This window comes from Vibrio ezurae NBRC 102218, from assembly GCF_000467185.1.
GTDB classification, from domain to species: domain Bacteria; phylum Pseudomonadota; class Gammaproteobacteria; order Enterobacterales; family Vibrionaceae; genus Vibrio; species Vibrio ezurae.
This window is the reverse complement of the sequence record NZ_BATM01000005.1, coordinates 115,344-204,179: the sequence shown is the minus strand read 5'-3', so window position 1 is coordinate 204,179 and position 88,836 is coordinate 115,344. Positions and strand designations below refer to the sequence as shown.

General features: G+C 44.0%; 92 protein-coding genes (1 of these 92 cut by a window edge). 61 read left to right on the top strand and 31 right to left on the bottom strand.

Annotated features, from left to right (window positions below; translation table 11 throughout):
* Positions 1-474 precede the first annotated feature (474 nt).
* The 28 genes from rpsJ (at position 475) to rplQ (ending at position 14,126) form a co-directional block, all read left to right on the top strand.
* The gene (gene rpsJ, locus VEZ01S_RS02980; protein WP_001181007.1) at positions 475-786 is read left to right on the top strand and encodes a 30S ribosomal protein S10; all 312 of its coding nucleotides are present in this window, start codon (positions 475-477) and stop codon (positions 784-786) included.
* A gap of 14 nt (positions 787-800) precedes the next feature.
* Complete coding sequence (gene rplC, locus VEZ01S_RS02975) at positions 801-1,430, top strand: 50S ribosomal protein L3 (protein ID WP_021712522.1); 630 nt, start codon at positions 801-803, stop codon at positions 1,428-1,430.
* A gap of 16 nt (positions 1,431-1,446) precedes the next feature.
* The gene (gene rplD / locus VEZ01S_RS02970; protein WP_021712521.1) at positions 1,447-2,049 is read left to right on the top strand and encodes a 50S ribosomal protein L4; all 603 of its coding nucleotides are present in this window, start codon (positions 1,447-1,449) and stop codon (positions 2,047-2,049) included.
* Entirely contained in the window at positions 2,046-2,348 is a 303-nt protein-coding gene (gene rplW / locus VEZ01S_RS02965; RefSeq protein ID WP_017029101.1) for a 50S ribosomal protein L23, read from the top strand. Before rplD ends, rplW begins: the two co-directional genes overlap by 4 nt.
* A 15-nt stretch (positions 2,349-2,363) precedes the next feature.
* Positions 2,364-3,188, top strand: a complete 825-nt coding sequence (rplB, locus tag VEZ01S_RS02960; protein WP_021712520.1) for a 50S ribosomal protein L2 — start codon at positions 2,364-2,366, stop codon at positions 3,186-3,188.
* Between the two features lie 19 nt (positions 3,189-3,207).
* Complete coding sequence (gene rpsS, locus VEZ01S_RS02955) at positions 3,208-3,486, top strand: 30S ribosomal protein S19 (protein WP_004736729.1); 279 nt, start codon at positions 3,208-3,210, stop codon at positions 3,484-3,486.
* Between the two features lie 10 nt (positions 3,487-3,496).
* A complete protein-coding gene (gene rplV / locus VEZ01S_RS02950) occupies positions 3,497-3,829 on the top strand; it encodes a 50S ribosomal protein L22 (protein WP_021712519.1) in 333 nt (110 codons plus the stop codon).
* A 16-nt stretch (positions 3,830-3,845) separates the two neighbouring features.
* Positions 3,846-4,544, top strand: coding sequence for a 30S ribosomal protein S3 (gene rpsC, locus VEZ01S_RS02945; protein ID WP_017029097.1), 699 nt, complete (start codon positions 3,846-3,848; stop codon positions 4,542-4,544).
* Positions 4,545-4,555: 11 nt separating this feature from the next.
* The gene (rplP, locus tag VEZ01S_RS02940; RefSeq protein WP_017029096.1) at positions 4,556-4,966 is read left to right on the top strand and encodes a 50S ribosomal protein L16; all 411 of its coding nucleotides are present in this window, start codon (positions 4,556-4,558) and stop codon (positions 4,964-4,966) included.
* A complete protein-coding gene (gene rpmC, locus VEZ01S_RS02935) occupies positions 4,966-5,157 on the top strand; it encodes a 50S ribosomal protein L29 (RefSeq protein ID WP_021712518.1) in 192 nt (63 codons plus the stop codon). Before rplP ends, rpmC begins: the two co-directional genes overlap by 1 nt.
* Positions 5,157-5,411 carry a 30S ribosomal protein S17 gene (gene rpsQ / locus VEZ01S_RS02930; RefSeq protein WP_021712517.1) on the top strand — a complete coding sequence of 85 codons (255 nt, stop codon included), beginning with the start codon at positions 5,157-5,159 and terminating at the stop codon, positions 5,409-5,411. The genes rpmC and rpsQ overlap by 1 nt, the downstream gene beginning before the upstream one ends.
* Positions 5,412-5,575: 164 nt before the next feature.
* Positions 5,576-5,947 (top strand): 50S ribosomal protein L14, encoded by a 372-nt coding sequence (gene rplN, locus VEZ01S_RS02925; protein WP_006075569.1) that lies wholly within the window; start codon positions 5,576-5,578, stop codon positions 5,945-5,947.
* Between the two features lie 11 nt (positions 5,948-5,958).
* Positions 5,959-6,276 (top strand): 50S ribosomal protein L24, encoded by a 318-nt coding sequence (gene rplX / locus VEZ01S_RS02920; protein ID WP_021712516.1) that lies wholly within the window; start codon positions 5,959-5,961, stop codon positions 6,274-6,276.
* Between the two features lie 24 nt (positions 6,277-6,300).
* Entirely contained in the window at positions 6,301-6,840 is a 540-nt protein-coding gene (rplE, locus tag VEZ01S_RS02915) for a 50S ribosomal protein L5 (RefSeq protein ID WP_021712515.1), read from the top strand.
* A gap of 17 nt (positions 6,841-6,857) precedes the next feature.
* Complete coding sequence (gene rpsN / locus VEZ01S_RS02910; protein WP_017029090.1) at positions 6,858-7,163, top strand: 30S ribosomal protein S14; 306 nt, start codon at positions 6,858-6,860, stop codon at positions 7,161-7,163.
* Between the two features lie 29 nt (positions 7,164-7,192).
* Entirely contained in the window at positions 7,193-7,585 is a 393-nt protein-coding gene (rpsH, locus tag VEZ01S_RS02905) for a 30S ribosomal protein S8 (protein ID WP_021712514.1), read from the top strand.
* 10 nt (positions 7,586-7,595) lie between these two features.
* Positions 7,596-8,129 (top strand): 50S ribosomal protein L6, encoded by a 534-nt coding sequence (gene rplF, locus VEZ01S_RS02900; RefSeq protein ID WP_021712513.1) that lies wholly within the window; start codon positions 7,596-7,598, stop codon positions 8,127-8,129.
* Between the two features lie 9 nt (positions 8,130-8,138).
* Positions 8,139-8,492, top strand: a complete 354-nt coding sequence (rplR, locus tag VEZ01S_RS02895) for a 50S ribosomal protein L18 (RefSeq protein WP_021712512.1) — start codon at positions 8,139-8,141, stop codon at positions 8,490-8,492.
* A gap of 14 nt (positions 8,493-8,506) precedes the next feature.
* On the top strand, positions 8,507-9,007 hold the full coding sequence (rpsE, locus tag VEZ01S_RS02890; RefSeq protein WP_021712511.1) for a 30S ribosomal protein S5: 501 nt from the start codon (positions 8,507-8,509) through the stop codon (positions 9,005-9,007).
* A 5-nt stretch (positions 9,008-9,012) separates the two neighbouring features.
* The gene (gene rpmD, locus VEZ01S_RS02885; RefSeq protein ID WP_021712510.1) at positions 9,013-9,189 is read left to right on the top strand and encodes a 50S ribosomal protein L30; all 177 of its coding nucleotides are present in this window, start codon (positions 9,013-9,015) and stop codon (positions 9,187-9,189) included.
* A 5-nt stretch (positions 9,190-9,194) separates the two neighbouring features.
* Positions 9,195-9,629, top strand: a complete 435-nt coding sequence (gene rplO / locus VEZ01S_RS02880; RefSeq protein ID WP_021712509.1) for a 50S ribosomal protein L15 — start codon at positions 9,195-9,197, stop codon at positions 9,627-9,629.
* Positions 9,630-9,649: 20 nt separating this feature from the next.
* On the top strand, positions 9,650-10,984 hold the full coding sequence (gene secY, locus VEZ01S_RS02875) for a preprotein translocase subunit SecY (protein WP_021712508.1): 1,335 nt from the start codon (positions 9,650-9,652) through the stop codon (positions 10,982-10,984).
* A gap of 40 nt (positions 10,985-11,024) precedes the next feature.
* Positions 11,025-11,138 carry a 50S ribosomal protein L36 gene (gene rpmJ / locus VEZ01S_RS02870; RefSeq protein WP_039969906.1) on the top strand — a complete coding sequence of 38 codons (114 nt, stop codon included), beginning with the start codon at positions 11,025-11,027 and terminating at the stop codon, positions 11,136-11,138.
* A gap of 147 nt (positions 11,139-11,285) precedes the next feature.
* The gene (gene rpsM / locus VEZ01S_RS02865; protein ID WP_021712507.1) at positions 11,286-11,642 is read left to right on the top strand and encodes a 30S ribosomal protein S13; all 357 of its coding nucleotides are present in this window, start codon (positions 11,286-11,288) and stop codon (positions 11,640-11,642) included.
* A gap of 18 nt (positions 11,643-11,660) precedes the next feature.
* Positions 11,661-12,050, top strand: a complete 390-nt coding sequence (rpsK, locus tag VEZ01S_RS02860) for a 30S ribosomal protein S11 (RefSeq protein WP_004398450.1) — start codon at positions 11,661-11,663, stop codon at positions 12,048-12,050.
* A 31-nt stretch (positions 12,051-12,081) separates the two neighbouring features.
* Positions 12,082-12,702 carry a 30S ribosomal protein S4 gene (gene rpsD, locus VEZ01S_RS02855; protein WP_021712506.1) on the top strand — a complete coding sequence of 207 codons (621 nt, stop codon included), beginning with the start codon at positions 12,082-12,084 and terminating at the stop codon, positions 12,700-12,702.
* A 24-nt stretch (positions 12,703-12,726) separates the two neighbouring features.
* Positions 12,727-13,719, top strand: a complete 993-nt coding sequence (locus tag VEZ01S_RS02850; protein ID WP_021712505.1) for a DNA-directed RNA polymerase subunit alpha — start codon at positions 12,727-12,729, stop codon at positions 13,717-13,719.
* A gap of 26 nt (positions 13,720-13,745) precedes the next feature.
* On the top strand, positions 13,746-14,126 hold the full coding sequence (gene rplQ / locus VEZ01S_RS02845) for a 50S ribosomal protein L17 (protein ID WP_021712504.1): 381 nt from the start codon (positions 13,746-13,748) through the stop codon (positions 14,124-14,126).
* 267 nt (positions 14,127-14,393) lie between these two features.
* Here the strand turns inward: rplQ and VEZ01S_RS02840 are convergent, their stop codons facing one another.
* The 3 genes from VEZ01S_RS02840 to bamJ all read right to left on the bottom strand — a co-directional run bounded on the left by VEZ01S_RS02840 (position 14,394) and on the right by bamJ (position 17,069).
* Positions 14,394-14,885 carry a DUF2780 domain-containing protein gene (locus VEZ01S_RS02840; protein ID WP_021712503.1) on the bottom strand — a complete coding sequence of 164 codons (492 nt, stop codon included), beginning with the start codon at positions 14,883-14,885 and terminating at the stop codon, positions 14,394-14,396.
* 136 nt (positions 14,886-15,021) lie between these two features.
* Positions 15,022-16,290, bottom strand: coding sequence for an O-acetylhomoserine aminocarboxypropyltransferase/cysteine synthase family protein (locus VEZ01S_RS02835; RefSeq protein WP_021712502.1), 1,269 nt, complete (start codon positions 16,288-16,290; stop codon positions 15,022-15,024).
* Positions 16,291-16,448: 158 nt separating this feature from the next.
* A complete protein-coding gene (bamJ, locus tag VEZ01S_RS02830; RefSeq protein WP_021712501.1) occupies positions 16,449-17,069 on the bottom strand; it encodes a BamJ family beta-barrel-assembly machinery protein in 621 nt (206 codons plus the stop codon).
* 255 nt (positions 17,070-17,324) lie between these two features.
* Between bamJ and VEZ01S_RS02825 the strand changes: the two genes are divergently transcribed.
* A complete protein-coding gene (locus VEZ01S_RS02825) occupies positions 17,325-17,909 on the top strand; it encodes a LysM-like peptidoglycan-binding domain-containing protein (RefSeq protein WP_021712500.1) in 585 nt (194 codons plus the stop codon).
* 4 nt (positions 17,910-17,913) lie between these two features.
* Here the strand turns inward: VEZ01S_RS02825 and VEZ01S_RS02820 are convergent, their stop codons facing one another.
* Complete coding sequence (locus tag VEZ01S_RS02820; RefSeq protein ID WP_021712499.1) at positions 17,914-18,369, bottom strand: GNAT family N-acetyltransferase; 456 nt, start codon at positions 18,367-18,369, stop codon at positions 17,914-17,916.
* A gap of 305 nt (positions 18,370-18,674) precedes the next feature.
* On the opposite strand from VEZ01S_RS02820, the gene cobA reads away from it, so the two are divergent.
* Complete coding sequence (cobA, locus tag VEZ01S_RS02815; RefSeq protein WP_021712498.1) at positions 18,675-19,523, top strand: uroporphyrinogen-III C-methyltransferase; 849 nt, start codon at positions 18,675-18,677, stop codon at positions 19,521-19,523.
* 126 nt (positions 19,524-19,649) lie between these two features.
* Here cobA and VEZ01S_RS02810 read toward each other — a convergent pair whose 3' ends face one another.
* The 6 genes from VEZ01S_RS02810 to msrA all read right to left on the bottom strand — a co-directional run bounded on the left by VEZ01S_RS02810 (position 19,650) and on the right by msrA (position 24,382).
* Entirely contained in the window at positions 19,650-20,144 is a 495-nt protein-coding gene (locus tag VEZ01S_RS02810; protein ID WP_021712497.1) for a DUF3299 domain-containing protein, read from the bottom strand.
* A 10-nt stretch (positions 20,145-20,154) separates the two neighbouring features.
* On the bottom strand, positions 20,155-21,414 hold the full coding sequence (locus VEZ01S_RS02805) for an ABC transporter permease (protein WP_021712496.1): 1,260 nt from the start codon (positions 21,412-21,414) through the stop codon (positions 20,155-20,157).
* Positions 21,411-22,130, bottom strand: a complete 720-nt coding sequence (locus VEZ01S_RS02800; protein ID WP_021712495.1) for an ABC transporter ATP-binding protein — start codon at positions 22,128-22,130, stop codon at positions 21,411-21,413. The genes VEZ01S_RS02805 and VEZ01S_RS02800 overlap by 4 nt, the downstream gene beginning before the upstream one ends.
* Before the next feature lie 68 nt (positions 22,131-22,198).
* Positions 22,199-22,942 (bottom strand): zinc uptake protein ZrgA, encoded by a 744-nt coding sequence (zrgA, locus tag VEZ01S_RS02795; RefSeq protein ID WP_021712494.1) that lies wholly within the window; start codon positions 22,940-22,942, stop codon positions 22,199-22,201.
* 146 nt (positions 22,943-23,088) lie between these two features.
* Positions 23,089-23,640: a YtfJ family protein gene (locus tag VEZ01S_RS02790; protein WP_021712493.1), complete on the bottom strand. Its 552-nt coding sequence runs from the start codon at positions 23,638-23,640 to the stop codon at positions 23,089-23,091.
* Positions 23,641-23,755: 115 nt separating this feature from the next.
* The gene (gene msrA / locus VEZ01S_RS02785) at positions 23,756-24,382 is read right to left on the bottom strand and encodes a peptide-methionine (S)-S-oxide reductase MsrA (protein WP_021712492.1); all 627 of its coding nucleotides are present in this window, start codon (positions 24,380-24,382) and stop codon (positions 23,756-23,758) included.
* Positions 24,383-24,555: 173 nt separating this feature from the next.
* Between msrA and tamA the strand changes: the two genes are divergently transcribed.
* Genes tamA through VEZ01S_RS02765 form a run of 4 tightly spaced genes read left to right on the top strand, consistent with a single transcriptional unit; the run spans position 24,556 to position 31,083 of the window.
* Complete coding sequence (gene tamA, locus VEZ01S_RS02780; RefSeq protein ID WP_040889943.1) at positions 24,556-26,280, top strand: autotransporter assembly complex protein TamA; 1,725 nt, start codon at positions 24,556-24,558, stop codon at positions 26,278-26,280.
* 2 nt (positions 26,281-26,282) lie between these two features.
* Positions 26,283-30,143, top strand: a complete 3,861-nt coding sequence (tamB, locus tag VEZ01S_RS02775; protein ID WP_021712490.1) for an autotransporter assembly complex protein TamB — start codon at positions 26,283-26,285, stop codon at positions 30,141-30,143.
* A gap of 21 nt (positions 30,144-30,164) precedes the next feature.
* On the top strand, positions 30,165-30,509 hold the full coding sequence (locus tag VEZ01S_RS02770; RefSeq protein WP_021712489.1) for a gamma-glutamylcyclotransferase family protein: 345 nt from the start codon (positions 30,165-30,167) through the stop codon (positions 30,507-30,509).
* A 52-nt stretch (positions 30,510-30,561) separates the two neighbouring features.
* Positions 30,562-31,083, top strand: coding sequence for a lipocalin family protein (locus VEZ01S_RS02765; RefSeq protein ID WP_021712488.1), 522 nt, complete (start codon positions 30,562-30,564; stop codon positions 31,081-31,083).
* Here the strand turns inward: VEZ01S_RS02765 and fbp are convergent.
* Positions 31,080-32,096 (bottom strand): class 1 fructose-bisphosphatase, encoded by a 1,017-nt coding sequence (fbp, locus tag VEZ01S_RS02760; RefSeq protein ID WP_021712487.1) that lies wholly within the window; start codon positions 32,094-32,096, stop codon positions 31,080-31,082. The genes VEZ01S_RS02765 and fbp overlap by 4 nt on opposite strands.
* Positions 32,097-32,315: 219 nt before the next feature.
* Between fbp and mpl the strand changes: the two genes are divergently transcribed.
* The gene (gene mpl, locus VEZ01S_RS02755; RefSeq protein WP_021712486.1) at positions 32,316-33,680 is read left to right on the top strand and encodes a UDP-N-acetylmuramate:L-alanyl-gamma-D-glutamyl-meso-diaminopimelate ligase; all 1,365 of its coding nucleotides are present in this window, start codon (positions 32,316-32,318) and stop codon (positions 33,678-33,680) included.
* The gene (locus VEZ01S_RS02750; RefSeq protein ID WP_021712485.1) at positions 33,671-34,300 is read left to right on the top strand and encodes a flavin prenyltransferase UbiX; all 630 of its coding nucleotides are present in this window, start codon (positions 33,671-33,673) and stop codon (positions 34,298-34,300) included. The genes mpl and VEZ01S_RS02750 overlap by 10 nt, the downstream gene beginning before the upstream one ends.
* 63 nt (positions 34,301-34,363) lie before the next feature.
* Here VEZ01S_RS02750 and VEZ01S_RS02745 read toward each other — a convergent pair whose 3' ends face one another.
* Positions 34,364-35,740 (bottom strand): PhoH family protein, encoded by a 1,377-nt coding sequence (locus VEZ01S_RS02745; protein WP_021712484.1) that lies wholly within the window; start codon positions 35,738-35,740, stop codon positions 34,364-34,366.
* 300 nt (positions 35,741-36,040) lie between these two features.
* On the opposite strand from VEZ01S_RS02745, the gene rapA reads away from it, so the two are divergent.
* Genes rapA through VEZ01S_RS02730 form a run of 3 tightly spaced genes read left to right on the top strand, consistent with a single transcriptional unit; the run spans position 36,041 to position 40,676 of the window.
* A complete protein-coding gene (rapA, locus tag VEZ01S_RS02740; RefSeq protein WP_021712483.1) occupies positions 36,041-38,947 on the top strand; it encodes an RNA polymerase-associated protein RapA in 2,907 nt (968 codons plus the stop codon).
* A 13-nt stretch (positions 38,948-38,960) separates the two neighbouring features.
* Entirely contained in the window at positions 38,961-39,698 is a 738-nt protein-coding gene (rluA, locus tag VEZ01S_RS02735; protein WP_021712482.1) for a bifunctional tRNA pseudouridine(32) synthase/23S rRNA pseudouridine(746) synthase RluA, read from the top strand.
* Between the two features lie 9 nt (positions 39,699-39,707).
* Positions 39,708-40,676: a D-2-hydroxyacid dehydrogenase gene (locus VEZ01S_RS02730; protein ID WP_021712481.1), complete on the top strand. Its 969-nt coding sequence runs from the start codon at positions 39,708-39,710 to the stop codon at positions 40,674-40,676.
* Between the two features lie 66 nt (positions 40,677-40,742).
* On the opposite strand, the gene VEZ01S_RS02725 is transcribed toward VEZ01S_RS02730, so the two are convergent.
* The 4 genes from VEZ01S_RS02725 to argR form a co-directional block, all read right to left on the bottom strand.
* Positions 40,743-41,180: a universal stress protein gene (locus tag VEZ01S_RS02725; protein WP_021712480.1), complete on the bottom strand. Its 438-nt coding sequence runs from the start codon at positions 41,178-41,180 to the stop codon at positions 40,743-40,745.
* A gap of 73 nt (positions 41,181-41,253) precedes the next feature.
* Positions 41,254-43,827 carry a TRAP transporter permease gene (locus VEZ01S_RS02720; RefSeq protein WP_021712479.1) on the bottom strand — a complete coding sequence of 858 codons (2,574 nt, stop codon included), beginning with the start codon at positions 43,825-43,827 and terminating at the stop codon, positions 41,254-41,256.
* A 261-nt stretch (positions 43,828-44,088) separates the two neighbouring features.
* Positions 44,089-45,057: a TAXI family TRAP transporter solute-binding subunit gene (locus VEZ01S_RS02715; RefSeq protein ID WP_021712478.1), complete on the bottom strand. Its 969-nt coding sequence runs from the start codon at positions 45,055-45,057 to the stop codon at positions 44,089-44,091.
* A gap of 432 nt (positions 45,058-45,489) precedes the next feature.
* Entirely contained in the window at positions 45,490-45,960 is a 471-nt protein-coding gene (gene argR, locus VEZ01S_RS02710; RefSeq protein ID WP_021712477.1) for a transcriptional regulator ArgR, read from the bottom strand.
* 294 nt (positions 45,961-46,254) lie between these two features.
* On the opposite strand from argR, the gene mdh reads away from it, so the two are divergent.
* The gene (gene mdh, locus VEZ01S_RS02705; protein ID WP_021712476.1) at positions 46,255-47,190 is read left to right on the top strand and encodes a malate dehydrogenase; all 936 of its coding nucleotides are present in this window, start codon (positions 46,255-46,257) and stop codon (positions 47,188-47,190) included.
* A gap of 109 nt (positions 47,191-47,299) precedes the next feature.
* Here the strand turns inward: mdh and ispB are convergent, their stop codons facing one another.
* Positions 47,300-48,271: an octaprenyl diphosphate synthase gene (gene ispB, locus VEZ01S_RS02700; protein ID WP_021712475.1), complete on the bottom strand. Its 972-nt coding sequence runs from the start codon at positions 48,269-48,271 to the stop codon at positions 47,300-47,302.
* Positions 48,272-48,540: 269 nt separating this feature from the next.
* Here ispB and rplU point away from each other — a divergent pair, with 269 nt between their 5' ends.
* The 7 genes from rplU to folA all read left to right on the top strand — a co-directional run bounded on the left by rplU (position 48,541) and on the right by folA (position 53,525).
* A complete protein-coding gene (gene rplU, locus VEZ01S_RS02695) occupies positions 48,541-48,852 on the top strand; it encodes a 50S ribosomal protein L21 (RefSeq protein WP_017029047.1) in 312 nt (103 codons plus the stop codon).
* A 19-nt stretch (positions 48,853-48,871) separates the two neighbouring features.
* Entirely contained in the window at positions 48,872-49,129 is a 258-nt protein-coding gene (gene rpmA, locus VEZ01S_RS02690) for a 50S ribosomal protein L27 (RefSeq protein WP_017029046.1), read from the top strand.
* A 192-nt stretch (positions 49,130-49,321) separates the two neighbouring features.
* Positions 49,322-50,488 (top strand): Obg family GTPase CgtA, encoded by a 1,167-nt coding sequence (gene cgtA / locus VEZ01S_RS02685; RefSeq protein ID WP_021712474.1) that lies wholly within the window; start codon positions 49,322-49,324, stop codon positions 50,486-50,488.
* Between the two features lie 112 nt (positions 50,489-50,600).
* Positions 50,601-51,659, top strand: a complete 1,059-nt coding sequence (locus tag VEZ01S_RS02680; protein ID WP_021712473.1) for an FUSC family protein — start codon at positions 50,601-50,603, stop codon at positions 51,657-51,659.
* Positions 51,660-51,777: 118 nt separating this feature from the next.
* Positions 51,778-52,545 carry a threonine/serine exporter family protein gene (locus tag VEZ01S_RS02675; protein WP_021712472.1) on the top strand — a complete coding sequence of 256 codons (768 nt, stop codon included), beginning with the start codon at positions 51,778-51,780 and terminating at the stop codon, positions 52,543-52,545.
* Positions 52,542-53,018 (top strand): threonine/serine exporter family protein, encoded by a 477-nt coding sequence (locus tag VEZ01S_RS02670; protein ID WP_021712471.1) that lies wholly within the window; start codon positions 52,542-52,544, stop codon positions 53,016-53,018. The genes VEZ01S_RS02675 and VEZ01S_RS02670 overlap by 4 nt, the downstream gene beginning before the upstream one ends.
* Positions 53,019-53,045: 27 nt before the next feature.
* Complete coding sequence (gene folA, locus VEZ01S_RS02665; RefSeq protein WP_021712470.1) at positions 53,046-53,525, top strand: type 3 dihydrofolate reductase; 480 nt, start codon at positions 53,046-53,048, stop codon at positions 53,523-53,525.
* A gap of 76 nt (positions 53,526-53,601) precedes the next feature.
* Here the strand turns inward: folA and VEZ01S_RS02660 are convergent, their stop codons facing one another.
* The 6 genes from VEZ01S_RS02660 to lptD are packed head-to-tail and all read right to left on the bottom strand — an operon-like array spanning position 53,602 to position 60,407.
* Positions 53,602-54,405, bottom strand: a complete 804-nt coding sequence (locus tag VEZ01S_RS02660; RefSeq protein ID WP_021712469.1) for a symmetrical bis(5'-nucleosyl)-tetraphosphatase — start codon at positions 54,403-54,405, stop codon at positions 53,602-53,604.
* A gap of 14 nt (positions 54,406-54,419) precedes the next feature.
* Complete coding sequence (gene apaG / locus VEZ01S_RS02655) at positions 54,420-54,800, bottom strand: Co2+/Mg2+ efflux facilitator ApaG/CorD (protein WP_021712468.1); 381 nt, start codon at positions 54,798-54,800, stop codon at positions 54,420-54,422.
* Between the two features lie 30 nt (positions 54,801-54,830).
* Complete coding sequence (rsmA, locus tag VEZ01S_RS02650) at positions 54,831-55,634, bottom strand: 16S rRNA (adenine(1518)-N(6)/adenine(1519)-N(6))-dimethyltransferase RsmA (protein WP_021712467.1); 804 nt, start codon at positions 55,632-55,634, stop codon at positions 54,831-54,833.
* Positions 55,631-56,617, bottom strand: a complete 987-nt coding sequence (gene pdxA / locus VEZ01S_RS02645) for a 4-hydroxythreonine-4-phosphate dehydrogenase PdxA (RefSeq protein WP_021712466.1) — start codon at positions 56,615-56,617, stop codon at positions 55,631-55,633. Before pdxA ends, rsmA begins: the two co-directional genes overlap by 4 nt.
* Positions 56,607-57,917, bottom strand: a complete 1,311-nt coding sequence (gene surA, locus VEZ01S_RS02640) for a peptidylprolyl isomerase SurA (protein WP_021712465.1) — start codon at positions 57,915-57,917, stop codon at positions 56,607-56,609. Before surA ends, pdxA begins: the two co-directional genes overlap by 11 nt.
* Positions 57,918-57,965: 48 nt before the next feature.
* On the bottom strand, positions 57,966-60,407 hold the full coding sequence (lptD, locus tag VEZ01S_RS02635; protein ID WP_021712464.1) for an LPS assembly protein LptD: 2,442 nt from the start codon (positions 60,405-60,407) through the stop codon (positions 57,966-57,968).
* Between the two features lie 148 nt (positions 60,408-60,555).
* Between lptD and djlA the strand changes: the two genes are divergently transcribed.
* Positions 60,556-61,401, top strand: coding sequence for a co-chaperone DjlA (gene djlA, locus VEZ01S_RS02630; RefSeq protein WP_021712463.1), 846 nt, complete (start codon positions 60,556-60,558; stop codon positions 61,399-61,401).
* A gap of 8 nt (positions 61,402-61,409) precedes the next feature.
* Entirely contained in the window at positions 61,410-61,955 is a 546-nt protein-coding gene (locus VEZ01S_RS02625; RefSeq protein ID WP_021712462.1) for a DUF924 family protein, read from the top strand.
* A gap of 3 nt (positions 61,956-61,958) precedes the next feature.
* Here the strand turns inward: VEZ01S_RS02625 and VEZ01S_RS02620 are convergent, their stop codons facing one another.
* From VEZ01S_RS02620 to leuA, 5 genes are all read right to left on the bottom strand, one after another.
* Positions 61,959-62,759 (bottom strand): DUF547 domain-containing protein, encoded by an 801-nt coding sequence (locus VEZ01S_RS02620; protein WP_021712461.1) that lies wholly within the window; start codon positions 62,757-62,759, stop codon positions 61,959-61,961.
* A gap of 96 nt (positions 62,760-62,855) precedes the next feature.
* Entirely contained in the window at positions 62,856-63,458 is a 603-nt protein-coding gene (gene leuD / locus VEZ01S_RS02615) for a 3-isopropylmalate dehydratase small subunit (protein WP_021712460.1), read from the bottom strand.
* Between the two features lie 11 nt (positions 63,459-63,469).
* Positions 63,470-64,876, bottom strand: a complete 1,407-nt coding sequence (gene leuC, locus VEZ01S_RS02610) for a 3-isopropylmalate dehydratase large subunit (RefSeq protein WP_021712459.1) — start codon at positions 64,874-64,876, stop codon at positions 63,470-63,472.
* Between the two features lie 53 nt (positions 64,877-64,929).
* On the bottom strand, positions 64,930-66,021 hold the full coding sequence (gene leuB / locus VEZ01S_RS02605; RefSeq protein ID WP_021712458.1) for a 3-isopropylmalate dehydrogenase: 1,092 nt from the start codon (positions 66,019-66,021) through the stop codon (positions 64,930-64,932).
* A 71-nt stretch (positions 66,022-66,092) separates the two neighbouring features.
* Complete coding sequence (gene leuA / locus VEZ01S_RS02600; RefSeq protein WP_021712457.1) at positions 66,093-67,643, bottom strand: 2-isopropylmalate synthase; 1,551 nt, start codon at positions 67,641-67,643, stop codon at positions 66,093-66,095.
* A gap of 676 nt (positions 67,644-68,319) precedes the next feature.
* On the opposite strand from leuA, the gene VEZ01S_RS02595 reads away from it, so the two are divergent.
* The 9 genes from VEZ01S_RS02595 (at position 68,320) to VEZ01S_RS16930 (ending at position 80,868) form a co-directional block, all read left to right on the top strand.
* Positions 68,320-69,645: an efflux RND transporter periplasmic adaptor subunit gene (locus tag VEZ01S_RS02595; protein ID WP_021712456.1), complete on the top strand. Its 1,326-nt coding sequence runs from the start codon at positions 68,320-68,322 to the stop codon at positions 69,643-69,645.
* Positions 69,642-72,749, top strand: a complete 3,108-nt coding sequence (locus VEZ01S_RS02590) for an efflux RND transporter permease subunit (protein WP_021712455.1) — start codon at positions 69,642-69,644, stop codon at positions 72,747-72,749. Before VEZ01S_RS02595 ends, VEZ01S_RS02590 begins: the two co-directional genes overlap by 4 nt.
* A gap of 136 nt (positions 72,750-72,885) precedes the next feature.
* Complete coding sequence (locus VEZ01S_RS02585) at positions 72,886-73,443, top strand: phosphatase PAP2 family protein (protein WP_021712454.1); 558 nt, start codon at positions 72,886-72,888, stop codon at positions 73,441-73,443.
* Between the two features lies 1 nt (position 73,444).
* Entirely contained in the window at positions 73,445-74,518 is a 1,074-nt protein-coding gene (locus tag VEZ01S_RS02580; RefSeq protein ID WP_021712453.1) for an MJ1255/VC2487 family glycosyltransferase, read from the top strand.
* A gap of 370 nt (positions 74,519-74,888) precedes the next feature.
* Positions 74,889-75,857: a transcriptional regulator LeuO gene (gene leuO / locus VEZ01S_RS02575; RefSeq protein WP_021712452.1), complete on the top strand. Its 969-nt coding sequence runs from the start codon at positions 74,889-74,891 to the stop codon at positions 75,855-75,857.
* Positions 75,858-76,080: 223 nt separating this feature from the next.
* Positions 76,081-77,910: an AMP-dependent synthetase/ligase gene (locus VEZ01S_RS02570; RefSeq protein WP_021712451.1), complete on the top strand. Its 1,830-nt coding sequence runs from the start codon at positions 76,081-76,083 to the stop codon at positions 77,908-77,910.
* 349 nt (positions 77,911-78,259) lie between these two features.
* Positions 78,260-79,981 (top strand): acetolactate synthase 3 large subunit, encoded by a 1,722-nt coding sequence (locus VEZ01S_RS02565; RefSeq protein WP_021712449.1) that lies wholly within the window; start codon positions 78,260-78,262, stop codon positions 79,979-79,981.
* 1 nt (position 79,982) lies between these two features.
* Positions 79,983-80,477, top strand: a complete 495-nt coding sequence (gene ilvN / locus VEZ01S_RS02560; protein WP_021712448.1) for an acetolactate synthase small subunit — start codon at positions 79,983-79,985, stop codon at positions 80,475-80,477.
* A 259-nt stretch (positions 80,478-80,736) separates the two neighbouring features.
* Positions 80,737-80,868, top strand: coding sequence for a hypothetical protein (locus tag VEZ01S_RS16930; protein WP_255209298.1), 132 nt, complete (start codon positions 80,737-80,739; stop codon positions 80,866-80,868).
* Positions 80,869-80,946: 78 nt separating this feature from the next.
* Here VEZ01S_RS16930 and pykF read toward each other — a convergent pair whose 3' ends face one another.
* On the bottom strand, positions 80,947-82,359 hold the full coding sequence (pykF, locus tag VEZ01S_RS02555) for a pyruvate kinase PykF (RefSeq protein WP_021712447.1): 1,413 nt from the start codon (positions 82,357-82,359) through the stop codon (positions 80,947-80,949).
* 720 nt (positions 82,360-83,079) lie between these two features.
* Between pykF and VEZ01S_RS02550 the strand changes: the two genes are divergently transcribed.
* Positions 83,080-83,997 carry a M14 family metallopeptidase gene (locus tag VEZ01S_RS02550; protein WP_021712446.1) on the top strand — a complete coding sequence of 306 codons (918 nt, stop codon included), beginning with the start codon at positions 83,080-83,082 and terminating at the stop codon, positions 83,995-83,997.
* Between the two features lie 55 nt (positions 83,998-84,052).
* Here VEZ01S_RS02550 and VEZ01S_RS02545 read toward each other — a convergent pair whose 3' ends face one another.
* The gene (locus tag VEZ01S_RS02545; protein ID WP_021712445.1) at positions 84,053-85,417 is read right to left on the bottom strand and encodes an MATE family efflux transporter; all 1,365 of its coding nucleotides are present in this window, start codon (positions 85,415-85,417) and stop codon (positions 84,053-84,055) included.
* 327 nt (positions 85,418-85,744) lie between these two features.
* On the opposite strand from VEZ01S_RS02545, the gene focA reads away from it, so the two are divergent.
* Entirely contained in the window at positions 85,745-86,596 is an 852-nt protein-coding gene (gene focA, locus VEZ01S_RS02540) for a formate transporter FocA (RefSeq protein WP_021712444.1), read from the top strand.
* A 118-nt stretch (positions 86,597-86,714) separates the two neighbouring features.
* On the opposite strand, the gene VEZ01S_RS02535 is transcribed toward focA, so the two are convergent.
* The gene (locus tag VEZ01S_RS02535) at positions 86,715-87,917 is read right to left on the bottom strand and encodes an MFS transporter (protein WP_021712443.1); all 1,203 of its coding nucleotides are present in this window, start codon (positions 87,915-87,917) and stop codon (positions 86,715-86,717) included.
* A gap of 123 nt (positions 87,918-88,040) precedes the next feature.
* Between VEZ01S_RS02535 and VEZ01S_RS02530 the strand changes: the two genes are divergently transcribed.
* Positions 88,041-88,836, top strand: the 5' portion of a protein-coding gene (locus tag VEZ01S_RS02530) for a LysR family transcriptional regulator (protein WP_021712442.1). It continues 134 nt past the right edge of the window; only the first 796 of its 930 coding nucleotides appear in the window; its start codon is at positions 88,041-88,043; its stop codon lies off the right edge, out of view.

The following is an 88,836-nucleotide window of genomic DNA, read 5'->3' as shown; positions in this document are numbered from 1 at the left end:
CTGTTGGTGCTGGTGTTGTTGCTAAGATCTTTGACTAATATTTAGTTAAAATCTTGCACACTTCTTCATAGAAGAAACTGCATTTAAAGGGAAGCTTTGGCTTCCCTTTTTTTATGCAAAAAAGTGTGGGGTAGGGGAACTATTATTCATATTGTGTAAATTACGATTAATTTTCACTCACCTCTTGCATCCCCCTCTACGATCTGTATAATCCTTCGCACTGACTTAAGTCGGTTGTGAACCAATGAGCACTGAGGAGCTAGGGAAACCTAGGTAACGTATACTCAGCTTATGTTCGCGGTTAATACAATTAATAAACTAGCTTTATGCTATAAGTTAATCGAAAATTAGCTGACAATGCTTCCTGATTTTGGAAGCTACGGTTTCACATAAATCAATCGGCATTCCCTTATTAATTTAAGAGTGAGTGGCGATATTGTTTGTGTATTTAATTATTAATTGGAGCTCTGTCTCATGCAGAACCAACGTATTCGTATCCGCCTTAAAGCTTTCGATTATAAACTAATCGATGCTTCAACTGCGGAAATCGTTGAAACAGCAAAACGTACCGGCGCGCAGGTTCGTGGTCCTATTCCACTACCTACTCGTAAAGAACGTTTCACTGTTCTTATCTCTCCACACGTTAACAAAGACGCGCGTGACCAGTATGAAATTCGTACTCACAAGCGTTTGATCGACATCGTAGAACCAACTGACAAGACTGTAGATGCTCTTATGCGTCTAGACCTTGCAGCTGGTGTTGATGTTCAAATCAGCCTAGGTTAAGGGAGATTAGAAGAATGATTGGTCTAGTCGGACGTAAAGTGGGTATGACCCGCGTATTTACCGAAGAAGGCGTTTCTATCCCAGTAACTGTAGTGGAAGTAGAAAACAACCGTGTATCACAAGTTCGTACTCTTGATACTGATGGTTATTCTGCAATCCAGATTACAGCTGGTGCTAAGAAAGCTAACCGCGTTAATAAAGCCGAAGCTGGTCACTTTGCGAAAGCAGGTGTTGAAGCAGGTCGCGGTCTTTGGGAATTCCGTTTAGAAAACGGTGAAGAGTTTGAAGTTGGCGCTGAGCTAAACGTAGAACTTTTCAATGAAGTAAAAAAAGTAGACGTTACTGGTACTTCTAAAGGTAAAGGCTTCCAAGGCGCTGTTAAGCGTTGGAATTTCTCTACTCAAGATATGACTCACGGTAACTCCTTGTCTCACCGCGCACCAGGTTCAATTGGCCAATGTCAAACTCCAGGTCGCGTATTTAAAGGCAAGAAAATGGCTGGTCACATGGGTGCTGAGCGTGTAACGACTCAAAACCTAGAGATCGTACGTGTTGACGCTGAGCGCAATCTGCTTCTTATTAAAGGTGCAGTACCAGGCTCAATCGGCGGCAACGTTATCGTAAAACCAGCTATTAAAGCATAACGTCTAGGAGTAAGTAATGGAATTGATGGTTAAAGGTGCTGATGCACTAACTGTTTCCGAGACTACTTTCGGACGTGACTTCAACGAAGCTCTTGTACACCAAGTAGTTGTTGCTTATGCAGCAGGTGCTCGTCAAGGTACTCGTGCTCAAAAGACTCGTTCTGAAGTATCTGGCGGTGGCGCTAAGCCATGGCGTCAAAAAGGTACTGGCCGTGCACGTGCTGGTACAATTCGTAGCCCAATCTGGCGTACAGGTGGTGTTACTTTTGCTGCGAAACCACAAGATCACAGCCAAAAAGTAAACAAAAAAATGTACCGCGGTGCTATGAAAAGCATTCTTTCTGAGCTTGTTCGTCAAGAACGTTTAATCGTTGTTGATAACTTCTCAGTAGAAGCACCAAAAACAAAAGAGCTAGTAGCTAAGCTTAAAGATCTTGAGCTTAACGACGTTCTAATCGTGACTAGTGAAGTAGATGAGAATCTATTCTTAGCTGCTCGTAACCTTTATAAAGTTGACGCACGTGACGTAGCTGGTATTGACCCAGTTTCTCTAATCGCGTTCGACAAGGTTCTAATTACTGCTGATGCAGTGAAGCAAGTTGAGGAGATGCTGGCATGATCACTGAAGAGCGTCTACTAAAAGTTCTACGTGCTCCACATATCTCTGAAAAAGCAACTATGGCTGCAGAGAAAGCGAACACTATCGTTTTCAAAGTAGCAAAAGATGCAACTAAAAAAGAGATCAAAGCAGCTGTAGAAAAGCTATTTGAAGTTGAAGTTAAGTCTGTAAATACTCTTGTTCTTAAGGGTAAGACCAAACGTCAAGGTATGCGTGAAGGCCGTCGTTCAGACGTGAAAAAAGCTTACGTTACCTTGAAAGAAGGTCAAGATCTTGACTTCGTTGGCGGTGCGGAATAACAGGAGTAGTTAAGAATGGCTATTGTTAAATGTAAGCCGACTTCCCCTGGTCGTCGTCACGTAGTTAAAGTTGTTAACGCTGACCTACACAAGGGTAAGCCATACGCTCCACTTCTAGAGAAAAACTCTAAGAACGGTGGTCGTAACAACAACGGTCGTATCACAGTACGTCACATCGGTGGTGGTCACAAACATCATTACCGTGTAGTTGACTTCAAACGTACTAAAGATGGCATTCCAGCGAAAGTTGAGCGTCTAGAATACGATCCAAACCGTAGCGCAAACATTGCTCTAGTTCTGTACGCAGACGGTGAGCGTCGCTACATTATCGCACCAAAAGGCATTGCAGCTGGAGATTCAATCCAGTCTGGTGTTGATGCGCCAATCAAAGCAGGTAACACTCTGCCGATGCGCAACATCCCAGTAGGTTCAACAGTACACTGTGTTGAACTTAAGCCTGGTAAAGGTGCACAAATTGCTCGTTCTGCAGGTGCATACGCACAAATCATCGCTCGCGATGGTGCATATGTAACTCTACGCCTACGTTCAGGTGAGATGCGCAAAGTACTTTCTGAAGGTCGTGCTACGATCGGTGAAGTTGGTAACTCTGAGCACATGCTACGTGAACTAGGTAAAGCTGGTGCTTCACGCTGGCGCGGCGTACGTCCAACCGTACGTGGTGTTGTAATGAACCCGGTAGATCACCCACACGGTGGTGGTGAAGGTCGTACTTCTGGTGGTCGTCACCCAGTATCACCTTGGGGTCAGCCTACTAAAGGCTTTAAGACTCGTAAGAACAAGCGCACTGACAAGTACATCGTACGTCGTCGTAACAAGTAATCTATAAAGAGGAATCGCCATGCCACGTTCTCTCAAGAAAGGTCCTTTTATTGACCTGCACTTGCTGAAGAAGGTAGAGAAAGCGGTGGAAAGCGGAGACAAAAAGCCTATTAAGACTTGGTCCCGTCGTTCAATGATCATCCCAACAATGATTGGTTTGACCATCGCTGTCCATAATGGTCGTCAGCACGTACCAGTATTCGTAACCGAAGAAATGATCGGTCACAAACTGGGCGAATTCGCACCAACTCGTACTTATCGCGGCCACGCTGCTGATAAGAAAGCTAAGAAGAAATAAGGAGTAGATGATGGAAGCTTTAGCTAAACATAACTTTGCTCGTATTTCTCCACAGAAAGCGCGCCTTGTAGCGGATCAAATCCGTGGCAAGAATGTTGATCAAGCACTAGAAATCCTAACTTTCAGCAACAAAAAAGCTGCTGTACTAGTTAAGAAAGTTCTTGAATCAGCAATCGCGAACGCTGAGCATAACGAAGGTGCAGATATCGACGATCTAAATGTCGCTAAAATCTTCGTAGATGAAGGTCCTATCATGAAGCGTATTATGCCTCGTGCTAAAGGCCGTGCCGACCGTATCTTGAAGCGTTCTTGCCACATCACAATTGTTGTTGCAGACGCTTAAGACTAGGAGATAAGCAATGGGTCAGAAAGTACATCCTAATGGTATTCGTCTTGGCATCGTTAAGCCTTGGAATGCTACATGGTTTGCTAATACCAAAGATTTCGCTGACAACCTAGACGGCGACTTCAAGGTACGTCAGTTCCTTACTAAGGAACTTTCAAAAGCGTCTCTTTCACGTATCGTTATCGAACGTCCAGCTAAGAGCATCCGTGTGACTATTCACACTGCTCGTCCTGGCGTTGTTATCGGTAAGAAAGGTGAAGACGTTGAGAAGCTACGCGCAGCTGTAGCTAAAATCGCAGGTGTACCAGCGCAAATTAACATCGCTGAAGTACGTAAGCCTGAGCTAGATGGTCAATTAGTGGCTGATAGCATCGCGTCTCAGCTAGAGCGTCGTGTTATGTTCCGTCGTGCTATGAAGCGCGCGGTACAAAACGCAATGCGTCTTGGCGCTAAAGGTATCAAAGTAGAAGTAAGCGGCCGTCTAGGCGGTGCTGAAATCGCGCGTACTGAATGGTACCGTGAAGGCCGTGTGCCACTACATACCCTTCGTGCTGACATCGATTACGCAACTTCTTCGGCTCACACTCAATACGGTGTGATCGGCATTAAAGTCTGGATCTTCAAAGGTGAAATCCTAGGCGGTATGCCAGCTGCTAATGCAGTAGAGCCAAAGGCTGACAAGCCTAAGAAGCAGCGTAAAGGCCGTAAGTAAGGAGTCGACAGATGCTACAACCTAAACGTACTAAGTTCCGTAAGGTTCAGACTGGTCGTAACCGTGGCCTAGCTAAAGGTACTGAAGTAAGCTTCGGCGAATTCGGTCTTAAAGCTGTTGGTCGTGGACGTATTACTGCTCGTCAAATCGAAGCGGCACGTCGTGCAATGACACGTCATGTTAAACGTCAAGGTCAAATTTGGATTCGTATCTTCCCAGACAAACCGATTACTGAAAAACCTCTTGAAGTTCGTCAAGGTAAAGGTAAAGGTAACGTTGAGTACTGGGTTGCACAAATCCAACCTGGCAAGGTTATGTACGAAATGAATGGCGTACCTGAAGAGTTGGCACGTGAAGCGTTCCGCCTAGCGGCACGTAAACTGCCTATCAAAACAACATTTGTAACTAAGCAGGTGATGTAATGAAAGCACAAGAGCTACGTGAAAAGAGCGTTGAAGAACTTAACGCTGAGCTATTGAATTTGCTACGTGAACAGTTCAACTTGCGCATGCAAGCTGCGACTGGTCAACTACAGCAAACACATACTCTTAAAGCTGTACGTCGTGATATCGCACGTGTTAAAACCATTTTGACTGAGAAGGCAGGCGCATAATGAGCGACAAAATTCGTACTTCACTTGGTCGTGTTGTTAGTGACAAAGGCGATAAGTCTATTGTTGTTGCTATCGAGCGCATGGTTAAACACCCAATTTACGGCAAGTTCGTAAAGCGCACGACTAAGATTCACGCACATGATGAAAACAACGAGTGTGGCCTAGGCGATACAGTTGAAATTCAAGAGTGTCGTCCACTGTCTAAGACTAAATCTTGGACTTTGGTAAAAGTTGTAAAAAAAGCGAAAATCTAATTTTCCTTAATTTTTAACAACTTAAAGCGGCTTCCAGGATTTTTTGGGAGCCGCTTATTTTTTGCCTACCCAATTGGGTAAAAGGGTGTTACAATTCGCATCCCTTTAAAGAGGCAGCCCGACCCGAGAGGGTCTAGTTTTTAATATTTAGCGGAGCACTAACAATGATCCAAATGCAAAGTACACTTGACGCTGCAGATAACTCTGGCGCGCGCAAGGTAATGTGTATTAAGGTTCTGGGTGGCTCACACCGTCGTTATGCACATATCGGTGATATCATCAAAGTTACTGTTAAGGAAGCAATTCCTCGCGGTAAAGTAAAAAAAGGTGATGTACTGAAGGCGGTTGTTGTGCGCACTCGTAAAGGCGTACGTCGTCCAGACGGTTCTGTCATTCGCTTCGACCGTAATGCTTGTGTATTGTTGAACGACACTACTGAGCAACCAGTCGGCACTCGTATCTTTGGCCCAGTGACTCGTGAACTTCGTAATGCGAAATTCATGAAAATTGTTTCACTGGCTCCAGAAGTACTATAAGGAGCAGTAAAATGGCAGCTAAAATCCGTCGTGATGACGAAGTAATCGTTCTTGCTGGTAAAGATAAAGGCAAGAAAGGTAAAGTAACTAAGGTTCTGACAACTGGTAAAGTTATCGTTGAAGGTATCAACCTTGTTAAGAAACATCAGAAGCCTGTACCGGCAATGGGTGTTCAAGGTGGTATCGTAGAGCAAGAAGCAGCAATTGATGCTTCAAACATTGCAGTCTACAACGCAGCTACAGGTAAAGCAGACCGTATCGGTTTCCGTTTCGAAGATGGCAAGAAGGTTCGCTTCTTCAAGTCTAACGGCGAAACCGTTTCTAACTAAGAATAGAGTAATTTGGAGTGAACTATGGCGAAACTGCATGATTACTACAAGTCGTCTGTAGTCGCTGAACTTACCAAAGAGTTCAGCTACACAAGCGTCATGCAAGTCCCTAGAATCGAAAAGATCACCCTTAATATGGGTGTGGGTGAAGCAATCAACGATAAAAAGCTTCTAGAAAACGCAGCTTCTGATATGGCAACGATCTCTGGTCAAAAGCCACTTATCACTAAAGCGCGTAAATCTGTTGCTGGTTTTAAAATCCGCGAAGGCTACCCAATCGGTTGTAAAGTAACCTTGCGTGGCGAACGTATGTGGGATTTCTTAGAGCGTTTGATTAACATCGCTCTACCACGTGTACGTGACTTCCGTGGTGTTAGCGCTAAGTCTTTTGACGGACGCGGTAACTACAGCATGGGCGTTCGCGAGCAAATCATCTTCCCGGAAATCGACTTTGATAAAGTTGATCGCGTTCGTGGTCTTGATATTACTATCACGACTTCTGCGAGCACCGATGAGGAAGGCCGAGCTCTGCTGGCTGCCTTTAACTTCCCATTCCGTAAGTAAGGTGAAGGGTTACTGTTATGGCTAAACAATCTATGAAAGCACGCGAAACTAAACGTGCTAAGCTAGTAGCAAAATTCGCTGAAAAGCGTCGTGCGCTTAAAATCACTATCAGTGATGTTAACGCATCTGAAGAAGAGCGTTGGGATGCAGTTCTTAAACTACAATCTCTACCACGTGATTCAAGTGCATCACGTCAGCGTAACCGTTGCAACCAAACTGGTCGTCCACACGGTTACCTACGTAAGTTCGGTCTTAGCCGTATTAAGGTTCGTGAAGCTTGCATGAAAGGCGAGATTCCGGGTCTTCGTAAGGCTAGCTGGTAATTGCCACTTAATCATTTGGAGTAAATCGTATGAGCATGCAAGATCCGATTTCGGATATGCTGACCCGCATTCGTAACGGTCAGTCAGCAAATAAAGTTGCTGTAAAAATGCCTTCTTCAAAGCTTAAAGTTGCAATCGCTACTTTGCTAAAAAACGAAGGTTACATCACAGACTTCGCTGTTGAAAGCGGAGCAAAACCAGAGCTAGAAGTTACTCTTAAGTACTTCCAAGCAAAACCAGTAATCGAGCAAATCCAACGTGTTTCTCGTCCAGGTCTGCGCGTCTATAAAAATAAAGACAGCCTTCCTTCAGTGATGGGTGGTTTGGGTATTGCTGTAGTGTCCACTTCCAAAGGTCTTATGTCTGACCGCGCCGCTCGCAAAGCGGGTCTTGGTGGTGAGATCATCTGCTACGTAGCTTAAGGAGTAGAATATGTCTCGTGTTGCTAAAGCACCTGTCGCTATTCCAGCTGGAGTAGAGGTGAAGATTAATGGTCAAGAAATTACAGTGAAAGGCCCTAAGGGTGAACTTTCTCGCGTTTTCAACAACGCAGCAGTAATTTCTCAGGAAGAAAACAACCTAACTTTCGGTCCACGTGAAGGTGTAGCTGGTGCTTGGGCACAAGCTGGTACTGCGCGTGCACTTGTAAACAACATGGTTGTTGGTGTTACTGAAGGCTTTACTAAGAAACTTATCCTTAAGGGTGTTGGTTACCGTGCTGCTATCAAAGGCAACGCAGTAAGCTTGACTCTAGGTTTCTCTCACCCAGTTGAGCACGAAGTGCCAGCGGGTATTAAAGCCGAATGTCCTAGCCAAACTGAAATTGTTCTAACTGGTGCTGATAAGCAACTAGTTGGTCAAACAGCGGCTAACATTCGTTCTTACCGTGAGCCTGAGCCTTATAAAGGTAAAGGTGTTCGTTACGCAGATGAATATGTGCGTACCAAAGAAGCTAAGAAGAAGTAAGGTAACACTATGGATAAGAAAGCATCTCGCATCCGTCGTGCTACACGTGCACGTCGTAAGATTGCTGAACTTCGTGTGAACCGTCTAGTAGTACACCGTACTCCTCGTCATGTGTATGCACAGGTTATTGCACCAAACGGCTCTGAGGTTATCGCAGCTGCTTCTACTGTAGAAAAAGCGATCCGTGAGCAAGTTAAGAACACTGGTAACGTAGACGCTGCTAAAGCTGTAGGTAAAGCTATTGCTGAGCGCGCTATCGAAAAAGGCATTTCAAATGTTGCTTTCGATCGTTCTGGTTTCCAATACCACGGTCGAGTAGCGGCGCTAGCAGATTCTGCTCGCGAAGCTGGTCTGAAATTCTAAGGTAGGGTTGATCGATGGCTAAAGAACAACAACAAGCTTCAGATTTGGCGGAAAAACTAATCGCCGTTAACCGTGTTGCTAAAACGGTTAAAGGTGGTCGAATCTTTAGTTTTACTGCACTAACAGTAGTTGGTGACGGTAACGGTCGCATAGGTTTCGGTTACGGCAAAGCTCGTGAAGTACCTGCAGCGATTCAAAAAGCAATGGAAAAAGCTCGTCGTAACATGGTTACGATCGCGCTTAATGAAGGTACTCTTCACCACGCGGTGAAAGGTCGTCACACTGGCTCTAAAGTATACATGCAGCCAGCTGCGGAAGGTACTGGTATCATCGCCGGCGGTGCGATGCGTGCAGTACTAGAAGTTGTAGGTGTTCGAAACGTACTTGCGAAAGCTTACGGTTCAACAAACCCTATCAACGTAGTTCGCGCGACTATTGATGGTTTAAGCGGCATGAAATCTCCAGAGATGATTGCAGCTAAACGTGGTCTAACTGTTGAAAATATTTCGGAGTAAGCACCATGGCAACTATCAAAGTAACTCAAACTAAAAGCTCAATCGGTCGTCTACCTAAGCACAAATTGTGCTTACGTGGTCTAGGCCTTCGTCGCATCAACCATACGGTAGAACTTGAAGACACGCCTGCAATTCGCGGCATGATCAACAAGGTTTACTACATGGTTAAAGTTGAGGAGTAATCAGAATGCGTTTGAATACTCTATCACCGGCTGCGGGTTCTAAGCCTTCTAAGAAGCGCGTAGGCCGTGGTATCGGTTCTGGCCTTGGTAAAACAGGTGGCCGTGGCCACAAAGGTCAAAAGTCACGCTCTGGCGGCAGTGTTCGTCCAGGTTTTGAAGGCGGTCAAATGCCTTTGAAACAGCGTCTACCTAAGTTCGGCTTCACTTCTCGTAAGAGCCTAGTGTCTGCTGAAGTTCGTCTAGCTGAGCTAGCGAAAGTAACTGGTGACGTTGTAGATCTAAACAGCCTTAAAGCTGCTAACGTAATCACTAAGAACATCGAGTTTGTTAAAGTTGTTCTTTCTGGTGAAATTAACAAAGCTGTGACTGTTAAAGGTCTTCGCGTAACTAAAGGCGCTAAAGCTGCTATTGAAGCTGCCGGCGGTAAAATCGAAGAATAATCTTCGAGGGAAAGGTACAGATGGCTAAAAAACCAGGACAAGATTTTAGTAGTGCAAAAAGTGGCGTATCGGAATTGAAAACACGCCTGTTATTCGTAATAGGTGCCTTGTTGGTGTTTCGTGCGGGTTCTTTTGTGCCGATCCCTGGTATTGACGCGGCTGTACTTGCCCAACTGTTAGACCAGCAACAAGGTACCATCGTTGAAATGTTCAACATGTTCTCCGGTGGTGCACTTTCGCGTGCATCTATCTTGGCCCTTGGTATCATGCCGTATATTTCGGCATCGATTGTGGTCCAATTGCTAACTGTGGTACACCCTGCTTTAGCTGAGCTAAAGAAAGAGGGTGAAGCTGGCCGTCGTAAGATCAGTCAGTACACACGTTATGGCACGCTCGTACTTGCAACATTCCAAGCTATAGGTATAGCAACAGGCTTACCGAATATGGTCGACAATCTGGTTGTTATCAACCAAACCATGTTCACCCTGATTGCAACCGTAAGTTTAGTAACCGGCACCATGTTCTTAATGTGGTTAGGTGAACAAATTACAGAGCGCGGAATTGGTAACGGTATTTCGTTAATCATCTTTGCAGGTATTGTTGCAGGATTGCCTAAAGCAATCGGGTCTACAATTGAGCAGGCGCGTCAAGGTGAATTGCACGTGCTTCTTCTACTGTTAATCGCAGTAATTGCATTTGCTGTTATCTACTTTGTTGTATTCATGGAACGTGGTCAACGTCGTATCGTCGTTAACTACGCCAAGCGTCAACAAGGTCGTAAGGTATATGCAGCGCAGAGTTCACACCTACCATTGAAAATAAACATGGCTGGTGTAATCCCTGAAATTTTCGCATCAAGTATTATTTTGTTCCCAGGAACATTAGCACAGTGGTTCGGTCAGAACGGCGAAAGTGCGACATTCGGTTGGTTAACTGATGTGTCACTAGCACTGAGCCCGGGTCAGCCGCTCTATGTTATGCTTTATGCGTCAGCGATTATCTTTTTCTGTTTCTTCTACACGGCGTTGGTATTCAACCCGCGTGAGACAGCAGATAACTTGAAGAAGTCTGGTGCTTTCGTACCCGGCATCCGCCCAGGAGAGCAGACAGCTAGATACATTGATAAAGTAATGACTAGACTAACCCTTGCAGGTGCTCTATATATTACCTTTATCTGTCTGATTCCCGAGTTCATGATGGTCATGTGGAACGTACGTTTCTACTTTGGCGGTACATCACTACTTATCGTAGTGGTTGTAATCATGGATTTCATGGCACAGGTACAGACTCATCTGATGTCACAACAGTATGATTCTGTGTTGAAGAAAGCAAATCTGAAGGGTTACGGCCGTTAATTCGGTTGTAGTTTTAAGATTTCATTTACGGAGTTTAGCAATGAAAGTTCGTGCTTCCGTTAAAAAAATCTGCCGTAACTGTAAGATCATCAAGCGCAACGGTGTTGTGCGTGTGATCTGCAGTGAGCCAAAGCATAAACAACGCCAAGGCTAATTAGCAGAAGTTTTTACTTGAAAAACTGGGTAGGTTCGAGTATATTCCTCGGCCTACCTTTTGCGTGCAAAAGAAGTAGTATGCCGCAGCGTATCCTAGACGGGCTCTGCTGCGGATAATTCTTTACATAAGTACTAGGAGTGAATAGTGGCCCGTATAGCAGGCATTAACATTCCTGATCATAAGCATGCTGTGATTGCATTAACTGCAATCTTCGGCATCGGTAAGACTCGTTCTCAAGCTATTTTAGCTGAAGTGGGTATTGCTGAAAATGTTAAGATCAGTGAACTAACTGAAGATCAGATCAATCAACTGCGTGATGGTGTAGCTAAATACACTGTAGAAGGTGATCTACGCCGTGAAGTATCGATGAACATCAAGCGTCTTATGGACCTTGGCTGTTACCGCGGTCTTCGTCATCGTCGCAGTCTACCACTACGTGGACAGCGTACTAAAACCAACGCTCGCACCCGTAAGGGTCCGCGTAAGCCGATCAAGAAATAGTCGGAAGGGTAGAGTACAATGGCAAAACAACCAACTCGCGCACGTAAACGCGTTCGCAAGCAAGTAGCTGATGGCGTAGCGCACATTCATGCTTCTTTCAACAACACAATCGTGACCATCACTGACCGTCAAGGTAACGCACTAGCTTGGGCTACTGCAGGTGGTTCAGGTTTCCGTGGTTCTCGTAAGTCAACTCCGTTCGCAGCTCAGGTTGCAGCAGAGCGCGCTGGCGAAATGGCTAAAGAATATGGCCTAAAGAACTTGGAAGTTATGGTTAAGGGCCCAGGTCCAGGTCGTGAGTCAACTATCCGTGCATTAAACGCTGCTGGATACCGCATCACTAACATCGTTGATGCAACTCCGATCCCTCATAACGGTTGTCGTCCACCTAAGAAACGTCGCGTTTAAGTTTCGTTTCTAGGAATATTGGAGAAAGAACATGGCTAGATATTTGGGTCCTAAGCTGAAGCTTAGCCGTCGTGAAGGTACTGACTTATTCCTTAAGTCTGGTGTCCGCGCGATCGATACCAAGTGTAAAATTGATAACGCACCAGGTGTACACGGCGCTCGTCGCGGTCGTCTATCTGAGTATGGCGTTCAGCTTCGTGAGAAGCAAAAAGTTCGTCGTATCTACGGCGTTTTAGAAAAACAATTCCGTAACTACTACAAAGAAGCTGCACGCCTTAAAGGCAACACAGGTGAAAACCTGCTTCAGCTTCTAGAAGGTCGTCTAGATAACGTAGTTTACCGCATGGGCTTTGGCGCAACTCGCGCAGAAGCACGTCAACTAGTTAGCCACAAAGCTATCCTAGTTAACGGTAAAGTTGTTAACGTTCCTTCATTCAAAGTAGCGGCAAATGACGTTGTTTCAATCCGTGAGAAAGCTAAAACGCAATCTCGCATTAAAGCGGCTCTAGAAGTTGCTGAACAACGTGAAAAGTCAATTTGGATTGAAGTAGATGGCAGCAAAATGGAAGGCACATTCAAACGTTTACCAGAACGTTCAGATCTGTCTGCTGACATCAACGAACACCTGATCGTCGAACTTTACTCTAAGTAAGGTTTAAACTAAAGAGAGGACACAATGCAGGGTTCTGTAACAGAATTTCTTAAGCCACGTCTTGTTGATATCGAACAGATCAATACGACACACGCAAAAGTAACTCTTGAGCCATTAGAGCGTGGTTTTGGCCATACTCTTGGTAATGCACTTCGCCGTATTCTTTTATCTTCTATGCCGGGTTGTGCCGTAACAGAAGTTGAGATTGAAGGTGTGCTACACGAATACAGCACTAAAGAAGGCGTTCAAGAAGACATTCTTGAAATCCTACTGAACCTTAAAGGTTTAGCTGTACGCGTAGCGGAAGGCAAAGATGAAGTGTTTATTACACTGAACAAATCAGGCTCAGGCCCTGTGGTTGCAGGTGACATCACCCATGATGGTGATGTAGAGATCGCTAACCCAGAGCACGTTATTTGTCATCTAACTGATGACAACGCTGATATCGCTATGCGTATCAAAGTTGAACGTGGTCGTGGTTATGTTCCAGCTTCATCTCGCATCCATACTGAAGAAGATGAGCGCCCAATCGGTCGTCTACTTGTTGACGCAACTTACAGCCCAGTAGACAAAATTGCCTACGCTGTAGAAGCGGCACGTGTAGAACAACGTACTGACTTGGATAAGCTTGTTATCGATATGGAAACGAATGGCACTCTTGAGCCAGAAGAAGCAATCCGTCGTGCAGCAACTATACTTGCTGAACAATTGGATGCTTTCGTAGATCTTCGTGATGTACGTGTTCAAGAACCAATCGAAGAGAAGCCGGAGTTCGATCCTATCCTACTTCGTCCTGTAGACGATCTTGAGCTAACAGTTCGCTCTGCAAACTGTCTAAAAGCAGAAGCGATTCACTACATCGGTGATCTTGTTCAGCGTACTGAAGTAGAGCTTCTTAAAACCCCTAACCTTGGTAAGAAATCACTTACTGAGATTAAGGACGTGCTTGCTTCTCGCGGCTTGTCTCTAGGCATGCGTCTAGAAAACTGGCCACCAGCGTCAATCGCTGAAGATTAACCGATATTAGTTAGAAGGATTAGGTCATGCGCCATCGTAAGAGTGGTCGTCAACTCAACCGCAACAGCTCACATCGCAAAGCGATGTTCAGCAATATGGCTAGCTCTCTTGTACGTCATGAAGTTATCAAGACTACATTGCCAAAAGCAAAAGAGCTACGTCGCGTAGTTGAGCCTTTGATTACATTAGCTAAGACTGACAGTGTTGCTAACCGTCGTCTTGCATTTGCTCGCACTCGTGATAACGAAGTTGTGGCAAAACTATTTAACGAACTAGGTCCACGTTTTGCTGCCCGTCAAGGCGGTTACACTCGTATCCTAAAAGCTGGTTTCCGTACTGGCGATAAAGCACCAATGGCATTCATTGAGCTTGTAGATCGTCCAGTTGCTGAAGAAGCTGCTGAGTAATAGTTCAGTTAGAACTAAAAAGCCGAGCATTTATGCTCGGCTTTTTTGTCTCTGCTATATTCCAATCACTAATTCCAACTAACTTCTCTGTTAGTGGCAATATCTTGTTATACCAATCACACTCAGTAAGTCATCAGAAATAGCATAGGAAAAATGCTCGAGAACAAGGCAGTATTTTTCGATAAGTTATCCCACAATCAAAAACTCTAACGTCGTTATCGAGTATTTTAACAAGCTAGAATGACCCGTTATTTCGTACGATTGCTATTAGCCCCATAAGCTGGATAAAGATCCGAGTAAGCCGTTACTTGCGCCTTCAGAGCCTAGATACTGTAGAATTAACGGCGCAAATTGTGAAACTAACGCAGGGTCTAACCCCAAGCTTTCAAAGGTACTTTTTACCGAATCCATATTGGTGATCATCGAGGTTAACCCTGTTGATCCTGTAAAACTGTCTAATCCTGGGATCAGCGAACTGAGTTCACTTGCGTTATCGCTAGATAGTTGAGTTTGTGCTAATGATAATAGTGCACCCGCCCCCCCTGCCGCTTGTGTTGGCGTAACATCGAGTTGGCTACTTAATAGATCGGTTAGTGGTGTGCTTTGCGCTGTGTTGAGCTGTTGAGTCACTTTTCCAGTTAGCGCGGACAGGTCACTTGATTTATCATCGTCATCATCTGAGCCAAAACCAAAGAATGCATAACTTGGTGTACTTAGCACCAATGCTCCGATCAAGGTTGATACCGCTATTCCCTTCATTCCCTATTCCTCTTAATGTAAATATCTTCATATTGGTATAAGTCTAGGTAAGGATTGACAGGTTTGCCTGTTTTACGCTGACAATAAAAAACGGCGCCTAAGCGCCGTTTGATGATCGGTTAACTTGAGTGAGTTGTTATTGATTTAGCGCTTGTTCAAGATCGGCAATGATATCGTCAATATGCTCGATACCGACTGACAAGCGGATCATTTCTGGTGCAACACCCGCATTTTTTTGTTCAAGCTCCGTGAGCTGACGATGGGTTGTTGAAGCTGGGTGACAAGCGAGGGATTTTGCATCGCCAATGTTCACTAAGCGTTTGAATATTTGTAGAGAATCATAGAACTTAACACCAGCTTCATAGCCATCTTTTAAGCCAAAAGAGAGAATACTCGACGGCTTACCTTGCATGTATTTTTGCGCAAGTTCGTAGAAAGGTGAGTCCGCAAGACCGGCATAGCTTACCCAGCTTACTTTTGGATGGTTTTGTAAGTAGTTCGCAACCTTAATCGCATTCTCACAGTGGCGCTCCATACGCAATGACAGGGTCTCTAGTCCTTGCATTAGCATAAAGGCATTCATTGGTGACAGCGCTGAACCTGTATTACGCAGAGGGACGGTACGAGCACGGCCAATAAAAGCGGCTTCACCAAATGCTTCAGCGTATACAACGCCATGGTAGGAAGGTTCTGGCTGATTTAATACCGCGAAGCGCTCTTTGTGCTCAGCCCAAGGGAATTTACCTGAGTCAATGATCATGCCACCTAATGTTGTACCATGTCCGCCCACATACTTAGTCAGTGAATGGACCACTATGTCCGCGCCATATTGGATAGGTTTACATACCGCAGGTGTGGCAACGGTGTTATCAACAATGACTGGTACACCTTGGGCGTGTGCAGCTTTAGCGATGCCTTCGATATCCACAATATTACCGGCTGGGTTACCAATTGATTCACAGTACACGGCTTTGGTTTTATCATCGATTAATGCGGCCAGTGTTTCAGGCTTATCGTCGGCGGCAAATTTTACTTGAATGCCTAAGCTTGGGAACATATGTGCAAATAAGGTGTATGTGCCACCATACAGTTGAGGTGTAGAGACAATATTATCTCCTGCTTGCGCTAAGGTAAGCACTGCATAGTGGATTGCAGAACTGCCAGCACTAACAGCAAGACCGGCAATACCGCCTTCAAGAGCCGCCATACGCTTTTCTAGCACGTCATTGGTTGGGTTCATGATACGAGTATAAATATTACCTGGTACGGCTAAATCGAACAGATCAGCACCGTGTTGAGCGTCGTCAAATTCATAAGCGACGGTTTGGTAGATCGGAGTTGCACACGATTTTGTTGTTGGATCAGTTTCGTAGCCGTGATGTATTGCCAGCGTTTCATCTTTCATTGGTTTTTCCTATCCTTGTGAGCGAGGTTAGAAATAAGATGCCACGTTTTATTGGCTGTTCGCAAGAGTAAGTATTGCGGATTTTTGGGATATTAGTTCAATATAAAAAAAGGCTTTTCCCGAAGAAAAAGCCTTTTAAAACAATTAGCATGAAGGAATTACAGGATATCCAGTAGTTCTACTTCAAATACTAGAGCTGCGAACGGAGGGATTGCAGCACCTGCGCCACGCTCACCGTATGCAAGATCTTGTGGGATGTATAGTTTCCACTTAGAACCAACAGGCATTAGTTGCAGTGCTTCAACCCAACCTTTGATAACGCCAGTTACAGGGAACTCAGCTGGTTGGCCACGAGATACAGAGCTGTCAAATACAGTGCCGTCAGTTAGCTCACCGTGGTAGTGAACACGTACTTGTGCGTCAGCTGTAGGAACTTCACCAGTACCTTCTGTTAGTACTTCATATTGAAGACCAGACTCAAGAACCGTTACTTCTGAACGAAGAGCGTTGTCCGCTAGGAATGCTTCGCCGTCAGCTGCCGCTACTTTAGCTTGTTCAGCACGTGCCGCTTCTACGCGAGTGTGAAGTTCTTGAAGAGCGTTGTTGATTTCATCAACTTCGATTGCTGGCATGCCGCCAGTCAATGCTGTTGCGATACCTGCCGCGATTGCGTCAACGTTTAGGCCTTCAAGACCACTGCCAGCCAGTTGCTGACCCATTTGTAGACCGATGCCGTAGCTAGCTTTTTGCTCTACAGTTTCTAATTGAACTTCAGACATAGTTGTCTCTCTCAGTTTTTGATATAAAGGCGCAAGCATACCAGTTCTGATTGAAGTTGAAAATTGTTGCTATGGTTAGATAACCGATAGCGGTCAAATTATATGGAAAAATCAAATTCATGCATGGATTTTGAGCTTAGATAAGTCAATTGAGCGTTAATTTTGTTTAATTATCTTTCACTGAGACAGAGGGAGTGTTCATTGTGTGGTTTTTTTTATATCCTGAGAGAAATGGATAAGTCGGAGTGATATAGGATGAATCGACGTACCCGCTCTAAGACACATACAGAAATGTTGACTGAAAAGTGGAATCAAATAGAGTGGATGGCATTGCCTTCGAAAATTAAGCAAGGGATTACGTCGTTCCCTAAGTGGCATCGACGTGCACTCATGATACTCATACCTGTGACCTTGATACTGATTATGATACCAGTGCCTAAGATCTCAATAGAAACAAAAGCCAATACACCGAAAAATCAGCGAGTTTCTGTGCCAATTAATACCCGTGGGTTAAGCGAGCAGGCAAACAGCACTACGATTACCTCAGGTGAAAATACCGGCGGTGAAGGCTCTCTGAATGAGCAGTGGATTGAGTACAAAGTAAAATCAGGTGACACATTAGCGAATGTATTTCGTACCAATAACTTGTCGATGACAGACTTAAATGCCCTCGCCAAAATTGAAGGGGTTGATAAACCGCTAAGTCAAATCAAGCAAGGACAATTAGTACGTTTTAAGCGTGATGCCCAAGGACGCTTAGATATTTTACAGCTAGAAAGACCGAACGATTCAGTGATGTTTTTCCGTCTCTCTACTGGTGGTTTTGGACGCAGTAAATAGCGTCTTATTTGTTGGCTTTACGCATATCTATATGAGGAATTCCATCTTCTAGGTAAGGCTCAGAGAAAGCTTCAAATCCATGCCTTTGATAGAAAGCTTGCAAGTGAGCCTGCGCGCCAATTTCGATCGCTTGATCAGGCCATAGCCGTTGACATTCCGCAACGGCTCTCTCCATTAACTGCTGTCCTATATTAAGCTTTCTTGCTGAAGGACTCACCACGACACGCCCAATACTGACTGCGGGGTAAGAAAGACCGGCTGGAAGTAATCTTGCCAGAGCGACGAGATGATTGTCTTGTAAAGCGACAAGGTGCTTGACCTCTGGTGCATGATCTTTGTCATCTAATTCTGGATACGCGCACTCCTGCTCAACAACGAAGACATCCACTCGCAGTTTGAGCATTTGATAGAGAAGGTGATTGTTGATTTCATCAAATGAGAGCAGTTGCCAATTGAGCATGAGCGGGGGTACCTATTACGTGTTGATTAGGAGTCGTAGATTATCACAACTTGGTTTATGTGTATTTATACCCACCCTACTAAATAACCGTTCATTCTAGCGTGTTAAAATACTCGATAATTGCATTAGAATATTGGATTGTGGAATAACGACTTATCGAAAAAACCTGTCTCGTTCTCCAGCATTTTCCTACCTAAGCATTTTAGGTTTTAAGTCGATTAAGTAATAACAGATACAAATATAGAATTTCCAGTTATAAACTGTAGACGGCATAATCATTTCACTCTTACGACAAGGATGTGATTATGCCAGACACGGTTGTTCCTATTGGCCCTCGCTCAGCGATTGATTCGAAGCTGCCTTATACTGCACTGAAACCCGGAGAAGTGGCGCTGGTTGGCGCAGGCCCGGGCGACCCTGAGCTTTTGACTATCAAAGCATTGAATATGCTAAGGCAAGCAGAAGTCATCCTTTATGATTATCTGGTCTCTGATGAAATACTGTCACTGGTGTCGAGTGATGCGATTCTAGTGTGTGTGGGTAAAAGGGCGGGTGCGCATAGTGTTCCGCAACATAAAACCAATCAACTGCTCGTGGATTTTGCCAAGCAAGGTTATCGAGTCGCCAGAATTAAAGGAGGCGATCCTTTCGTCTTTGGTCGAGGTGCGGAAGAGCTAGAGGTGTTGGTGGACAATGGCATTGGCTTTCAGGTGATCCCCGGGATTACTGCCGCATCTGGCGCAACCGCTTATGCGGGTATTCCTCTTACTCACCGAGATTATGCACAGACGGCTATGTTTGTAACTGGACACTTGAAGGATGAAGATTCGACGGTGGACTGGTCTACCTTAGCTCGCAAAAATCAAACCCTAGTCATTTATATGGGGTTAATGAAATCGAGCATCATAGAGCAGCAACTTACACAATACGGTCGTTCTGAAGATACCCCCATCGCAATTATTGAGCGCGGTACTCAGGCTTCGCAGAAAGTGATCTATGGCCGTTTGTCGCAGTTGAGTGAACTGTCTACGCAAGCGGCTTCACCGGCGCTTATCGTGGTTGGAGAAGTGGTTGCTTTGGGGAAAAAATTGGCATGGTTTGATACAGAAACAGCCGAAACCAAGAATGCTCAAGCCAAGCTCAGCGGACAATAAATGATGAGTCATTCGCAGCATAAATTTATTAAGTATGTTTGCTGAGTTTTAGGAATGGCGCAATAAAGGCAATAGCGCCATGCATAGCAATGCTATACATGGCTAATCAATCACTATGCTGATAATTTAATAATCATCATACGGTTCTAGCGAGGTCCCATTGAGTAGGTAGCCAGTTTCTGCCAACTCGTGCTCAACGGTTTGAGCTTTTAGCTCTCCCACCACATACACCACATCCCATAGTTCTTGTACAGGTGCTCCACTCGGGAATTTTACATAAATAATCTGGTTTGGCGGCGGCGGCGGCACATGGATACAGGCGCCAAAATACGGGACTAACAAAAACTCAGTCACATTATTCGCATCACCCTCCAAAGGAATGACAAAGCCCGGTATTTTCACCTGACTGCCATCAAGCTCCGTACGTACTGAGCCTATTTTGATTTGCGGCGCAGCGCCTCCATCGTGTGAGGCTGGGATGGGCATTTGCTGTTGATCAAATTGGGCGCGTTCACTTTCGGGAACGAGATCAATCCAATTTAAATCAAGCGGTTCCGCATGGGTGAACGGTGCTGATAGGGTCAATATCAGCATAAAAAAACATTGCGTGAGCTTTTTCATTGTTTGTCTCTTAAATTCGAATAGTCATGCCATCAGCCAGTGATTGACGATATGCTCTAAAGGCTGGAATGAAGCCAATAATAACGCCAGCGCCAAGCACTAAACCAATGAGAGTCCATTCGTGTGGAGTCAACATACTCAGTTCAATACTGATGCCATAGAGTTTTAGAATGACGGGTTTCATTATAAACAACATAGCATATAGACCTGCAACACCGGTTGCAATTCCTGCGAGGGTTAGCGCTGTTGCTTCACTGATCAATAACGCAAAAATATGTCGAGGGCGGGCACCCATAGCACGCAATATAGCCATTTCTCTGCGGCGTTCTTGCAGGCTGGTCAGTAGGCTACTTAGCATCCCTAGCAAACCCGATATAACCACAAATCCAGATACAACCAATAACGCTTGTTCAGCTATGGACATCATTCCCCATAGTTCATGCAGTGCAATTCCCGGAAGAATTGCGCTTAAAGGCTCTTTGTTGTAGGTATTGATCTGTCGTTGTAATGCAAACGTTTGTATTTTTGATTTTAAGCCCAGCATAAAGGCGGTGATTTGCTTCGGATGGAAGTTCATCTTTTTCAATGCTTCAGCTCCGGGATTGCCGCCTAAATTGGCTCCTGATTCCCATCCGACGTGAATAGCTTCAATCGCATTGAGTGAAACATGAACGGTTTTATCTACAGGAGTCCCTGTTGGGGCTAAGATCCCAACCACCTTAAAAGGAAGGTGCTCATGCCGAGCAAAACCTACATCAGAGATACCGTGCGCAATAATGATCTCTGTACCGATTTTGTAGCCCAGAGTTTCAGCCACTTCCGATCCAATGACAGTTTCAAACAAACCATTAAAAGGCTTACCTTCAGTTAATTTAAGGTGTTGTTTTTTTCCGTATTTAAAATGGTCGAAATAGGCTTGGGTTGTGCCCATGACTCGAAAGCCCTTGTGAGAATCCCCAAGAGAAATTGGAATAGCCCAGTCGACTACAGGGCTCTGGCTAAACTCTTCAAAGCTTTTCCAGTCGATATTATTGGTCGCATTACCAATACGAAAAACCGAATATAAAAGTAGGTTTACTTGCCCCGAACGTGCTCCGACAATTAAGTCAGTACCCGAAATGGTATTGGCAAAGCTGTTTTTTGCCTCGGTACGAATGCGTTCCACCCCAAGCAGTAAGATGACAGAGATCGCAACCGTTAAAATAGTGAGAAGAGCGGTGGTTTTTCTATTAGATAGGCTCTTCCACGCTAAATGTGCAGTGGTGTTCATTTGCTTAATACCTCGGTTTTTACTTGATTGAGATCTTGCAAATTGAGGCGAGTGTTAAACAGCGCTTCAAGAGTTGGATCATGACTAACAAAGACCAAGGTAGAGTTTGCTTCCTCTGCTTGCTCCATTAATAGCTCTAGAAACGCAGTACGGTTAGCAAAGTCTAATGAGGAGGTGGGTTCATCGGCAATAATCAAGCGTGGCTTTCCGATTAGTGCCCGTGCAGCAGCCACTCGTTGTTGCTGACCGATACTGAGTTCAACGACAGGTTTCTCCAGCAGTTCCTCTGCTAGATGAAGGCGCTGTAATAGTTGGCGAGCTTGTTGCTTTAGATCGCCGTCTACGCCGTGTTTTCTTTGTTTGGAAAACTGACAAGGAAGAATGACATTATCAATAACAGATAAATAGGGAAGTAAGTTAAATTGTTGAAAAATATAACCTATGTTATCAGCACGAAAGCGATCTCTTTGAGTTTGAGAAAGAGGGGACAATTCCGTATCTAACACTTTGAGAAAGCCGCTGTCGCTGGTGGTGATGCCGGTAAGTAAACTGAGAAGTGTTGATTTACCGCAACCACTTGGCCCTTTGATAAATACGTGCTCGCCTTGTTTGACCGTTAGTGCGGGTAGTTCTAGCGTAGGCGTAGTATTTCCTGGCCATGAGAAGCGAACATCTTTTAGCTCGATAACTGTGTCTGTTTGATGATGTATAGTCACTATATTTCCTATTACAGTATGCTGAAAAGTGACGAAAAAGGTCACTACAAGAGTAGTGACCATAGAAACTAAAGTTTAATCACAGCATTGCCTTTAGTTAGCTCAGTAGCAAGTTGAGCTGAGTCTGTAAGCAAGTTTGCATGAATCACTTTTGTGCCACTAAACAGATTGAACCAATTTGTTTCAATCTGAGTAAGCTTACTCATATCTTTACATTGATATTCGTATGCAATATTAAATTGACCATGTCCATGACCTTCATGGTCGTGATGATCGTGTTCATGGTGGTCATGACCTTTATGGTCATGATGATCGTGCTCATGGTGGTCATGGCCTTTATGGTCATGATGATCGTGTTCGTGGTGGTCATGGCCTTTATGGTCATGATGATCGTGGTCATGGTCTTTATGAGCATGATGGTCATGTTTATCGTGGTCATGACCTTCATGATCGTGTTCGTCATGCTCACCACCGGATAGGGCTGGTGTTATTTCTTTTGCCGTTATTGTACAACCGGCGGCTTCACTGATTTTTAAAATGGAGTCAGCAGAGTTTAAGTGAGCCATAGCTTGGTCAAATACAGCATGTTGTTTTTTGGTTTTTGGCATATGCTCAAAACCAATAACATCGGCACCTGGAGCGCGGATTTCAACTAAAAGATCGTGACCGTCTTGAGCGATATTCAGTTCAACGCTACCGTGCACATGTGCACTGTGTTGACGGAAGTGCTCTTCAGCATGAGCTGAGATAGAGGTGACCGCTATCGTAAGAGCACTTAGAGAGAAAAATAGTGGTTTAATCGCTTTTATCATCGTTCTAATTACCTATAGATGTAATGTCAACGTACTATAACGTTGGTAGTTTTCATTCATATTTCTATGCGATACACGCTGTATTTATTGAGCGACTTATCAACATATAGAGTTTAATTAGACAGCAAAACCAATATGGGGTGGGTTTATAGATCGTTTTTCACCAAAGAGATCACATGCTGTATCTCTGTAGGTGTTAACTCTCCATCTTTAGCCCAAAGGATTTCTCCATTCTTACCTTGTACGGCAATCATCGAGTTCTTCGGTTCAAGATCCCATGCTTTCGCAACCGCACCATTTTTATCTAACACAATAGAAGAGTATGGAAAATCACGCTTGCTATCTTCTGCACTGGATTTCACAAAAGAGCTGGTACCCCAGATAGCATCATTTTGATTCACAATTGTGGTCGTTTGATACTTATCCTTTGGAAAATCAGCCGCAATAATCGCATCTATCATTGGCTTATTAATCGCCTTGGCCGCAGAACGTCCTGCGATAGCTTGGATTACGCGCGTTTTGCCAATCATGCTTGCTGAATCCCACTGATGATATGTTATATCATCACTTTTGGCTATGACTTCTCCAAAGCTAGAAACATTCACTGCGGGTACGGTTTTTCCGGTAGGCAAGTTCAGTGCCCAAGAAGAAAAAGGTACAGTGATCGCAAGTGCTGCTAATAGGGTTTTAATTTGCATGTTTTAATCCGTTATTGTGTGAATATCCATTGCTCGGCGAGGCCGAGAAAGTGGGAGTTTGTCTTAAGTATATGGGAAGTGGATTTATTTACACCTGCCAAGTGCCGTATTGTGTCTATTTCAGGAAACAAACGCCAGTGCCGCCGAGGCCGCAATAGCCCTCAGGATTTTTTGCAAGATACTGCTGGTGGTATTCTTCGGCAAAATAGTAAGGGCCAGCAAAGGCAATTTCAGTGGTTATTCCCAGTTTACCTGCTTGAATCAAGCGTTGTTGGTAAGTGTCTAGTGAAGCCTCTGCGATACGCTTTTGTTCATCGTCGTATACGTAGATAACGGAGCGATATTGTGTTCCCGCATCATTGCCTTGACGCATACCTTGTGTCGGGTCATGTTTTTCCCAGAACACTTGCAGTAAGTCATCCAGTGAGATTTGTTGCGGATCAAAGATAACGTTGACGACTTCGGCGTGTCCTGTTTGTCCGGTGCAGACTTCTTCATAAGTTGGGTTTGGTGTATAGCCGCCGCTATAACCCACAGAGGTTGAAATGACTCCGGGAGTGTTCCAGAAGAGGCGTTCTGCTCCCCAAAAGCAGCCTAATCCGAGCAAAATCTTTTGGCAACCTTTTGCTGGTGGTGCGGTCAAATCCGTATGATTGACAAAATGAGGAGCCAACTTAACCATCGAATTTTTACGCCCAGGTAACGCGTCTTCTTTTGAAATCATGGTATGTTTATCAAACATATGCTCTCCTAGTAAAAGTAAGTGTTTTTTAAATTTTTTATCACGGATCAATCCTTTATACTACTTTTACCAATCAGAGCGATACGTTTATGACTTTGATTAGCATTAGTCGACCATAAGGGAATTTTCTGCCTACATCTGTTTCGTACAGGAAGTACAGTAATCATTCAAAAATGAATCAACGAGTAATACGGATATTTATCGCTTTTGTCCTTTTGGCTGTCAGTCAAATGAGTCGAGCAGAGGCTACTCTTAACGTTAACGGTCTTTCTAGTGAGGTCGAAGATAACGTTGAGGCGTATTTGTCTGCCATTCCCGAAGAGGACTATTCAACCTCCCTTCGTTTTCAGTCTCGTGTTGAAGACAGCATTACTCAAGCTGTTAGAGCTTTAGGTTACTACCATCCTGTTCTTCACTTTACGGCAAATGAAAAAGACCAAGAGTTGAATGTCGATGTCACTCTTGGTGAGCCTGTGGTCATTGATACCGTTGATATTGCCGTGAGTGGTGAAGCGAAAGACGATCCTGCATTTACTCGCCTAATTAAGTCAAGTCCATTGCAAAAAGGCAAAAGGCTGAACCACGGTGATTATGATGCACTTAAATCTGGATTGCGTAACTTAGCCTTAAAGCGAGGCTATTTTGAGGGTGATTTTAGTACGACACGTTTAGAGATTGCTCCTGAATTAAATAAGGCTTTTATTCATTTACATTATGAAAGTGGTATTCGATACCACTTTGGACCGACCAAGATTTTAGGCTCGCAAATAGAAGAAAATCGAGTCTATTCTTTAGTCCCGTTTGAAGAAGGCGATCCTTATCTCGCCAGTAAAATCGGTCAACTCAACCAAAATCTATCCAGTACATCTTGGTTTTCCAGCGTCTATGTCGAACCCGATCTCAGCAAGGTTGGTGACGGCAATCGGGAGCTACCGATGACCATTCAATTGTCTCCACAATCTCGTCATCAAGTGGAGACGGGGATTGGTTATTCAACTGATGTGGGTGTTCGAGGTTCATTGAGTTGGAGACGACCTTGGTTAAACCCTCAAGGGCATAGCTTTGACAGTAGTTTTTCTTTGTCTAAGCCTGAACAAGAGATCGTGGTGGGATACAAGATCCCTTTAGAAGATGTACTGCATGAATACTATCGTATTCAATATGGTATGAAGCACCTAGATAACAATGATACCACTAGTTTTGAATCCAGCTTGGGTCTTGAGCGACATTGGGCATTTGATAGTGGTTGGCACCGAACGCTCTTTATTCGTTTATTAAATGAAGACTTTACGCAAGGCTCTCAAGAAGACCAATTTACCATGTTATTACCCGGTGTATCGTTTTCAAAAACGCGCACTAGAGGTGGTCCAATGCCTACGTGGGGGGATAAACAATCCATTACGTTTGAATACGGTGATCCAGCGCTATTTTCACAAACTCGGGTATTAAGGGTTTTAGGCAGAACCACTTGGATTCGTAGCTATAAGAAGAACCATCGCGGAATATTTTATGTTGGTGGCGGTGCTAACTTTACAGATTCAGTGTATGACCTTCCGCCATCATTACGTTTTTTTGCTGGTGGTGACAATAACCTTCGTGGTTATAAGTATGAATCTATCTCACCAAAAGACAGTAAAAATAAACTCACGGGGGCCAAGTATATGGCCACCACTAGCTTAGAATATCAATATAGAGTCTATGGTGATTGGTGGCTTGCGACATTTGTGGACTATGGCGATGCTTGGAATGAAACTCCAGAGTGGAAAACCGGTACTGGTATTGGTATTCGCTGGGCATCTCCTGTCGGTCCTGTTAGGCTCGATTTCGCCTTTGGTTTAGATGCTGATGAAGGGGCTGATAAGTTCCAAATTCACTTTGGTTTGGGTCCGGAGTTATAACTATGACAGATTCAAAGCAGCAAGACCCCAAAGCCCCTTCTGATGTAGCAACAAGTGCGGCTAAGAACACGAAGAAGAAAAAGCGCCCATTGTGGCGTCGAATTCTGTGGACCCTAACGCATTTATCATTAGGTGTATTGGCGCTCATTTTATTGATCATCATTTTGCTATGGGGCTTGTTATTTACCAACCCTGGCTTAAATAGCATTTTGTGGACGGCTGAAAAATTTGTCCCAGAACTTAAGGTGGAAAGTACCGAAGGGGCGCTGTTAACGGATTTTCAATTGCATGGTATTCAATACGATAATCCGGATTTAACGGCGTTATTGAAAGCCGATAAATTAGAGCTTGATATACAATTGCATTGTCTTGTGCAGGCTGAGGTGTGTATTAAGACATTAGGCGTTGAAGGTGCGAATTTCTCGTTGGCGCAATTACCGGTAAGTGAAGAGGTGAGCGAAGAGCCTAGCGAACCTTTGACCAGCATTTCATTGCCCTTTGGCTTAGGCCTCAACATTGAGCGTTTGTACTTTAACCATGTGTCACTTGATGTTTTAGGCAATAAAGTTGCTTGGAAAACGTTTGAAAGTGGCGCCAATATGCGCTTTGACAACCTGACCTTAACCCCGACTATTTTTGATGGTGGCAGAGTCACCCTCGCGCCAAGTAAAGATGCTTCCCCTGCGCCAGTAGCGGCGAAGAAAGCGCCCGCCGCTGCAACTGATATCAATATCGTGTTGCCTGAAATATGGATACCACTTAGCGCGACGGTACAAGACATCACGGTGACCGATTTTAAAGTGGCTGAGCCCAATGTTGAGATCAATCGTGCGCATTTAGTCGGTGCAGCACATGGCAATAATGTAGTGGTCCAGCAATTTGAATTGGTGATGCCACAACTGGATTTGAATTTAGATGCCGCAGCAGAGCTTAAAGGGGACTACCCTTTGACGCTGGATATGGATGCGAAAATAAAACAAACCACATTGGCAGGACAATCTTTCTTCTTAAATGCTAAAGGCAGTGCTGCTGATCTTAATTTAAAGGCAGGGCTAAGAGATTTGGCCGTGGCCGATCTAGACGCAGAACTTAAGCTATTAGACCCTAACATTCCTTTTGATATCGATTTAACCAACACCAAAGTGCAATGGCCATTGCGTGGTGAGGCTGACTATAAAGCGCAACTGGCCCGCTTGCAGGCGAAAGGTTCCTTGAGTCAATACGTGCTTGATTTACAAGTCGCAGCACAAGGTAAACAGATACCCAATGTCAATTTAGCGGTAACAGGTAATGGCAATTTAGAACAAATAGATCTTAAAAAAATCCATCTTGAAACTCTCAAAGGCGTTGTCGGTGGTCAAGTACTACTGAATTGGGCCGCTCCAATTAATTGGGACGCTAAGTTAAATCTGCAGCATATTCAGCCGGGAAGTTACTGGCCAAATGCCGAAGGTGATATCAGTGGCGACATCGCAACAACGGGCCGATTGCCGGTAAAAGGTGGCTGGGAAGCTGAACTCTCTCATCTCGATATTGACGGCATTTTCCGTAACTACCCATTGAATATTAACGGTGTCTTACAAGCGAAAGATATCTCAGGACAAGGGGACTTTAGGGTCAATACGCCGGGGATTGTGGTAGCGCATGGACAAAACAACATTCGAATTTCTGGCAACCTAGATCAGAACTGGAATATTGATACCAAGCTGGATATTCCCGAAATCCGAAATACAGTGCCAGATGCCTCTGGTAAAGCGATAGGATTGATTAAGGTCAGAGGTGCGTTTGCTACCCCTGAAATTATTGCGGATGTGAATGCGACTCGTATTGCTTGGTTAGACCAATTAAGCGTGGCTTCAGTTTCCTTAAAAGGAGACGTCATTCCGCTTCCTGCACCTAAAGGAAGTCTTGATCTTGTCGTGACTGGCGTGCAGCACTTAGAACAAAAAGTGAAGCGCAGTGAGTTCAGCTTTAGTGGTTCAGAACAAGATCACCGCGCTCAATTTAGTATTGACTCTGATGTGCTGCAAGGGGGCTTTGCTGTTCAAGGGGCGCTGGACACCAAACAAGGCATTCAATGGAAAGGCGAATTACAAAATGCCAGCTTAACGACAGTGCAAGGGGAGTGGGTTGTCGATCATAGCCCCAAATTGGCGTACGACGGCAACAAACAAAGCGTCTTTGTTGAAGCGCATTGCTGGCTACAAGCAGACTCAAAACTCTGTTTAGACAAAGACGTTAATGCCGCTCAATCTGGAGGAGAAGTCTTTGCCAGTATTCAGGGCTTTAATTTTTCTCAAGTCGCGAGTTTAATCCCTAAAGACATTACGGTAGTCGGGAGTGTGGACGCCACAGTACGAGCAAAATGGTCGGCAAAAGCTTTGCCGGAGCTAGAAATGCAAGTGGATCTTCCGCAAGGTAGCGTAACACAGCAACTTGACCGCCCGCTGGTGGTTGGCTGGGACCGCATCGACGTGAATGCTAGCCTGCTAAAAGATGACTTAAAAGCCGATTGGAATATTGATCTTACCGACAATGGCGCAGTGAAGGGTAGGGTTGAATTAGATAAAGCGTCTAAGCAAGACAAGCAGATCGATGCCCGCTTGCAGCTTCAGAAAATCACTTTAGACATGCTTGCGCCTTTATTTGGCGAGTTTAGTAAGGTGGCCGCAGATATTAACTCTGACATTCAGTTAAAAGGCCCAGTGAAGAAACCACAAGTGTTTGGTGATTTCAAAGTAGAAAACATCATTGCAACCGGTGATATCAGCCCAGTGGATGTTACCGGAGGTCAGGTCATTGCTCAGTTCTCGGGTTATCAAGGTAAATTAGACTCCACCATTAAGACTAAAGACGGCGATTTATTAATGAAAGGGGGAGGAAACTGGCAAAACATTGAGGATTGGAAAGCTCATTTAGATTTGTCAGCTAACCAGCTATTGGTAGAAGTTCCCCCTATGGTTAAAGCAAAAGTAGAGCCTGATATCCATGTCGCGATGTCCCCGGGATTAATCGATGTAAAAGGTGAAGTACGTTTGCCTTGGGGACGAATTACCGTTGAAGAACTTCCGCCATCGGCGATTTCAGTCTCTTCTGATGAGGTGATTGTGAACAAAGATCTTAAACCATTGGAAGAAAGCTCTAAATTTCCATTCAAGATTAAGACGGACATCAAAGTCATTATTGGGAATGACTTCTTACTCAGTGCCTTTGGTCTAAAAGGTGGGCTGGTGGGCGAAATGAATGTTTCGCAGAAGAATAATGCGCCATTTATCCTTGGTGAAGTGAATATCGTGGATGGTAAATATCGTTCCTTTGGCCAAGACTTAATTATCCAAGAAGGTAAAGTTCAGTTTAATGGCCCTGCAGATCTGCCATACTTATCCATTAAAGCGATTCGTAATCCAGACAATACCGAAGACGATGTGATTGCAGGGATTAAAGTAACAGGGCCAGCCGATGAGCCGAGTGTGGAAGTGTTCTCTGAGCCTTCTATGCCGCAAGCCAATGCATTGTCCTACATACTAAGAGGGCAAGACCTTGATAGTGAATCAGGGGGGAATGCCATGACCACAGCGTTGATTGGACTGAGTTTAGCCCGCAGTGGACGAGTGGTTGGTGAAATTGGTGAAGCCTTTGGCGTGAGCGATTTGCAGTTAGATACCGCAGGTAGTGGAGATGACTCACAGGTCACGGTAAGTGGCTATATCTTACCTGGATTGCAGGTGAAGTATGGTGTGGGGATTTTTGAATCTATTGGTGAGTTTACATTCCGCTATCGCTTGATGAAAGATCTCTACTTAGAGTTAGTCTCGGGTACAGATAGCGCAGTGGATTTGTTATATCAGTTTGAATTTGATTAGTCATAGACACAGGATGAGGGTATGCAGCATTTAGTTTTTGTTTACGGAACCTTAAGACAAGGAGAGTCGAATCATCACCTTTTACAAGGCAGTGATTTGCTGGGGGTGTATGAAACGCCCGCCCAATATTCGTTATATGATTTTTCAGCTTACCCTGGCATCGTTGAAGGCCACAGCAGCATTACAGGTGAAGTGTATAGAGTCAGTGATGAAGTGCTTGCCAAACTTGATATTTTGGAAGATATCCCGATTGAATATCGCAGAGAGAGTATTGAAACACCTTTTGGAGAGGCATGGATTTATCTCTATCAAGGCACTGAATTGGGCACTGCGATCGAATCTGGGGATTGGAATTTGCGTAACTAGTTAACGATAAGTCGCGCTATGCTTAAACATGCTTATCTGACAAGGAAGTACGATGAAACTATGGATAACACTACTGAGCTGTACCGTTTTATTTGGTTGTGTAGGTAAGCCTGAAAAGGTAGAACCTGTCCAAGATTTTGCGTTGCAGCGCTATCTGGGCACTTGGTATGAGATTGCTCGTCTTGACCATTCTTTTGAGCGTGGATTGACTCAGGTTACCGCGAACTATTCTATGCGAGAAGATGGTGGTGTTAGGGTTATCAATCGTGGCTATTCTTCGTCTGACAAAGAATGGACAAGCGCGGAAGGCAAAGCCTATTTTGTCGGCCCAACCCATCAGGGCTATTTAAAGGTGTCTTTTTTTGGCCCGTTTTATGGTTCGTATATTGTGTTTGAATTAGAAAAAGAACACTACGATTACGCGTTTATCTCAGGCCCAGATCATTCTTATTTATGGCTACTATCTCGAACACCGCAGGTGAGTCTTGAGATACAGCAGAAATTTAAAAGCCAAGCAGAAGAGCTTGGCTTTGATAGCAGTCAATTAATTTGGGTCAAGCAGACCGCAGATTAATATTCGTCAGGGTTTTGCTTAATAAACTCATGCAATGTATCGATCATTGAGTTTGAACCAGTAAAGAACGGAACACGTTGGTGCAGTTCAGTTGGTTTAATTTCCATGATACGTTGTACACCGTCAGTTGCTTTACCGCCAGCTTGCTCCATCAAAAATGCAATTGGGTTGCACTCGTAAAGAAGACGTAGCTTACCTTTAGGGTAAGAGCGAGTGCTTGGGTACAAGAAAATGCCACCCATTAGCAAGTTACGGTGGAAGTCCGATACTAGAGAACCGATATAACGAGAAGTATATGGACGCTGAGTTTCAGTATCTTCTACTTGGCAGTATTTGATGTACTTCTTCACACCAAGTGGGAATTTCGCGTAGTTACCTTCGTTGATAGAGTAGATGAATCCATCTTGAGGGATAGTCATGTTTTCATGAGACAGACAGAAAACACCAATAGAAGGGTCATACGTAAAGCCGTGAACACCAGCACCTGTTGTGTAAACGAGCATGGTTGAAGAACCGTAGATTACATAACCCGATGCGACTTGCTCTGTACCAGGCTGTAGAAAATCTTCTTCTTGAGCTGGAGAACCAATTGGTGAAATACGACGGTAGATAGAAAAGATAGTACCAACAGAAACGTTTACATCAATGTTGCTTGAACCATCAAGAGGGTCCATTAGTACAACATATTTTGCGTTTTGGTTTTGCTCTTTATCAAAAGAAACCGCTTGGTCTTCTTCTTCACTTGCAATACCACAAACTTGGTCACGAGCTTCAAGAGCAGCCTTAAAGTTATCGTTCGCAAACACGTCAAGTTTTTGCTGTGCTTCACCTTGAATGTTTTCTGCGCCAACAGCACCGGTAATGTCAACAAGGCCAGCCTTATTGATTTCACGGTTAACTAGCTTAGCAGCAAGACTAATAGAAGAGAGTAGTGACGATAATTCACCACTGGCAGCAGGAAAGTCATTCTGCTTCTCTACAATAAATTCACCTAACGTTCTTAAATTGGACATGGGGGATTCCGTTTATTTGTATGACAAGTTCTTTTTTTAGGCAAATATACAGCACAAAACATATTAAGACACGTAAAGTAACCGATCTATTTCACAATTTTCTGACTTTAATCACTTGGAATTGTATGGGTTCGTGTCCAGAATCTGGTTAGAATCAGTTGATACGGCCTATTTCTGCACGCAAAAATAGCGTCACCACGCAAAGATAACGGGAAAGTTATGCATATTCATATACTTGGGGTTTGTGGCACCTTTATGGGAGGCGCCGCGGTACTGGCAAAGCAACTGGGTCATAAAGTGACAGGCAGTGATGCCAATGTTTACCCGCCAATGAGCACACTTCTAGAATCAGAAGGGGTTGAGATTATTCAAGGCTATGATCCTCAGCAGCTAGAACCCCGTCCCGACCTTGTCGTGATAGGTAATGCGATGAGCCGTGGCAATCCTTGTGTTGAATATGTGTTGGATAATAATCTGAAATACACGTCAGGCCCACAATGGTTGCAAGATTTCTTACTGCAAGATCGCTGGGTATTAGCTGTAGCAGGCACGCACGGTAAAACGACCACCTCTAGTATGCTGTCATGGATTCTCGATGCATGTGGTTATGAACCGGGTTTTTTGGTCGGAGGTGTCTTGGGCAACTTTGGTCAGTCGGCTCGCCTTGGCAAGAGTATGTTCTTTGTGGTTGAGGCCGATGAATACGACAGTGCGTTTTTTGATAAGCGCTCCAAGTTTGTGCATTACCATCCACGCACCTTGGTCATGAATAACCTTGAATTTGACCATGCGGATATTTTTGACGATTTGGAAGCCATCAAACGTCAATTTCATCACTTAGTGAGAACGGTCCCTAGTACTGGGCGTGTTTTCGCTCCTGCGGATGACTCAGCACTCAGTGATGTGCTATCTCGCGGCTGCTGGAGTGAGACTGAGTTTACACATAAAGATTGGCAAGCCAAAAAACGTCAAGCTGATGGCAGCCACTTTGATGTGTATTTTGAACAGAAAAAAGTGGGTGAAGTTCAGTGGGATCTCGTCGGGGACCACAATGTGAATAATGCGCTGATGGCGATTGCTGCTGCTCGTCATGTGGGGGTTGTACCTGACTTAGCGTGTGAGGCTTTGGCTCGCTTTATTAATACTAAGCGTCGTTTAGAGCTGAAAGGCGAAGTGCATGGCATTACCGTCTATGACGATTTTGCTCACCACCCTACAGCCGTAGAGCTGACGCTCGATGGTCTACGCAATAAAGTGGGTGAACAACGAATCTTAGCTGTACTAGAGCCGAGATCAAGCACGATGAAAATGGGCGTACACAAAGATACTCTCGCCGCCTCATTAGGGCTCGCGGATAAAGTGTACCTTTATCAGCCCGATACCATTGAATGGTCGGTAGAGGAGGTAGCGGCACAATGCTCTCAAAGCACGTTTACCTCAGATTCAGTGGATAGCATAGTAAAAGAGCTCGTGGCTGAGGCTCGTAGTGGCGATCATATCCTTATTATGAGTAACGGTGGCTTTGAAGGCATACATAATAAACTATTAGACGCTTTACAGGCGGCGGGTCATTCATGCCAATAAATGCGCCACAAAAAAGCATCACTTTAGCGATGACGGGGGCTTCGGGAGCTCCCTATGGGTTAGCTTTGCTAAAAAAACTATTGGATGCAGAATATCGAGTTTATTTCTTGATATCGTCGGCGGCCAGAGTCGTTTTAGCGACGGAGCACAACCTAAAGCTTCCAAGTGGCCCAGATGCCATTAAATCTGCGCTTGTAACCCATCTAGAGTGCGATGAAGCTCTGCTGGTGGTGTGTGGCAAGGAAGATTGGTTTTCTCCAGTAGCGTCGGGCTCAGCCGCGCCTAAACAAATGATTGTTTGTCCTTGTTCGGCGGGCAGTCTTGCCTCTATTGCGCACGGCATGTCGGATAATCTTATTGAACGCGCTGCGGATGTGGTGCTTAAAGAGCGTGGGCAATTGATTTTGGTGGTGCGAGAAACGCCATTTTCGACCTTACATTTAGAGAATATGCTCAAACTGTCTAAGATGGGGGCAACCATTATGCCGGCCGCACCTGGTTTTTATCATCAGCCACAAACTATAGAAGACTTAGTGAACTTTATGGTGGCGCGGGTGCTCGACCATGTTGGGGTTGCGCAAGATTTAGTGCAACCTTGGGGTTACGATAGACGTCAGTAATCTTATTTAACTAGGACTCAGAGTTTCCCCTGAGTCCTAGCTTCTTACGCCTAACTAAAAAAATTACAGATTTTCCTCTGCAAACTCTGCCAAGCGACTGCGCACGACACCGTTTAAGTGCACGTTGGCCGAACCTTCAAAGTTTTTAAAGCGCTCAACCATGTAAGTCAGCCCCGATGTTACTGGAGTTAAATACGGTGAATCTATTTGCGCTAAGTTTCCTGAGCAGACAATTTTTGTCCCTTCACCACAACGAGTGATGATGGTTTTGATCTGCGAAGCGGTCAGGTTTTGACACTCATCGAGTAACACAAAGGCATTTTGAATGGAGCGTCCACGCATAAAGTTGATGGATTTAAACTGAATATTGGCTTTGTCACAGATGTACCTGAGTGAGCCCTCAGTGCAGTGATCGTTTTTATGCAGTGCTTCCAAGGTATCGGTGACAGCCGCCAGCCATGGCAACATTTTCTCTTCCTCATTGCCCGGTAAAAAGCCAATCGATTCGCCAATTTCAGGGGTGTTGCGAGTGACGATGATTTTATCAAACATCTTTTGTTCAACGGACTGCTCCAATGCCGCCGCCATCGCCAATAGAGTTTTACCACTACCTGCTGCGCCCGTTAGGATGACTAAGTCGATGTCAGGGTCGAGTAGGGCATTTAGCGCCATGCCTTGATAGATGTTTTTCGGTTTAATGTCCCAAGCGCGGCGACTCATTAATTTATCTCGTCCGAGATCTTTTAAGGTGATGGATTCTTCTTCAATGCGAGTGACGCGAGTGGCAAAGTCACTGTCGGTATCCAGCACATACTGATTGATATATGGCTGCTCTATGGTCGATTGATGCACTAGATGATGGGTTTTTCCGGCTAATGCAATGGAGTTAACCTCATCGACTTTGTCCCAAAAGTTGCCCTCGCACTGGACGAACCCTTTAGTTAAATACTGCACGTCATCAATTAATTGGTCGGTGCGATAATCTTCAACGTAACGAACTCCTGCTCCCTTGGCTCGCAAGCGCATATTGATGTCTTTAGTGACTAGAACCACATCTCGAGAGGCACTCTTTTTTTGCAGATGGATAACCGCATTTAAAATTCGATTGTCACCGGCTTTGTCAGCAAATGCTTTGACCGTTTCGTGCAGTTCAAAGTCGGCCAATATGGCTAAGGTGCCCGTTGATTTGGCTTCGGTGTTAAAGCGAATGCCTTCTGATATTTGCTCTGGGGTGGCTTCTTTGAAAATGTCTTCCAATGTGCGAATAGCAATGCGCGCATCGCGAGCAACATCTCGTTTACTGTCTTTGATGCGGTCGAGTTCTTCAAGTACCGTCATTGGGATGACGACGTCGTGTTCTTGAAAGGAAAAAATGGCGTGCGGTTCATGAAGTAGGATATTGGTGTCGAGTACAAAAATCTTACGCTTTCTATCATCCATAAGCGGCTCCTGTGCTTATTTGATGTTGTGAAACCTAAGTGTTCTCAATATTCAGATTGCTAGACTGATGAAGAGAGCACGAATAGATATCGTTTACCCCTTCTATTTTTAGTCTAGTTTAGTTTCATTTCGTTGACAGTTTGATTGCACGATTTATACCCAGTATAGACAAGGTTTTTCGTGCTCCTAATGCCGCAATGTACTATGATTACGCCCTTTTTCTGGCAGGAAACTTAGGTAAATTTGCCTAGATTTCTTCTACTATTGTTAGAGTTAAATTGATAAAAGGGTTTTAGCTGAATGGCATTTGCGATTGGTCAACGTTGGATTAGTGATACAGAAAGTGATTTAGGGCTAGGAACGATAGTGGCAATAGATGCCCGAACGGTTACCTTAATGTTTGCCGCCTCGGAAGAAGAGCGACTGTATGCCATCAGCGATGCTCCAATCACGCGCGTTACGTTTGCCGTTGGTGATACCATTGAAGCGCATGAAGGTTGGTCACTGGTGGTGACTGACGTAACCGAAGACAAAGGCGTGCTTTGCTATACAGGTACAAGAGAAGATACCGGCGAGCAAGGCGTTGAGCTTAGAGAAATATTTTTAAGCCACCAAATTCGATTCAATAAACCGCAAGACAAATTGTTCACTGGACAAATTGACCGCATGGACAACTTTGTACTGCGTTATCACGCATTGAACAATCAATACAAGCAACATAAAAGCCCTCTACGCGGCCTCACAGGTATGCGTGCTGGCTTGATTCCTCATCAGCTATTCATTGCCCAAGAAGTCGGTCGTCGTTACGCTCCGCGTGTATTATTGGCCGATGAAGTTGGTTTAGGTAAAACCATTGAAGCGGGCATGATCATCCATCAGCAAGTGTTGGCCGGTCGCGCTGAGCGAATTTTAATTGTTGTGCCAGAAACTCTGACTCACCAATGGTTGGTCGAAATGATGCGTCGTTTCAACCTGCATTTCTCCGTCTTTGATGAAGAGCGCTGCATTGAAGCTTATGCAGATGCGGCCAATCCTTTTGATACTCAGCAGTTAGTTTTGTGTTCATTAGACTTCTTAAAAAACAGCGCTAAACGTCATCAACAAGCGCTAGAAGCCGACTGGGATTTGCTGGTGGTTGATGAAGCTCACCACTTAGAGTGGAGTGTCGATGCGCCAAGTGCCGGCTATTTAGCGGTTGAATCTTTAGCCTCGAAAATACCCGCAGTATTACTGTTAACCGCAACCCCTGAGCAACTGGGTCGTGAAAGCCACTTTGCACGTCTTCGTTTGTTAGATCCAGACCGCTTTTACGATTACCAAAGCTTTGTTGATGAAGAAGACAACTATGCACCTGTTGCGGAGGCTGTGAGCCAACTTCTGTCAGGGCAACCATTGCCTAACGAAGCAAAAAACCAGATAACCGAGCTGTTATCAGAGCAAGATGTTGAGCCTATCTTCAAAGCAATTTCCGATGAGCAGCACCCCGAGCAACAAGCGTTAGCCAGACAAGAGTTGGTTGATAACCTGATGGATCGTCATGGAACTGGACGCGTATTGTTCCGTAATACTCGCGCTGCGATTAAAGGCTTCCCTGAGCGTCGCGTACATTTATTGCCGATGGCAATGCCTGAGCAATACGTGCGTGCGATTAAAGTGTCTAAGATATTCAATGTCGATTTATCCTTAGAAAAACAAGCGGGCATCATGCTCTACCCAGAAGAGGTGTTCCAAGAACTGGGTGACTCAGGTTCTTGGTGGCAGTTTGATAGTCGCGTGGATTGGTTGATTGAAAAGGTAAAAGAAAAACGTTCCGATAAGATCTTAGTGATCGCATCAAGAGCCGCTACAGCCTTGCAACTTGAGCAAGCATTGCGTGAGCGTGAAGGTATCCGCGCTACGGTATTCCATGAAGGAATGTCGATTATTGAGCGCGATAAAGCCGCCGCGTATTTTGCTCAAGAAGACGGCGGGGCACAGGTGTTGATTTGTTCAGAAATTGGCTCAGAAGGTCGCAATTTCCAGTTTGCGAACCAACTGGTTATGTTTGATTTACCCTTCAACCCTGATCTTCTAGAACAACGTATTGGACGTTTGGACCGCATCGGTCAGAATTCAGATATTGATGTATTTGTACCTTATCTTGAAGGTAGCTCGCAAAGCGTATTAGCACGCTGGTACAACGAAGGTTTAAATGCGTTTGCTGAAACCTGTCCTACAGGCCGAACCGTTTACGAACAATTTTCTTACGAATTAACTGAGATGATCGCAACAGGTGATAGCGCCGCGTTGGATGATGTCATTGCGCAGTCTGTGAAAATTAATCAACAGTTAAAACAAGACCTAGAACATGGCCGTGATCGTTTATTAGAGATGCACTCGAATGGTGGCGAACGCGCTCAAGAGTTGGTGGAAAAAATTGCGGCCAAAGATAACGACACTCAGTTTGTTAGCTTCGCGTTGAGCTTATTTGATTGTATTGGTTTAAACCAAGATGATAAGGGTGAAAATGCACTTGTTGTGACTCCGTCGGAACATATGTTAGTGCCTAGTTATCCGGGGCTTCCATATGATGGTGCCACTATTACCTTTGATCGTGATACTGCGCTGTCTCGTGAAGACATGAACTTTATGTCTTGGGAGCACCCAATGATCCAAGGCGGCATTGATCTATTATTAAGTGAAGGGGTGGGTGCATCGGCGGTTTCGTTGTTAAAAAATAAAGCGCTACCCGTTGGTACCATGTTGTTAGAGTTGGTTTATCTGGTGGATGCTCAAGCGCCTAAACGCAGTGGTATCGCTCGCTTCTTACCGCAAACGCCAATTCGATTGATGTTAGATGGCAAAGGTAATGATCTTTCTGCGCAAGTTGAGTTTGATAGCTTTAACCGTCAATTAAGCCCTATCAACCGCCATATGGCGAGCAAGCTAGTGACTTCGGTACAAGCTCAAGTTCAAGCGTTAATTGCCAAAGGTGATGAAGCGATACTGCCTAAGCATGAGCAAGTGAAACAGCAAGCCAATGCCGAAATGAAAGCCAGCCTAAGCGCGGAGCTTGAAAGACTGTTGGCACTAAAAGCGGTGAATCCAAATATTCGTGACGAAGAAGTTCAGGTGATTGAACAGCAAATCACCGAATTAGAAGGCTTCATCTCTCAAGCGCAAATCCAGTTGGATTCATTGCGCTTAATTGTTGTTTCTCACAATTAGAGTGGAATAGAACATGGCCATGATTGAGTACAATCCACCCACAGACCCTTGGATTGATATTGTGTATCAAGATGACTATATCTTGGTGGCAAATAAACCTGCGGGCTTATTGTCGGTTCCTGGACGGGAAGCGAAGCATTACGACAGCTTATGGAGTCGTTTGGTGGTGGAGTATCCTGAAATTCAAGTGGTACACCGCTTGGACATGGCCACTTCTGGTTTGATGTTGTTCGCTCTAACAAAAGAGGCAGAGCGACACATCAAGAAGCAGTTTCAATATCGATTAACTCATAAAATCTACTACGCTCGCGTATGGGGCGAATTAGAAGAAAAAGAAGGCATTGTCGATTTGCCTCTTATCTGTGATTGGCCGAATCGCCCGAGACAGAAAGTGTGTACGCAAGACGGAAAACCATCACGTACCGACTATCAAAAAGTCCAACAAGAAGCGCAGACCTGCATTGTTCGCCTCTTACCTATTACTGGGCGTTCACACCAACTGCGTGTGCATATGAGTGAGATGGGACATGCCATTGTGGGTGATGAGTTTTATGCCGAGGGCGAAGCACGGGCGTTTTCAGAACGCTTGCAATTGCACTCCACAGAGCTCAGCTTTTATCATCCGAAAGACAATAAATTAGTCAGTATGTTTGTGCCATGCGACTTTTATCCTGAGGCAAAACCGTTAGTATTAGAGCTCTATTTAGCAGAACCTGAGCTGCCTGATTACAAAACTTTGCCTAAACATTAAGGATTTTGCATGCCACAGTCGTTACCTAACGTTGTCTTTTTAGATAGGGCAACTATCCCTGCACACGTCCCTGTTCGCACACTGAACTTTCCGCACCATTGGGTAGAATACGACTACACTTCGCCACTGCAAGTCGAAGAGCGCCTACAAGACGCTGATATTGTGATTAGCAATAAGGTTGTGCTGAATGCAGATATTTTAAATAAACACCCAAAGATCAAATTGATCGCAGTGTCAGCAACGGGCACCAATAACGTCGATCTGGATTACTGTCGTCAACAGCAAATCGCAGTATGCAATATTCAAGGTTACGCCACTCAATCGGTGCCTGAGCATGTGATCGCAATGATCTTTGCTCTCAAGCGCAATCTATTTGCTTATCATCAAGATATTGCTCAAGGTGTTTGGCAACGCGACAAACAGTTTTGCTTCTTCACTCATCCTATTACCGATATTGCAGGGTCAACCATTGCAATCGTAGGCAGTGGTAATTTAGGACAAGGAGTCGCGACCTTAGCACGTGCTTTAGGGATGCAGGTGATCTTTACTGCTCGCAAGGGTGAGCTAGTGAATAAACAAGGCTATGTTCCGTTTGCTCAGGCACTGCAACAAGCTGATATTGTTTCTTTACATTGCCCGTTAACGGAATCGACCACCAATTTGATAGGCTCGGCTGAGCTGCAACTAATGAAATCAACGGCGGTGCTGATCAATACTGGGCGTGGTGGTTTAGTCAATGAGTCTGACTTGATTGAGGCGCTAAAACTGGGTGAGATTGCTGGGGCAGGAGTGGATGTATTTACTCAGGAGCCTGCGGATAATTCAAATCCTCTATTAGCTAATATCTCATTGCCTAATTTGCTTCTAACCCCTCATGTGGCTTGGGGAAGTGATTCTGCATTGCAGCGCTTAGTTGAGATTCTCTGCGATAATATTGAGCAATTCGTGGCTGGAAAGTCGGTCAATAGAGTGGTGTAATTTTGGCTTATCAAAGCCATAAAATAACAAGCACCAACTATTGGTTTGGTGCTTGCATACTCACAATTAGCCTTGCGGTTTGATGACTAAGACATTGACTGGAGAGTTATGAACGACTTTGGTTGCTACTGAACCCAGTACGACATTATCAATCTTTGAACGCTTATGGCTTGGCATTACAATTAAGTCCGCACCGAGCTTTTCTGCATAGTCTATGATAGTGGTATACGGCTTCCCTTCTGCAATATGCACGTGGTACACCAATTCTGGATCAATGAAATTATCGGCGAAAGAACGCAATTGTGCTTCCACATCTTTTTTCATGTCTTTCATGGCATCTAGGGGAAAGTAAGTGGCGACCATAGACATATGAACCCCGGGCAATACATTTAAAAGGTGCAGTTGTGCATTGCTTTGCTTTGCATGCCAAATCGCAGCTTTTAGCGCTTTGTCACTGAAGCCTTTTTCATTTAAATCAACGGGAACTAAGATCTGTTTATACATGAGAAGTGCTCTTGATATTGTGTCACGCCTATTGCCCCATAGTGCAGGCTATGGGGCATTGAGCGAAATCAAGTTAAGTGGCGATTGACTGCCTTGATATGCGTCGTTTTTGATTTAACCCCATTAATATCACTAAAATAAGCGCAGGTAAGAATACCCACTCTTTCATTGGGCGTTCAGCCTTTTGAATGATATGTTTGATTTGCCAATCAAAATCAATTCCAGAAGCCTCTGCGGGACTGCCAAACTCCACCATGTCGACGATGACATTATCGTCATTTCGAGACAGCATTAAGCCCATTGATGAGATACGATCTTCGGCAGAAACAGCATGATCATCAAAAGGCAGGCGCACAGTTTTAGCAATGAACTTTCCTTCGATATTTTCACCTGCGACACGCATTTCCAGTGTTTGCCCAACAGGCATCTGCTGCACTACTTGTGAGATTTCTGAGGCGGGTACTTCTATCTTGGCTGGATAGATTTGATCCCACCAAAAACCCGGTCGGAAGAAGGTAAAAGTCAGTAGTAATAAAGCGATGGTTTCCCACCATTTATTCTTCGTAAACCACCATCCTTGTGTGGCAGCAGAAAACAGCAACATCGCCGTAATGGCGGAAAGTACCGTAAGTAATAAGTGCCACCAACTGTCGATACCCATCATTAATAGTTGAGTATTAAAGATAAACATAAACGGCAAAATTGCGGTTCGTATATCGTAGGTAAAGCCCTGAATACCGGTGCGAATCGGATCGGATTTAGCAATCGCAGCCGCGGCAAAGGCGGCTAAGCCTACAGGCGGTGTATCATCGGCAAGAATACCGAAATAGAACACAAACAAGTGCACGGCAATAAGCGGAATGATCAGCCCGTGAGCGGCGCCAAGGGTGACAATAACCGGAGCCATTAAGGTTGAGACCACGATGTAGTTGGCGGTGGTTGGCAGTCCCATTCCCAGTATCAGGCTGATAATAGCGGTAAAGAGAAGCATCATAATGATGTTGCCGCCAGAGATGAACTCGACAAAGTCAGTCATCACTAAACCAATACCGGTAAGGGTCACTACGCCCACCACAATACCTGCCGCCGCCGTTGCTACGCCAATGCCTATCATATTACGAGCGCCAGATACTAAAGCTTCCAGTAGATCGTGTACGCCCAGTTTGAAAGCGGCAAAGGTGTTGTTTTGCTTGTTAAACAGATCCATCAATGGACGCTGAGTGAGCAAGACAAAAATCATAAACACACTCGCCCAAAATGCCGATAAACCCGGAGAAAAGCGTTCTACGGTTAAGCACCAAACAAGCACTACGATAGGCAGTAGAAAGTGCAGTCCTGATTTTACCGTAGGGCCAACATCTGGAATTTCTGTGAGCTCTGGGTCCATTTCTGCGTGCTCTTGATAGCGAGATGACACTCGAACAAGGCCAATATAGCTCAGCAATAACGCTACGGTTACAATAGGTGTTGCAGCAGCGCCAAACACATCTTTGGTCCAGCCAATGCCGTAATAAACCGCAGCACTGATCACACATAAGCCTAAAATGGTGCCGACAAAGGAAGTGAGGCTTTGCAGTTTGGTGGGTGTATGTCGGCGTGGCAGTCCTTGCATTCCTGCTTTGCAGGCTTCCAGATGCACGATATAGATAAGAGCAATGTAAGAGATTAACGCCGGCAAGAGCGCCGCTTTAATCACTTCGACATAGGATATTCCGACGTATTCCACCATCAGAAACGCCGCCGCGCCCATAATGGGTGGCGTCAACTGGCCATTGGTTGAAGCGGCAACCTCTACCGCGCCCGCTTTGGTGCCCGGAAAGCCCACTCGCTTCATCAGTGGTATGGTGAAAGTCCCCGTGGTGACAACGTTTGCAATCGAAGAGCCAGAGACTAACCCTGAAAGCCCAGAGGCGACGACGGCCGCTTTGGCTGGGCCTCCGCGCATATGACCAAGCAATGAGAAGGCCACTTTAATGAAGTAAGCACCTGCTCCTGCGCGCTCTAGCATGGCGCCAAACAATACAAACAGGAAAACAAAAGAGGTAGAAACGCCCAGTGCAATGCCGAAAACCCCTTCGGTTGTCAGCCATAAATGCGACATTGCTTTGTTTAAGCTCGCCCCTTTATGCGCAATAACGTCAGGCATATGTGGACCGCCAAAGGTGTACAGCAGAAATACTGCGGCGACCACCATCAGTGGTGGACCTAATGCGCGACGTGTTGCTTCAAGTAGCAATACCATTCCGGTTACGGCAGCCACAATATCAAAAGAGGTGGGTGCGCCAGAGCGTCCTGCGAGTTGGGTGTAAAACAGATAAATATAAGCGGCCGATAAGCTACCGACTAACGCCAGAACCCAATCAACGACAGGAATTCTGTCTCTAGGGGAGCGTTTCATTGCTGGGTAAGCGGTAAAGGCTAAGAAGATAGCGAAAGCCAAATGTATAGAGCGAGCTTCGGTATCGTTTAATATGGCAAAGTTAAAAATAAACGGTAGCGGTGAGGCATACCATAACTGGAATAGTGACCAGCATAGCGGTACAACCCAGAGAATCTTTCCCGCAATTCCGAAGGGATTGCGGGCTCCTGTATCGGCTTGGGCGACGATATCTTGAGCTTCTTGAGACGGAGTCGTTGAATGTGTCATTAGTGTATCCTAATTCTGTTGACCCTAAGCTTGGACTATATAGCAGTAACTCATACCGCTAGACCGAGCGGAAATACTAGCCAAAAAAATGACAATAATAGAGGGGCGTTGCCATAAATGGTGGCAAACAAAAAGTCCCAACTGAAATGGGGCATTGGCTAGTTGGAGGATATTCCCCTAATACTATAAAAAGTTTGAAAAGGAGGCCGAAGCCTCCTTATGCCAACCGGAATTAATTACCGATTGCCGTCTAGTCAATGCTTATTTAAGCAGACCGACTTCTTTGTAGTACTTCACTGCGCCTGGGTGCAGCGGAATTGAGATACCATCTTTAACCATGTTTTCTTTTTTCAGGTTAGCGAAGGCAGGGTGTAGACGTTTGAAAACATCAAAGTTTTCAAATACCGCTTTTGCTACGGTATAGGCGACTTCGTCAGAAACGTCAGAGGTTGTTACCATGGTTGCAGCAACACCGAAGCTTTTCACATCGATGTCTGTACCGCGATACATACCCGCTGGGACTGTGCTATAGGCATAGTATGGATTGTCCGCTACGATCTTATCGATCTGTGGACCCGTAGCAGGGACAAGCTTCGCATTACAAGAAGTGGTTGCTTCTTTAATTGAACCATTTGGATGGCCCACCATATAGATGAATGCATCAATCTTGTTATCACACAGAGCTTGAGAACGTTCAGAACCTTTAAGCTCCGATGCCAGTTTAAAGCTGTCGTTAGTCCAGCCCATCGCGTCCATTACAACGCTCATCGTTGCACGGTCACCTGAACCTGGGTTACCGATATTAACGCGCTTGCCTGCTAGGTCAGAAACGTTGTTAATACCTGAATCCGAGCGTGCGATAATGTTAAAAGGTTCGGTATGAAGAGAGAATACCGCACGAAGTTTTTTGTATGGGCCTTGCTCTGAAAATTTACTGGTGCCGTTGTAGCCGTGGAACTGCCAATCGGATTGTACGATACCAAAATCAAGCTCACCTGAGCGAAGGGTATTTACGTTGTAGATCGAACCGCCAGTAGATTCAACGGAACAACGAATATTATGATCGTTACGATCTTTGTTAACTAACTTACAGATAGCGCCGCCAGTTGGGTAATAAACACCCGTTACTGAGCCTGTACCGATAGTAATGAACTCTTGAGCAGAAACAACGCTTGCACCCATAACTGCAGCTGCAATCGCGCCAAACTTAATTGCTTTCTTAAATGCCATGATGTTTTCTTCCTTATGTCCATGATCATATCAACAGCCTTCTATGTACTGTTGAGGTTTCCTGTATGGAAACGGCATCTTTTCCAACTCCTACAATGCCTATAGCACTTAAAAAGGTGTGATCTATTTGAGCTTATCGCCTCTTCTAAGCTTAGTCTGGCTTTAAAGAAACGGTCAAAATAACCTCAATAGTGTTAAGGGATTTGTTGAAAAAGCGTCTGCATCATATCAAAAAACAATCAGAAATAGGGTGCATACACTTGTTGTTGATATGAAATCAATTGCTTTAAGGGGCGTTTTTATAAGGGGTGATGAGATAAAGTTCTTTATAAACAAATAGTTAGCGAATCGTGATGAGATAAGTGGTATTTTAGAAGGATGTGATCATACTCACAGCCTGAAATTCAGGTTGTGAGTATGACAAATTAGAGTTTATCCAACATATTCAAAAAGTTCGCAAACAGAATCAAACAGTTGCTTAGTGTCTATTTCAAGCGTTGGTGTGATGAAAATAGTATCGTCACCTGCTACAACGCCAAGAATGCCTTCAGACTTACCTAGAGAGTCTAGAAGTCTTGCGATAAGTTGTGCGCCAGCAGGGCCGGTATGGATAACAACAAGGGCGTTGTTGTAATCGATGCTCAACACTAATTCACGCAAAGAGCTGGATACGGTAGGTACCCCAAGTTCTGCGGGTAAGCAGTAGACCATTTCCATTTTGGCATTGCGAGTACGGACAGCCCCAAACTTGGTGAGCATGCGAGAGACTTTAGATTGATTAATGTTGTCAAAGCCTTCAAGTTTCAGAGCTTCAACAATCTCACTTTGTGAGCCAAAACGTTCTTGCTTTAAAAGGGATTTGAACTCGCGGACTAAACGGTCCTGTTTTTCGCTGTTTCGCATTACTTGTTCCACATATTATTGATTTTATGTTTACTGAAGTACTTTACCTCAATAGGGACAGTGTCTCATAGAACGGGATCATTCCCAAGTAATGGCAATGTGACTCAATCAAAACCTCTTATTTAGTGTGTCAATTCGTGATGAAGGACAGGCATTAACGGGAATCAATGTTTGATGAGTGAGTAAGGTCGCAAAGGCGGAGTTACGCAATTGTAAATGCAAAGTAAATATTATAATTTCATGGTAAAGCTATCACGGAACAAAACTACGTCTACATTTTCCAAGGAGAACACAATGAAAGTCGCTGTTATCGGAGCTGCTGGTGGTATTGGACAAGCACTAGCCCTACTATTGAAAAACAACCTTCCTGCTGGTTCAGATCTAGCTCTTTATGACATTGCACCTGTAACTCCTGGCGTTGCTGCTGATCTTGGTCATATACCAACTCCAGTAACTGTCTCTGGTTTCTCAGGGGAAGATCCAACACCAGCATTAGTGGATGCAGATGTTGTATTAATTTCGGCAGGTGTTGCACGTAAACCGGGTATGGATCGTGAAGATCTATTCAACGTCAATGCGGGCATTGTAAAGTCCTTAGCCGAAAAAATTGCAGTGGTTTGCCCAACTGCGTGTGTTGGTATCATTACTAACCCAGTTAACACAACAGTCGCAATTGCCGCTGATGTACTGAAAAAAGCGGGTGTGTACGATAAGCGTCGCTTATTTGGTGTAACAACTTTGGATGTGATCCGCTCAGAAACTTTTGTCGGTCAATTAAAGGGACTTGATCCAACGAAAATCAATGTGCCTGTGATTGGTGGCCACTCTGGTGTGACGATCCTACCTCTTCTTTCTCAAGTAGAAGGTGTCGAATTTAGCAGTGAAGAAGTGTCTTGGTTAACCATTCGTATTCAAGATGCCGGTACAGAAGTTGTTGAAGCAAAAGCGGGCGGCGGGAGTGCCACTCTGTCTATGGGACAAGCAGCTTGTCGCTTCGGTCTGTCGCTGGTACGCGCACTGCAAGGTGAAGCCAATATCGTTGAATGTGCTTATGTTGAAGGCAGAGGTGAGCATACTCGATTCTTTGCACAGCCTGTTAAATTAGGCAAAGAAGGCGTTGAAGAGATTTTAGGTTATGGCGAGCTGAGTGATTTTGAAAGATCGTCTTTGGACGGCATGTTAGAAACACTGTCTAACGATATCAGCAAAGGCGAAGCATTCGCTAAATAGAGTTGACTGACCTGTTTTAGGACGGGACAACTTAGAGACGAGATGCGGATCATGATGATCCGCTTTTTTATTTGTTAGATATCGTGCTGGCGATTAATGCTGAGTGCGATTACTTACTGCGTTTCACTGCAAGGTGTGCCAGTGCTTCAAGCGCCTGTTTCTCAGGGGAGTCAGCCAGTTGAGCTAATGCGGCAATCGCTTTATCTGCTTCCTGATTTGCTACTTTGGTGGTGTATTCTAGAGCGCCAGTTTGATGCATAGCGGCTAAAATTTCTTCTAGTCGATCCATTCCATTGGCTTTCTCGATGGCTTCGACAATCATCTCTTTTTGTTCCTGTGAGCCATTTTGCATAGCGTACAGCAATGGAAGGGTAGGTTTACCCTCTGCTAGGTCATCACCCACGTTCTTGCCCATCTCTTTGCCGTCAGCGGTGTAATCTAATACATCATCAATGAGCTGGAATGCAGTGCCAAGATGGCGACCGTAGGTTTGCATGGCCGTTTCCATTTCAGGGCTAGCTTCTGCCAAAATAGCGGATAACTGAGAGGCCGACTCAAACAGACGAGCCGTTTTAGAGTAAATCACCTGCATGTAGCTTTCTTCGGTTGTAGAAGCATCATTGCAATTCATTAATTGCTGAACTTCCCCTTCGGCGATGACGTTTACCGCTTCACTCATTAGCTCAAGGATCCTTAATGATCCTAAGCTGGTCATCATTTGGAAAGAGCGAGTGTAAATATAATCACCCACCAGTACGCTAGGTGCGTTTCCAAAGGCTGCATTCGCGGTTTCTTTGCCGCGTCGCATGTCTGATTCATCGACGACATCATCGTGTAGCAATGTTGCAGTATGGATAAATTCAATGAACGCTGCAGCAGTGATATGACCTTCGCCTTGGTAGCCCAATGCTCGAGCTGATAGGAGGGTGATGAGTGGGCGTAAGCGCTTTCCACCACCACTGACAATGTAGTAACCCAGTTGGTTTATCAGAGTGACCTCTGAGTTTAATTGAGCTTGGATTGTTTGATCTACTTTCGCCATGTCATCGGCAGTGAGGTCCTGGATAGCACTAAAGTCCATGATACTTCCGGTTCTGAGTTGCTACAAAGGGGTAGCTAAGATGATAATTAATGTCGAATTTTACACTAAAAAACGTTGCTAAATACAGCAGTAAAAGGCATCATTCTCACACTTTTATGTGGCGATTATCTTTTCGCCGATTTTTTTAAAATATGGCTTGTTTTATGTGATGCGTTCACGTAGAATCTGCGCCCTATTGATAAATTAGTTAGCGCACACCCAAACTGCCCAAAACAGGCAAAGGCTGTGCGGAAAAAGCGGAGTAAAATATGTACGCTGTTTTCCAATCTGGTGGTAAACAACACCGTGTAAGCGAAGGCCAAACTCTTCGTTTAGAGAAATTGGACGTTGAAACTGGTGCAACTGTTGAGTTTGACTCAGTTCTTATGATCGCAAACGGTGAAGAAATCACTGTTGGTGCTCCTCTTGTAGAGGGCGGTAAAGTTGTAGCTGAAGTGGTTAAGCACGGTCGTGGCGATAAAGTAAAAATCGTTAAGTTCCGTCGTCGTAAGCACTCTCGTAAGCAACAAGGTCATCGTCAGTGGTTCACTGAAGTGAAGATCACTGGCATTAACGCTTAAGTTTTAGGAGAGTTAAACAATGGCACACAAAAAAGCTGGCGGTTCTACTCGTAACGGTCGCGATTCAGAAAGCAAACGCCTAGGTGTTAAGCGTTTTGGTGGCGAATCAGTTCTAGCGGGTAACATCATCGTTCGTCAACGTGGTACTAAATTCCACGCTGGTAACAACGTTGGTATCGGTAAAGACCACACTCTTTTCGCTCTTACTGAAGGTAAAGTGAAATTTGAAGTTAAAGGTCCTAAGAACCGTAAATTTGTTAGCATCGATTCTGAGTAATTATTACTTAGAACAAGCTGAATTCAAAAGCCCTGCCAATTAGGCGGGGTTTTTTATTTTATAGGTACTCGGTTTCTTGGTCCTGGGTCCTGGAGTCTCTCTAGGGCCTAGCACCCAGATACCTAGAACCAAACATAACTGGATCTGCTACATTTGATCCTGTCAGGTATTCACACCAATACGGAGTGAGAAATGAAATTCGTAGATGAAGCAACAGTAAAGGTAGAAGCGGGTGATGGCGGTAACGGCATCGTCAGCTTCTGGCGTGAAAAGTTTATTACAAAAGGTGGTCCTGATGGGGGCGATGGCGGCGACGGTGGTGATATCTACCTTGAAGCTGACGAAAACCTTAACACACTGATCGATTATCGCTTCCAGCGCTTCTACGCTGCAGATCGTGGCGAGAATGGCCGTGGTGGTAACTGTACCGGTAAACGTGGTAAAGATTTAACTCTTAAAGTGCCAGTAGGGACTCGTGCTGTCGATATTCATACCAATGAAATTGTGGGTGAAGTGGCTGAGCATGGCAAAAAAGTTATGATCGCGAAAGGCGGTTGGCATGGCCTAGGCAACACTCGCTTTAAATCGTCAGTTAACCGTGCACCTCGTCAAAAAACAATGGGGACTAAAGGCGAGGTTCGTGAGCTTCGTTTAGAACTATTGCTTTTGGCTGACGTGGGTATGCTAGGTCTACCAAACGCCGGTAAATCAACCTTTATCCGCTCTGTCTCTGCTGCGAAACCTAAGGTGGCGGATTATCCGTTTACGACATTGATCCCAAGCTTAGGTGTGGTCAGTGTGGTTCCTGAGAAAAGCTTTGTAGTGGCTGATATTCCAGGTCTTATTGAAGGTGCTGCTGATGGCGCAGGCTTAGGCATCCGTTTCTTGAAGCACTTGGAACGCTGTCGTGTGTTACTGCACATGATTGATATTATGCCAATCGATGAAAGTGATCCTGTACAGAATGCATTGACCATTATTGATGAATTAGAGCAGTACAGTGAGAAGTTGCTGAATAAACCGCGCTGGTTAGTTTTCAATAAAGTGGATCTTATGCCGGAAGACGAAGCAAATGAAAAGATCCAAGAGATCTTGGATGCGCTTGGTTGGGAAGATCAATACTTTAAAGTGTCTGCGATCAACAAGCAGGGTACTAAAGAGTTGTGCTACAAGTTAGCTGACTTCATGGACAATCTTCCGCGTGAAGCAGAAGAGATTGAAGAAGAAGATAAAGTTGACTTCATGTGGGATGATTACCACAAAGATGCAATGTCTGGCAGCAACGTCGTGACTGAAGACGACGATGATTGGGATGACGATGAAGAAGACGATGGTCACGTAATCTACGTACGCGATTAGTATCTTTTGTAGACAATGATTTGATTTATAAACATAATAAAAAGAGCCTCGAATGTATATTCAGGCTCTTTTTTTATCTGACTGTACAGTTTCATCTCAAGGATATGAGAGCATGTATCTGAACAAGAAAATTTCTGATCTCGATGCGTTTATTTTTGCACGCTATCGCATCGTTCATGGTATTCGAATCGCGGTTGCCTTCGTGTCAACGCTATTCATCACCTCTTATTTTGCGCTACCAGAGCGTTCTTGGATCTTGATTACATTATTTGTTGTGATTGGTCCCATTTCGTATTTAGGGAATGTGCTGCCACGGGCGTGGCATCGGGTTCTGGGCACAGTGATTGGTGCCGTCTCTGGTATTTTGGGTCTCGCGGTTAGCCAGCACTCTATGTTTTTGATGTACCTATGGTGCTCTATTGTGATTTTCCTTAGCGGGTACTTTGCTTTGGGAAAGAGGCCATATGTAGGGATTTTGATTGGTATTACTTTGGCTGTAACGGTCGGTTCTTCTAACACTCATATTGATGTAGCGGTATGGCGTGGCTTGGATGTGACTCTAGGTTGTATCATTGCGGTGTTATTTTGTCTTATTCACCCTCAACGTGCATTTATACATTGGCGCTTACGCACGGCGAACACTCTGACTAGCTTTTCTAAGATCTATCACCTTTCTTATTCACCCAATATATTAGAAAAGCCCAGTTTAGAACCTTATCAAAACATCATCACCAAAGAGATGACCCTGATAAATACTCTGATTTCTCCGTCAGTTAAAGAAACGAAGCTTAAGCGCCAATTGTTAGATGCTATTAACAATCAGCTGCGGAACTTATTGAATACAATAGGGTTATTGAATCACTCCTACTGGAGTGATAGAGAAAGCCACCTCAATATGCTTTGGTCTAAGTCTTTAAATAGCTGTCAAAAACAAATAGAGCAGGAGCTTAAAGATCTGGCTTATTTGGTTGAAAAGGGTGAGGTTCGAGGTGGTTTAAATGTAGCGGGCATTGATGAGATAACCCAAGAGTTAAAAAATAATATCGCAGAGCTAGGCGGTGAAGAGTCCAACATTTATGGCTATGTTTGGCTCAATTTAAAATTAATGGAAGATTTAGCTGATTTAAAAAGGTTGTTGATATTAGCGTTAAACTTATCCCATAAGCAGTAACGTTATTTATCTAGCAATATTGATTGTTTTTAATCAACTTTCACCTAATTATGAGTACAGTTTTATAGATAAACCCAATAGAATGTTGGTTTTATTTTAAACGATTTGTAAAGTAAGAATGGAATCTGAACAACGCGCCATCTCGAGGTTGATTGCCCAAGCAGGTCAAATGCTCCATGCTCATGGTGCTGAAAGTGCTCTAATTGTGGGTATTATGGAGCGCATGGGTCTTGCATGCGGTATGGATGAAGTCGAAGTCTCTCTTTGTGCTAACTCTTTTGTTGTTACGACGGTTACCAGCGAGCATTGTATGACGACAGCACGTCGTTGCGCCGATAGAGGCATCAATATGCGGGTGGTAACCGAAGTACAGCGTGTCTGTATTATGTTAGAAAAAGGCATATTAGATCATCACTTAGCACAGCAAAGATTAAGTAAGATTACCCCGGAGCGTTACAATCGTTGGTTAGTTGTCTTTATGATTGGCCTATCGTGTGCGTCCTTTAGTCACCTTGCCGGAGGAGACAGAGCGGTTTTTGCTATGACCTTTATTGCGTCGGCAGTTGGCATGATAGTGCGACAAGAAATTGGTCATCGTCACTTTAACCCAATGCTCAATTTTGCCATTACTGCTTTTGTTACCACGTTTATTTCGGCTCAAGCGGTCGTCTTTGATATCGGCAACAGCCCAAATGTGGTCATGGCCTCTTCTGTATTGATGCTCGTCCCTGGATTTCCGCTGATTAATTCCGTTGCTGATGTATTAAAAGGTTACATCAATATGGGGATTGCGCGCTTTGTGATGGGCAGTTTATTGACTCTTGCAACTTGTCTGGGCATTGTCGCTGTTAGTGGTGTACTCGCCATGTTTGGGGTGATGCTATGAGTGAGATTTTTTCATTTTTGCTGGCACTTATCGACGATATGTTCTTTGCTGCAATTCCTGCTGTTGGCTTTGCTTTGGTGTTTAACGTCCCTAAGAATGCCCTTTTCTACTGCGCCTTAGGGGGAGCAGTAGGGCACGGTTCACGCTTTTTTCTGATGCATTTTGGAATGCCGATAGAATGGGCAACACTGTTTGCCGCTACTTTAGTTGGCTTTATCGGTGTGATTTGGTCTCATCGTTTTTTAGCTCATCCAAAAGTGTTTACTGTGGCGGCGATGATTCCTATGGTGCCGGGCGTTTATGCCTTCAATGCGATGATCGCTATGGTAGAAATTAATCAAGCAGGCTATACCCCGGTATTGTTTGCCAGTTTGATAGAGAATTTCCTCACCGCAATGTTTATCATTGCGGGACTTGCTGTTGGGCTTGCTATGCCTGGATTATTTATTTATCGTCGTCGTCCAATTGTTTAAAGCGCCCTCTTGTTTAAAGGAACTTCAATGATCATTAGTATGATTGCCGCTATGGCTCACAACCGTATTATCGGTAAAGATAATCAGATGCCATGGCACCTACCAGCAGATTTTGTATGGTTTAAAAAATGCACTATGGGTAAGCCAGTGGTTATGGGACGTAAAACCTATGAGTCGATTGGTCGTCCTTTACCAGGCCGTCATAACATTGTGATCAGTCGTGATGCAAAGTTGCAGATTGACGGTGTTACCACCGTAACCTCTATTGAGCAAGCATTAGAGTGTGTCGCAAATGAAGCTGAGGTGATGATTATTGGTGGCGGCTCTATCTATCAACATTGCCTACCTTTCGCCAACAAACTGTATTTGACTTACATTGATCTCGAAGTACTCGGAGATACTCAATTTCCTGAGTGGGGCGAGCATTGGACACAAAGCTACAGTGAAACTTATGCCGCGGATGAGAAAAATGCTCATGCGATGGAGTTTGTGGTTTTAGAAAAGTAGATAAGCTGCGTTAATACCAATCGTACTAAGCAAGTGATTGGTATCAGTCAGCTTATTGAGGATCTTTGTTTAGGCTTTAAAGCGCCGCTTGAGTAAAGTAGCGCTTATCTTCCCATCTTAGTAATGTCATATAATTTCCCCATACACAGCCAGTATCGAGCCCGATAACTTGTTGTGCATCGATGCCCATCAGTGCCGCCCAGTGACCAAAAATGGCTTTTTTGGGTAAAGGCTTACGTTGTGTGAGTTCGAACCAAGGCAGTAGCTTACTTTTATCTTCTTGCTCTGGTGGTAATTTACTTGCCATGTCTAAGCGACCGTCATGATAGCAGTAGCGCATTCGAGTAAAGGCATTGATGATAAAACGTAGACGTTGCATTCCTTGCAATGACGGATGCCAAACATCAGGTGAATTACCGTACATTTGCTTTATCAGCGATTGCCAATTGTCTCCACGTAGCTCTGACTCAACCTCAGTGGCGGCAGCTTTGGCTTGAGCGAGATCCCACAGAGGATAAATTCCTGCATGACTCATCACAAACTCAGGGTGTTCTGCGAGTATAGGTTGCTGGCGCAGCCAGTGGATGAGTTGGTGACGGTCTTCTGCTTCTAAAATAGGTTGGGTTTTATCTCTAGGTTTAGCATTGTGAATGCCTAAAGAAACGGCAATAAGATGTAAATCATGATTACCCAAAACAACTTTGGCTGAGTTTCCTAAGCCTTTAATAAACCGCAGTGTTTCTAGCGATTTTGGGCCACGAGCTACTAGATCTCCTGCAACCCATAAGGTGTCTTTTTCGGCATTGAAATGAACCTGCTCAAGCAGTAATAGCAGCTCATCCAAGCATCCTTGGATATCGCCAACGAGATAGTTAGACAAGTGGTGGCCTCAAATTAATTAATTATATTAGGGACAGACAAGCTGAATGGGGCTATTTGAGCTCTAAAGCGCTCTCCTTCGGTTGTTTGCATGACATAGTGTCCTTGCATCACTCCTACAGGGGTTTTTAACGCTGTGCTGCTGGTATAGGAATAGTCGTCGTTTGAGGCAATAACGGGTTGCTCTCCAACGACACCATCACCTTCAACGGTAATTTGTTGACCATCACCATCGGTGATTAGCCAATATCGAGAAAGAAGTTGTACAGGGTGTGGGCTTAAGTTTTTAATGGTGATCATGTAAATAAATACATAGTGGTCGCTCTCTGCTTCAGATTGCGCCTCTATGTATTTAGTTTGTACATGACATTTGATACAAGGTTGACTAACGTCCATATTCGGTCTCCTTGCTAAGGTGGTTAAACCTTAGTGATTGTCAGCAAGCCAGTTAGCCATATCGACAAATTGCTTCAGAGTGAGGTTCTCTGGGCGCATGCTTGGATTGATATCTAGCTGTTCCATAACTTCTGCACTAATCAGTGAGCGATAGCAATTACGAATGGTTTTGCGACGCTGGTTAAAGCCATCACGACACACTCTATCAAGCCATTTTAGATCTTTTGCTGGGTACGGTAATACTTCGTATGGCATTAGACGTACTACAGCGGAGTCTACTTTCGGTGGTGGTACAAATGCGGTAGGTGGTACTTCTAGTACTGGCATTACTTTACAGTAGTACTGCGCCATAACCGTTAGACGACCATAGGCTTTAGTGCCGGGGCCTGCGGCTAAGCGATTCACCACTTCTTTTTGCAGCATAAAGTGCATATCTTGGATGTCTTTGTGAAATTCAAACAAATGGAACATCAAAGGGGTCGAAATGTTGTACGGCAAGTTACCAAAAATACGTAACTTATTGTTTGGCTTTACCAATTGGGTAAAGTCAAAACGCATTGCATCACCTTCATGGATAGTCAGCTTCGAGCTTAAATCCGGGTGGTTGCGTAAGCGTTCAGCCAGATCTCTATCTAGCTCAATTACGGTTAACTTATCGACTAATTTACCTACAGGTTCAGTAATTGCGCCCAAACCAGGGCCAATCTCAACCAAGTTTTGGCCTGGTAGTGGGTTAATCGATGAAACGATACCGTCGATAATGTACGGGTCGTTTAGAAAGTTTTGACCAAAACGTTTACGCGCTTTGTGTCCTAAGTGGACATCATTTCTCATTGTTTTTTCTCAACTAATTCAATCGCGTGGGACAGTGCTGTTTGGAAACTTCCTGTATCCGCGTTACCTGTGCCGGCTAAATCCAAGGCAGTGCCATGGTCGACAGAGGTTCTTATAAAGGGTAGACCCAGAGTAATATTAACGGAACTTCCAAAGCCTTTGTATTTTAGCACTGGAAGCACTTGGTCGTGGTACATACCCAAAATCACATCGGCATCTTCTAAATACTTGTGATTAAAAATGGTATCTGCTGGCAGTGGACCGACAATGTCCATGCCTTGTTTTCTTAGCTTGTCTAAGGTGGGAGAAATTGTTTGAATCTCCTCTTGTCCTAAACAGCCATCTTCTCCTGCATGGGGGTTTAAGCCACACACATAAATGCGAGGGTTTGGCAGAGCAAATTTAGTGACCATGTCCTTATGTAGAATTTGCATAATTTGCTCAATTCTTTCTTCAGTGACGGCTTTTGACACGTACGCCAGTGGGATATGTGTTGTCACTAATGCCACTTTTAGCCCTTCTGTTGCCAGCATCATCACCACCATAGGGGTATCTGATTGCTCAGCAAAGAACTCAGTATGCCCACTAAAGGCCACGCCTGCTCGGTTTATCACCCCTTTATGCACAGGACCGGTAACTATAGCGGCAAACTCACCATTCATACAGCCTTGAGCGGCTCTTTCTAGTGTTTTTAGAACATAATGTCCGTTAGCTTCATTGAGCTGACCAATTACAGCAGGTTGTGCCAGTGGAACATGTTCAACGACGATCGTCCCTTGTTGCTGTGGGGTGGGTTCACTGTTGGCATCATAGTCAATAATATCAACATCAATGCCAAGGTGTTGGGCGCGTTGTTGTAGCATCTCTTTATCGGCGCAAACAACCAGCTGATGTGGATAAGAACATTTGGCTAATGAAAGAACAAGATCAGGGCCAATGCCTGCGGGTTCTCCCGCAGTAATAATGATTCGATTACTGTGCATCGTCAGCCTCTTCGCCATCTTGTTTATCAAGTCTTTCAATGAAGGCGCTGGCTCTTAGTTCTTGCATCCAAGCCGATGCTTCTTCATTAAATTTACGATTAAACAGAATTCGGTATGCTTTGTTGGTCATTGCGCTGTCTGTACGATCTTCTTGACGACGATCCAGTACTTCCACAATGTGCCAACCGTGTACGGTCTCAAATGGTTCGCTGATTTGACCGACCGGCAACGTTTCTACTTGATGTTTAAATTCAGGTACATATAAATCAGGTGTTTGATAACCCAGCTCACCATCGTTGGCCGCAGAGCCTGTATCAGCACTGTATTGACGGGCTAACTCACCAAAGGTCGCTTCACCTGATTTGATTTTACGAATGAAGTCGTAAAGCTCACGTTTAGCGCCTTCATCACTTAAAATAACAGACGTTTTAATCAGAATATGACGCGCGTTAACTTCAGTTACGGCAACTGTTTTTAGCCCTTTAACATCATTGATTTTTAAAATGTGGAAACCAATACCACTGCGGAAAGGCCCAATAATCGCTCCTTTTCCTTGAGTGGTGACTTGATCAGCAAAGATTGTTGGCATTTCTTCTTTGTGCATCCAGCCCCAATCGCCACCTTCTAGTGCTTTAGGGCCTTTTGAATAGGTAATTGCAAGTTCAGAGAAATCTTCACCACTTTTCAGTCTTTCTACTAGCTTGTTGGCTTCTTCTTCTACTTCGGATTTAGATTGGTCATCGTTAAAACGCAGTTGAATATGGCTGATATCGTAGTTGACGTCTTTGTTGGTTTCTTTGGCTAACATGCCTGCCAGTGTTTCAACTTCTGCCGGTAAAATGTTGATACGACGACGCACTAATGCATTACGCGCTTCAGAAATGGCGACTTCGGTGCGGATTTGCTCACGAAACTCAGCATAGCTAAGCCCTTTAGCTTTGACGCTCGCCAGTAGCTGCGCTTGGCTTTGGTTGTTCTGAGCGGCAATGCTTTGAATGGCTTGTTCAAGACGATTGTCGTCAATACGCACACCAATACGTTTTGCTTCTTGTGATTGCAGTTTATCCATAATCAACTTATCAATGACTTGTTCCTTGAGAACATCAGTTCCAGGAAGCGCTTGTTTGTTGTCATGGACGTTGAGCTTAACGGTTTTCATCGCACTATCGATATCGCTTTGTAATATCACGCCATCGTTAACGATTACAACTACTCGGTCTAATTCAACTGGTGCCGCTAACGTCATAGCAGGTATCAGTATCAGGATCATCGAAGCAATGAGTCGTTTAAACATATTCATTAGTTTTCCAATACATCTTTATGATCACCGGTGTATTCCAGCGATATTTTAGTTATTCAAATAGAAAGGACGACCGTAACCTAGAGCGTTACCTCCGTCACCAAAATCTGTGCCAAAGTTAGTGCCAAATCCAATAATGCCGACATTGAAGCTGATATTCTCTTCATATTCAGGCCCTGGAGTATGGATTCCCACGTTATCCCAAGAGCGCAATTGGTCAGTGTAGGTAATCCCCACATACCAACAATCCGAGGTATAAGTCACCCTAGCTAGGGCTTCGAGCATGATATTTTCGGTGGTATCGTAAAAGTACTGGCCATTCACGTTCCAGTTTTTACTGATTTTATAGCCACCTAATAAGCCAGCCTGGGAGATACCATCTGTAGTGATGTTATCTAGATTGATAGAGTTGCCTACCGTCTTATCTAAATAACTACGAGTCACATAACGATAGTTAGCTTGAACGTATCCAGCTCCTTGTCGGTATTCAATGGTGCTATTGGCCAGTTGTATCTCTTCAGCACTAATATCATATTGCAATCCACCATGATAGAAGAGGTAGTCATTGAAGTTGAAATCACTTTCAATAGCCCAAGCCGAGTAATTCGAATCGGTAGGGTCAGTGTCATTGGTATTGCTATTTATGTAATAGATCTGACCAAAGGAGAGGTTCATTCTCTCTTTGTAGTTAGAGTCGTAGAAACGTGTTGTTGCGCCATAGCTCACTTGGTTTGCGGCGGCTATTTTGTCAACACCGCTGTATTTACGGGTTCTAAATAGACCATAGTAGTCAGTTTGCAATAGCGTTGTATCGTAATCGTAGATGTTACTTTGGTCTTCATACGGTACGTACAAGTATTGTACTTTTGGCTCAAGAGTTTGCGTGTAACCATCTAAGAAAGTGGTATCTCTTTCCAGGAACAAGGTCCCCGTACTACGAAATTCGGGAATGGTTCGCACCACTTCTGAGTCTAAATTTTTCTTATCAGTAACGTCATCTAGGTCTTGATGATAGTAAGTGCCTAGTAGGCGACCTTCACTTTCCCAGCTACCCCAAGTGGTATTCAGCGGAATAGTGACACCGGGCTCAATATGAACACGAGTCGCATCTTTAGGTTTTACTTTACGCGCATCATCGGTAGAGAACTGGGTCACGTGGCTGATGACATCAAAATCTAGATTAGGCATCAACTGAGGATAAAAGTAATGCGCACTTAACTGCGGCAGCATTCGATACGGAAGATTGGTCGTTGTTGATAACAACTGAAAATCACGGACTAATAGACTGGTATCCCAGTGCTCATTACGGTAGGAGACCTTTCCTTGTTGCAGAAGTTGCCCGTCTTCTCGCTCACCAATATCAGAAGAGATATCTCTGAAGAAATAGATATCACTGACTTTGGCGTAGTCGACTTCTACTTTCCAGTTTCTATCAAAGACACCATAGTGGGTGTAGCCGACACCCCAACGGTCACCTAGCTCTGGATATTTTTGATCGTTGGCTAAGTACTGCGCTTCTATCTGCCCGCGACCCCAAGTATTGAGGTATCTAAATTGAGCATCCGTTTGCAATCCACGTTCAGACATATATTTGAACGTAGTTTCTAAGTCATAGTTAGGTGCTAGGTTCCAATAGATAGGAACTTCTAACTCGGCACCGTCACTGGTGCCATAAGCTACGGTCGGGTAAAGAAAGCCGGTTTTACGAGTATCTCCAATCGGTACGGTTAACCATGGCAGGTAAAAAACAGGAACCTGCTGGATTTCAAAACGCGGATTGTAAAGAGTCGCTTCTTCAGCTTCTTGATCGATTTCTATTGATGATGAAACCAAGCGCCATGAATTGTCGTCTTCTGGACAGGAGGTAATTGAGCCATCTTTCAACTCATAGTACAGCTTACCTTCGGCACGAATCACTTTAGCGTCACCCCGTCCGCTTTGACACAACAGTTGATAGTTGGCCATTTCAAGCGTGGTGACATCGGTATCAAGGTTCGTGGTAGCGGTATCTGAAACGGTCTGGATTTGACCGTTGGTCATCTTCACATTGCCTTTTGCAACAATGGTGTTCTGGTCTTGATAGAGCGTCACGCTGTCGGCATTGACACGCTTAGTACCTTGAGTCACCTCAACATTGCCACGATAGGTGGCTTCTTTGCCATTGATGCCATCAAGAGAATCGGCTTCAACATTAGTTGGTTGTGAGTTGGCTTGTTCTGCATCATCAGGAGGTAAGCACTGTGACGTCAGATCAAAGGTTTGGTCTTTGGCTGCAGAAAGCAGTGCGGTCAACTCAGCGGCAGGAGCACTGTCTTGCTCAGTCGTTGAATTGTCTGTGGAGTCATTCTGAGAGTCATTGAGATCAACATTTGCAACCGATCCTTGATCTTCAGGGGAGTTCTCCTGCACACTAGTTTCCGCCTGCGCATTTGTAACCAACAATGCAGCGGTTATAGAAAGAGCTAGCCAGGTGCGGGGAAATTTTGACATCGAATAGAAACTTCCTTGATGATGAATAAGTCCGTAGACTGTAGTTGACCGTTTACTCGGCAGAATGTTCCTTATGATAATAGAATTTGGAGCATCAGGCACTAAAAGAGCACATTACTCTATAAAAATTAGTAGATTGAGAAAAAGCATGCATTTTTTTGGCAAAATTTTAGGCGTATTTTTTGGTTTTTGGTTCGGTGGCCCCTTTGGTGCGTTACTTGGGCTGTATATTGGACATAGATTTGATCGAGCAAAAGCGATTAGTCAAGCTCGTCAAAGTGGCTTTGGTGGATTCCAAAGAGGCGCAAATCCAGCGCAACAAGCGGAGTTCTTCCAAGCTGCGTTTTCGGTGATGGGGCATGTTGCTAAGGCAAAAGGTCAAGTTACCGAGCAAGAAATTCAACTTGCAAGCATCATGATGCAACGTATGAACTTGGATGAAAACCAAAGACGAACCGCTCAAGAGGCATTTCGTCAAGGTAAGTCGGCTTCGTTCCCGTTGCGTGATGTGTTAAATCGAGTACGCGAAATTAGCCGTGGCAGACATGATCTAACGCAGTTCTTCCTTGAACTACAAATTTCAGCCGCTTTCGCCGATGGTAGTTTGCACCCTAAAGAGCGCGATGTGTTACACATTGTTGCCGAGGTGCTTGGCTTTAGCGCAGCTCAATTAGAGCGCCGTCTAAAAATGCAAGAAGCGGCGTATCGTTTCCAGCAAAGCGGTGGCTTTGGTGGTCAGCATTCTGGTGGTGGTTATCAGCAGCAAGCGACCACGCAAGACCAATTGGCTGCGGCATATGAGATCCTTGGTGTCGAAGCCTCGGCTGAAGCAAAAGAGATTAAACGAGCTTATCGCAAGCTGATGAATGAACATCACCCAGACAAACTTTCAGCGAAAGGCTTGCCGCCTGAGATGCTGGAAGTGGCAAAAGAAAAAGCACAAGAGATTCAACACGCCTATGATGTAGTTAAGAAAGAGAGAAACTTTAAATAGGTAAATTGATGACATTGAGTCATAGCGACGTCTTACACTATTGGTTTACAGAGTTGGAACCACAAGATTGGTTCCGCTCCAATCCAGATGTTGATCTGCAGATCAAACAGCGTTTTATGTCGCTCCATCAGCAAGCCGTGCAATGTGAGCTTGCTGATTGGCGCGGCTCTGCTAGTGGGCGTTTAGCGGAGATTATTGTACTCGATCAGTTTTCGCGCAATTTATTCCGACAATCACCGCTCGCTTTTGCTAATGATTCGTTGGCGTTAGCCTTGGCGCAAGAAGCGGTTTCTCTTGGCGTTGATAAAACACTGCCTTTGTCGCAAAGAAGCTTTCTGTACATGCCGTACATGCATAGTGAGTCTTTACTTATTCATCAGCATGGATTGCAGTTATTTACTCAAAGTGATCTTAAAAATAACCGTGAATTTCACCTGCAACACACGGCTATTTTACAGCGCTTTGGCCGATATCCTCATCGTAATCACGCCTTAGGCCGAGTCAGCACCCCTGAAGAGGTGACTTTCCTTTCCCAGCCCGGCTCTAGCTTCTAGTTTCTATTTAGCGGTCTCATTTAACTGCCAGTCGTAGTCGTAAGTGATTTTGCCATTAAAAGTGGCAAGATTATCTGCGGTGGCTAAGTCATCGTGGTATTGCGCAATGTGCTGCAGAACGCCTTTTTTGCCGCCAAAGTCCACAGCAAACCAATCGTAAATCGAGGAGAGTTGTAGTGCTCCGTTACTGACTTTTACCCCTTTATCGCTATTAATAAACACTTTGGCGCTTTGTGTCAGTAGTTGCTCAGTATTTTGCGCTGTAAAGGCTTGAGGTTGCAGGTTAGGGCAACCTAAACTGGCACAGTTGACGGCGTAGTGAGTGCGAGGGTCGTTCCAGATAGGGCGTAAAATGCGATGTTCGATATCATTTAACGTTAAAGATTTTCCTGTGACGCTAATCAGTTTGTCATCCCATGGCCCAAAGCTAAATAAACTGCCCAATTTGGTGATGGATTTAACGGGGTAATTATCCAGAATGAGCTGTACGGTTAAGCTATTGTACAAATTAACCCAGTACGCATATTGCTCAGCTTTGGAGTATTGGCGTGGGTCAATACTCGCCAGTGATGAGAGATAGGTTTTTAGACGTTGTTTGTCAGCCTTGGTAACAGATGCGTAGCGAAATAGTGTTAAGTCCCCTTGGGTAACAAGATAAGTATCTAGAATAGATTGCCACTGGCTATGATCAATGCTTTGCTGGCTTTGGCTATGCACATCCCAATATGACCAAAGCTCAGACTTGGGCGCGGCGAAACTGTTGTAGGAAAACAGTACAAGAATCAGAATCCATACCTTTGACATATCTCTCTCCATCTCGATTGCAAAGAAAAACCCAATAAAAAAGGCCTTGTATTAACAAGACCTTTTAAGCATAGATTCTATTTCAGCGAATAATGATTAACGCATAAATGCAGGGATATTCTGCTCATATTCTGCAATTTTGTCTGCATGTTGCAGAGTTAGGCCAATGTTATCTAAACCATTTAGTAGGCAGTGACGACGAAACTCATCAATTTCGAAGCTGTATTGCTTACCATTTGCTGTCACTAACATTGCTTCTAAATCAACGGTGACTTCAGCCCCTTCATTGGCTTCTACAAAAGTGAAAATCTCATCCACTTCCGCTTCGGTCAAACGTACTGGAACCATTTGGTTGTTGATAGAGTTGCCGTAGAAAATATCTGCAAAGCTTGGCGCTATCATGACTTGAATGCCGTAATCAGCCAGTGCCCATGGGGCGTGCTCACGAGAAGAACCACAACCGAAGTTTTCACGGGCAAGCAAGATGCTCGCACCCTGGTAGCGTGCTTCGTTCATGACAAACTCAGGGTTAGCTTGCTGACCTGCATCATCAAGAAAACGCCAGTCATGGAACAAGTGCTGACCAAATCCAGTGCGGGTTACCTTTTGTAGAAACTGCTTTGGAATGATGGCATCGGTATCGACGTTGGCAGCGTCAAGAGGGACAACTAAGCCCGTATGTTGTTTAAAACCTGACATGTTATTTCCCCTTACTGCTGCTCAAAAGTGCGGATATCAACAAAATGGCCAGCGATAGCGGCCGCTGCCGCCATTGCTGGGCTAACTAAGTGTGTACGGCCTTCACGACCCTGACGACCTTCAAAGTTACGGTTACTGGTAGAAGCGCATCGCTCTTGTGGACCAAGGCGGTCATTGTTCATTGCCAAACACATAGAACAGCCCGGTAGGCGCCATTCAAAGCCTGCTGCAATAAAGATCTTATCTAGCCCTTCCGCTTCTGCTTGCGCTTTTACTTGCTCAGAACCAGGAACGATAAGTGCTTGTACGTGCTCAGCGACTTTACGACCTTCGGCAACTTTCGCCGCCGCGCGCATATCTTCGATACGAGAGTTAGTACAAGAGCCAACAAACACTTTATCGACAGGGTATTCAGACAGAGATTTACCGGCTTCTAGCCCCATGTAAGCTAAGGCTTTTTCCGCAGATGCTTTTTCTACAGGGTCAGCAAAGCTGGTTGGGTTAGGGATTGGCGTATCCACTGAAATTACCTGACCTGGGTTAGTACCCCAAGTGACTTGAGGTTTGATATCAGCAGCTTCTAGGGTAACGACAGCGTCAAATTCAGCGTCAGCATCCGATTTCAAGCTTGACCAGTATTCAACCGCGTCATCCCAATCTTTGCCTGTTGGAGCAAATTTACGGCCTTTGATGTAATCAAAGGTGGTTTGGTCTGGAGCAACCAATCCTGCTTTTGCGCCAAGCTCGATAGCCATGTTACATACGGTCATACGCCCTTCCATAGAAAGGTCGGTAATCGCTTCACCACAGAACTCAACCACGTAGCCCGTACCGCCAGCTGCCGTCGTTTTACCGATGATCGCCAGTACGATATCTTTTGCGGTAATGCCGTGTGCAACCTTGCCCTTAACTTCAATCTTCATAGTTTTTGCACGAGACTGTTTTAGGGTTTGAGTTGCCAACACATGCTCAACTTCAGAGGTACCAATACCAAAGGCAATAGAACCAAATGCGCCGTGAGTAGCGGTATGTGAGTCACCACACACAATGGTCATGCCCGGTAGGGTGATACCAAGCTCTGGGCCCATAACATGCACAATACCTTGATATTTATGGTTTAAGTCATAAAGACGAACCCCAAATTCACCACAGTTTTTCGACAAGGTTTCCATTTGGATGCGCGCCATTTCACCAGAGGCATTAATGTCTTTGGTGGTTGTAGAGACGTTGTGATCCATGGTAGCGAAGGTTTTGCTGGTTTGACGTACACGACGACCTTTTTCACGCAGACCATCAAACGCTTGTGGTGAGGTCACTTCGTGCACCAAGTGTCTGTCGATGTACAAGATAGGGTTTTCGCCTTCAGCTTCTACCGCAATATGTGCATCATAGATTTTTTGATATAAAGTTTTAGCCATTGTTACTTCCTTTTTCCTTGGCAATTTTCTTGCCAAGGAAACTCATCTATTGGTTAAGAGTTCAAAACATACTCAGCAATTTTATCGCCCATCTCAGAGGTGCTTAGAGCGGGTTTGTCACCGGCAAGGTCGGCCGTAAGCTCGCCTGCGGCTAATGCTTTCGAGACAGCATTTTCAATATCTTTAGCCGCATCTTCTTCGCCTAGGCTGTAACGCAACATTAGTGCCGCCGATAGAATTTGCGCGACTGGGTTGGCGATGTTTTTGCCAGCAATATCAGGTGCACTGCCGCCAGCAGGTTCGTATAAACCAAAGTTGCTTGCGTTTAAGCTTGCAGAAGGAAGCATGCCCATAGAGCCTGTGATCATGGCACATTCATCAGAGATGATATCGCCAAAGATGTTTGAACATAGCATGATGTCAAACTGCGACGGGTCTTTGATAAGCTGCATAGTCGCGTTGTCGATGTACATATGCTTAAGCTCAACGTCAGGGTATTCCTGAGCCACTTCTTCCACCACTTCACGCCAAAGAATAGAGCTTTGTAGAACGTTCGCTTTATCGATGGAGTAGACATTTTTGTCACGTAGACGAGCCGATTCAAAGGCGATACGCGCAATACGCTCAATCTCGTAGCGGTGGTAAACCTCGGTATCAAACGCTTTTTCATTTGCGCCTTCACCTTCACGACCCTTTGGTTGACCAAAGTAGATGCCACCAGTCAGTTCTCGGACTACGACAATGTCGAAGCCACGATCAGAGATATCAGCGCGTAATGGAGAGAAGCTTTCTAAACCCTTATGGATTTGAGCTGGACGAAGGTTACAGAACAACTGAAAGTGCTTACGTAAAGGAAGTAGTGCACCACGCTCAGGTTGATCGTTTGGTGGTAGATTTTCCCACTTAGGACCACCCACAGAGCCAAATAAGATAGCATCAGCGGCTTCACAACCATTGAGTGTAGATTCAGGCAATGGTGAACCATGGTTATCAATGGCAATACCACCTACATCAAACTCATTTCGTTCAAATTTAAGTGAATGCTTACTTTCAATTGCATTCAATACTTTATGAGCCTGTTGCATTACTTCTGGGCCAATACCGTCACCTGGTAGTACGGCAATCTTATAAGATTTATCTGCCATGAAATGGTCTTCCTTTCATTAATATGTTGGTTGCCTGCCGATGCGTTTTACGCAAAGGCAGGTGATAGAATTTAAACAGTTGCTGTGTGTTTCTTTTGCTTTATTTCTTCAATTTGGTCAGCACGATGGATGCTGTTGATAACATGCAGTAGTGCCTGTCCTGAAGCTTCAACAATATCAGTTGCAAGGCCAGTACCATGATATTTACGACCTTTATAGTTGGCAATAATATCAGCTTGACCTAGACCATCTTCACCTTCGCCTTTAGCGGTTAGATGGAATTTATCTAGCACAATATCGTAGCCCGTTAGACGATAAATACACTGATACAGAGCATCAACAGGGCCATTACCTACAGCCGCTTCGCATTTTTCTTCATCGCCACATTGCAATTTAATGCTGGTGGTCGCCATGATGCTACCGGATTGCACACTCAAGTAGTTCAACTTGAAATAATCATCTTCATCTCGCAAATTCGCGAAGTGCATCAATGCTTCTAGATCGTAATCGAAGACTTGTCCTTTATTATCCGCTAATTTCAAGAAATCTGCGTATAGCGTATCTAGGTTATACTCTTCTTCTTTATACCCCATGCTGTCCATATGGCTTTTTACTGCCGCACGGCCTGAACGGCTAGTTAGGTTAAGTGCTTGATTTTTTAGACCTATAGATTCAGGTGTCATGATTTCATAGGTGTTTTTGTTTTTCAGCATGCCATCTTGGTGAATGCCTGATGAGTGGCTAAAGGCATTGGCACCGACAATGGCTTTATTGGCTTGGATTGGCATATTACAAAGCTGGGAGACCAATTTACTTGTGCGATGAATTTCATCGTGTTTGAAATTAGTCTGTACACCCAAGAAGGATTCGCGAGTTTTGATGATCATAGCGATTTCTTCTAGTGAACAGTTACCTGCACGTTCACCAATGCCGTTGATCGTGCCTTCAACCTGACGAGCACCAGCTTGTACTGCTGCAATAGAGTTTGCCACTGACATTCCTAGATCGTCATGACAGTGAACTGAAATAATCGCTTTATCAATGTTTGGAACACGATTGAATAGGGTTTCAATAATGCCACCAAATTCGTTTGGAATGGTATAGCCAACGGTATCAGGGATGTTAATGGTATTTGCACCCGCATTAATGGCGGCTTCTACCATACGGCATAGATTATCGATTGGCGTACGTCCTGCATCTTCACACGAAAATTCGACGTCATCGGTGTATTTTCTCGCGTGCTTAACTGCATTTACACCCATTTCAATCACATCATCGTAGCTACGACGAAGCTTGTCTTGCACGTGTACGGTAGATGTTGAGATAAAGGTGTGAATTCGAAATTGTTCAGCGACTTTTAATGCTTCTGCTGCGGCATCGATATCTTTAGCCACTGCGCGTGATAGTGCACAGATACGACTGTTTTTAATGTGCTTGGCAATGGTTTGTACGGACTCAAAATCACCCGGTGAGGAAATAGGGAAGCCAGCTTCAATAACGTCTACGCCCAATCGTTCAAGAGCATAGGCGATTTGCAGTTTCTCTTTGACGGTTAGGCTTGCAGAAAGTGCCTGTTCGCCATCGCGTAGTGTGGTATCAAAGATAATGACTTGATCGCTCATATTGACTTCCTTTTCCTACTTTATCGTTAAATTTATATACAAAAAAACCCGCATTTAAGTTGCGGGTTTTATTTATCTTGGTGGTGTTTTTCGCCCACTAGCAACCCGCGTGTCTATGTCACGATCAGGAGGAGGAGCAGAGAGGTTGTAACACGGAAATTCATTAAAAAAAACAATCCACCAAAGAAGTTAATAAATTAATACCGCGATTGACTATAACCGTCAAGAGGAAAGTCGAAAAAATATTCAACTAGGAGTGTTTAAGTTAGTGATATGTTAAAACTAAATGCATATAAGGTGTTGATATTTATGGGTTTCTATTGTGTTATGCAACTATTTTTTTATTTTCTACCATTCAAGCTACTTGTTTACTCTGCACATTATTGTGCAGTGAACTTGTGTGAAACGAGTTGCTTTTAATGGTTCTGCTTATGTTTGTCGTTGTTACACGCCAAAGAGCAAAGAGTCTTGAGTCGATAAATGAAAGACCAAGAAAACTTGGCACTGATTCGGTACTATTATTGAAACAAAAGATGCTTTTAAACTTATAATGCTTTCTCTGAACTGAGTGCATCAGTCTAATTTACATTTATGTAAGCGATATACTCACATAACCTCAAGCTCTCCTCACTTTTAGATGATGGAATAAACTGGCTAGAAACTAGGATTCTAATTCATGAAACTTACTCGAAAGTTGCTCTTTTTCCCCGCTGTTATTGTCGGGATTATTATTTTAATTGTGGCAATAGAGCTTCGTCCTGATGTACCGACCAAGCCTGCTGGAGATAGGGTAAAGCCAGTTAAGGTGATGACTATGAAATTGACGCCTATGGCACCTGAAGCGATTGGCTTTGGACAAGCGTCAGCAAAGTTTGAATGGAAGGCTATCGCGGAAGTCTCAGGAAAAGTGGTTTACCGCAATCCCAACTTAGAGCGAGGCCGAGTATTAGCTGCGGGAACAGAAGTGTTAAGGATTGATCCGCTGGATTATGAATTGAAATTGGTACAAGCCAAAGCCGATCTCAGCTCCAGTGAAACTCAGTTGAAGAAATTAGCAATAGAGTATAGCAACAGTAAAAGTACCCTAGCGATCGAGAAGAATCGTCTAGCGCTGTCAGAAGTCGAACTAAAACGTCTTCAAGACCTAAGAAGTAAAAGAGTGGCTTCTCAATCAGATGTTGATACTCAGCAGCAGGCATACCTAGCACAACGAAAACTTGTGCAAGACAGTGAAAATAAAGTAACGCTTTATCCTGATGAAAGAAAAGTAGCGCAAGCTTTGATTGAAGTGAACAAAGCAAAAGTGAAAGAAGCGGAGCGTGCATTAGATAAAACCCACATTGTTCTTCCGCGTGACTTACGTATTTCTTCCGTTGATATTGAGCTTAATCAAGTGGTTAATTTGCAACAGGAGATGCTGACAGCGCAAGGACTGGATGTAATGGAAGTTGAGGCGCAAATCTCGATTCATGACATGCAATTACTGACTCAGAGTTTAGCGACTCCTAACGACACGATGACTCATTCAAGTTTATCGGACTTGTCACGTCTACGTGCTTTTGTCAGTGTATCTAGTGGCAGTTTTAACGCAGTGTGGCCGGCGAAGGTGACACGAGTGAGTGATTCTGTGGATCCTACACATGCCACAATGGGGGTGATTTTAGAGGTCGAACGAAGTGCAGACAAAGCGATGTCTAAGCCTATCTCAGCGATGGTCAGTGGCATGTTGTTACGTGCTACGATAAAAGGAGTGAAGTCACCTGAGTGGGTCATTCCTGAGGTCGCGCTACACGGTAATAAAGTGTATCTGTTTGATGAGGGGCAGTTGAAGATCTTGCCCGTTTCTGTGAAATATCGCCGCGATCAACAAGTGGTGGTTGAAGGAGACTTTAAAGCTGATGATCGTTTGATCTTAAATGATCTTTTGCCTGCAATCTCAGGGATGCAACTGAAGTTAGAAAACGTGACGGTTGATGCTAAGCCTGCGGAGGACGCCGCGTGATCCGATTTTTTGCAAGGCATCCGACGGCTGCTAATCTATTGATGCTACTGATTTTCTTAGTCGGTATGCTGTCTTTGCCAACCATTAAGCGAGAAACGTTTCCTGAGTTCTCGCCCCCTTATATCATTGCCTCGATTGCTTATCCCGGCGCTTCACCGTTAGAGGTTGAAGAGAGCTTATGTGTACGTATGGAAGACGCTGTTGATGGTTTATCAAACATAGAAGAGACGACTTGTGATGCTTTAGAGGGCAGTGCAAGTTTAGTTTTAAAGCTGAATAGCTCTGCAGATATTGGCCGCATGCTGGTGGATGTACAAACACAGATCAATGCCATTAATGACTTTCCTGATGAGATTGAGTCACCTGTTGTACGAGAACTGGATTGGAATGAACCTGTCGTTGATGTTGCCATCACCGCAGATATGAGCTGGCCAGATCTCAAGGCATACGCTGAGAAACTAAAGCGTATTATGAAGCTCGACTATGGTGTTTCATTGGTGGATGTATCCGGTTTTTCCGATCATGAATATCGAATAGAGCTAAACACTTACGCCATGCGTCAGTTAGGACTAAATGTCAGTGATATTGCCACTCAGATTGGCAAGCAGAATGTGAAATTGCCCAGTGGTAATATCGAAACGCCACAAAAAAACTTTTTAATTCGCTTTGATGAACGACAAGTCACTCCTGAACAACTGCAAAATATTGTGGTGGGTTCTGGTCCAAATGGTGCAACGGTAAGGTTGCGTGATATTGCCAAAATTACCGATCGTTTTGAGCTGGATGAGCAAAAGGTTTTATTTGATGGCCAGCCGTCTGCCATTTTAAAAGTGAGTAAAAATAAAGAAGATGACGCGTTAAGAATTAAAGACGACGTGGTGCGCTTTGTTGAAGCGCAGCGCGCTGTTGCCCCCCAAGGTGTCACTATTAGCATGACCAATGATCTTTCATCGGTGTTGTGGGATCGACTCACAATGATGGTGCGAAATGGCTGGCAAGGTATTGCATTGGTTTTCGTGACCATGTGGCTGTTCTTTAGTTTGCGATATTCCTTTTGGGTGGCTGCTGGCTTGCCAGTGGCCTTCCTTGGTGGCTTATTTATGATGGCGAACCTAGGCATTTCTATCAACATTATGTCTTTGGTTGGGCTATTGATGGCCATCGGTATCATGATGGATGATGCCATTGTGATTGCTGAATCCATTGCCGCCCACTTGGATAAAGGGGAGAGCATTGATGATGCGGTGCTTTTAGGGGTGAAAAAAGTGCTACCGGGGGTGGTTTCTTCATTCCTCACTACCGTGTGTATCTTTGGTAGTTTGCTGTTTTTGGATGGGGAAATGGGCGCAGTATTAAAAGCGGTGCCTCAGGTGCTTATTTTAGTGCTGAGTTTGAGTTTGATTGAAGCGTTCTTAATTTTACCCCATCACTTAGCTCATTCATTGCACCAAGCGAAAAAAGAGCGTCCTGATCTTCGTTTTAAAACGGCATTCTTAGCCAAGTTTGATCAGTTTAGAAATGGCACCTTAGTTCGCGCGGTCGATAAAGCCGTACAGTATCGTTATTTGTTTATGGGTTCCGTTATTGCGGCATTGCTCATTTCGATTTCTTTGCTTGCAGGGGGCTTTTTAAAATTTGTACCTTTCCCTGATTTAGATGGGGACATTGCGGAAGCGCGAATTATTTTGCCTCCAGGTTCAACCTTGAGCCAGACTGAAGTAGTTGTTGATCGTTTAGTGCATTCGGCCCAGAAACTGGATAAAGAGTGGACGGAGAAAGTGGAGCATGGTGTGCCACTTATTCAACACATTACGACCAGTTTTAACAGCAATGCTGATGCTGACGAATCAGGGCCACATATTGCGACGGTACGTTTGGATTTATTGGGTGCAGAAGAGCGAAATACAGTGCTCGATGAGTTTATTGATGCGTGGCGCAGCGATGTGGGTGAATTAGCTACGCCAATATCGTTAGTGTATAAGCAACCCACGATGGGGCCAGGCGGGCGTGCTATTGAGATTCGTCTGCAACACGATAACTTAGAGTCACTCAAAGCGGCGTCGAATGAGATGCAGTCGTATCTCAATGAATTTGATGGTGTACATGGCGTGCTGGATGATATGCGCATGGGTAAGGAAGAGGTGCTGGTTAAACTGCGTCCCGGTGCAGAAAGCTATGGCGTGAATGGACAAATGATTGCCAGCCAATTGCGCGCCGCCTTTTATGGTCAAACCGCCGATGAGATTCAGATTGGCGTCGAAAACATTAAGATAGAAGTTCGTCTAGATAAAGAAGAGGCAGGTAATTTAGAGCATTTAGCCAACTTCCCTATCATCATGCCAAGTGGTGCTCAGATCCCGCTAGGCACTATTGCCAGTTTTGATTTTCAGCGCAGTTATGTGCGTATTCAACGCATCAATGGCATGAGAACGGTCGCGGTATTCAGTGATTTAGATACATCTAAAGCCAGTTCTGGTGAAATTATCAGTACCTTTAAAACTCAAGAACTGCCAAAACTACAGCAAAAGTATCCGGGCATTCGTGTTGATTTCGATGGGGAGTCTAAGGATACCGACAAGACCAGTTCTTCTATGGGGAAAGGGTTCCTAGTTGGCTTATTTGGTGTGTTTGCCATTTTGAGTTATCAGTTCCGTAGCTATCTTGAACCTTTCGTGGTGATGCTGGCGATACCATTGGCTTTGATTGGTGTTATCTGGGGGCATTTCTTGCTTGGGCATAATATGAGTATGCCAAGCATTATGGGGTTTGTTTCTTTAGCCGGTATTGTGGTGAACGACTCGATTTTATTAGTGCAATATATACGTTTTCATATTGATGAAGGTGATGATGTTCGTGATGCTGTAGTGAAGGCCAGTAGAGAGCGTTTTCGTGCGGTCTTTATTACTTCTATGACGACCGCAGCGGGCTTGTTGCCACTACTATTAGAGACCAGTTTACAAGCTCAGGTTATTCAACCATTAGTCATCTCAATTGTATTTGGTATCTTTACTTCGACGATATTGGTGCTATTTATGGTTCCATGTGCTTACACAATTTTGGCGGATTTTGGCAAGATTAAAAAGCATGAACAGATAGATATTTAATTATAAATTAGTGACTTACAAGCAATAAGAAAAATGGACTGAAAATGTAATTTCAAAGCAAGAAAAACGTCACCTTTTTGTCACTTAACTTCCTTAGCTTAGGTATTAACTAAATTAAGGAAGTTAAGGCAGGGACATGAGTATCTTTGATTTTGATCGTCAAGATGTACAACACATAAACCCTATTGTTCGTTTCGATTTAACGTTTTCGCTGCTTTGTATGGAACACAAATACGCGGATCGAGTTAGCCAAATTAGCAGAGCCATCTCTCACTCGGGTGATGGTCATCTGTATGTGTTACTGGCTTTCATTGCTTACGTTGTCGATTCCGCGACGGGAAGTTTGTTTTTGGCTTGTGGGCTATTAGCATTCGCCATTGAATTGCCAATCTATTGGCTAGTCAAAAATGGTTTTCGTCGCCGTCGTCCTCATGAATTATCCCCCCGTTTTATCAATTATATAGAACCTTCTGATAAGTACAGTTTACCGTCAGGTCATACTGCTGCGGCCACTATCATGGCAATTAATATCTCTTTCTTTTTCCCAAGCTTAGCGATTATTGCCGTGGTTTGGGCAAGCCTTATCGCACTTTCGAGAATTCTTCTTGGCGTGCACTTTTTTAGTGACATTGTTGCTGGGGTGATACTTGGAATTGCCAGTTCGTCTCTTGCTATGGCAATTATGGGGATTTGATATGAAAATATTATATGGCGTGCAAGGTACGGGTAATGGGCATATTGCTCGCGCTCGTGCGATGGCGGAAGCATTCAAAAACCGTGATGGCATTCAAGTTGACTTCGTCTTTTCTGGAAGAGAAAAAGAAAAGTACTTCTCCATGGAAGCATTTAATGGTTATCGCGCCTTTTCTGGACTTACTTTTAATTCCAATAGTGGCAAGGTGGATTACCTAAAAACCGCCACCAACAATAATTTGGTTGAGTTACTGCAAGACATTAATACATTGGATGTAAAGAGTTATGATTTGGTCTTAAATGACTTTGAGCCAATTAGCGCATGGGCGGCCAAAAGGCACAAAGTGCCTTGTATTGGTATTAGTCATCAAAATGCATTTCGCTATCAAGTACCTAAAAAAGGCTATGGTTTAATGGATAAAACCATTATTCATCATTTCGCACCTTCTGATTTTCAGTTGGGGTTGCACTGGTATCATTTCGATCAGCCTATTTTGCCGCCTATAGTACACAGTGGTGGGGCACATCATGGGGTTGAATCTAGCAGTGCGGGACAGGATTTTATCTTAGTCTATCTACCTTTCGAAAATTTGAAGCAAGTGGCAGAGTTGCTGCAGCGATTATCCGATTACACATTCTGTTGTTATCACCCTGATATTAAAGAAGAGTATGACTTAGATAATGTGCAATTTCGTCCTCTATCCTTTACTCATTTTCAACGAGATCTGGTGCGTTGTCAGGGGGTAATTGCTAACGGTGGATTTGAGCTACCTTCTGAGGCTCTTTCTTTAGGAAAGAAGCTGTTGCTAAAGCCCTTGAGCGGGCAATTTGAGCAACAAAGTAATGTGGCGACGTTAGAGTACCTTGGTTTAGGTAGTGCGATGTTTGTGCTTGAGCCAAGTATTATCCGTAAATGGTTGGAGGAGGAAAAACCCGATCCGATTCATTACCCTGATGTCGCGGGAGCAATATCAGATTGGGTATTAGAAGGTGATTGGGATCAGCAAACGCAGTTGAGCCAAAACCTATGGAAACAAGTCAGTTTTCCTAGTCATATAACGCATCTACTCGATTGATTTTTCGCTAAATTCCCGCCTGAAATTGGCTGGGTCAATGATTCAGCCTTATCTCTATAAGGGGTTTTAGGCGCTCAAATACTGTATTTGTAGGACAAATATGATCGTTTTTTTATCAAAAGAAATGTTTTTTATTTTTTTATATTTACTCTAAGTTATTGTTTTATAGTAACAACATGTCTGGATAGCTAAAATCTACTCATTCTTTGTCAATTTGCTTGTTCTATAGTGATGATATGAAACATATTAGTTTTATTGATTATTCATCCTATTAATAGTTGTCGGTTCTTGGAAGGCTTATCTCGTTTAACAATACGAGATAGCAACAAGGATTGATTTACCATTACAGTCATAATAGAGAGAAGAACGGATGTTGGCGAGCAGCAGTGCACATGATTGGCAGCAATCAGAAGATTCCAAGAACTCCACTTTACGTGGCGTTGATTTAAATTTACTTATTGTCTTCGATGCCGTTATGCAAGAGCAAAATATTACTCGAGCAGCGCGAAATTTGAATATGTCGCAACCCGCAGTGAGTAACGCCGTTGCCCGTCTAAAGGTGATGTTTAAAGATGATTTATTCATGCGTAAGGGGCGAGGTATTTCTCCGACTTTACGTGCTCGTCAACTTTCAACGCCTGTACGTCAAGCGTTGCAATTAGTGAGAAATGAACTGCCTGGCACGTCGTTTGATCCTGAAACATCTAGCCGTACATTTTCTATCGCTATCGGCACTCCAAATGATGTTCGCTTTGCTCCAGAACTTATCAAAAATACCGCAAAGAAAGCACCGAGTGTAAAACTGAACTTGGACTCTTTAGGTGGTGCGTCACTGCAAGAAAAACTGATACAGCAAGAGATTGATTACATTATCGGTTATACCTATTTCGACAATGCTGACTTTGTGAGCAGTGAGATATTTAGCGATGAGCTAGTGGTTATCTGTGCTAAAGACCATCCCCGCCTTAGTCACTCTGAAAAGATATCCATGGAACAACTGTTGTATGAGCAACATGCCAGTTTATCTCCAACCAGTGATGTGATGGATTTGAATCATATTGTGTATAAAGACTTGCAAGTTCAGTCTTCATATCGCGGTGCGACTTTAGGTAACTTAATTGCCGTTGCAGCTCAGTCGGAGCTGTTGTGTGTTGTTCCTCGTTGGGTGAAGGACTTCTTCCCAACAAGTTTAGAATTACACGCTATGCCTTTCCCTGGAGAGCAAACTAAGATCAGAGCCTATTTGACATGGCATGAATCGAGACAAAATGATGCCGCTCATATCTGGATGCGAGATCAATTAATGACAGTTTGTGGTGAAGTCGTCGCGAAAGGCTAATTAGCCTCCTTAAGTAAAACAATATAAAGCATCGGTAATAAAGCTTACCGATGCTTTTTTTATGTACAATTTTGTACTATTACTGCTCTTACCAGTACAAAAAAATCAGATTCATGTCCAATTTTGAATCAAGAAAACATCAGTGTAATTGCCTTTTAATTACTCGACTGTAAACTATCCCGCTAACTCAGCTTACAGGTGTAAGCCAAAAGGTAGAGATATAATGGCCAGTTCAGAGTTCCACATTGTAAAAAAAGTTCGTCAGCAAGTTGTCGACGGAGGAAGCCGCGTTGCACTTAAGCACAAAGTAGATGGTGCTTGGCAGGGGATTTCTTGGTCGCAGTTTGGACAGCAGATGGATGCTGTGTCTATGGCACTTTTGGCACAAGGATTGAGTGTTCAGGATAAAGTCGGTATTTATTCGAACAATATGCCTAAATGGACGATGGCTGATATTGGTGCGCTACAAGCACGAATCGTCACCGTTCCTATCTATCCGACCAATACAGCTGATCAATCGGTGTATGTTCTGCAAAATGCTGACGTAAAGGTTTTGTTCGTTGGTGAGCAGAATCAATATGACATCGCCGTCTCTATTTATGAACAGTGTGAGCAACTTCAGCTGATTGTCGCAATGTGCGATAGCATAGAGCTTGCTGACAATGATTTTAGTGTCTCTTGGGATGACTTTATCCAAACAGAGGTGCCTTCTGCGGCAATTAAAGATGAGTTTGAACAACGTATTTTAGAGGCTAATTTAGAGGATCTAGTCACTCTGATTTACACCTCTGGTACTACTGGCCGTCCAAAAGGTGTCATGCTCGATTATGCAAACTTTGCTGCGCAATTAGAGGGGCATATTGCTCGTCTGAACCTAACCAAAGATGATGTATCTTTGTGTTTCTTACCTCTGTCGCATGTTTTTGAGCGAGCATGGACGATGTTTGTACTCTTTACTGGGGCAACGAACGTTTATCTGATCGATACGATGCAGGTACGTGATGCGCTCAGTGAAGTGAAGCCGACAGTGATGTGTGCGGTTCCCCGCTTTTATGAGAAGATCTTTTCTGCAATCCATGAAAAGGTATCGCATTCTTCCTTAGTGAAAAAAGCCATGTTTACTTGGGCGGTGAATACTGGAGCAAGAATTGCGCTGTGCAAACAAGAGCAGCGTAGCCCTTCGTACCTATTAAAACGTAGTCACGCGTTGGCTGATAAGCTTGTACTGAGTAAGTTACGTGCTTTATTAGGTGGCAATATCACCATCATGCCATGTGGTGGCGCTAAGCTTGATGAGACTATTGGTCGCTTTTTCCATGCCCTGGGCCTTAACGTAAAACTAGGCTATGGCATGACCGAAACAACGGCTACAGTATCGTGTTGGGATGAACCTAATTTTGACCCAGACTCTATTGGTACCTCTATGCCGGGAGCACAGGTTAAGATTGGCGAAAACAACGAAATTTTGGTTCGTGGTCCAATGGTGATGCGTGGCTATTATAAGTTGCCTGAAGAAACCGCAAAAACATTTGATGAAAATGGTTTCTTGAAGACCGGTGATGCTGGGCACTTCGATGAGCAAGGCAATTTGTTTATTACGGATCGTATTAAAGAGTTGATGAAAACGTCTGGCGGTAAATACATAGCACCGCAAATCGTTGAAGGCACAATTGGTAAAGATCATTTTATCGAACAAATAGCCGTAATTGCCGATACACGTAAGTTTGTTTCTGCGCTGATTGTTCCAAGCTATGAAGCATTAGAAGTGTACGCTAAAGAACTGAACATCAAATATCATGACAAAGTCGATCTCTTAAAACACAGTCAAGTTGTGGAGATGATTGAAGAGCGGGTGACTGAATTGCAAAAAAACTTAGCAAAGTTTGAGCAGGTTAAAAAATTCAAGTTACTGCCTAAGGCCTTCTCTATGGAGAAGGGAGAGTTAACTCCGACTCAAAAGCTTCGTCGTAAAGTAATCAATGATCGTTATCAAGATGAAATTGAAGAAATGTACGATGAAAAAGGCAAAGTAAAAACAAAGCCGAAAAAGTAGCGATTGCTATTGAATAAAATACTCCCTGCACTGTAATTGGTTCGCAGGGATTTTTTTATTTAGGCCATTAAAAACAAAGAGTTAGAGGGAGTGAGTTGCTGGCGGCTTTCTTTGGATTATTTCAAAGGCTGAAATACCGTTTTTACGTAGACAGAGATAGGTTAAAAACTGTATGGTGGAAAGGTAATCCTATATTTGTGATAAATCAGTATAGGATTATTGTTGAAGCGTTAAGAATCATCGCTTTGACATGGAATAGAACACTTTTAGGCTACGAATAAGCCCTAACTATGTAAACCCCAACGAATAGATAACCCAAGTCTGTTCGCTAATGGTAAGGAGATAGGAAATGGAAATGTTATCTGGCGCAGAAATGATCGTCCAGTCATTGATCGAAGAAGAAGTGGAACAGATCTTTGGCTATCCTGGAGGCTCAGTTCTCGACATTTATGATGCTCTTCATGCAAAAACAGACAAAATAAAGCATGTTTTAGTACGTCATGAACAAGCGGCTACCCATATGGCTGATGGCTATGCGAGATCAACGGGTAAACCGGGTGTGGTGCTAGTGTGTTCAGGCCCTGGCGCAACCAATACCGTCACCGGTATCGCAACTGCTTATATGGATTCTATCCCAATGATCGTTATTTCTGGCAACGTGCCAAATAACTTGATTGGTAATGATGCATTCCAAGAGTGTGATATTGTGGGGGTCTCTCGACCTATTGTAAAACACAGTTTTTTGGTTAAACGCGCTGAAGATATTGCCGATACCGTCAAGAAAGCCTTTTTCATTGCATCGACAGGCCGACCTGGACCTGTTGTGATTGATGTTCCAAAAGACATCATGAATCCGCAAATTAAACTCCCATACCAATATCCAGACAGCATTAAAATGCGCTCTTATAACCCGACGACGACAGGTCACAAAGGGCAAATTAAGAAGGCTCTAAAAGCGCTTCTTGAAGCGAAGAAGCCGGTATTGTATGTCGGTGGTGGTGCGGTTATTTCCGAATCAGATAAGTATTTACTGAGTTTAGCTGAGACACTACAGCTTCCAGTAGTCAGCACATTGATGGGCTTAGGTGCTTTTCCGGGAATGCACGCAAACTCGTTGGGCATGTTAGGCATGCACGGCACTTACGAAGCCAACATGGCGATGCATAATGCTGACCTCATTTTCGGTGTTGGGGTTCGATTTGACGATCGCACGACCAATAACCTAGAGAAATATTGCCCCAACGCCAAAGTTATTCATATTGATATCGACCCTTCATCGGTCTCAAAAAATGTTCGCGCAGATCTGCCCATTGTGGGCTCAGCAGACAAAGTGCTGGAGTGCATGGTGTCACTGCTAGAAAATCAAGACACGGGTAACGATTCACAAGCACTAGAGCTTTGGTGGAACGATATTCAAACATGGCGTGAGCGTAATTGTCTTGCGTACGCTAAGTCAGCAGAAAAAATCAAGCCACAGCAAGTGATTGAGACCCTGCACAAGCTAACCAATGGTGATGCTTATGTAGCCTCTGACGTTGGGCAGCATCAGATGTTCACGGCGCTCTACTATCCATTTAAGCAGTCTCGTCGTTGGATTAATTCCGGTGGCCTTGGAACGATGGGCTTTGGATTACCTGCGGGGATGGGAGTGAAGTTTGCGCACCCTGACGAAGAAGTTGTGGTTGTAACGGGAGATGGCAGTATTCAAATGAATATTCAAGAGCTTTCAACCGCTTTGCAATATGGCATCCCAGTAAAAATCATTAACTTGAACAACCGTTTCTTAGGCATGGTGAAGCAGTGGCAAGATATTATTTATGAGGGACGTCATTCCAACTCATACATGTCTTCCGTACCAGACTTTGCCGCTATTGCAGAAGCTTACGGGCATGTTGGCATGCGTATTTCCTCTCCTGACGAGTTGGAATCAGGGCTGCAAAAAGCGTTAGATATGAAAGATCGTTTGGTATTTGTAGATATTAGTGTTGATGAAACAGAGCATGTTTATCCAATGCAAGTGAAAGGTGAAGGCATGGATAGTATGTGGCTAAGCAAGACGGAGAGAACATAATATGAGACACATTATTTCCCTATTAATGGAAAACCAACCTGGCTCATTGTCGCGTGTGGTTGGGTTATTTTCTCAACGTGGTTACAACATTGAATCGCTAACCGTTTCACCGACAGATGATGAAACCTTGTCTCGTTTGAACATCACTACTGAAACTGATGAGTTGCAACTGGAGCAAATTCAGAAGCAACTGCACAAACTGATCGATGTACTTAAAGTTCAGGAAGTGACAGAGTCTGACTACATTGAGCGTGAACTGATGATGGTGAAACTTAAAGCTTCTGGTTTTGCTCGCGCTGAAGTAAAGCGTACCGCTGATATTTTCCGCGGCCAGATTGTGGATGTCACCGCCTCTCAATATACGGTGCAACTGGCAGGCACAAGCGAAAAACTGGACGCTTTTATTAAAGCTATTTCTGAAATCACCGATGTGATTGAAGTGGCGAGAAGTGGTGTGGTTGGATTAGCCCGTGGTGAACGAGCGTTGAAAGCTTAGTTACCAATACTGCGTCGACTCAAAAGAATCAGTGAACAAACAGCACATACTCTTTTGAAAGTTAACTAGTTTTTATTGAGCCATCTCTATTATTGAGGTGGCTTTTTTATGTTGGAATGTTTAGCAAACGTAAATGTGGATCGCAATATGATTGCGTGGTGCTTTTTTGAACGATACACTAGTTGCAGTGAGTTTTTAGACACGTTATCGCTGAGTCAGATAGGGATTGCCTAACTTTGTGATCATATAGAGGCACAGTATGTTACGAACTGCATTTGTAAGATTGGTTGTAGGTGGATTATTGGGAATGGCAATGGTATTTAATGCCGTTTATTTCCTTCCGTTAGTCCTGTTAATGAACACTCATCGTCGTGAGCTATTTTCTTTCTAGCAAAATTTATCTTTTATAAAAGACATAAAAAAAGAGAGCCATAGGCTCTCTTTTTTGTATCTGTTAGGTAACTGTAAATTACAGTACGTGTACAGATGCAGTGTTAGTAGTACCTGAAGCCACTAGAGCGCCAGAAACCATAACTACGATGTCGCCTTTCTTACCAAAACCAGCTTCAAGAACGTATTCTTTACCGTTTTTGTAGAACTCATCAGTGCTGTTGATAGAATCAACAAGAACTGGACGAACACCCTTAGTAAGAACTAGCTGTGCAGCAGTCTTAGAGTTAGTAGTTAGAGCAACGATGCTTGCAGTTGGGAAGTATTTACGTACAGAACGTGCAGACTTGCCGCCTTCAGTAGCAACGATGATTAGAGGAGCTGCTAGTTTCTCAGCTGTGTCTACTGCGCCTTTACATACTGCTTCAGTGATGCGTAGACGTGGGCTGTCTAGACGAGAACCTAGTTCAGCTTTAAGTGCGCCGTCAGTACGGTTAGCGATTTGAGCCATGATAGTAACAGCTTCAACTGGGTACTTACCTTTAGCAGTTTCACCAGAAAGCATTACAGCATCAGTACCATCCATGATTGCGTTTGCAACGTCACCCGCTTCTGCGCGAGTTGGACGTGGGTTTTGAATCATAGAATCAAGCATTTGAGTTGAAGTGATAACCATCTTACGAGCACGGTTACATTTCTCAATCATCATTTTCTGAGCGAAGATTACTTCTTCAGCTGGGATTTCAACACCTAGATCGCCACGAGCAACCATGATGCCGTCAGAAGCTTCAAGAATTGCGTCGAAGTTATCAACACCTTCTTGGTTTTCGATTTTAGAGATGATGTGGATGTTTTCGCCACCGTTAGCGTTTAGAAGCTCACGGATTTCTTTAACGTCTTCTTCTTTACGGATGAAAGAAGCAGCAACGAAATCAACGCCTTGCTCACAACCAAATTTAAGGTCAGCTTTGTCTTTCTCAGAAAGAGCAGGAAGTTGAACAGAAACGCCAGGAAGGTTAACACCTTTGTTTTCGCCTAGTGCACCGTTGTTAAGAACTTTACACTTAACTTCAGTTTCAGTAGTAGCAAGAACTTCCATTTCGATTAGACCGTCGTCTACTAGGATAGTGTTACCAGCAGTTAGGTCGTTTGCGAAACCAAGGTAAGTTACAGCAACGATGTCTTTGTTACCCACTACAGATGCGTCTGTAGTGAAAGTGAATTCTTGACCAGCTACTAGATCAACGTCATTGCCGTCTTCTAGTTTGATTGTACGGATTTCTGGACCTTTAGTGTCTAGAAGGATAGCCAGTTGCTTACCTACGTTAGACATAACTTCACGGAAGTTTGTGATACGGCCAGCGTGCTCTTCAAAGTTACCGTGAGAGAAGTTCAGGCGCATTACGTTCATGCCTGCATTTACTAGTTCAGTCAGCTTCTCTACAGATTCAGTTTTAGGGCCAATCGTACATACGATTTTGGTCTTTTTCATGGAAAATACTCTCCGGTAAGTATTACATAAGTTTAAATAGGGTACTGGCGGCTATATTACTTCATTTGTAATTAAATTACAAAATTCTACGGAGTCCTTCTATTAGATGACTCGGAAGTTATTATAGGCAACCTTGGCGACTTATCACACAAAATCAATCATTTTTAGCACAGTTTTTGCGTGATTTTTCACCAAATTCATCGCTAGATCACGAATAAAGCAACATTAGCTCTGTGACTAACGATATCAATTTTGTAATAAAGTTTCTTTCTGGCGTCGGATTCTAACACCGAAATAGTTCAAATTCACGGTTTAGAATTGTCTTAGAACAAGGTTTTAGCGCAAAAGAATTATTTTTAACAATAAAATAATTCTTTTGCTCAAAAATGGCTTCGATTCAGGGTGTTACCACCCACAGAATGCAGTAAAACATCGACTGAGTTTGCGATATTTTCAGCAGTAATGGATTAATAAATAGCCTGATTAGTCAAAAATAAACTGAATATGCAAAGATTGAGTGTGATTGATTGCTGCGCAGTAATGATGGTGTTTTTGAGCTTATCTTGGGATGTCTCGGTATTTTGTTACATTTTGTATCAGTGCGATAAATTGGCATCGCCTTGCCTGCATTGAAAGGTTGCAAGCTATTGCTGCGTGTTAATTATCTGTTTGCGAGTGTGGTAGTCTAAGACGCATGTTCACTTATTATGGAATGCGCACATGCAGCAAGCACAGTTTTATCCCATTGGTACCCCAGGAATAAAATGGACCTCAAAAGAGGTGCAACAATGGCGTGAAAGTCGCCGCATACAACGCTCTTATCAGCAAGAAGTCGTGTTGAAAATGGAGCAAATTGGTGATGACTTTGAGTGCATTCAATATGGTGAACTTGAGTACGAGTCTGGCTCTTATCCATTGTTTGGTTTTAAGTCTAAATCATGGGATGAACACAAGCCTTGCGTGCTAATTACCGGTGGGGTGCATGGCTACGAAACCAGCGGCGTGCAAGGTGCACTGTTATTTTTAAAAGAAACGGCTCCTGCATATTTAGTGCACTTTAATTTACTGGTTGCGCCATGTGTCTCTCCATGGGGTTATGAGATCATTAACCGCTGGAACCCCGATGCTATCGACCCGAACCGTTCGTTTGTCAAAAATAGCCCTGCACCTGAGTCAGCATTAGTGATGAAGTTTGTGCAAGATTTAGCCGTGGATATTTTCGCGCATATCGATCTGCACGAGACGACCGATAGCGACGAACAAGAGTTTCGTCCTGCCTTGGCCGCTCGTGATGGGAAAGAATATGTAGCAGGTACTATCCCGGACGGGTTTTATACGGTAGGGGATACTGAAAACCCATGTGCGCAGATGCAAACGGCCATTATTGAATCAGTACAAAAGGTTACTCACATTGCGCCAGCCGATCCTGATGGCACTATTATTGGCTCGCCAGTGGTGCAACATGGTGTCATTAACTATCCATTACAGGCACTTGGTTTATGTGCTGGCTTTAGTAAGGCTAAATATACCACAACGACAGAAGTGTATCCCGATAGCGCTAAAGCAACACCACAACAATGTAACCGTGCGCAAGTAGCCGCAATTACGGGTATGCTTGATTACCTTAAAGCTTTATAAGTCAGTACTGGTTAGTAATAAATAGCGACCAGTTACTCTTATTAAAAGGTGATGATTAAGAGCTGGCGATAACAGGCTCATTAATCACCACCTTTTTATTCATGAGTATTGCTATGTCCTTCCACATCATAGGAACGACAATCAGCGTTAGCACGACATTTGACATAGGCACGGCCAGCCAAACCCCATCAACTCCTAGCCATTGCGGCACTAAGAATAGAAAAGGCAGTTGGACAATCATATTGCCAATAGAAACAAACATGGCCTTAGCCGCTTTTCCTACCGCCATAAAATAGACGGACGCTAAAAATAACACGCCATCGAGAAAGAGTGCGCATAAATGTAATCTCATACCAGAGACTGCGGTAGTAATAAGATCGGGTGAATCAGAAAACCAGCCGATAAAAAATTCAGGAAATAGCGCGAGCAAAACAACGGTGACTACCCCAGAAATTAACACCACTTTCAGCGCCAAGATTAAGGTGCCTTTGATGCGATGATAGCGCTGCTCTCCAAAGTCATAACTTATTGGCGGTTGCATACCCGACGCAATCCCTTCCGCAAACAGATAATACATAGTGGCGATATAGCCAATGATAGCGAACGCACCAACGTGTACTTCACTGCCATATTCCATGAGTAGTCGATTATGTAACGCCACCACAAAAGAAAAGTAGGCGAACATCAGCATACTGGATGCCCCTAAGTGACATATGCGGATTGCCTTTTTGATATCGAATGTAAGGCGAGTGAGGCGAATCTCGGCGTGCTGGGAAAGAAAGTAAATCAGTCCCAACAAGATAACCACTGACTGCGATAGAGCGGTTGCAATGGCAGCACCTTGCAAGCCTTGTTCGAATACACCGATATAAAGGTAATCCAATACAATATTGAGTAGCGCACCTATGATAGTTAAAGCCGTGGCTATTTTAGGACTGTTGTCATTGCGCACTAGCATTGGTGTGACAGCAGAAGCAATGGCCGCGGGAGCACTAAATATGAAGACCTTTAGGTAGTCATAGCCATGCATGAGCGAATCACCTACTGCTCCTTGCAATATCAACAGGTCTTTGCCCCATATTGCCACGATAGGCATAGAGATTAGTGAAAACATAATCGTTAGGCTGATGGCTGTTTGTAATACTAAGGCTGCTTTTTGGTATTGCTTCTCTCCACGGAACATAGAGATCAGGCTACCTGCCCCCATACCAATTAAAATGCCGAGCCCCATAATAGTGGCAATGATCGGCCACGCCATATTGATCCCAGCAAGACCAGCATAACCAACATAGTGACCGACAAAGATCCCATCAATTATTTGGTACAAGCCTGTGATCAGCATGGCAGTGACAGATGGAATAGCAAATCGCCAAAAAACTCGGCTTACAGACTCATTATTGTTAATTGCTTCGGCGGTCATTCTAGTTATAGAGGTGAGGTAAGTTGGCTCTATTATCTAGCAAAACAGCAGATATGAAAGGGGTTTCCCTATATAGAGAGGTACAGATCTCTGAGGATTAATACAGCTCCTTCTATTTGTATGATTATTGTAACCACATAGAAAATAAACACTTCATGAAAGTTATTGATTAACTATGGGTTATTTATTGTATCTATATTGGCAATGAATTGAGTATTTATGGTTAACAAGAAGCAAATTAAGGTTGCGAAATTAGCTCTATGAAACATTTTTGATACAGCGTAAATTCTGCGTTCACTTTAATTCAATCAACAATAAGTACAAAAAATGGCTGATCAAAACCCTATACCGTTTGAATCTCTTTTACCCCCACAGATGGCAGAGCGTGCTGCAGAAGTGGGAGAAAGCAAAGTAAATAAAAACCAACTAAAATCGTTTCTTCTCGCCATTGCCGCAGGTATGCACATAGGTATTGCCTTTGTCTTTTATACCGTAGTAACGACGGGCGCAGCAGAAATGCCTTATGGCATGGCCAAGTTTATGGGAGGCTTAGCCTTCAGTTTAGGGCTTATTCTGGTAGTGATTACCGGTGGTGAACTGTTTACCAGTAGCGTATTAACTTTAGTGGCGAAAGCCAGTGGACGAGTGACATGGCGCGCCCTTTTTAAAAACTGGGCGGTGGTTTATGTAGGTAACTTTGTCGGCGCATCTTTGCTTATCATCATTATGATGATCACTAAAGAATATATGAGTGACGGTGGGTTAATGGGTTTGAATGCCATGGCTATCTCACAACACAAATTGCACCATACATTTTGGCAAGCAGTCGCACTTGGACTTATGTGTAACTTATTGGTATGTCTTGCCATTTGGATGACATTTAGTGCCCGTTCATTGACCGATAAAGTGGTTATTTTGATTCTTCCGGTGGCGATGTTTGTGGCATCTGGTTTTGAGCATAGTATTGCGAATATGTTCCAAGTTCCTATGGCGATTGCGATTAAAACTTTTGCTCCTGCTGAGTTCTGGCAAATGACAGGTGCGAATATCGCTAACTATGCTGACCTTAACGTAGCCGATTTTGTTATTAACAACCTAATTCCAGTCACGATAGGGAATATTATCGGTGGCGGTTTATTCGTGGGTATCTATTTCTGGATGATTTATCTAAAGGAATAATCACTGTTTACGAATAAATAAAAGGCCCCTTAATAACTGGTTATTAAGGGGCCTTTTTATCGGAAATGTCTATGTTTTATAGCGTTATGTCTTTGTTTTATAAAGTTAAGGCACTCTGTTAGCTCGCTGTTACTACCGCAGTATCCTCAGTCTCTAATGATGATGTTTTTGCTTCCGCTTTATTGGCTTTGGCAATCAGTAGCAATCCAATAAGAGGTACAACGATAGCAGTGTATGGAATCATGCTTGCGCCAAGGTGTCCATCTAGCACCATTCCACCAAGGAATCCGCCAAATGCGTTAGCCAAGTTGAAAGCAGAGATGTTGGCAGTCGCCGCTAGTTCTTGACCTTCACCGCCATGGTTCATAACTCGTAATTGCATTGCAGGTACGTTGGCAAATGAAGCGATACCAAAGATAAACAATGAGATAACGAACAGCACTTTGTTGTCGGTAAATACGCCAACCAGTAGCAGTGATGCAATTAATGCAATAGCCCAAAACATTGATGCTTTGGCTAAGCTTTTATCTGAAGAGCGGCCGCCTAAGGTGTTACCAATAATTAAACCGACACCAACTAGCACTAATATCCAGGTAACAGAGTCTTGTCCAAAGCCAGTGACATGCATTGCGATAGGGGCAATGTAGCCATACAGAGTCATAAATCCTGACCATGCAAAAGCGGTAATGGCTAAACTGATCAGTAGCATAGGGTTTTTAAAGGCAAGTAGCTGAGTTTTGATGCTTTTAGCTTCACTGTGGCCTGATGAGTGAATAGCAAGCATGATAAACACAAGTGCCACAGCGCCAAATGCGGCTACAGTGAAGAAGGTGTTGCTCCAGCCGAATGTTAAGCTGATCCAAGTACCAGCAGGTACGCCTAATACGTTAGCCAAGGTGAGGCCAGCAAACATTTGTCCTACAGCTCGACCTGCCATTTTTTCTGACACTAGATTAGTGGCAACAACAGCGCCAATACCATAGAAAGGACCTTGAACTAGGCCAGCAATAACGCGACTAACTAATAGTAAAGTGTAGTTAGGTGCAAGGGCTGAAAGGATATTGCCTAAGATAAACAGTCCCATTAAGCCAATGAGAACGTTCTTTTTATTGAACTTGGCAAGGTAGATGGTCAATATTGGGCCACCAATAACAATGGCTAATGCGTAAGCACTAATTAGGTAGCCGGCTTGGCCTTCTGTAATGGATAGCGAGGTGGCTATTTGCGGCAATATGCCGGCAATGACAAATTCGGCTGTGCCTATGGCAAAAGCCGCCAGTGTTAAGATCCATACCTGCATTGGCATTTTTTGTTGGCTCATATTCAGCTCCGATAGTTATGCTGATGGGATTATCTGTGAATATTATGGATTATTATTCACAGTTTGATAATTGACCAAAAACTGAATACATTATTTAAAATGGCTAAACAATGAAGGGTGGTGATGGGTAAATTCTCTGATATGCAGATGTTCGCGGTCATCGTTAAATTACAAAGCATGGCTGGGGCTGCGCGTGAGTTAGGGGTGTCGGCCGCTTCTATTACTACCCGTTTGAAAGCACTAGAAGATCGCTATGGGGTGAAATTACTCAACCGCACCACTCGACATATTTCATTGACCGATTCTGGAGAGGTGTACTATCGCTCATGTTTGGATATTTTAGACAGCGTCTATGAAGTAGAAAACCTCATTACCAAGGGGGTTCGCTCTTCACAGGGACCAATAAAAATCATCGCCCCAAAAGATATAGGTAAGCAGCTCATTTTACCTATCATTGCCGATTTTACAGCCAAATACCCCGAAGTGACTCCGCACCTTTATTTGAATGATCATGTCCACAACGTGGCAGAAAGTGGCGTTGATATTGTTATTCGCTATGGTGAGTTGGATGACGTCAATATCATCGGACGAAGACTAGGAGAAAGTACAAGGGTGTTGTGCGCTTCACCGCAATACTTAAAACAACAAGGTGTGCCAAAGACACCAAGTGACCTAAAAGATCATGCCGCTTTGGTGATGTTGAGCTCTCAACAGGAGCTTAAAACTTGGTATTTTCGAAAAGGTACCAAACTGCAATCTGTGATCGTTAATCCTAAGTACTTATCTGATGATGGAGAGATCATTAAGCAACTGGCTTTAAGTGGGCATGGGATTGCGATGAAGTCACTGCTAGATATTCAAACCGATGTGGAGCAAGGCCGCTTGTGCACAGTGCTGGATGATTATGTGAAAAATTTCA

Coding starts and splice junctions, on each gene's coding strand:
- rplE (WP_021712515.1), top strand. CDS start 6,301: ATGGCGAAACTGCATGATTACTACAAGTCGTCTGTAGTCGCTGAACTT.
- leuO (WP_021712452.1), top strand. CDS start 74,889: ATGTTGGCGAGCAGCAGTGCACATGATTGGCAGCAATCAGAAGATTCC.
- VEZ01S_RS02620 (WP_021712461.1), bottom strand. CDS start 62,759: ATGTCAAAGGTATGGATTCTGATTCTTGTACTGTTTTCCTACAACAGT.
- rplV (WP_021712519.1), top strand. CDS start 3,497: ATGGAAGCTTTAGCTAAACATAACTTTGCTCGTATTTCTCCACAGAAA.
- VEZ01S_RS02545 (WP_021712445.1), bottom strand. CDS start 85,417: ATGACCGCCGAAGCAATTAACAATAATGAGTCTGTAAGCCGAGTTTTT.
- leuD (WP_021712460.1), bottom strand. CDS start 63,458: ATGTCAGGTTTTAAACAACATACGGGCTTAGTTGTCCCTCTTGACGCT.
- rplR (WP_021712512.1), top strand. CDS start 8,139: ATGGATAAGAAAGCATCTCGCATCCGTCGTGCTACACGTGCACGTCGT.
- pykF (WP_021712447.1), bottom strand. CDS start 82,359: ATGAAAAAGACCAAAATCGTATGTACGATTGGCCCTAAAACTGAATCT.
- rpsK (WP_004398450.1), top strand. CDS start 11,661: ATGGCAAAACAACCAACTCGCGCACGTAAACGCGTTCGCAAGCAAGTA.
- rplU (WP_017029047.1), top strand. CDS start 48,541: ATGTACGCTGTTTTCCAATCTGGTGGTAAACAACACCGTGTAAGCGAA.
- VEZ01S_RS02765 (WP_021712488.1), top strand. CDS start 30,562: ATGAAACTATGGATAACACTACTGAGCTGTACCGTTTTATTTGGTTGT.
- VEZ01S_RS02715 (WP_021712478.1), bottom strand. CDS start 45,057: ATGGCATTTAAGAAAGCAATTAAGTTTGGCGCGATTGCAGCTGCAGTT.
- argR (WP_021712477.1), bottom strand. CDS start 45,960: ATGCGAAACAGCGAAAAACAGGACCGTTTAGTCCGCGAGTTCAAATCC.
- rpmJ (WP_039969906.1), top strand. CDS start 11,025: ATGAAAGTTCGTGCTTCCGTTAAAAAAATCTGCCGTAACTGTAAGATC.
- leuA (WP_021712457.1), bottom strand. CDS start 67,643: ATGAGCGATCAAGTCATTATCTTTGATACCACACTACGCGATGGCGAA.
- rpsD (WP_021712506.1), top strand. CDS start 12,082: ATGGCTAGATATTTGGGTCCTAAGCTGAAGCTTAGCCGTCGTGAAGGT.
- tamA (WP_040889943.1), top strand. CDS start 24,556: ATGAATCAACGAGTAATACGGATATTTATCGCTTTTGTCCTTTTGGCT.
- rplN (WP_006075569.1), top strand. CDS start 5,576: ATGATCCAAATGCAAAGTACACTTGACGCTGCAGATAACTCTGGCGCG.
- VEZ01S_RS02725 (WP_021712480.1), bottom strand. CDS start 41,180: ATGTATAAACAGATCTTAGTTCCCGTTGATTTAAATGAAAAAGGCTTC.
- apaG (WP_021712468.1), bottom strand. CDS start 54,800: ATGGACGTTAGTCAACCTTGTATCAAATGTCATGTACAAACTAAATAC.
- folA (WP_021712470.1), top strand. CDS start 53,046: ATGATCATTAGTATGATTGCCGCTATGGCTCACAACCGTATTATCGGT.
- VEZ01S_RS02595 (WP_021712456.1), top strand. CDS start 68,320: ATGAAACTTACTCGAAAGTTGCTCTTTTTCCCCGCTGTTATTGTCGGG.
- rplP (WP_017029096.1), top strand. CDS start 4,556: ATGCTACAACCTAAACGTACTAAGTTCCGTAAGGTTCAGACTGGTCGT.
- rpsE (WP_021712511.1), top strand. CDS start 8,507: ATGGCTAAAGAACAACAACAAGCTTCAGATTTGGCGGAAAAACTAATC.
- djlA (WP_021712463.1), top strand. CDS start 60,556: ATGCATTTTTTTGGCAAAATTTTAGGCGTATTTTTTGGTTTTTGGTTC.
- leuC (WP_021712459.1), bottom strand. CDS start 64,876: ATGGCTAAAACTTTATATCAAAAAATCTATGATGCACATATTGCGGTA.
- rpmA (WP_017029046.1), top strand. CDS start 48,872: ATGGCACACAAAAAAGCTGGCGGTTCTACTCGTAACGGTCGCGATTCA.
- VEZ01S_RS02570 (WP_021712451.1), top strand. CDS start 76,081: ATGGCCAGTTCAGAGTTCCACATTGTAAAAAAAGTTCGTCAGCAAGTT.
- VEZ01S_RS02580 (WP_021712453.1), top strand. CDS start 73,445: ATGAAAATATTATATGGCGTGCAAGGTACGGGTAATGGGCATATTGCT.
- rsmA (WP_021712467.1), bottom strand. CDS start 55,634: ATGAGAAATGATGTCCACTTAGGACACAAAGCGCGTAAACGTTTTGGT.
- rpsC (WP_017029097.1), top strand. CDS start 3,846: ATGGGTCAGAAAGTACATCCTAATGGTATTCGTCTTGGCATCGTTAAG.
- cgtA (WP_021712474.1), top strand. CDS start 49,322: ATGAAATTCGTAGATGAAGCAACAGTAAAGGTAGAAGCGGGTGATGGC.
- msrA (WP_021712492.1), bottom strand. CDS start 24,382: ATGTTTGATAAACATACCATGATTTCAAAAGAAGACGCGTTACCTGGG.
- secY (WP_021712508.1), top strand. CDS start 9,650: ATGGCTAAAAAACCAGGACAAGATTTTAGTAGTGCAAAAAGTGGCGTA.
- VEZ01S_RS02850 (WP_021712505.1), top strand. CDS start 12,727: ATGCAGGGTTCTGTAACAGAATTTCTTAAGCCACGTCTTGTTGATATC.
- leuB (WP_021712458.1), bottom strand. CDS start 66,021: ATGGCAGATAAATCTTATAAGATTGCCGTACTACCAGGTGACGGTATT.
- rplW (WP_017029101.1), top strand. CDS start 2,046: ATGATCACTGAAGAGCGTCTACTAAAAGTTCTACGTGCTCCACATATC.
- rpmD (WP_021712510.1), top strand. CDS start 9,013: ATGGCAACTATCAAAGTAACTCAAACTAAAAGCTCAATCGGTCGTCTA.
- bamJ (WP_021712501.1), bottom strand. CDS start 17,069: ATGTCTGAAGTTCAATTAGAAACTGTAGAGCAAAAAGCTAGCTACGGC.
- VEZ01S_RS02835 (WP_021712502.1), bottom strand. CDS start 16,290: ATGAAAGATGAAACGCTGGCAATACATCACGGCTACGAAACTGATCCA.
- lptD (WP_021712464.1), bottom strand. CDS start 60,407: ATGTCAAAATTTCCCCGCACCTGGCTAGCTCTTTCTATAACCGCTGCA.
- VEZ01S_RS02680 (WP_021712473.1), top strand. CDS start 50,601: ATGTATCTGAACAAGAAAATTTCTGATCTCGATGCGTTTATTTTTGCA.
- focA (WP_021712444.1), top strand. CDS start 85,745: ATGGCTGATCAAAACCCTATACCGTTTGAATCTCTTTTACCCCCACAG.
- rpsH (WP_021712514.1), top strand. CDS start 7,193: ATGAGCATGCAAGATCCGATTTCGGATATGCTGACCCGCATTCGTAAC.
- zrgA (WP_021712494.1), bottom strand. CDS start 22,942: ATGATAAAAGCGATTAAACCACTATTTTTCTCTCTAAGTGCTCTTACG.
- cobA (WP_021712498.1), top strand. CDS start 18,675: ATGCCAGACACGGTTGTTCCTATTGGCCCTCGCTCAGCGATTGATTCG.
- rplD (WP_021712521.1), top strand. CDS start 1,447: ATGGAATTGATGGTTAAAGGTGCTGATGCACTAACTGTTTCCGAGACT.
- VEZ01S_RS02805 (WP_021712496.1), bottom strand. CDS start 21,414: ATGAACACCACTGCACATTTAGCGTGGAAGAGCCTATCTAATAGAAAA.
- rplC (WP_021712522.1), top strand. CDS start 801: ATGATTGGTCTAGTCGGACGTAAAGTGGGTATGACCCGCGTATTTACC.
- rluA (WP_021712482.1), top strand. CDS start 38,961: ATGGCCATGATTGAGTACAATCCACCCACAGACCCTTGGATTGATATT.
- VEZ01S_RS02820 (WP_021712499.1), bottom strand. CDS start 18,369: ATGCTCAATTGGCAACTGCTCTCATTTGATGAAATCAACAATCACCTT.
- surA (WP_021712465.1), bottom strand. CDS start 57,917: ATGAATATGTTTAAACGACTCATTGCTTCGATGATCCTGATACTGATA.
- rplB (WP_021712520.1), top strand. CDS start 2,364: ATGGCTATTGTTAAATGTAAGCCGACTTCCCCTGGTCGTCGTCACGTA.
- rpsJ (WP_001181007.1), top strand. CDS start 475: ATGCAGAACCAACGTATTCGTATCCGCCTTAAAGCTTTCGATTATAAA.
- VEZ01S_RS02770 (WP_021712489.1), top strand. CDS start 30,165: ATGCAGCATTTAGTTTTTGTTTACGGAACCTTAAGACAAGGAGAGTCG.
- VEZ01S_RS02675 (WP_021712472.1), top strand. CDS start 51,778: ATGGAATCTGAACAACGCGCCATCTCGAGGTTGATTGCCCAAGCAGGT.
- mpl (WP_021712486.1), top strand. CDS start 32,316: ATGCATATTCATATACTTGGGGTTTGTGGCACCTTTATGGGAGGCGCC.
- ispB (WP_021712475.1), bottom strand. CDS start 48,271: ATGGACTTTAGTGCTATCCAGGACCTCACTGCCGATGACATGGCGAAA.
- rplO (WP_021712509.1), top strand. CDS start 9,195: ATGCGTTTGAATACTCTATCACCGGCTGCGGGTTCTAAGCCTTCTAAG.
- VEZ01S_RS02625 (WP_021712462.1), top strand. CDS start 61,410: ATGACATTGAGTCATAGCGACGTCTTACACTATTGGTTTACAGAGTTG.
- VEZ01S_RS02745 (WP_021712484.1), bottom strand. CDS start 35,740: ATGGATGATAGAAAGCGTAAGATTTTTGTACTCGACACCAATATCCTA.
- VEZ01S_RS02790 (WP_021712493.1), bottom strand. CDS start 23,640: ATGCAAATTAAAACCCTATTAGCAGCACTTGCGATCACTGTACCTTTT.
- VEZ01S_RS02825 (WP_021712500.1), top strand. CDS start 17,325: ATGAATCGACGTACCCGCTCTAAGACACATACAGAAATGTTGACTGAA.
- pdxA (WP_021712466.1), bottom strand. CDS start 56,617: ATGCACAGTAATCGAATCATTATTACTGCGGGAGAACCCGCAGGCATT.
- VEZ01S_RS02585 (WP_021712454.1), top strand. CDS start 72,886: ATGAGTATCTTTGATTTTGATCGTCAAGATGTACAACACATAAACCCT.
- fbp (WP_021712487.1), bottom strand. CDS start 32,096: ATGTCCAATTTAAGAACGTTAGGTGAATTTATTGTAGAGAAGCAGAAT.
- rplF (WP_021712513.1), top strand. CDS start 7,596: ATGTCTCGTGTTGCTAAAGCACCTGTCGCTATTCCAGCTGGAGTAGAG.
- VEZ01S_RS02535 (WP_021712443.1), bottom strand. CDS start 87,917: ATGAGCCAACAAAAAATGCCAATGCAGGTATGGATCTTAACACTGGCG.
- VEZ01S_RS02720 (WP_021712479.1), bottom strand. CDS start 43,827: ATGACACATTCAACGACTCCGTCTCAAGAAGCTCAAGATATCGTCGCC.
- VEZ01S_RS02550 (WP_021712446.1), top strand. CDS start 83,080: ATGCAGCAAGCACAGTTTTATCCCATTGGTACCCCAGGAATAAAATGG.
- rplQ (WP_021712504.1), top strand. CDS start 13,746: ATGCGCCATCGTAAGAGTGGTCGTCAACTCAACCGCAACAGCTCACAT.
- VEZ01S_RS02810 (WP_021712497.1), bottom strand. CDS start 20,144: ATGAAAAAGCTCACGCAATGTTTTTTTATGCTGATATTGACCCTATCA.
- VEZ01S_RS02565 (WP_021712449.1), top strand. CDS start 78,260: ATGGAAATGTTATCTGGCGCAGAAATGATCGTCCAGTCATTGATCGAA.
- ilvN (WP_021712448.1), top strand. CDS start 79,983: ATGAGACACATTATTTCCCTATTAATGGAAAACCAACCTGGCTCATTG.
- VEZ01S_RS02670 (WP_021712471.1), top strand. CDS start 52,542: ATGAGTGAGATTTTTTCATTTTTGCTGGCACTTATCGACGATATGTTC.
- rpsQ (WP_021712517.1), top strand. CDS start 5,157: ATGAGCGACAAAATTCGTACTTCACTTGGTCGTGTTGTTAGTGACAAA.
- rapA (WP_021712483.1), top strand. CDS start 36,041: ATGGCATTTGCGATTGGTCAACGTTGGATTAGTGATACAGAAAGTGAT.
- rpsS (WP_004736729.1), top strand. CDS start 3,208: ATGCCACGTTCTCTCAAGAAAGGTCCTTTTATTGACCTGCACTTGCTG.
- rpsN (WP_017029090.1), top strand. CDS start 6,858: ATGGCTAAACAATCTATGAAAGCACGCGAAACTAAACGTGCTAAGCTA.
- VEZ01S_RS02840 (WP_021712503.1), bottom strand. CDS start 14,885: ATGAAGGGAATAGCGGTATCAACCTTGATCGGAGCATTGGTGCTAAGT.
- VEZ01S_RS16930 (WP_255209298.1), top strand. CDS start 80,737: ATGTTACGAACTGCATTTGTAAGATTGGTTGTAGGTGGATTATTGGGA.
- tamB (WP_021712490.1), top strand. CDS start 26,283: ATGACAGATTCAAAGCAGCAAGACCCCAAAGCCCCTTCTGATGTAGCA.
- mdh (WP_021712476.1), top strand. CDS start 46,255: ATGAAAGTCGCTGTTATCGGAGCTGCTGGTGGTATTGGACAAGCACTA.
- VEZ01S_RS02730 (WP_021712481.1), top strand. CDS start 39,708: ATGCCACAGTCGTTACCTAACGTTGTCTTTTTAGATAGGGCAACTATC.
- rpmC (WP_021712518.1), top strand. CDS start 4,966: ATGAAAGCACAAGAGCTACGTGAAAAGAGCGTTGAAGAACTTAACGCT.
- rplX (WP_021712516.1), top strand. CDS start 5,959: ATGGCAGCTAAAATCCGTCGTGATGACGAAGTAATCGTTCTTGCTGGT.
- VEZ01S_RS02750 (WP_021712485.1), top strand. CDS start 33,671: ATGCCAATAAATGCGCCACAAAAAAGCATCACTTTAGCGATGACGGGG.